Genomic DNA, 83,453 nt, shown 5'->3' on the forward strand with positions numbered 1-83,453 from the left:
GTTGAACTACCTCAGGTTGAGCTACTTCAGGTTGAACTACTTCAGGTTGAGCAACTTCAGGTTGAGCAACTTCAGGTTGAGTTTCCTCTGCTTGAGCTAGCTCTGCTTGTGTAGCCTCAGACTCCTCTTCTTGCTCAGGTAAAGTAACTTCACCTATTTCATATGGGTACTTAGCTCTAATTTCTTCGAGGCGTTTTCTTTCAGCCTGTTCTTTAAGTTCTTGTTCCCGCATTACTAAACTTGTAATGGTTTGCGAACCAAAATCCAGCTCATCTTCCTCATTAAAATCATGCCCTTCCCCACTTGCTCTTAAAGCAAAAGTTGAAGCAAGAGGATCATCTGTATGTTGTAAATACTCTTGATCTTCTTTATATCCCTTTAAAAAGGCTTTAGCTTGAGCTAGTTTTTTCTCTGCTAAGGCATCTGCTTCTGGAGTTGCTAGAGGATTGCTGAACTCTTTTTGAATCCCTTGAAAATCAAAGTCTTCTAAAGAAGCAGGAAGATCTTCATCACTTTCATAGCCATAGAGCTCTTCTTTTTGTGCTTCTATTTCTCTTTGCAGAGCAGCTATTTGTTGATCTATATCAACATTTTGCTCCGAAGCAAAATTAGAAAGTTGACTTAAGAGAAGCTCGCGCTCTTGCTCAGAAATACCTTGTAAAAGCTGTTCTAAGTTATCTGTCTCAGCGTCAGTATTAGCTTCTTCCTCTTGATCTTCATCAAGCTCTTGCTCAGCATCAGCTACTATCTCATCATCGGCATAAGCTACTTGTTCATCGTCGCTATAAGCCTCATCTTCTTCTAGCTCCTCAACTTCTTCTGCACTTGAAGAATCATCTTTATAGACATTTTCCAACCATTGATCTACCCCACCTGCAAGGTTAATCCCTGTACCTTGAGAAACAACTGGAGCTTGCTTAGGACTGATAGTTAAACTCGGTTCTATGTCATCATGCTCAGATGTTACTTCTTGATATAAATCGGTAAAAGGATCTTCTTCCTCGGGTGGAACACCAGCTGTAAGATTTAAATGCTCTGTATCAAGGTTTGGTGAGACTGTAGTTTCATTTTCTTGAGCAACAAAATGAGTTTCTTGCCCAGCAACATTTTCTGGGAAATACTCTTGGCTTAATTCCTCACCTTGCTCCCTGTTTTCTCCATCAACCTGCTCTTCTTGTCCTCTTGCTACTTGCTCCACTGGAGCTAGAGGAACTTGATCTACAGGTATAGTAGGCACCTGATCCACTGGAGCTACAGGAACTTGATCTACAGGAATAGTAGGCACCTGATCTACTGGAGCTACAGGAACTTGGTCTACAGGAATAGTCGGAACTTGCTCTACTTGAGCCACAGGCACCTGAGCTTCAGGTTGAGCAAAGTGATCATAGTCATAGTTGTAGTCTTGAGCATCTTCAAATTCTTCACTTGGCTCTGGTTCTAGTGAAAGATTTAAAGGTTCTTGTTCTACAGGCGTGCCTATATAAACCTCGTTGTGTTCAAGGTCTTGCGGTGCTGGAGTAGTTGTGGCTTCTACCGAAGCAAAATAATCATCTGCTTCTTTCCCCACAACCTTGTCAACTAAACGTTTAAACATCCCCTTTTTCTGATTATTACTAATTTCGTAAGTCACAGGGATAACAGGAGATGAGGTTGTATTATTTTCAAAAGTTATCTGAGATTCATCGCTCAGATCTTCAGTAACTGAATCTTCATCATTTTGCGTAAAATCGGTTAGTTCATCCAATTGAGCAAAAAAATCAAATTCAGCCTTATTATTTTGCGTATTAGGATCTTTATTCTTTTTTTGCATAGAACTTTATTAGGACTTCTAACTACATTTTAGATAAAGATTTAAGGTCTCTAACTCTTTACCTAAAATGACCAGAGAAAGTCCCTGTCAGAACTCAAAAGTTCTGACAGGTGCCAAAATAAAATTATTTATCGGAAAACCCAGGCATATTAAAATCACTAAAGCCAAGGAAATCCTTGAATTCAGAATCCTTAGATTCTGTTTGCTCAGAAGAAGGGTTAACTTTATCGAACATAGGAACAAAATCTAACTCCGTTGGAGCCGATTCTTCTTGCTCTAAATCTTCAACAAAATTAACTTTCACATCTAGAGTGGCATTATTAGTTTGCGGGATAAGCTCTTCTTGTGCTTCTTGCTCTTGCTCCAAATCTTCATCAGTAAGAATTGGGAAAGTGAAAGTAAAAAGATCATCTTCCTCATTAGCACTTATATTTTGCGTTAAAGCAATTTTCTCACCTACTGGCTCTGCTTGTTCAGTGCTCTGAGCAGACTCTACTTGCTCAAGGCTCTGAGCAGGTGAAGTTAAAGCTTCTGGTTGCTCAATCGCAGTTGTCCCCACTTGTAAATCTGGAGTGTTTTCCAGTTGGGAAGCAAGATTAGCCTCTAGAGAAGTTTGCTCTTCAGAACTTACCTGCTCTGCTTTGGCTTTATTTTCTTCTAAAGCTTGAGCAAGATTTTCTTTAGTGCCAAGAACCCTAATCCCTGCCTCTTGTTGTGGTGGAACAACTATTGGAGCTGCAAGTACCTTGGCAGTAGAGGTTCTTTCTTTTGCAATAGGAGCAAAATTATTAAACACAGGTGGAGCTATTACTTTTGCATTACCTGCCACCTCTTTACGCTTGTTAGCTAAACGAGTATAGAGGTCTTGCTCTTGTTGCTCTTGTTCTTTTGCTTTACGAGAAGCTATACGTTCTTCCAATAAATTAAGAGCTTGTTCTGGATCAAAGTCTGGTGGAAGATTACCTGTAGCTATAGCCCCCTGTTCACTAAAGCGAGTGATCTTAGCTTGATTTGCTTTGTCAAGATCAATGGCAAAAGGGTGCTTGAGAAGATTTTTACTACGCGGTGAAGCATAATCTTCATTCCCTGTAACAAAAGCAACTTGCTCTGGTAATACTACCAGATCTTTGTGCTGTAACAGATGTTTTACATTGTAAAGAGCTAACCCTGGTTTTAAGCCCAGAGAAATGATTTTGATTTCTTCTTTTTTGAGGCGTGCACGTAACTGTTCTATGTCAGTAACGGCAATCATTTCTGTCGCTAAGAAAACTTCAATTAACTCTTCACGACTTAATACAGGACGTGGAATTAGGTTTTTGCCTAAAAAATGGAAAAACTCACCGTCATAGCCATGACGGATATGCATAGAAACTACACGTTCGTCATGAGTACGGTTACTTGTATTACGTTTAGGGAAAGCTAAAGCTTTAAACTTGCTACTTGATTTGTAGCGACTTAAATTCTCGTAAGCTACATCATAAGGAATACCAACTAGACTTTTACGGAGTTGGTGTTGTCTTTCGCTTAGACCATCTTGAGCTAATTTAGAGCTGGCAAGAATTTTACTTGAATTTTTAACTAGATTTAACGCTTCGTTAGTTAAAAAGGTTAAATTTGGTGGAGCTATATAGCCTTCATCAGCAAGGTAGTTAGCTTGAATTTGGGTAAAGTCAGGTCCTGAAAGCTCGTGAATAGCCTTGTCCATAGCATCAAGACGAGAAATACCTTGCGTACCTTTATCATGCAGATCGTCATACTTTAAAGTTGGGATGTGCACAAAGAACATATTCTCGCTGTTCCCTACAATTTGCGTAGCAAATAGTTGCTCCGAGTTGCTCGCAAAACGTGGCTGATTAGCTTTTTGTTGCTGATAGTTTTCTTCGCCAGTTAAAGCATTAGCCTTAGCTAAAGAATTTTCGCTAGTAATGTTGTTAGTCGCTTGTTGACTACTATAATTTACGTCTTCTGAAGCAAGAGCTTCTGCTTGCTCAGCTAAAGCAACGTCTTGGGCAGCTAAAGCCGTGTTCGCCTCAGGTGAATCTTGCATTTCTTCTAAAGGAGTAGCTTGTTGCTCTAGAAGGGTTTCTTGCTCTTCTTTAACTGTAACATTAGCTTCTAATTCTTGCTCTAAATTAGTTTGTGATAATTGTTTATCCTCTTGCTCTGCTTTAGGAGTTAAAGCAAAAAGACTATCTACAGCCGATTCTTTAGCTTTTTCTTGCTCGGTAAATAAATCCTTACCTTGTTTTACATCGGCAACTATATCTTCTAATAGATTTTTTGTTCCTGTACTTTTTCTCTCTGCCTCTTTTTCTGGGCTTTTTGCTTCAGCTTCTTTTTCTGAGCTTTTTACCTCAAGCTCGTCTTGGCTTTTAACTTCAGGCACTGCTTTGCTTTTTTTGTTAGCTTCTTGTTCTGGGCTAACTTCATTGGCAAATAGATCATTTTGGTTTGCCTTCTGAGGCGAAGTCTTTTGCGCAAATAACTCATCTAAAGAATTGTCTTGCCACTTAGGAGAAGCAGTTTTACCTTTCGAGGCAGTAAATAGCTCTTCCAGAGAGTTATCGGTAGTTTTCTCTTCTACCTTAGCAAAAAGATCGTCAGTAGACTCCTCTTCTTTGCTTGTAACTAACTCATTTTTTTTATTAGCAAAAAGCTCATCTGATAAAGTTTGCTCATGTTGAGCAAAAAGACTATCAAGGGAGTCTTCTTTTTCCTTAGCAAAGAGATCTGTTGTTGCTTTTTCTTGCTCTTGGGTAAAGAGGTCATCAGCAGTTGCTTTTTCTGGAGTTTCAGGCTCTAAAAAACTCTCAGTTTTTGCTTTGTTTAAGTCTTCCTTTTTCGCTTGTAGCTGTTGGTCTAGACTTTGGATTAAATCTTCTTGTGGAGCTGAGGTAGATAAGTTATCTAACTCAACATCTTGGTTATTTTGTTCGGTCTTTTTTTCCTTAGAAGCAGTTGCTTTTTTACCAAAAAGTTTTGCCCAAAAACCAACGTTTTGGGGCGCTTCTTGTTCTTTCTCTAAGGAAAATAATTCATCTAGTGAAGTATCTTTTTTCATTTTGAGAAAATTATCAATGCATTTTCGAAAATATCTTTCTGTATATTATATATTATATTAGGGACAAATCCCGAAATTACCGTAAAAAAATAGTCATCTTTTTCAAGATGACTACTTACTGGATGAACTCTGTTCTTTTAAAGCTTTTAGCTTTTCTAAGATAGCTTCTTTTTGCGCTAGCTCAGCTTTTTTGGCAGCTAAAATAGAATTACCTTTTTCATAGGAAATATTATAGTATCCCGTTGCCTTTTGTCCTTTTTTGCTTTTGCCTTTACCTGCAGGCTTTTGCTTTGCAGGAGCTGGAGTAGCTTGTTCTTGAACTTGCTCTTCTCTTGCAGGCTCACTTGAAGGAGTAGGCTCAGCTTGAGGTTCTTGAGCAATTGCAAGAGCTGGTTCAGCTTGAGGTTCTTGAGCAGTTGCAAAAGTTTGCTCTGCTTGAGGCTCTTGAGCAGTTGTAAGAGTTGGCTCTTGTTGAGGCTCTTGAGCAGTTGAGAGAACTTGCTCTTCTTGACTTGGCTTTTTAATGTCCTGTTCTAGAGAATGAAACTCTTCCCATAAACTACCAACTCTGTCCTCTTGAGCGGTAGAAGGTTCTGCAGCATATTCTGTAGCTTCTTCTCTCCCTACTTGCTCAATTACCTGCTCACCCTCTCCTTGCTCACTTACATACTCTTGTCCTAGTGACTCTTCTGCATAAGTTATTGGCACGTAATTATCTTCTTGCCCTAGCGGAATTAATTGAGAAATTTTTACATTTTCGCGATCAATTGGGCTGTAAGGTAAGGATATTTGACTCAATGTTGGTGAATACCCCGAGCTTACAATCATACGTAAAATACCTGTAAATTTCTTTTTCCCTAACTCTTTGCGGAGCTTAATAAACTCTTGGTACTTAGTTTCATATAAGCGAATTAAGTAATCTTGAGTTTGTTGTTGGGCTGGAGTTAAGCGAGGTAAGACATCTAATGAAGTTGCTAAACTTGCAATAGAATCCACTTCACTTTGGAGTTGTTCGAGCTTATCTTGAGCAGATATGCCTGGTAAATTGAAAAATGGATATTCTTTACTACGTTGCTCTTCTTTTTCTTGGCGTCGTCTTTGTGACTCTTCCAGAATAGATGAGCTAATACTACTGTCTTGATAGCCTTCGAGGTTAGCTTCTTTATCAGCTTGTAAGAAGGCATAATAGTCTGCGATTAGGCGTTTGATCATAAACTGATACATAGCAAAAACGCCAAGAAGTACTAAAGCTAAACCAAGAAGAAATTTAATGAGAATTTCACTAACAAAGTAGCTTACTAAAGTAGCAAAAAAGCCACCCATGTTGTAAATATTAAACAGGCGATATTCTGAAGTTTGGGTAGAGGCATAAATTAAGCCTAGTCCCCAAAAAAGAATCCCCGTTGCGAGGATAAATCCTAACCAACGTAACCAATTAAATCCCTTACGCGTACGTTGGAAAAGAAAAAGAATATGCATTAAAGTTAAAAATACAGGCACTAAATAAGCAAAGCGACCAAAAAAGAAAAAGTTGAGGTCAGATAAGCCCGTAAGTGCTCCTTGCCATAAAGACTGAGTTTTATATAAACTTGTTGTATAGGTTATTCCTGAATAAGTAGGATTAAAAAGAAAGACGCTAGCGATAGTGACTAAACCAAAAAACACTAATAAAAATAGCGTTAAGCGGCTTAAAAAACCTGTTTCACTTACCATGGTTAGAAAAATTTTGAGTTAATTATTTTAATCAGTCTAAGTTAATAAATTTTTATTAGTCTATATTTTAGCATTAATATATATTTTTCGGGCAAAAGAAAGACCCAAAGAACGAATTCTTTGGGTCTGCTAAGCTATTCCATAAGCCGGATTTTGTTTTATGTAATCATTCATCTAGGACTAACATCACTGTTAGCCTCAAGCGATCTACCCGTGTTCAACGATGGGCGCGTTATATGAACACCTATTTGATCTTGCTCCGAGTGGAGTTTACCAAGCACAGTCATTGCTGAACTGCCTGGTGAGCTCTTACCTCACCGTTTCACCCTTACCTACCGAAATAGGCGGTATACTTTCTGTTGCACTAGTCGTAAGTTTTTGCAAACTTCCCAGGCGTTACCTGGCACTATGCCCATTGGAGTCCGGACTTTCCTCTTATTCAAAGTGAACAAGCGATTACTCGAATCTACTCAGCGGGGTTAATTATAGCATAAAAAGAAGCGACTATCAAAAGATAGCCGCTTATTTACTAATTATTTTTTCGCTTCTTGCTCTTTTTCAGCTTTAATAGCTTTTAAAGCTTCTTCTTGAGCTTGTTGCGTTTGTTCTTTAATTGGTGCTGCCTCTTGTGCTTTTTCTTGAGCTGCTTGGGCTGCTTGATCAGCTTGTTCATGAGCTTGATCTGCTTGAGCACGAGCATTTTCTGCTACTTCTTGAGCTTCTTGCGCTTTTTCTTGCGCTTTAGCATCTGCAGATTGCTCAGCTTCTTTAGCTGCTTGTTCAGCTTCTTTTTCTGCTTGGGCAGCTAGACGTTCTGCTTCTTTAGCAGCTTCTTTTTCTTCTTTAGCTTTTTCTTTAGCTACGCGTTCGTTAACTAAAGCTTGAGCTTTGGCTGCTAAGGCTTCACGTTTAGCCAATTTTTCTTTTACTTTTTCTTTATCAACTTCTAGTTTTAAAGTATAGCTTTCTTTGTCTTCATCTTTGCTTAAAGTAGAGTTTTTATTATCTTTAATTGAAGCATTGTAAAGGACAATAGAAGCCATATCACGTAAGTTGATAATGTCTGTAACATGATGTTGTTCTAAGAACTCTACTTCATCATTGTATGAAGCAATTGCTGAAACGCTGAAGTTTAAGTTAACAAATAACTCTGGATGTTCTTCGTAGATTTTATCTACAGTGTAACCAACTTCGAAGATTTTCTCGCAAGTGAAGATAACTGCACGAGCTTCTTTAATGTTCGCTTCTTCAAAGTGAGCAATGTTTTTGAAGTCACCGAAAATAGCGTGCACCCCTTCGCGGTTAGTTTCATAGAACTCTTCTAAGTTGTTTGTAATAACTACAACTGGAATAGTTTCTTTGTTTAAACGATCTACAATAGCTTTACCAATTGAAGAGTAACCTACAACAATAGTGTGTTTGCTCATCAGAACTTGGTTGTTTACAAAGCCTTGATCGTTTTCAATTGCTTTCTCAATTTCTGAATCAGAAAGAGGAATTACAGATGAAGCACCTGAAATAATTTCAACATCTGGATTCGCTAGATCATGTTCTTCTTCATGGCCAGCTGCTACATTTTCAGCTTTAACTTTTGCTTTCCCTGGAGCTTCCCAAGTAACTTCTGGGCTAGCTTCTTCTTGAGCAGGTACAGCACCAGTAACATGTGATTCTAAACCAGTGCGTAAACGGTTGTCGTACCATTTGAGGAATTTTTCCATTGCTAAGAATAAGAATGGGTTAAGCACAATACTGATAATTGCCCCAGCAAGAATTAAGTCTTTTTGGCCATTATCTAAGTAACCATAACCTACTGCTAGACCTGCAAGGATGAATGAGAATTCACCGATTTGCGCTAGAGATACGGAAATGGTTAGAGCCGTACGGTTGGATTTACCCATAGCACGGATTAAGACATAAGCTACTAAAGATTTAACTACAACAATTACTAGAGCTGTAGCAACAACGCCTAGTGGATTAGTTAAGATAACTGAATAGTTAAATAACATACCCACAGCTACGAAGAATAATACTCCAAACGCGTCACGTAAAGGTAATGTATTGTCTGCTGCACGGTGAGATAGTTCAGAACCGTTTAAGATCATTCCCGCAAAGAATGCCCCTAACGCATATGAAACATTGAATACCTCAACGGCAATATAAGCGATCCCTAGTGAGATAGCAAGAGTTGCGAGGGTAAAGAGTTCTGATGAACCTGTAGCTGCCGAACGGTAAATTGCCGCTGGAATAATTTTACCCCCAAAGAAGAACATTACAAAGACAAAGGCTGCAAACTTAACTGCCGTCCAGAAAAGATTCATTCCGAACGCGGCCATATCAAAACCGTCACCTGAATTCATAAAGCTCATAGTTGGCAGGATAACTAACACCACAACTGTGAGTAAGTCTTCCACAATTAGCCAACCTATAGCTATTTTCCCCCTTGGCGTCTGCGTAATATTATTATCGTTTAAAGCACGTAATAATACCACCGTAGATGCTACAGATAAACAGAGACCAAAAATACCTGCTTGGAACCAACTCATGCCGAAGAAGTGACCGACAATACATACTACAGCTATGGTCCCGAGAACCTGAGCTATAGCACCTGGAATAGCAATGTATTTAACTTCGTTAAGATCCTTAACCGAGAAGTGTAAACCAACCCCGAACATTAGAAGGATAACCCCTACTTCAGAAATTTGGTTAGCTAACTCAAGGTCAGCATTATACACAAAACTTACGTTAGGTCCTAAGAGAATACCAGCAAATAAATAACCGATAATTGGTGATAGTTTTAGGCGATTTGCAATCATCCCGAAGATGTATGCTAGCATAAAGCCAATCGCGATAATACTAATCAAAGGAGTATCATGGTGCATTAATGTTTTGTATCCTTATCTTGTTTGTGTTTAAAAAAAGTTACACTACAAAACTACACCCCTGTTGGATTGTTCACCGCACCTTCAAGGCTGTAACCTTGAGCGCTAGATGTTGTACGTTTCCAAAAAATGGCAATTAAATACTTAAACTTTAAATTATTTTCGATAAGAAAGACTGTTAAAAATTACAAAAAAAATAACAAACATAGGTTTGTCAAAAATCTAAAGAGTATTTAATCTTATCCATTGAAATAACTTCAATAGTGAACCATTTTCCTTCGCCGTAAAGGATTATTCTATAATTTAGAATAATGTGAAATATTTAATTTATTTACCTATAAATTTTAGCATAAAAAGGAGTTTTTCCACTTACTTTTCCGTAGATTTTGCGAAAAAAATTTAATTTATGCGTTTAAAACTTGCAAATGATAGATTTTGCCAAACTAATAAAAAAAGGAGCAAAAAACACTTTTTTAAGAGAAAAATTACTGCATTTTTTACCATAAAATTCGCCTTTTTCCTTTGCGGTTTATCCTAAATATCAATTAGTTACCACTTAAAGCAAATTTGGCATTTTTCTTGTGAGCTAAATTTTTACTTTAGCTTAAAAATCCCCATGTTTAGGCAAAAACAAAGATAAATAATAAACTATCATTTGCAAGTTTTGCCACTTTTGCCATTTTTGCAAAAATCCACCAAATGTAAGGTTGTTTTAACAAAAAATCTATCTTTTGCAAGTTAAAGCAAATTTACCCAAAGTAAAAAAATAATTTTTTACCAGCAAATTTGCCCTGCGAATCTATCGTAAATAATCCCAAAGCAAGAGCCATTTTTTTTATATAGCAAAAGCCCCCAGAACTTTGTTCTGAGGGCTTTATAACTCTATCTTAGTTTAAAACTGTGTTAGTTGCTTTACCTGTTTCAACAACTTCTTTAATGTTGCTTAAAGTAGTGTTAGAAATTGAAGTTAAAGCTTCTTCAGTTAAGAATGCTTGGTGACCAGTTAATAATACACGTGGGTTCATAATTAAACGTGTAAATAGGTCGTCAGAAATTACTTCGTTAGATAAATCTTTGAAGAATAGAGCTGATTCTTTTTCGTATACGTCTAGACCTAAACCACGTAATTTACCTGAAGCTAAAGCATCTAAAGCATCTTCAGTGTGTAATAAACCACCACGGCTTGAGTTAACTAAGATAACACCGTCTTTCATTTTTGCAAATGCTTCTTTGTTTAAGAAGTGAGTGTTTTCTTTGAATAATGGGCAGTGAACTGAGATTACATCTGAAGCTTGGTATAGAGCATCTAATTCAACGTATTCTGCACCTGCGTCAATAGCTGCTTGGTTAACAAATGGGTCATAACAAACAACTTTCATACCTAAACCACGTAAAATACGGATCATAGCTAGACCGATTTTACCTGTACCGATAACACCTGCAGTTTTACCGTATAAGCAAATACCAGTTAAGTTTTCTAAGTTGAAGTTAGCGTTTCTTGTACGGTCGTATGCTTTGTGAGTATTACGGTTTAAAGTGAATAATAGAGCTGCAGCGTGTTCAGCAACTGATTCTGGTGAGTAAGCTGGTACACGTACTACTTGGAAACCTAATTCTTTAGCTGCTTCTAAATCTACGTTATTGAAACCTGCACAACGTAGAGCTACGATTTTAACACCTTTAGCACTTAAAGCTTCTAATACAGGACGTGAAGCATCATCGTTTACGAAGATACATACTACGTCTTGTTGACCTTCTGCTAATAGGTTTACAGTGTTAATATCTAAACGTTGTTCAACATAAGAAATGTTGTAGTTGAAACCACCTTCAACATTTACTTTATCGAAGAATTCTTGATCGTATGATTTTGAGCTAAAAAGAGTAATGTTCATGAATTAAACTCCAATGTGTTTGTCAATTTGCAGATATTATACAGCAAATTGCTATTTTCTTCACGTTAGTTTTTTCTAAATTATTAACAATTTTTTTACTTTTTAACACAGATTTAACATTTAAGCTTTACCTCAGATATTGATTTTTAAGCATAAATAATTCCTCTTAATTAAAAGCAATCAGCCTAAATTGCAATTTTTAAGCACCAGTTAACAAGTTAATAATTTACCGCATAACTCAAGTTTTATTTTTCTTAGCAAGCAAATTTTGCGATAATATCGGCGAGTTTTAAAAACCTTAATAATTGTAAGGTTATTTTACTTTACTTAGCCTTGTCCTTAGGTACCTAAAAAAAGAAAAATTGCTATTAGTAAAAAACTTTTAACCTCAGTCAACAACCAACAAACAAAACTTATCGCAAAACTTCTTCCCTTTCCTTTTACTTTTCTTTTGCTTTCCCTTCCCTTTTCTCTTTCTTACCCAAGTAAGCAAAAAACTCTATCCCTGAAGCTAGTTAAACTTGCCTTTTAAGCCTTGAAATTTAGGAATTTACCTATATAAAGCAAAACCAGGAAACCTCTGTTTCCTGGTTGATATATTGCTGTTATAAAGCATTTGTCTCTTGGTTTTCTACTAGAGCTATATAAGGCTTAAGCAGATCAACAAACATACGAATATGTGCACTTGAAGCATTGAGACAAGGTACCATAGAAAAGCCCCCGCCTCCATGTTCTGTAAACAGATGTTTGTTCTCTTGGGCTATTTCTTCTAGAGTTTCAATACAGTCAGCCGCAAAGCCTGGACAAATTACCATAGCTTTGGCACCTGGATTGGCTTGAGCATAGCTCGTAAGCGTTTGATCTGTTTGTGGGACTAACCAAGGTTCTTTACCAAAAACCGATTGATAAGTCTGTTGGTACTGCTCTTCGCTTAAACCTAAAAGTTTTACTAAAGCCTCAGTTGTTCCTTCACACATTTGCGGATAAGGATCAGCAAGCTGCTCTGCATAACGGGTTGGAATGCCGTGATAACTTAAAAAGAGTTTATTTTGGGCATTAAAATAGCTCGCTGGATTTACTTGCTCTAGAGCAATATTTTCTACTTGAGCTATGTGTTCTTTAATACTGTCAGCTAAAGCATGAATATAACTTTGATGACGGCTATAGTTATGCACTATGCTAAACTGCGGAACAAATCTTTGGTTTTTATCAGCATAACCGCGATTAAAAGCATCTATAACTGGTAAGGTTGTAGTTGAAGAAAACTGCGGATAAGCTGGTAATAAAATTACATGGTCTGGCTCTTGATTAAATACTGCCGTAGTAACATTTTTTAAACTCGGTTCGCCATAGGTCATGCCAAGCACTACTGTCCACTGATGTTGGGGATAAAGCTCGGTCAGTAAAGCTTGTAAAGCGTCGCGTTGAGCATTACTAATTTGCATTAACGGACTCCCTTGCTCAGTCCAAACCGATTGATAAATCTTTGCGACTTTAGGAGCACGAAAAAACCTGATAATGCGTAAAATTAAGCCCCATTTAGGTTGAGGTACGTCAACTACACGCGGGTCTGAAAGAAATTCTTTTAAGTAGGATGAAACTGCTTTGGGAGTTGCCTCTTCTGGAGTCCCCAAATTTGCTAAAATTACACTAATATTAGCCATTTAAACTTCCTTGTTGAACAATCTAACCCTTAATTTTATCACGAAATAGAAACAATAATAGTATAATTAACTGACATTTATCTACACTTTCTTTGTCTAAGCAATGTTATTTGTTTAATTTTTTACTTCATATGAACTTAGAATTTATTTATCACATTTTCTTAAATGCTAGCCTTGTCGTTAAAACCGTAATGATTATTTTATTATGCTTATCGATTTGGTCATGGACATTAATTATTAACCGTTTTATTAGCTTAGGACGCGTTAGACGTCAAGACAAAGCTTTTAGCAAAATCTATAACCAAGGGGTAGGCTTTGCTAAACTAATTGACTTTACTGACAAACAAAGTGACCTCGTAGGTGTTAGCCGCGTGTTCTCAGAAGGGGTTGCTTCTTATAAAACTATTTCAAATATTAAATACCAAACTCCAGAAGCTCTTATGGATTTAATTAACCGTAAAATGACTTCAACTATTTCTGAAGAAGTAGAAGAGCAAGATTTTGGTTTAAATATTCTATCAATTATTACAAGTATTTCTCCTTATATTGGTCTATTTGGTACCGTTTGGGGAATTATCGAAGTATTTACGAGCTTAGGTTCTTTACAACAAGTAAATATTCAAGCTATAGCTCCAGGTATTTCTGAAGCTCTTATAGCTACGGCTATGGGTCTATTTGTTGCTATTCCAGCTCTAGTGTTCTATAACATTTTTAACCGTCGCGTTAACTTTAACGAAACTAATTACTACAACTTCCAAGATACATTTACAGGCGTAATTCAAGAAGACGTTCACCGTCGTTTACGTCAACAATCTCAAGAACCTAAAGAGTAACAAAATGGCAAATTATAGACGACGCAATGGCTTACGTCCAGGACGTAAAACAGAAATCAATATGATTCCTTTCCTCGACGTTCTTTTAACCCTGCTGTTAATCTTTATGATTGCAGCTCCAGCGGTTAATAATTCTATTGACGTTACCGTACCTAACTCGAGTGTTGCCAAAGCTACAACGCAAACTGCTGAAAAAGATATAGTGGTGATTGAGGTACATGGCGATGACAGCTATACCTTACTCTTTAATAATGAAAAATTCACTGCCCTTGACCAAAACAACCTACAAACGAGATTAAATTCTACTCTCGAAGGCAAGGATCTAAAAAATCTGATTGTTCAAGTAGCAGCAGATAAAGGGGCAGTTTATGATAATGTAGTTAAAGCCCTCACCATTCTCAAGGCTTACGGTATTGTAGACGTTGGTTTAATTACTAACCCAGAAAACTAATTACACATATGAATAAAGGTATATGGTGGCAAGTGGTAATAGCCGTGCTCTTGCATGCTAGTGTCCTTCTTACTCTTATCACCTGGGGCGGAGATAGCCGTATCAATGACGCCTCAGGAATGATCGGGGATACCAAGCTTAAAGAAGGAAATAGTGCTGTTACCTCACAACCCATTAAAATTTCTTTAGATACAGGTGATGTGGCAGATGCCCGTCAACTGATTGCCCAACGCAATGCGCAAGCTAGAGCTGAAGCTGAGGCAAAAGCAAGAGCTGAAGCCGAAGCCAAAGCTAGAGCTGAGGCAGAAGCAAGAGCTAAGGCAGAGGCAGAAGCTAAAGCCAAATCCGAGGCAGAAGCCAAAGCTAAAGCCGAGGCAGAAGCTAAAGCTAAAGCCGAGGCAGAAGCTAAAGCTAAAGACGAGGCAGAAGCTAAAGCTAAAGCCGAGGCAGAAGCTAAAGCCAAAGCTGAGGCAGAAGCTAAAGCCAAAGCCGAGGCTCAAGCCAAAGCAGAGGCTCAAGCTAAAGCTAAAGCTGAAGCAGATGCCAAAGCTAAAGCAGAGGCTCAAGCTAAAGCTCAAGCCCAAGCCCGAGCGAAAGCCCAAGCTGAAGCCAAAGCTAAAGCCGAGGCAGCAAGACAAAGCCAATTCAACGATGCCTTTGCCGATATTATCGGTGACGGCGGTGGGGATGGCTCAAGAAATAATAATAGTTCTGCTTCCGACTTTGAGCGATATAAAGCAAGGATTCAAAGTGAAGTAAATAATAACTTTAGCTATAATCCTGCTTTTACTGGACGTCAATGTGCCGTAGATGTTAATATTGCCGCTGACGGTACTTTAACTCCTTACCAAAACTCAAGTCGTGGTCAAGCTAACGTTTGTGCATTAGGCGTACAAGCAATAGTTAATACAGGTAGAGTTACGGCTCCACCGCAAGAATTACTTAATCAAGTACAACGTATTACTTTAGTATTTATCGTTCGTTAATAATAAAACTCTTTAACCTCGGTTAAAGAGTTTTATCTTTGTTTTTATTATGTCTTCTTTTGAACAAACTACTCCTTGGCAAGAGCAATTAAAAGATAAACTCCCGCCTTTAGCAATTTTAATTCCTCTCCTTGCCCTCTTAACTATAATGTCGGCATTTGTTAATGATGCCTTTTCTCCTACCCTGCAAAGCATGGCACAGGACTTTGAGACAAATATTACGCAAATGCAAAAAATCATTTCCTATAACCTAATAGGGATGGGGATAGGAGTGTTAATCTTTGGTCCAATTATAGATAGATATGGGCGCAAAAGTGCATTAGTTGCTTGTAGTATTCTGGGCATTCTGGTAAACCTTGCCATGATTAATGCTCCTAGCTATAACTGGCTCATAGCTATACGCATTTGTCAGGGGATAATTTTTGGGGGCTTAAGCAGCACTCCTGAGGTAATGATTAAGGACGCTTTTAGTCCGCGTCGTTTTATTATCCTCAATGCTTGGCTTATTACTCTATTTCTTTTTGGACCTGCCTTAAGTCCATTAATTGGCGGTTATATTTTTATCTGGTGGGGTTGGCAGTGGATTTTTTACAGTGTTTGTCTGGTTTTAGCCTTAGCTATAGTAATTGTAGTCTTCTTTGTTCCAGAAACCCTTGATCCCAAAAATGTGCAAGCCATTAATCCCAAACGAATTCTATCTAACTTTGGGCAAATTCTCCGCACACGTCCGGCAGTACTTTTAATTATTAATAGTACCCTTTTAACCTGTGCGGTATTTGGTTTTCCTACGCTTTTACCAGCTATTTACCTTGAAGACTATAATGTTGCTCCGCAAGTTTTTGGTTACTATACTTTTGCGTTAGTGCTCTTACAAATTGTGGGTATACAGCTCAATAAATTTGTTATGAAGCGTGGCTATTCGCCAATTAAAGTTTGGTTATGGGCAACAAGTATTCAAGCACTATTTACCCTCGCTAACTTTACTTTAGTTTTGCAACCGCAGTGGCTCTCGGTCTTAAGTATTATTATTGTTTTAGGTTTAAACATGACCCTCAATGGCTTTCAAATTGGCAATATGACCGTTACCTATTTAATGTACTTTCCGCAAATGACTGGCACAGCTCTTTCGCTTCTTACTTTTGTGCGTCTGGTTGTCCCAGGACTAATTATAGGTCTGGTAGCTAGCCTTCCTCGCCATGCGGGAGCAACCTTACTGGCTCTTAATGCCTGTTTAATTATTTGCTGTTGTCTAGGAGCTTGGCTCTTTAGTTTAAAATATGGACATAAATTTAAAACCGAGAGTTAGTCTCTCGGTTTTATTTTGTTTAGGCTAAGCGATATCTGGTGCCACGGATACGATAAGAATTATAACGATTGATTTCTTCAGGATCATCTTTTACATCAAATACTATATTATCTATGCCATGTACCTGTTCAACTAAGCGATTGCTTGGCAAGCTATAGCCAAACTTAGTACGATATTGCTTAATTAGCTGATGTAAAGAACCTAAGCCTAGATCAGCAAACTCTAAGTTCACCCCATCGTGGGCTAAAACATTGAGCGTAATTAGCTGGGAGTTCATAATCAGGGTAAAGAGTAAGGAGTTATTAAACTGTGGAACATATAAATTACTTACGCCAAAACCTAATTGGCTCTGAATACGAGCTTGTAATTTATAGCCTACATTTACCACATCATAAATATTAAAATATGGCTTAGCTTCGAGTTCGCTAATATAGTTGCGAATATCTATATAACGTCCGGCAAAATACTGATCAACAATAAATAGCTCAGGTTTAGTAGTGAGAATTAAAAAGTCATTATTGTTATGCCCAAGATGGCTAAACCAAACTTGGAGTTTATTAAATGCTTTTTGGTTTGTCACTACCGCAATTTGACTTGGCTGATGTGCAGCAATATCCAAACGGGTATAAATAAAATCAAGCAAGCTATAGGTATTATGGGCTTGCGTTTTATCTTGCCCTAAAGGACTAAAGCCTGGAACTATAGCTAGATCTGTTTGCTCAGGTGCCTGCACTTGGGTAAGAGTTTGCCAAGAATCTACAACCCCTTGTTGATAGCTAATAAACTTTTGTAAAAAAGCAAGATTGAAGGCAATTTTATTAGCGTGTTCGTTTACAGGATAAGCAAAAGGATTTTGACTCACTTGTTCTTGCTCTTGTTGCTCTTGCTCGAGACGAGCTTGAGCTACTACATGAGCTACCGAATACTCACTTTCCACACTTGGCTTGAGCTTTTGTCGTCTTACAAGAGTATCGTAAGCTTGCTGTTTACGTTTAGCCATGCCTACCATGCTTCGAGCTTGAGCTAGAACATTTAAATCAGAAGCCGAGCCTTCGACTGCTCTTTCTTTAACTAGCTTAAGAGCCTTAGCATTAACTTGACGTTCATTAGCATCCAAATAAATTGGATTTACGGTAGCTAAAGCTAAATCTACTTGCGGTTGCGTAGCTTCTTCGGACTCAGAATCCTTATCTTTAGACTCTTGAGCAAGGAGAGCTTGACTTAGCAGAGCTAAGTCGAGGGCATCTTTTTTACTTAAATCAAAAAGCGAAGGAATAACTATTTCCTGATCTTGCTCTTTGAGTTGTAAAACTAAATTCTGAATTTCTTGCTCAAAATCAACAAAGCTTTGGTCAACCAGTTGACCCCAGAGGTATTTATCGAGGCGTTCTCTACCTATTTGCGCACTTTTATAGGCAAAATCTGCATCTTTAAAATCTATGCCCAGCGAGTTTTGGAGCGAGAAAATGAGATTTTGGTAATTAACCCCAGCTTGCTGACAAAACTCGAGCACTTCAGGATAGTTTAAAGCTAAAACTAAATCACAAACAAAATTTTGTCGTCCTACTACCGCATAACAAAGTTCAGGAGCAAATAAACCATGCACAATTAAACTATGCGGTGGTAAGCTGGCAAAGAGCGGAAAATAAAACTCTGGCGTTTGTAAAAATACCCCTTCAACGCCATAGGTTTGTAAAGCTAGACTAATTTGCTCAACTTGAGTTTGACTTGCGCGTGCATCTACGTGCACTAATACTTTTTTGAAAGGTAAGTAAGAAAACTTTTCTGCTACTTTAACTAAGTAGTCGGCATAATGCTCAGGAGTAAGGAGCTGTAAAGTTAAAGCGTCTATGAGCCAGAGATTGGCTTTTAACTCATTAGGACGAACAATTTTGTCCGCTCGCATCTCTTGATTAAACTGCATGAGACTTTGAAAAAGTTCACGACTTTGTGGCAGTTGAGCTACTTGCTCATAAGTAAAAGTAGTAATCTGCGTTGCCCTTCCTTGATACTCAGGTTGTCCTACCCAGTAAAAAGGAGCTAGGTTAGTGCGATAAAAATGCACTGGATTTACTTTTGTGCCGATTTGGGCATTAAATAATACTTTTAAATCCGTACTGCGACAAACTATATACGGCGGAATGCCCGTATGATAATAAGTTGCTTCAGGATAGTCTTGATAGAACTCAGCAAATTGGCTAGTTAAGCTTGCCCCTAGCGGCACTTTATCGCCAAGGTAAGAGCTTACATCTGCTTCGAGAATATTTAAACTCGAACATTGTGGGTGATCAGCTAAAAACTGAGCTTCAATGCTATCTAAATAAGGAATATATACTTCAAACTCAGGTAAGGTTAAACTCTGAGCATTAATATTTGCGTAACTAACTTCAGTTTGACCAAGAAAGTTAGCAATTAACTGATAGTAACTTTGTCCTAAAGCAAAGTACACAGCAATATTAAAATCATTTAATAAGCTCGAAAATTGAGCTACTTCTTTATCTATTGCCAAAGTATGGCTTGGCTCTAAGCCTAAACTATAAACGGCATTATAAGCTTGTGCCGTATAGAGCACATATACTTGATCTAAATTGAGATTTTTTTCTTTGATTACCAAAGCAGCTAAGTTAGCAGCTGTGGCACTAGGAAGTAAAAATAGATGTTTCGTTGTCATAATTGATCTAACTTTTCCATATAGGTGTGACTATTTTACTACATTTAGTGCTTGTCCGACCAAGAAAAAAGCCCGAGAGGCTTGCTCTCGGACTTTTTTTCTTATAGAGCTTTGTGTTTTGCCACAAAGTCAGCTGGATTTAATTCCACAGCACGGTAAGTTAATGGTGGATCCATAATCTCACGACGTACAGTTACAGGTTGAAGCTCTAGCTCTCCTGCATCTTTAGCAGCTTTAACTACTAGGTATACAGCATTTTGGGCATGCTCAAAAGCTTCTAAAGCTGTTTTACCTGTTAGTAAACAAGCTAAAAGCACCCCTGTTAACATGTCCCCTGCTCCTACCGGATCACGTGGTAAATCCACAAGTGGACGCGTTAAGTGGTAAAGTTTACCTGTATTGTCATCATATAAAATGCTTTCGAACTCATATGGTTGAGCTAAAGCACAACGATGTAGGTGTTTTACCATTACAATAGAAGGACCTTTTTTAGCCAGTTGAATAGTTGCATTTACTGCATCAGCAAACGAATTTAATTCGCTGCCATGGAGAATTTGTAACTCTTCAAGATTAGGGCAAGTAATATTCGCACGAGAAACGGCTTTATCACGAATTGCTTGGGCTACACCAGGAGCAACAATACAACCTTTTCCTGCTTTACCCATTACTGGATCTAGTAAGTATACTGCATCTGGATTTTGTTCTCTAACTGTGTCTACAATTTCAAGAATTGCATCTACTTGTTCAGCCGAACCTAAATAACCAGAAAGTACAGCGTCAACTTTGTGTAAGAAGTTAACTTCTGGATCCGCTAAAGTTTTTACAATTTTAATTAAATCTTCATTAGTCGTTACTGGACCTGCAAATTTAGGATAACGAGTTGATGAAGAAAATTGTACGGTATTTAATGGCCATACATCTACCCCACACAGTTGCATGGGTAAAGTAGCTGCTTTATTTCCAGCATACCCATAAACTACATGAGACTGAATTGTTAAAACATTTTTCATAGTACTCCAACAATGCCTAAAAGCATTGGTATGAATTTAAAGAAAGTAGTAGTTCTTAATCTTATTTTTATGTTCATAAACATAAAATACTAACTAAATTAGTATACTATAAAATGAAAAAATATTCTTAGGGATAAGTGCCTTTTTTCTCTGTAGCAAAGTTATCTTTGATATAATAAAACTAGTACTTATCTCCTTAGGTTAAACATGAAAGATTTATTAAATAACATCCCCTTAAATACAAAAATCTGCCTTGTAGCAGGTGAAGTAAGCGGTGATCAATTAGGTGCTGGCTTAGTCGCACAACTTAAAACTTATCGCCCTGACCTCCAGTTTGTTGGTATAGGTGGGGATCTTATGCGAGCTCAAGGTGTCGATACTTGGTACGACATTAGTGAACTTTCCTACTTTGGGGTCGTAGATGTAGTTTTAAGTTTACCTAAAATTCTCCGCGTAATTAGTCGCACTAAAGCTCGCCTTAAAGAATCCGGGGCGCAGTTATATATAGGTATAGATAACCCTGACTTTAATTTACGTCTTGAAACCTATGCCAAAGAAAGTCTGGGCATTAAAACTATCCATTATGTAAGTCCTTCAGTTTGGGCATGGCGTCAAGGTCGTATTGAAACCATTAAAAAAGCATGTGATCTTGTCCTTTGCTTATTACCATTTGAAAAAGACTTTTACGATCAACATCAGCAACCAGCAGCCTTTGTTGGACACCGTCTTGCAAATACTCTGGGGGCGAGTTTACAACTGGATGCCCAAGCTTATCAAGAACTTTTAATTAACACCGCTCAGCAACGCTTAAATACTTTAAGCAATGGGCAAGTGTGGGTATCACAAGCTAAACGCTTAATGGAAGCAAGCCAAGAACCTCTAAGTGACAGTGAGTTTATTGCTTTACAAAATCAACCGCGTGATGCTCTCAGTGGCAGTAAAATTGTTGCAGATTTAGAAGAACAAGCTCAAACAGCAAATGAAAACCAAGAGCAAGCTAAACCAGAAGAGGCAACTCTAGCAGCTCAACCTGAAAAGTCTACGCAAGCAAGCCAAGAAGAGCAAACTTCAGCAAGCCAAACTTCAACTCAGCCTGAAGAACCAACACCAGCAACAAAAGCTGAACTTACTTTAAGTGCGGGAAGCCAAAATCTTGCTCTAGGCTTTAAAGACCTAGTGCTGGGCGTTGATGGCAAATACTATTTAAGCCTCACTCCAGAGCAAGTAGATAACTTAAAAGCCCAAGCTAAAAAAGTTGAATCTGTGAGCAAAAAAGTTGAGAAAGCAACTGCAGAAGTTGAGAAAGCAACTGTAGAAGTTGAAGTTAAAGAACCAACGCTAGCTACTCCTGACTTTATTGTTAATTCTCAAAGACTACAAGCTTTTGTTAATAACTTACCTTCGGCTCAACAAGCCTTAGCAAAACTGCAAGCTCAAGTTGAACTTGAAGTAAACCAAGTTAAAGTAGCAATTTTACCTGGTTCACGCAGTGCGGAAATTGATTTAATTTTCCCTTGGTACTTAAGTGGTATTCGTAAAGCAATTCAAGAAAAACTTTTACCAGAGCAAGTAGAACTCTTAGTTCCTGTAGCCAAAGCTAAACTAAAAGACCAACTTATAGCTGTAGCTGCCGACTATAAGGATCTAAACTTAAAATTTATTGATGGCCATGCTCATCAAGTGCTGCAAAGTGCAGTTTTTGCTTTAGTTTCTTCTGGAACAGCAACTCTTGATACCCTTTTATGTCATACGCCAATGCTCGTAGGCTATCGTTTAAGTGGCTTAAACTTCTTCTTAGCTAAACGCCTCATCAAAACTCCATATGTGGCTCTAGCTAATGTAATTATGGGACAAGAATTTGCTAAAGAGTTAATTCAAGATGATTTAACGGCAGCTAATATTGTTAGCCAACTTAAACCTCTTCTGGACGTAAACTACAACTTAAATATTCGTCAAGTGTACTTTTTCGAGCACTTACGTTTACAAAAAGACTCAGATAAATTAGCAGCTCAAGCAACTCTAGCCCTTCTGGCTGGAGACCTAGAAGCCGCTACTTTAACCCAAGGAGAACAAGCAAGCTCAGATTCAGAGCCTGTAAGCTCAGATTCGGAGCCAGTAAGCTCTGACCAAGAGCCTGCTAGTGCAGAGTCAGCTCCAGAGCAACTTAAAGCTCCAACTTCAAACTAAATTAAAAAAAGAGCAAACCTCAAGTTTGCTCTTTTCACGTTCACAATAACCTTATGGCAACTCTAACTCTAGTTGATTTTACCGACTCCGAGCATCAAGTGCGTTGGCTCATGAATCAAGACATTCCCTTTAATGCCGAAAAATTCTGTGCTGCTACGCCGCAAGTGCCTGGGGTATATCGCATGCTCCGCAAGGACGGACATGTTATTTATGTAGGTAAAGCCAAACAACTTCCCAAACGTTTTGCAAGCTATTTTAAAGGAAGTTCCCACCGACCTGAAATGGAACCACAAATAGCCAATATGCAAACGGTTTTTGTGCTGCAAGACCTTCAAGCACACGAACTCGAATACAATATTTACTTAAAATTTTACTTACCCTACTACAATAAAACGAGCCCAGAAAGCTCGAAGTATTTATATTTAACTCCCGACGAACCCTATCAGAGCCTTTACCCTATGGGAGCTTATCGTCGTGATATTATCACTTTAAGTCGTCACTTAAAAAGACCTATAGATTTTATTGGACCTTTTACCAATACGCGAGCTTGGGCACAAATTATTAATGAGTTTCAAAAAACCTTTAAAATTCCAAGTTGTTCGCCAACTATTTTTCGTCGCCACCAAAAATACCAACACCCATGCGACAAATATGACTTTGGTTTATGTAAAGGACATTGTGTCTATACTAAACCTCTTGACTATAAAGCCTACTGGCAACCGATTAAGGAAATTTTTCTAAATAAAGGAGCTGCTGGTAAGGCTCTGTTTAAACAAGTTGCCGAGCAAATGCCTGTAACCAAAGCCAATATTGCCACGCGCTCAATTCTTGATACTTTAGACTTTAGTGATAATTTTGAATTGGTTGTGCTCTATCGCGACGCTCTGGGCACTTGCATGAGTGTAGTTGAGGTTTGTCACGGTCTGGTAATAGATGTGCGTAATCTGCTTTTAGCTTGCCCTGAGCAAACTAAAAATGTTAAACAAGCTCAATTGCGTGCCAGTGAATTAAGTAATGCCCAGCTCTATACAGGCTTTTTAGTTCCCTATTACCAAATAGTTCGTCAACACGAATATTTACCGACCAATACTGAAATACTCAATCATCGTCCTCGCAAAGTTATAGTGCATAACTCGGGCTTATCTCCTAGTCAAGCTAAAGATATTTCCAAAGAACTATCCCAAGTGTTTGGTTATAACGTGTTGCTAGGAGCAAGATGTAAATACCAAAGTTTAATAAAACTTGCCGAATACAATGCTAAATGTGCTCTTGAGCAAAGAGTTAACTTAATTTTACCTAAGTAAAAGCTATGTCAAATAAGCAACTTAACCACTTTTTAAGCAGTGAGATAGAGTTTTTTAATCAACTGCTACCGCATATTTTTGTCGCTAAAAACGAAAATAAACTCTTAGCCCAATTAGTTCTCGAAGTTCTTTATCAAAATCCTGTTAAAGCTACTTTGCTTGCCCAACAACTTCAAGCTCTCGAGCAAATGAGCCAAGTGTTTTTGCAAGACCGTTGTGCCCAAAAGGCAGAGCTAGCAAGTGCTACAACAAACGATAATGAAGTGAGTGTAAGCGATAGTGATAGCGATGATCCTCTAGCCCAATATCAAGCGAGCCAACAAAGTTGGAATGTTTTTGATTTTGCAGAGCAAGTAGATCTAGACGATCTCGAACGTCAAGAGTTTGCTGACTTTGAGGCAATTGAACAAGAAAAACCAAGTGCGAAGCAAAACCAAAATCTTCCTGGGCACAAACTAATTAACCAAAGCAAAAGATTTTTGGCTCAACTCAGTAAAAATATGCAACGCCAACTCGAAGAGCAGGCACAACATATTCTTTATAGCCCTTTGCCTTACTATCAAAGTACTTTTACTCTAAGCCAAGCCTATCCTGCCAAAGTCTGGGAAAAAGAATATCAAAGCACCTTAAAACTTGTCTCTCCGCAAGTTTTTCTCAGCGAGGCTTTTGAGCAATATCAAATGCAAATGCTCAATGCTAACTTTGAGCAAGTAGAAGAAAATTTAGATAAAATTTTTGAGGGAGAGGCAATAGTTAACCTCTACCCCCATGTAAAATATCTCGAACTAAGTCGTTTGAGTTTTAATCATACTTTGTCTATAGCTCAGGCTAAGTCAGATTTTGATTATACGAAGTTCAATTTTATTGGCGATGATACTATTACTAGCAGTAGTTGGAATAATCTTTCTGACCTTTTTGCCCTCAATGGCATTATGAATAAAATGCACTGCTTTGATATTTCCCATGATCGGGGGATGTTTACTAAGGGTTCGTGCGTAGCTGCTGATAAAAACGGAGTTCTTGCTGCCGATTATCGTCACTTTAATATCGAAGATATTACCCCAGGCGATGACTATGCCGCTATGGAACAAGCGGTAAGCAAGCGTTATCACAGTATTACCCAAGTTGAGCAAATGCCTGCAATTATTCTCATTGACGGGGGAGCTAATCAAGTTAAATCTGCCAATGGAGCTCTTTTACCTATAGTTGCACGCCAAAAAGCCATTGAAGCCTATACTACTTTAGTTTTTCGTGGGGAAAATATTATTAGCCATTTGGCAAATAAAAACTACCAGCTCTTTAATGGGGTAAACTCAAATGTTTTTGCTTTAACTACTGCCGAGTTTATTTACAACAAACTCTTGGCACCAACCCTAGCTTATAGCCAAAATAACACTGCTTTTGTCAGTTGTGAAGAACTTGTAAGAATTTACGCTTTAGCCCCAAATAGTAAAGCTCCTAACTATTTGAGTATGCTCTATTTGGTACATAAAGAAAAACAACAACGCCAAGAAAAAGTTAGCCAAGATATTTACAACTTTGCTGATCTAGCTTGGGATAGTGAAGAGCACTTTGCTTTTGAGTTTTCTTTTTTAGAGCAAATTCCTGCACATTTAACGGTTAAAGATATTCGTGATCTCCTGATTATGAGCCAAACTTTTGTGGAGTTTGTTTATATCACTAAAACTATTGGCGTAACCAAACAAGAAAACCGTCGCTATACCGCAGAAAAGTTTTTAGATGGAGTAAATGGGAGTGAGATTGCTATCCCCCCTCAAAGTCCTGAACTTTATACTATCTTAAAACTACGTGATGCAGCTCATAATTATGCCAACCGTAAACGTACAGAAAAACGTGACTCTGAGTTAGTTACAGGCAAGCAAATGCTAGCCCAAATTCCAGGTCTGGGGGCAACTAGCCTCAATAAACTCTATAGCCATTATGGCAGTACTGGGGAAATTATTAAGCAGTTGCGTCAAAGCCCTGATCCGCGTGCTATTTTAAAGGATATAGGTCTGCCGAAAAAGGCAATAGATAACCTCTTAGAGAGCTTAGATAAGTTTCCTGTATAGCTAAAAAATATAAAATGCCAAATGCATAATGTAGTTGTAAAAAGCATAATGCAAATGCAAAAAGCAAAAAAGCCTCTGAACTCAAAATTCGGAGGCTTTTATTTTATCTCAAGCATATAACAGAACTAGTTTTTCTCTATTAAGTTAGATTTTGTCGGCAAAAAAAAGTCCTCTGGACTTATTAAGACAGAGGACGAGTATTTTTTCTGCTTTGGGATAAGTTGTAAAGATAGAGGATAATTCCACCTCCAACAATGCAAAAGTATCCTAAAATAGACCTCCAATCAGGAACAAAGCTAAAGAAAATAAAACCAAATAAACTACTCCAGAGGAGCGATGAATATTGGTAAACATTAACTTCAACCGCTGGGGCATATTTAAAAGCAAATGAAAAAGTGTATTGGGCTATTACCCCAAAAGCACTAGAAAGAAAGAGAAAAAGATAAACATGGGGATCACTATTAAAGCCCTGAAAGTCTCGAATACTAGGATAGAGACAAGCTACTACCATGAATAAAGCTAAAGAGCTTTCTACAGTAATTGGGTTTTCAGGATTAGGAGCTAGGGCAACTAAACAACGAATAGCTAAAGCTGCTAGAGCTGCAGTTACCGCACAAAGGATCCCAATTGCATAACTAAAAAGTAAGGGATTATTAAAACTTGGCTTAATAATAAATATAGCACCTATAATGCTAATAAATACTACCAGAACTTGTACTTTATTGATTTTGTCTTGTTTAAAGAACAAAGCCCCAAAAGGAATAATAAATATTGCCGTTAGCTTGGTCATCATATCAGCATCTGCCAAGCTTAAAGTATCCACACAGTAAACGTAAGAAAGGACGCCAATAAAGCCCATGCTACAACGCACAAACATCATAAATTCATTGCCTCGTTTAGCAAAGTAGGCAGGTGGATTAGCTTTATTCTTTTTCCGTAAAATGGTGATTACAATAAGACAAACGGCAAGGCTTAATAAACCTCGAGCCAGAGTTCGATCATAAATTGTTAAGTCTGCATATGTCAGTTTATAAAACAGTGCCATTAAGGCTCCTGAAAAAACAGAAAAGCAAACTAAAAGTATCCCTTTTGTTAATGAGGTCATAAACGAATAAAAGTTAAATTATTTTGTCATTATAAAAAAAGGAAAGCCCTCAGTTAAACATAACAAAGGTGCTTCCCTATTATAAGAAAATTTTTGTTTTTTGCTTGATTTTTAATTAAGTTTTGCCTTAGCTTGACGATATTGACGGAGATTGTAGACATATAGCATTACTCCACCAAAGATAATTAGCACATATCCGAGAACTGTATAGAAATCTGGGATAAAGGCAAAGAAAATCCAACCAAAAAGACTTGTCCAGAGTAAAGAGAGGTATTGATATACATTTACTTCAACTGCTGGAGCAAATTTCATGGCATAGGAGAAAGTATATTGTGCTACTACCGCAAATGCCGTAGCTAAAGCTAAGTAAGTATAAGCTAGGGCTTTACCTTCCCACCCCGTAAAGTAATACACGGCTGGAATTACCGAAATCAGGAGAGTTACTAAAGCATAAGAACTTTCTACTGAAATAGGGTGTTCTTTATTTTTTGCGGTAGCTAAAAGATAACGCACGGCTAAATAAGCAATAGCTGCAAGAATTGCTTGTAAAATACCAATTAAGTAACTACCTAAGAGAGGATTATCAAAGCTCGGTTTAATAATAAAGGCCGCACCCACTAAGCTAATAATTACCACTAATACTTGTACTAGATTAATTGAATCTGATTTTAACCAAAAAGCCCCAATGATAATGATAAATACGGCAGCTAGTTTATTTAACATATCCGCATCTGAGAGGCTTAAGGCATCAACTATATAAATGTAAGTTAAAATTGCTAGGCTTCCACTTACTGCCCTTACTAGCATTAAAGCAAAGTTACCTTTTTGGGAAAAGTAAGCAGGAATAATTTGCCCAGGATTATTTGAGGTCTTAGCTTTACGACGCATAGCGTAAATAAAACTGTAAGCAATAATTACACTCGCTGCTCCACGAGTTAAAAGTTTTTCATAAATAGATACATCGGCTGGAATTAGTTTGTAAAACAGAGACATTAACGCATTTGCTAAAACAGATATACAAACTAAGAGAATGCCTTTACTTAAATCGCTCATAATATTTTTTTCTGTTGTTTATAGTGTTGTTCAAAAAAATAATTAGCGTATTATAGCACGAGAAGCAAATAAATCTAGATAAGAGCCATTTGCATTTAGAAATGACTTGATCTGTTTTTGGAGTTAAAAAATCACTTTTGCTTGGAGCTAAATTTAAGCTTCAACTTATTTCCAAGCTCGAGAGATTCGTTAACTTTTACCTGATTTCACTATTACAAAATTTAGAGTAATCGACGTGCCTAAAAGTACATTTTTTGCAAAAATAACTCAAGCTAATAGGCATACAATTTGTGTAAGTTTTAGCTTTACTTTAACTCGATTAAGGTTGGTTAATTATTTTAATAAATCTTTGGTTGGTTAATTATTTTTATTGTTAATATCTCTAGCCCAATAATAAAAAAAGGAAGCCATTTGAGCTTCCATTTTTTTATTTTGTTTGCCTTGCTTTGGCATTACAATGACTTGTTTTAGTATTGTTTTGGCATTGCCTTGTCTAGCAATACTTTTACATTACCTTGCTTAGCATTATTTTTGCATCTGCTTGCTTTAATTGATCTTTAGCTTTGCTTTAGTTGAGCTTTCTTTTTGTTTTGGCGATACAAGCGGAGATTATAGACATAAAGCACTAAGCCTCCCGCAAGAATAAGCAAATAACCTAAAAGCGAGAAAAAGTCAGGAATAAAAGCAAAGAACAGCCAGCCAAATAAACTTGACCAGAGTAAAGATAAGTATTGATAAACATTTACTTCTACTGCGGGAGCAAACTTCATGGCAAAAGAAAAAGTATACTGGGCGATTAAAGCAAATAAAGTAGCTATAGCCAAATATAAGTAAGCTAACCCCTTACCTTCCCAGCCTGAAAACTGACTTATGGCAGGATATAAAGCAAAAAGCACCGTAAATAAAGCCAATGAACTTTCAATAGTTAAAGGATGTTCTTTGCGTTCTACCTTGGTCAGGAGGTAACGGATGCATAAGTAGGAAATTGCCGCAAAAATCGCTTGTAAAATGCCAATGAAATAACTGCCTAACAGAGGATTAGCAAAGCTAGGTTTGATAATTAATCCCGCTCCTAGCAAACTAATAAAAACTACAAATACTTGCACTTTATTAATGGCATCTGCTTTTAAGAAAAAAGCACCAATAAGAATAATAAATACTGTAGCTAGTTTAGTGAGCATATCCGCGTCAGAAAGACTTAACTCATTTACCACGTAAATGTAACTTAAAATCCCTAAACAGCCCATTAAACAACGCAAGAGCATGAGTTTTACATTTCCTTGTTGGGCAAAGTAAGCTGGAAGCATATCTTGCTCTTTACTTTTTAGTTTACGTCGTAAAGCATAAATTAAACTATAGGCAATAACTACACTAGCTACACCTCGAGCTAAGAGCTTGGTAAAAACTGAAATATCTGGGGGAATCAGCTTGTAAAACAAAGCCATTAAAGCACTAGCTAAAACGGAAATACAAACTAAAATAATCCCTTTACTAAGATCACTCATATAAAAAATAGATAAACCTAACTGGGGGATAATATTATAGCATATCTAACAAAAAAACCTCACAAGGTTATTTTGTGAGGTCTGGATTTTCTGCTATTAATCTTTCTAATAAAGCAGGAAGCTGATGAGCCGCATCTTCTTGAATTTCATAAATGCGACAACCCATACGTTGAGCTATATGACGTAAGTCATTAGCTATAGCCGTATGATAAGAGCAACCTACGACAATAAAAATGTCATTGGCATCTAAGTTAGATACCCAATCAAAAGCCCGTTCATAATTAGGTGCAGGATCACCATAAAGCACAGGTTTATTATGCAGAGTACTTGCATGATCCATTTCATTATCTTCAGGTAAGCCACCATGTAATTCAAGTACTTTTTTAGATCCAGCTTTAGTATGTAAACCATCAATATTCATGGTAATTACAGGAATATTGTATTGAGCTAAAGCATAGTGAGCAGGATTAGGCTCGGCATTTGCCATGCCTGCTTTTAGTTCGGCAATAGTTTGGTTATATTCCTCAGGATGACGTTGAGCAAAACTGCGATGTAAGCGATCGCGAATATCTGGACGCTCCATAAAGGTAGGAATATTAGATTGTTTACTGATTCCTGCCCCAGTAAAGGCGATAATTTTCATAAGAAATTTCCCTAAAATCTTTTGCTAGAGGCTACTAGAAAAAAACCTCCAGTTTTTACCTTTCATTGTACTCCTTTTTTTCCCTAATTGGTATAGGGAAAAGCATAATCTTATGCACTTGAAGGCAAATTTTAAGGCAAATGCAAATTCTTCCCAAAAAAAATACCTTCTTGTTAAAAAACAAGAAGGCAAATATTTATTTTAAACCACGGATGTAGGTATTAATTGGTAAAGGAGCATTAGGTGCATCATGTAATTTATAAGCAGCATTAAGTACCCAGTTAGGGTTAGCAATTAAACCACGACCTATATAAATTACTTGCGCATGCCCTGCACGTAATACATACTCGGCTAATTCTGGCGTATCTAAGAGACCAACAGCCCCTACAGGTAAACCTGCAGCTGCAAACTTAGCAGCATGTAAAGCTTGGTAACCAGGGAAAATTTCTGGTGCTGTAGGGGTAATTCCGCCCGAAGAAATATCAAAGAAAACCACTCCGTCACGATGTGCCCAAGTTAAAACCTGTTGAATATCATCAAGGCTATTACCTGCTGGATCTACTTCATTGGCAGAAATACGTAAATGAATATCTAATTCCGTTTGTGCTTTAATTCCCGTAATAATGCGACGAAAAACTTCGTAGCGTTTTTCTAAACTACCACCAAATTCATCTGTACGGTGATTAGTTAAAGGAGAAATAAACTCACTGAGTAAATAGCCATGTGCCCCATGAATTTCAATAAAATCAAAGCCTGCACTTTCAGCTCGTTTTGCAGCCGCAATAAAGTCGGCAATAAATTTTTCTACTTGCTCAGCAGTTAAAGCCACTGGATCTTTATATTCAGGACTATCAGAGAATCTACCCACAGCCGAAGGAGCATAAACTGTTTCCCAACTTACGCCCTTGCGTCCCGAGTGCCCGAGTTGAATTCCAATTTTTGTATCATAACTATGCACTACTGCTGTTAAACCTGCTAAAGCACGTGCTTGTTCATCGTTCCATAAACCTAAATCAAGGTTAGTAATTCCCCCTTGAGGTTGCACGCTCGTAGCCTCAACCACAATTGCTCCTACCCCACCTGCAGCTCGAGCTACATAGTGATCAAAGCGACGTTGGTCTAATAAACCTGTTCCAGGTTGACTAGAGTACATGCACATAGGTGACATGAAGACGCGATTTTTAAAAGTGTGTCTGCCAATTGTAACTGGAGACATTAGCATAGATTGAGCCATGTATCATTTCCTTTTTTTACATTAACTATGCTATATATTATACTCCTCTTTAGTAAAAAATTTGTGCTTAGGTTTTGTACCTTGAAAATAGTTGGGGAAAATATTTTTTCTTTACCTTACTCAGGCTAAAGAATTTAGTATTATTTTATTTAGTTTTTTTTATTTAGTTGAATTTAAGACAAAAAAACCAGACGCATGCACGTCTGGTTTTTAAATTATTTCCAAATGATTTTACGATTCGTAAAGCAGTAAATAGCTCCCATTTTTTGGTAACCATGGAATAGAGAATCCATAGTATTCACACTATTATTATTGTGAGCTAAGGTTGGAATTGCTAGACGAATACGATCTGGCCAAATATTTAAGAAGTTAGCAAGGTCACTTGCTTGTGCCCCTACTTGATCTAATACTCCTTGTTGTACCGCACGGCAAATAGCACTTTTACGCACTAGGTAACATGCTGAAGAAATCGGACGGTATAACGGGAACTCTACCAGTTGTGGTAAATCTGGAGTTGAGATATAACGCCATGAAGATAAGTTAATTACTTTGGCATTATGTAACTCGATTGGATATACCATATCTGAGTAGATTTTTGGATGTAAAAGAGTAATAGCATCTATAGGTTCATTAGTTGCTTGCTGTAAAATCCGCGTTAAGCGTACTTGCCAATCTGGACTAAAGACTATGTCATCTTCACAAATAAGAACAAAGTCGTTTTGGTCGATTGACTCATCATAAAGAGCACTTAGTAACGCTTTACGGTGAGCTAGAGCAGCCCCTATTTCCCTTGGCGTTGCTGGACGGCGGTTAAATAAGATGAACTTGTCTTGAGCAAAGTTATCATCAATAACCTTTTCACTTAATTCATCGCCACGTACCCCTTCAATACGCTGTACCGAAGCTACAATTGAGGTTTTTAGTTGACTAAACATACCTTCCCAACGGTAAAATTGCGTATCTAAGTTAAGTACTTTAACTTTAAGCTGTTGTAAAGTTTGCGGAGTATTACGGTTATTGGTAATTATCCCTACATCAGCAGCTTGTTGTTCGAGGCGTGGGTAAGCCGCAAACACCGAAGATTTAACCAGATTATCTAACTCTCTTAACTCTTGGAGTTCGATTTCTTTAATCGACATTCCACGTAAACGAGCATTATCTCGATCTAAGCGTTTTAAGTAATTTTCATAGTCGCTCGAAGGACTAATTTTAACGCCAAGATCAAAGTTAACCGTAAGTTTATTTGCTCCTTTACCGCGTTTGCCAGAAATAAAGGCTTCGTTATTGGCTAGTTTACGTTCAACGTAGCGTTGAGCACGACGAATTAACGAACGTCCACCAAAGGCAGCTTTTACTCCACTAATGATTTCTTCTTTCGAAGCACTAACTAGAGCTACCCCCAGATTACCTGTACCTGTAAAACCAAAGGCTTGAGCAATAGTTGCTTTACCACTCGCTTTGCCTGCACCAAAGTCATCTTGTCCTCCTACTGGATCAAAGCTTTTAACTTTAGCTTTAGCTGGAGATCCTGAAGCAAAGTCACCTTCAAAGCCAGCTTTACTTGGATTAGCATCAAAGCTTAAAGTTTTAACGGCAACAGCTTTAAACTCCACCGCTTTAACTTCTTTTGCTTCTTTAACCTGAGCAACTTCTTTGCCTTTACCTTTAGTTTCTTTGCTTGGGAGTTTTTCCTGTTCGTCGTCATCATCGGAGAATAAACCAAATTTCCACCAAGCTCCTTTAGATTTACGTGGTTGTTGTGCTACCACCTCTTCTAAAAGTTTTTGGCTAGCTTGATGATCTTCGCCTTCTTGGTCATCACGATAGTAAGAAGTAGTTTCTACTTGACGATAACTAGTATGCTCCTCATCTCTCCCAAAGTCAGTATCTAAGAAACCAGTGGTTGTAGTTAAACCCTTTCTTTCCTCATCACTGTCTTCGAAAAAGCTTGGCAGCATGCTCACACCTGTCTCTGGAGTATTAGCCACTTCGTTAACATTTAAATGATAAGCTTCAGCTTGTAATACTTTTGCAGGAGTATAACTCGATTTTTTGTGATAAGTAAGAGCAATTTTTGCAACATAATCATCTTGAGTAATTGGTAATTGCGAAATACTTTGCATACCAAAATTATGCTCATGTGCCCAAGAAAGTAAGTCAGATACGCTTGGAGTTTGGTATTGTTGGTTAAATACTTGTACTTGTTCCACTACCTGTTCGAGCGGAAGTTGGCGTACTGGACTTTGAGCTAAGAAAGCTATGCGTTGGTTAGCAGCTACAAGTTGGAGAATTTTACCGATATGCCAATCTGGCTCTTGCCAAATAGCCGCACTTTGACGGATAAGTCCTTTACTGATTACCCAAGTTTGCGGAATATTGTTAAAGGCAAGACTCTCGTTCCCCATTTGTAAATCTAGAGTACGTTGTTGTGGAATAGCTGCCACTGAGTCAAGAATAACTATATCCTCACGAATCTCTTGATGAGCTTGATAGTAAACTAATACTCGCATTAAGAGATCTTGGTTTACCTTATCTAGTTGCGGACGCACGCGATTGAGGTACTCTTGGTGCAGAGCTAAATTAACTTCAGGATAACGATAACCTGTAGCTAAGAAGTTATAACGCGTACTCCAAGGTTCAATAGCTTGTTGTAAAGCCAATAAGTATTGGAACTCTTGGTTAGCTCTATCTAACTCACCTTCAATTAGGTTTTGTAAGGCAGTTACTTTACTTACAAACGCAGGTACTGGGTCTGTTTGTACCGGAACCAGAATTTGAGCATGGTAAGGACGGGTTAAACCTGCTAAAGGACTAAAGGTGTTATAGCCCATGAAGTTTAACTCATTACCAGTTAAGCCCGACTCTGTTAAGAACTGGAGTAAGCGATTAGAATCACGAGGCGTAGTGTCATAGTGATACTCTTGCGCTAAAAGGTTACGGTTAAGGAGTTTAACTCTTTCGCTAATTGGCGTAGTATAAAGTTTAGCGTAATCTAACCAAATACTTAAAGAATCATATTGAATATCTTCTTCAATAATTGCCCCGTCCACTTTTTGGTGTTCGATAGCATGATAAGGCGCCACATGATAGTATTTAGCAAAGAGGTAAAGTAAACGTATACCTGGTAGTACTTCAGGAGCAGCATAGTATAAACGTTGTCCTACAGTTACCACACGATAGCCCAGTTCGAGAGCTTTTTGGCGTTCTTCTTTAATGCGTTCGAGTTCTGCCTGATCAATTTTTGGAGCTTTAATCAGTTGATATGGAAACGGACCATATTTGCGATTGGTAGTTTCAAAAACATGGGAAAGATAACTTTCTACTTTAGCCGAAGCTGGAGTAATAAAGTGTTTCATCCCCAGTTCTTGAGCCATTTCCACATATCTTTCCATTGGCATACTAGCAAAATCAGCTTCGCTATAAACCTTGTCTTTTTCGAGTTCGCCAGTTAACACTTGCATATTTTGTTTGGCTTGATATGCCGTGCGAATTACCTCATGTTGCGAAGCTTTTAACTCTTCCCAGAGGTCGGCTGGAACAAAGGCAAATTTTTCGAACTGAATGCTAGGAGACTGATTATTTTCTTTTTGCACTCGTAAAAAGTGCTGTAATTGCTCACGTTCAAGTAAAGTTAACTGGTTCGTTTGGTTCAGTAACTTAATTAAAGTTGCTTGCGGTTTACCACTCGCTTGTCCAGGAATTACAACCTTAGTACTTGGATATAAGCCAGTCAGAGCATAAGGTTTAGTTACAAAACTCGGCAGGGAGAAAAAGCTTGCCGTTGCTACTTGAGGATAGCTTACTCTATTTCTATCCCAAGCAGGAATACGAGATTTATTAACTAATTTAAATAAGAAGTTATTAGTATAACCGTCAGCCAGAATTAATGGCACATTAGATTCAATTCCCGTAATGTGCTGTTTAATTGACTCAGGTTTTACGTGTTGCTCGAGAACCTGTCCTAAGTAGGCGGTTTCAGCCATACTATTATCAACCGTTGCCGCTAAACGTTTTTTATCACGTGCTTTTTCTTTGGCATCTTGTTGTTTAATCAGGTCAAGAAGCGATAATTCTTCATTATGCTCGTAGTCTTTTACACTAATTTCTTCTCTTTGGCTTTCCACATGCGCATGAACTTTATCAGCTTCACGGTCTTTTTGATGAAGCTGTTCAATAGCCTTTTCAATTTTGGCATTTAAATCTTGCCCATGTTGCATGCGGTCTAATTGACGACGGTTTTTTCGACTGAGACGATTAGTATGCTCGCCTGTTGCCGTTACTGCCGTATTAGCAAACGAAGAAACCTTAGTAATTTGTTCTTCACTTAAAACTTCATAATCTAACGGCGTACGGAAAGCACGTTCTGCTTGCCCACGCGTTAAGAAGTTATTAATGGTATTAAAGGCTTCGGCTGGTAAATGTTGGTGCGTATTGGTAATAAAGATGTAATCATCTTCTTTTAAAACATTATTTGCCAGCACTCGCTTGAAAAGCTCTTTAACACTAAAAGTTAACTCTAGTACCTCAGGTCCTAAACGACGATATGAGTCCTCAAAGTTATCATCACGGTACTCTAAGTTAAAGTCACGTAAGGTAGTAAGAGGACGTAATACCCAGTTAATGTTTTGTGGGGTATTAACTAAAAAGCGTTTGAGTGAGTTATTTTGTTTAACTTCGTAAAAACTTACATAAAAAGCTGGACGCTTATTGTAAATAAAGATCTGTTGGGAGTAATTTAAAATTGGTCGGTTAAAACCAATAATGTTTGGATTAACTTTAGCAATTAACGGGAACGAAGCCGACATTGCTTGGAGCATATCCCAGCTTAATAGAGTTTTTAATTTTGCCCATGCTCTATTAAAACTGTCATTTTCTGAGAAAATCTCTCCCTTAGTTTTAGAATTTTGTTGACTAAACTGAATTGCTTTTTGCACATTAAGTGCCTGTGCCTCTGCTTGTTCAGCAAAGTCACTGTCATTGAATTTTCTTGGGGTGTACTCTGGATCTAAAGCATGCAGAGAACGTAAATTAAGAATATAGCCAGTTGCTCCTCGTCCTTTCGGGTTAGTCTCACCCAGACGACCGTGCATAAACATAAAGTTTAAGCCAAAGTTTTGTGGATCTTTTTGGCTTTGTTCGTTCCACGCCTCAAAAGTTTTTTGCTCAAATGGGGTTACTTTTTCCAGACGACGCCCATTGAAGTGGAACATAAGTTGCTCTTCAACATTAAGACCTAGACTATTTTTAATATAATCTAGCTCCATAAAGCTACGACTATCACGTTGGAAATAACCCATGTTAATTAAGCCGTAGTTAAAACCTTTACTACGAGCATAGGTTATAGCCGCATCAACTTTGATTTTCCAATCGGTAGCTAAACTTACAGTTGGCTCGACAATGGTCGCATGCTCATAGATCTCAGCTTGACCATAAGCTAAGAGCTGTAAGTTAAGTTGGGTTAAACGATAGAGACCATCAAGGGCACTAATAGTTTTAGCGCGTTCATTTGGTACTTGTTTACTTAAATAGTCTTCAAGTTCTTGGCGTACACTTGAAGAAAGTAAGTTTAAAACTGCAGGGTGAACGGTCGCATTACGGTCAAATTTATCAAACCCTAAAATTTTGTTGAGCAGGTTTAACCCCATTTTTGGGGTAGTTAAAATAAGTTGGAACATCGGAAGTTTTCGTAAATCAACAACTTGAATACGATATAAATCCGGATTAGTTAAGACAGGAATAGGGGTTGAAGCGTCTGCTAAGTATTGTGCAAAGTTTTTGCGCAGAGCATCAACATTTATTATTTCCGCAGGATCTTTACCTAGTAAAGAATCAAACTCTTTTGAAGTTGAACGCGCTTCTGCATCAGGTGGTGCATAAGCCAACTCACTCAAGTCTTGGTGCGGATTAAGACGCGTATAACGCTCCTTAGTATCGAGAAGCTTTTGGGCATTAATTAAGTAGGAAATTATTTGCGAAAAGCCCACGAAACTAAGCTGGAGACTTTGATTTAAGTATGGATATTCCATAATAATATTCGGGCAATTATATTATTTATACTATTTTTCTTAGTCTTGTTGTAAAACTAAGTAAAAAGAGCCTAAGGCATTATCTTTTATTATAAAGTAAATGCCCCATTTGTGCCTAAGATAGTTAAATAAAAAAGTCAAGAATGCTTAAATAGCTTTATACCTTGCTAATTAATAAGTATTAAAAAGCAAAGTTAAAGCTAGAGGTAAATTAATACTTAAGTTATTTACTCAAGTATATTAATAAAACTCCTTTATTTATTAGACGTGTTTATAAAGAAAAAGTTTTATTATCTACTCGGGGTTCTCTTGAAATTCGGGAATTAAATAGTCTTGGCTAAAATCAGCTGGAGACTCAAACTCTAACCATTGCCCCGTTTGCGGATGAGCAAAACCTAAATGCCCTGCATGCAGGCAAAGTCTAAAGTAAGGAGCTGACTTATAGTACTGATCGTAAAACTTATCCCCCACAATGGCATGCCCTAAGCTTTGCATATGCACGCGCAATTGATGGGAGCGACCTGTATGAGGCGTTAGCTTTACTAGAGTTAAGTTTAAATAAGGATCACGTTGTAAAACCGTGCACTCGGTTAAAGAGTACTTACCTGTGTCCGTGTAATCTATGCGTTGACGCGGACGTAGAGGCCAGTCACAACCTAGAGGGCGTTCAATATACTGGTGCTCTTTAGCAACCAAACCTCTTACTATGGCATAATAGGCTTTACTAGTTTTACGTTCCCGAAATTGCTTTTTGAGTTCGGAATCAGCAAGCTTAGATACAGCAAGGACAAGAATTCCCGAAGTTGCCATATCTAAACGGTGGACTGCCTCGACAAACTCATACTTTTGTTGTAGACGGGTAACCACACTATCTTGTAAACGCTCATCGACCCCAGGAACTGATAACAAGCCATAAGGCTTGTTAACTACCACTAGATGCTCATCGGCATAAAGAATTTCCATGGGTACATGAGCAGTATTGTATGCTTGTAAAGTCATAAACCTTGTATAATATATAGAGAATTTCTTTTTATCTTTATTATATCATTTTAACCTCTATGAAATTTTGGTATAAACCTAAAGTCAGCTTTCTGGCAGCACTTCTTTGGCCTCTAAGTTTACTTTATAAAAAAATTGTTTACCGCAAATATCAAAAGGACTTAGCTTCGCTTAGCAAACCCAATTCTTTGGCACATAAGCTAAATATTCCTGTGATAGTTGTAGGTAATCTAACCGTTGGTGGTACAGGTAAAACACCAATGGTACGCTTTCTTTTTCGTTATTTACATGTAATGGGATTTAAAGTGGGGGTTATTAGCCGAGGTTACGGCGGTAACTATAAAGGGGTACATCATGTGCAAGCGAGCGATGAGCCTGGGCTCGTAGGCGATGAAGTAGCTATGCAATATGCCTATTGCCAACGTCAAGGTCTAGATAATATTGAGTTTGTGGTAGCACGCCAACGTATTCAAGCGGCCTTAAAAGCTCAAGAACTCGGCTGTAACTTTATTATTTCCGATGATGGTTTACAACACTATTGTTTACCGCGTCATTTAGAAATTGCCGTAATTGGTCCGCTTGGCTTAGGGAATAAACTCTTTATTCCTGCTGGTCCATTAAGAGAAGAGGTAAAACGCTTACGCAAAGTAGACTTTGTGATAAATAACTCCAGTGATCCTAAATTTGGCAGCTATACCATGAGTTATCGTTATCTGGGCTTTCTTGCCGTAAAAGATATAAGTACTTCGCGTTCGCCTGCTTTTAATCTTGAACAAATCCTTTCTTACTGGAATGACTTTTTACAACAAAAGTCACCGCAAAACCTAATTATTTGGCAAGAGTATTTAAAACGTCATCCAGCGTTCATTAGTACTCTAGCTACCCGTTATGAAGGTTGTACTTATCAAAGTCGCCAAGATTATTTAGCAGCTCAGTTTAATCGTCCGGATCAAGTGCTAGCTTTTGATTCTTTACAAAAGGACTCAGCTCCTACTTATGCTCCTAATGAAGGCAAAGTAAGTGAAGAGAAAATAAATCCTAATAGCTATAATCAAGTTACAGCACAAACTACTGCCGAAACAGCAAAAAGCATTAATAAAGTCGCTGATGCTGAGCTAGATCCCGATGATCCACTTTTACTCTCTAAAATCGAAGAGCATGTGCACCTCTTATCTAAAGAGCAACTTAATAAAATCGCTCACAAAATGGCAGATAAAGCCAGTGATGAGGAAAAAGAAGGAAACTTTTTTACTGAGGCACGCCATAAACTGGCGCATGAGTTAAATAAAATGGTCGGAGTTGAGGTGCATAATCAACCCGCTCCTTTTGTTAACTATGCTCAAGAGCTAGAAGCGACGCAAGACCTCGATAACAAGGATGAATTTGCTCAAGCGCAAGAAGATGAAGTTAAAGAGGCTGAACAAGCTAGCCAAGCAAATGGTGCACAAACTCATCAAGCAACCTCAGTGGAGGCAAGCCAAGCAACGACAACTGAGGCTGGACAAGCAACCTCAGAAGAACAAGCAGTAGACACGAGCGCTCTAGTTGCAAAAATTGACCAACTGGCAAGCCAAAGTGTACCTAATCCAACTCATGATCCAATTATGGACAACTTTGTTGGAGATGCCCAAGAGCTCTTTACCTCGGTACCAAAACAACAAGAAGTAAAAGAACAACTAAAAAATCTGGTAAAACAAGCTAAAACTAATCCTGAAACAACTAGCGTAACCGTAAAACAAGCTAAGGTTTTAGAAAAAGTTCAACAAAGCTTAACTTCAGATCAACCCAATCATTTTGCTAATTCAGAAGAGTTTCTCGAGTTTATCGATAAGCAACTTGATCCTGGCGTTCTTTCCTATAAATATCTTTTAGCTAAATCGCGTTCGCTCATTTCTACCGAACATGTGTTGGTTGAATGTATGCAAGCAGTGTTCCCTAAAGTAGCAGCTCTATGTGCTATAGGTTACCCAGAAGGGTTTAGAAAAACCTTAACCGATATGGGCTTTACGGTTGAACACCTTTTTGCCTTCCCTGATCACTATGAATTTAAGCAAGAAGATATAGACAAGCTCCTTAACGAACATCCTGAACTAAGTGAAATACCTTTAATGGTAACCGAAAAGGATGCAATAAAACTGCAATATCTTGATCTTCCGCCTCTAACTTTCTTTATTGAGCGCGAAGGTTATTTTGCTGAACACACTAGATGGCTCGAAAGCCTCAAAAATCGCCTAATTAGCATTTATACTAGCGGAGTAGACAACTAATGAATAGAAAACCTCTTGAAGGCTTAGTATGTCCGATTACTAAACAACCTTTATACCGTTTAGATGAACATCATGTAGCCACAGCTGATCAAAGTCATGTGTATCTTGTGGAAAATGGTATTTTTCGTTTAAAATCTAGTCAACATCACTATCGCATAGTTATTCCATCTCGTTTAGCTTCAACGCGTTTACCAAATAAACCTCTAGCTAAAATTGATGAGTGGAATCTAATCAATACCGTAGTTTACTCGGCATTACAAACTGGCTTAGATGTAATAGTTGCTACTGACTCAGATTTAATTGAGCAGGCAGTAAATGAGTTTACGGCACAACATCAATTAGGCGATCGTGTCCAAGTAGTTTTAACCGATTCGAGCTTAGAAAATGGTACCGAGCGTATTGCTCAGGCTATAGATAAACTTGAGCTTAGCGATGATGAAATTATTGTTAATGTGCAAGGGGATGAACCATTTTTCAATCCAGAGATTTTAAATGATTTAGTGGCTCACTTTGTTGAAGCTGAAACAAAAAATCCGAGCATTAAAATGGCAACTATTGGGCAATTAGCTCATCCTGAAGATGTAACTTCCCCTAACGCCGTTAAAGTAGTTACGGATAAATATGGTTTAGCTCTCTACTTCTCGCGTAACCCAATTCCTTATCCACGTTCGGTAGCCCAAGAACAAATTAAATATATTAAACACGCTGGGGTATATGTTTACCGTGCTAAATTTGTACGTGAGTATAAAGCTTTAGCTATGACACCATTAGCAACTGCTGAATCCCTTGAACAATTAAAAGTTTTAGAGCATGGCTATAAAATTGCTTTAATGATGATTCAAGGACGTGGTTTTGTGGGTGTAGATACAGCTCAAGACCTCGAGCAAGCGCAAAAGATTAAAGCTCAATACTGGCAAACAGCTCCAGGTTCGCCTCAAGCTCCAGATCAAGAATCTTACCGTAAATTCTTAGCTAGCTTTGGCAGTAAATACTTAGATTAAAAAGTTTACTTTTTTCGGGTTAAGGGATTGTCCCTTAACCCCTTTTTTCTGCTACAATAGATAGAGATAAACCCTCTTAAAGGAGTAATTAACTATGGTAATTCTAGTTACAGGGGCAACAGCAGGTTTTGGTAAGGCAATTGCTTTACGTCTGCTCGCTCAAGGACATCAAGTTATAGGTACTGGACGCAGATTAGAAAAACTGCAAGAGCTCAGTCAAGCTTATCCGCAAAGCTTTACCCCTCTAGTTTTTGATTTACAAGACCGCCAGGCTACAGAGCAAGCTTTGGCAAGTTTAAGTCCTGAATTACGTAACAATATCGATGTTTTAGTAAACAATGCTGGTCTAGCTAAGGGCTTGGATCCAGCTTATAAGGCAGATTTTGCTGACTGGCAAACTATGATAGATACTAATGTGGTAGGCTTGGTTTCTTTAACTAATTTAGTTTTACCAACTATGGTAAAAAATCATCGCGGCTACATTATTAATCTGGGCTCTATTGCAGGCACCTACCCATATCCAGGTGGCAATATTTATGGGGCAACTAAAGCCTTTGTCCGTCAATTTAGTCTAAATCTCCGTGCTGATCTTGCAGGTACAGGCGTGCGCGTAACTAACCTCGAGCCAGGTCTGTGCGGTGATACTGAGTTTTCTCAAGTTCGTTTCCGTGGCGATCTTGACAAGGCAGCTCAAGTATATGCCAACATTGACTATGTAACTCCAGAAGACATAGCCGACATAGTTTCTTACTTAATTCATTTACCAGCCCATGTAAATGTAAATAGTTTAGAAGTAATGCCAACGGCACAAACTTTTAATCCTCTCAGAGTTGATACTAAAGATTTTAAAGTAGAGTAAAAAAACCTTGCTTTGTGCTATAATATGGTACTTGGTGTTATATGTTTAACTTATCTCTGATCGTTAAGCTTTACTGAGGCTTACGTCCAGAATCTTTTTATGCAACTATGAAACAAAGTTTAGTCGAAAAACTACAAGTACTAGTTGAACGCTACGAAGAATTACAACAACTTTTAGGTGACGCTGAAGTAATTAGCGATCAAGAGAAATTCCGTGCGTATTCAAAAGAGTACTCTAATTTAGAACCAGTGGTAAAAGATTTTACCCACTGGCAACAGCTAAAAGATGACATAGCTGGAGCTAAAGAACTTCTTGAAGATCCAGATATGGCTGAATTAGCACAAATGGAAATTGAACAAAAAGAAGAAGAACTTGTAAAAATGGAAGATGCTTTACAAGTTCACTTAATTCCTAAAGACCCTAACGATGAATACAATGTCTTCTTGGAAATCCGTGCAGGTACAGGTGGTGATGAAGCTGCTATTTTCTGTGGTGATCTTTTCCGTATGTATTCACGTTTTTGTGAACGCAAGGGTTGGCGTTATGAAGTAATCTCTTCTTCAGAATCTGATCAAGGTGGTTACAAAGAAATCGTAATGCACATTTCTGGGGATATGGTTTACTCTAACCTTAAATTCGAGTCAGGCGGTCACCGTGTACAACGTGTACCAAAAACAGAATCTCAAGGTCGTATCCATACTTCAGCATGTACAGTTGCCGTATTAGTTGAGTTACCAGAAGCAGAAATGCCTGATATTAACCCAGCTGATTTACGTATTGATACTTTCCGTGCTTCAGGGGCAGGTGGTCAGCACATTAACAAAACTGACTCTGCAGTACGTATTACCCATATTCCAACAGGAATTGTGGTTGAGTGTCAGGATGAACGTTCGCAACACAAAAATAAAGCCAAAGCTCTATCTGTGTTAGCTTCGCGCATTCAACAAGGAATTATTGATCAACGTAATGCCGAGGTATCAGAAACTCGTCGTAACCTTTTAGGTTCGGGCGACCGTTCTGATAAGATCCGTACTTACAACTACCCACAATCAAGGGTAACTGATCACCGGATTAACCTCACTTTATATCGTTTAGACGATATTATGGACGGTAACCTAGATCAATTAATTACTCCGATTATCCAAGAGTTCCAAGCTGATCAATTAAAAGAAATGATTGGTAGTGAAACTCTATAAGACAAGAGAAAAGTAACATGAAACGTATTTTATTATTAGGTGCTCCAGGAGCAGGTAAAGGGACTCAAGCCCAAACTATTATGCACTTATTTAACATCCCACAAATTTCAACGGGTGATTTATTACGTGCTGAAGTTAAATCTGGTTCAGAATTAGGTAATCAACTAGCTGATATCTTAAAATCAGGGCAATTAGTTTCTGATGATATAGTTACTCGCCTAGTTAAAGAAAAAGCTGCAAAACCAGAATGTGCTGAAGGCTATTTACTTGATGGTTTCCCACGTAACCTTGCTCAAGCTCAGGCTTTAGAAGCAGCTAACCTAGGTTTAGATTTAGTAATTGAGTTTGATGTACCAGATGATGTAATCGTTGAACGTATTACAGGTCGCCGTAGCCACCCTGCTTCAGGTCGTGTTTACCACGTTAAATTTAATCCACCTAAAGTAGAAGGTCTAGATGATGTTACAGGTGAACCTCTAGTAACTCGTCCAGACGATACTCCAGAAGTGGTAGAAAAGCGTCTTGAAGTTTATCATACTCAAACTGCACCTTTAATTAGCTACTACCGTGAATTAGCTAAAGAAGGTAAAGTTCGTTTCTTAAAAATTAATGGTAACGATGATATCGAAGTGGTAGCAAAAAATCTCCGCGACGAACTTCGTACAGTATTTAACTAATTAAAGCAAAAAAAGAGAAGGCACGTGCTTTCTCTTTTTCTTATATATGGCACAAAATTTTACTACCTGGTGTGAAGTGGAGAAAAATCCTTTAGAAACTTCCTACCATGATCAACGCTGGGCTATGCCCATTACCGACAAGCAAGAACTTTTTGCTTTACTTATGCTCGAATGCCAACAAGCTGGCTTAAGCTGGGCAGTGGTACTAAAAAAAGAGCAAGCCTTAGCCCAAGCTTTTTTAGCTTGGGATCCGCAAGCTCTTGCGCAAATGTCTGACGCTTATATTGAAGAGTTAAAAGACAACCCTGAAATAATTCGTCATACAGGCAAAATTATTGCTATGCGTAGTAACGCTCAAGCTTTTTTACGTCTCGAGCAACAAGGCATAGATTTTAGTCATTGGCTCTGGAGCCATGACCTAGATGCTCAAACTCTGAGCAAGCAACTGAAAAAGTGGGGCTTTAAATTTGTTGGACCTACTACCGCTCAAGCTTATTTAGAAGCAGTAGGAAAGATAAATCCCCATCACCCGCAATGCCCTTGTTATGCTCGTGTAGAGCAAGCCCAACAACCGGTAAAAGCAAAATATCAAGCATAAACAAAAAGAACTCGGTGGGGAACCGAGTTCTTTTGCGTTTATTATTCTAGACTATTCTTCAATAGTATCGTAGATTTTATCTAATTGGCTTTGATCAAAAGCCTGATGACATTTAAAAGTTGAAGGGGTTGCCGCAGCATGAACGTCAAATGGCATATTGCAAGCACCAAAGGCACCTAAAATATTTTTCCCAAACTTTGTCATAGCTTCAACAAAAGTAGTGAACATATTTTATCTCCTTATTAACTTTAACATGTAAGGGAAACAAGGATCCCTATACTTTTATCTTACTACAAAAGTAAGTTTCTGTAAACTTGCACGTTTTTGAGAAAACGTGCAAAATTTACTAGATATCTTGCACGTTTTTATTGCTCGTTTTTTATAATTGCCCAAATTTAGGGCGTAAGAGCAAGATAAAATCTTATTAACTTGTAACTTTTGCAAGTTTTACCCTAATAAACTTTTTTCTTATCTTATTGAAAAACAAAGGGTTTTAATTTGACTAAAATTAGCTAATTAACTGAAATTTATGCACATTATTGCTATTTTTTTGTAAATTAAGCAAAACAAAAAAAGAACCAAACGAGAATTTCTCGCTTGGTTCTTTTTCCCCAAAAACTTCCTAGACTTGCGTGCAAGCCTAGGAAAGTACACCCATATTTACTTTGGATAGAGAGGTGTTGGGAGATTATTCTGCGTGACTAACACCGTATTTAGTTTTTAATTGCTCAATAAAACCTGATTCTTGGGCTTTAGCTAAAGCAGCGTTAAGTTTATTAAGTAATTCAGTATTGTTTCTATTTACAGCAATAGCTAAACCTTGACCTAAAATAGGATCATTAACTAATTGCGGTAATAAAGTGTAGCTATCTGGGTTATTTTCCGCAAATTTTTCTACTACTTGCCCATCTGCTAATAAAGCGTTAACACGTCCTGCTCTTAAATCAAGTAAAGCAGTATCATAGTTATCGTAACCTACAGCACGAACACCTTTACTTTTTTCTTGTAAGTATTTACCTGCAAGAGTACCATTTTGATAGCCAACAGCTTTTAATTCACTTACGTCATTATAGTTGCTGTTTTTTAATACTAAGTAGCGGTAAGGAGCAGCTGGTAAGTATTCATTTGAAAAAGCAACTTGTTTAGCACGCTCTTCAGTAATGTTCATAGCAGCTATAGCTATATCAATTTTACGATACATTAAGTTAGGTACTAGGGCATCGAAGTTTTGGTTTTTAACTTCACATTTAATCCCAGCTTGTTCACAGATATAGTTAATTAAATCTATATCAAAGCCAACAATTTGTCCTTTGTCGTTTAAGTACTCATATGGAGCATAACCTGCTTCGGTACCTACAACATAAGTTTTATTATCAGCATGAGCATAACCTGAGAATACTACTGCACTTGCTGCTACAGCAAAGGCTGCTAATTTTTTAGTGAATTTAAACATTGTAACTTTCCTTAATTATGGAGTAGCTAAAAACTTTTACCCTTTTCTAATTGGTTTAATCTATCGTAATTCTTTTTTTGTAAAGCATTATCTTTTTTTTTCTTTACATGTAAATATCTTACTCTAATTTTTTCTCCTTGTAAATCGTTAATATTTTTGCACGTTTTTCTAAAAAAATGCAAAAACTTTAGCAACTTTTTTATTTTCTTCACCTTAAAACTACCTTAAACTGCGGAAAAATAGAACTTATAGCAAAGAATAAATTGCACGTTTTGCAAGAAAAACAAGCAAAGGCAAAGAAAAATATTTCTCTAATTATTTGAAAAACAAGACAACTTTTTTAGCGAGGAAATCAAGTTTTTGCCTCGTTTTTCTCTAAAATTGCACCTTTTTGCTCGAGATTTTGCTCTTTATTGACAAGGAATTTGCCCAAGGATATGCTTATTAATTTTTTTTTACCTGTAATAATTTAAATAATTAACCTAATTAACCAAATAACCTAATTAACCTAGCCAAAATAACTTTTTGTTCTGGGGTATCTCTATTTTTTTGTATATGTAAAGGTTATCTTTGCTCTTGTTTAAAAGTAAACAAGGCTATTTTTTTCCCTTGTATATAGGCGTTATAATATAATATAGAGAACGCACTGCTATTTATTCAATTAAGTCATGACAAAGTATAAACAACAAGTTCTTTTAACTACCGATGCTGGTTTTATTCAGCGTTTACCTAATTTTATAAAAAATCTAATTGCGTTTAATCGTGACCTTTTAGATATCTATATTATTACTTCTTTTGATTTTGCTAATTCTGAGTATAAATCATTATTTACCGAGTTCGATAATTACCCGAACTGCAAGTTACATTTTCATTATGTAACTCCAGAACAACGCTTTAAATATGAACAAGTAGACTATGCTAATAAAGACCGTGCTAATGCTATGAGTCTACGTTTATATGCTACCGAACTAAAACTAACAGGACGTCTGCTCTACCTAGATGCAGATATTCTTTGTACAGCTCCTTTTGCTGAGCTCTTTGATGACGAGAAAGTAGATCTACAAGGTAAAACTCTAGGTGTAGTTACTGACTACTACCTTATGGCAAAAAGTCTACTAACCAATGGTAAAGCTTTTAAAACAAAACTTTCAGGACGAGCAAGAGTAACCCCTTTTGATAGTGAAAATCCTTACTTTAACTCAGGATTTTTACTCATTGATATGGACAAACTCAATGCCTCAAACCTGTGGCTAAACCATATTGCCGAGTTAAAAGACTATGATGCCTTCCCTGATCAGGATTTACTTAATGTTCTTCACTTTAATGACAAGGTAGAGTTAAGCTCAAAATACAATTATTTAGCTTATCACTTAATTCTTTGTCGTTACTTCTTTATGCGCGATCGTTGGCATCAAGTAACCCAAGTTAATCGTAAAAAAGTACGTCATCAAGCCGAGCAAGAAAATCAATTTCCTGCCGACTATCCTTTTGCGCAAGTGGATGTATTTAAGAAAGTAACTCCAACTTTTTTACATTTTGCCGGATCACGTAAACAATGGAATAGCCATGCCCAAGAATTTGTTGATGCCTATAATCTGTTTACACAAAACCTCGAACAAATTCTGGCTCAACCTGTAAGCTATTATGAGCATTATTTTGCGACTCTATTTAAAGTTTACGACTACTTACCTGTGTTAAATGACTATCAAGATAGCAATACTTTTGCTGATTTTTCTTTAGAAAAATATAGTTTTTACTTTAACTCTTGTAAGCCTTGGACATTTAATCCGATTCTATTAAATACGCGTATGTATCCTTTAAAATCGCTTAAAGTCTTACTACGTAATGCTATGGCAACAAAAGGACGAGATAAACTTAATGCTCAAGAATATAGCACTAAACATCCGCTTTTTGTTAAAGCTCTAGCAGAGAAAAACTAAAGAGCTAGATTTACCTAGGGCAAATTACTTGCTTAGATAGTAATTTACTTACTTAAACAGTAAGCTACTTGCTTCAACAGTGAGCAACTAGCTTTAACAGCTAGTTAATTACTTAACGACTTTATTACAACTTTTAGCTAAAAAAAGAGCCCCGAGTGATAAACACTCGGGGATTTTTTCTTAGCATGAATAGTATAATTCAAATTCAATTGGGTGTGGTAACATACGTAATTTTTGTACATCACGAGCTTTTAAGGCAATGAATGTATCAATAAATTCTTTTGTAAATACCCCACCTTCAAGTAAGAATGCGTGATCTTCAGCTAAAGCTTTTAATGCTTCTTCTAAAGAGAAAGCTACTTGTGGGAAGTTTAATAACTCTTCACCTTCTAAATCGTAAAGGTTACGATCTGAAGCTGCACCTGGGTGAATTTTGTTTTTAATACCATCTAAACCAGCCATTAATAGCGCTGAGAATGCTAAATATGGGTTAGCTGTACAATCTGGGAAACGTACTTCGATACGTTTTGCTTTAGGTGTAGCTACAGCTGGAATACGTACAGATGCCGAACGGTTAGACGCTGAGTAAGCTAACATAACTGGAGCTTCAAAACCAGGTACTAAACGTTTGTAAGAGTTAGTTGAAGGGTTAGTAAACGCATTTAAAGCACGTGCGTGTTTTAATACCCCACCAATGAAGTATAAAGCTGTTTCTGATAAGCCTGCATATTCATCACCAACAAAGAGGTTTTCTCCGTCTTTAGTTAATGAGAAGTGAACGTGCATACCTGAACCATTGTCACCATATAAAGGTTTTGGCATAAATGTAGCTGTTTTACCGTTTGCATGAGCAACGTTGTGTACTACATATTTGTAAACTTGAACTTCGTCAGCTTTTGCTACTAAAGTGTTGTAACGTGTAGCAATTTCATTTTGTGCCATAGCTACTTCGTGGTGATGAGCTTCAACTTCTAAGCCCATTTGCGCTAACACTTCACACATTAAAGAACGAATAGCTTGAGAATGGTCAATTGGTGCTACTGGGAAGTAACCACCTTTAACACCTGGACGGTGAGCATAGTTAGCGGTACCACCAACTTCTTTTTTGTTTGAGTTCCAAATACATTCTACATCTTCAACTTCGTAGAATGAAGTACGCATACTGTTTTCAAAGCGTACAGAATCGAATAAGAAAAACTCTAGTTCTGGACCAACAAATACTTGATCTGCAAAACCTTCTTTGCGTAAGTATTCTTCAGCACGTACAGCAATAGTACGAGGACAACGGTCATAACCTTGACCTGAAGTTTCATATACTTGTGTACGGATAATAATTGTTGGTGAACCTGTGTCGCCGGCTAAATCTAATAAAGGCTCTTGCTCTACTGGTAAAAGTACCATATCTGAGTTATCAATTGATTTCCAACCTTTGATTGAAGAACCATCAATTACTTTACCGTGGAGGAAAAAGTCTTCGTCTACTAAACTTGCTGGGATAGAAACGTGTTGTTCTTTACCTAAAATATCTGTAAAACGTAAATCAGCCCATACTACACCAGCTGCTTCGATAAAATCTCTAAACTTCTTAGCACTTGCTTTAGCATCTAACGACATATGAATAATCCTTTTGTAAATAAATGTGTATATTTTAGCTTTATTACTTACTTATAAACCAAATAATTTAGCTAATATGATTAATGATTGAAAAATGTGTAAGGTATAGGTCCTACTTAAGTAGGTAAAAAAATAAAAAACGTTGCCTCAGCTCCCAATTTCTTGGTATTAGAGTCAACTACAATAATTTGGCTAATTATTTTATTTTTTTAATTATTTTTAATTATGTTTTTATTTTACTCGAAAAAAACTCTTTTGTCATTCTCTTTGCCATTATTTTTTTATTAAATTTTAAATTTTTTCCCTAACTCACTGTTTTTCCGTGTAAATTTTTCTTAAGAAAAAATGATCACATGCGATCATTTTTGGGCTATAAAGCTATCTTTGCTCCCTTAAAGTGAGTTTATTCTTTTTCTGACCTAAAAATAATGATCAAAAACAATCGTTATTGCTTGCACATTTTTTACTTAGCTTTTACCCCTGATTTAGGTTAAAAATTAATAATTTATTAAATTTATAGTGCAAATACCTCTTAGTTTTTCTTAATAAAATGATCGCCTGAACAAAAGCGATCATTTTTATTTTTGATTATAGTTAACTATAATAAAATAGCACTTTTATTAAACAAAATTTAATCAAACCGCGCTATTTAACTTTTCTCTTAGTAAGAACTATAATTATTGCTCTCAAGTTGGCTTTTTTAGCTCGATCTATTTATGTTCAAGAAAATAACCTTATATTTTATAAGGTTTTAGAGACAAAAAATAACCCTTTGCAAATTGCAAAAGGCTATTTTTTTTATGGTTAATTATTAGTAATGCTAAATTCTTATGGTTGGTTAATTATTTAAATTAAATTCCCTTAACTAAGATAAAGTGGTTAAGGAGTTAACTATTTAGTTAACTACTTATAAGAATATAACTATTTACTCCAATGCTCGCCCACTGTAGCTTCTACTTTTAATTTAACCCCAGGCAGGCTTACCGAAGTTTCCATTACCTGTTTAATTTGAGCTAAGTATTTATCTACAAGAGCTTCTGGTATCGAAAATACTAATTCATCGTGAATTTGTAAATGCGAAATTACCTCTGGCATACAAGTCATTATCTCTTTTTGTAATTCGATCATAGCCAGCTTAATAATTTCGGCAGCCGAACCTTGAATTGGATAGTTAGTGGCATTACGTTTTTCCGCTTCAGCTACTGCTCTTACCGAAGAGTCAATTAAAGGAAGCGGAATTACACGTCCTTCTAGCGTTTCAATAAATTTTCTTGCCGTAGCCTTGTCGATAGTTTGATTAATAAAGTCTTTAATGCGTGGATAACTTGCAAAGTACTCATTAATATAACTAGAAGCTTCTTGACGGCTAATCCCTAACTCGGTAGATAAACTGAACGCAGTTTTACCATAGTTAAGCCCGAAGTTAATTGCTTTAGCAATTTGACGTTGGGCACGGGTTACTTGCTCAAGAGGCACATTAAAGATTTTACTTGCCGTACGAGCGTGAATATCTTCATCTTGGTTAAAGCCGGCAAGCATATGCTCATCTTGGGATAGAGATGCCGAAACCCTTAACTCAATTTGGCTATAGTCCAGACTTACCATTTTGTAACCTGGAGGAGCAATAAAACTCGCACGAATGCGTTGGGCTATACCAGCGGTTGCAGGAACGTTTTGCAGGTTTGGTTCTTGCGAAGATAAACGTCCAGTTACAGTTTGCGTTTGTAAGAAGGTTGTATGGATCTTACGCTCTGGATTTGCTAAAGCCAGCTCAATTAAAGGAGCAACGTGACTACCAAGGATAGTAGTTAAAGATCTATAGCTTAATAAAGGTTCTATAATTTCATGCTCGAGTTGTACTAAAGTTTCAGCAGCTGTCGAGCCCTTGCCTGTTGGATCTTCAAGCAAGAGTTGGTTATAGAGAATATCGGCCGTTTGTTTCGGGCTATTAATATTGAACTTAGTTCCTGCCAGAGCATATACTTGCTCTTCAAGGGCACTAATTTGCTCTTCTAAGTCTGCTTTAATTGCCTCTAGGTTTGCTAGATCCACTAAAATACCATTAACTTCCATGGTGTAAAGATACTTCCACAGAGGTTGTTCCATTTTAGTATAAAGTTGACTAGCTATAGTTTGGTGGCAGAGGCGATAGAACAATGGCATAAAAATTGTACTATCTTGGCAAGTACTTAAAACTGCAGGTAAGTCCACACGCGTTTTTAAATACTTAATCGGGGCAAACTCTAAAGCACAATATACTGAAGCTAAGTTAGCTAAAGAATTGTCTTTAATTGCCGAGTTACGCGTATAACCAACTAAACGTAAGTCATGGACATTAGTGCCCACGGCATTAACTTGAGCAATAGTTAGGTCAAACTCATGAGCTAAGTCTTTTAAGTTGGCTGTAAGCACAGGAATAGTAGTTTGACTTAATAAAGGAACAAACACTTGTTGCCCAAATGCCTGACAAAAAGCTTGATAAGTTGGAGTGATAAACTCATCGTTTTTTACCTTATCAATAAAGCGCGAGTCGCCCGCAAATTGCAGACTAAAAAGTTGACGCTCAGAGTAAATACTGCGTCCACTTTTACTCGATACTTTTTCTAACTTGCCACCTTCAACGAGAATATTTAGCACTACAGGCGTATTATGTAAAGGATTTTTCTCTAACATAATACTTACTTGCTGAGCTTGTGCTAAAGCTTGCCCTAACGCACTAGTTGCCAGTTGTTGTCTAAAATCAGCAACCTGATCATCTTGACTATATGGCTCGACGTGAAGTTCGAGGTTATGATAAACTACGCCCTCTTTAAAGTCACTAAAGTCACCTGTAAAAGGTTGAGTATTAGCAAATAATGCCTTATCTTCGGCTGTAGGCTTGTAATCACTTTTACTTGCTTTAGTAGCTCCTTTACTTGCCCCTGCGCCTTTACGACTCGAAGCAGCCACTAGTGGCGTACCGTCTGGGTACTTACCTGTAGTAAGAATTTGCTCAGCTAATTCTGGCGTTAGTTCTTTTACTTCAAACTTCGAAAGACTTGTTCGTGATTTAGCTTCTTTTAAAGTATGAGTTTTTAAATAGGCATCTACTTCAGGAGCTAAACTCTCTTCAGTGCAAGCTAAACAAGTTAAACGACCTTCAATAAAAGAGTTACGAATTCTAAATAACTCATACTCTTCAAGTAAATCTAACACGCGGGTTACATCTGGTTTTTGCATTACCAGATTTTCAAGGGAAATATCCCCAACTGGAGCTTGTGTATTAATAGTTGCGAGCTTATATGAAAGAAAAGCTTCTTCACGACTGGCAAGCATTTTCTTTTTCAGGGTTTCAGGTTTTAAGTTCCCTACTTGGGTTGTAAATCTATCTTCATCAATAGCTTGATAGATTTGCTCGAGTCCGCCATAAGTATTAATTAACCCTGCTGCCGTTTTTTCTCCTACCCCTTTGATGCCAGGAATATTGTCGATTTTATCCCCACAAATAGCAAGAAAATCTATAGTATTGGCAATAGGCACCCCAAATTTACGATCCCCGTTTTTAAAATCATACAGAGAGTCATTTTGCGTATCGGCAAGAGAAATATTCTCGTCAATTAATTGAACAAAGTCTTTATCTTTAGACTCAATTAAAACTTCAACGCCACGCTCACTATGATACTTGGCAATTGTTCCTATAACATCATCTGCCTCATAGCCAGGAACTATGAGCACAGGAAAGCCCAGAGCCTTAATCAGCTCGGGAATACGTTCTATTTGCCAAAGTAATTGCGGATCTGGCTTGCTCCTGTTTTGTTTATACTCACTATAAATTTCATTACGGAACGAGCCCCCTTTAGGATCAAAAACCACCACTATATTAGTCGGATCCACTTTACCTATATAAGAGTTTAGGGAGGTAATAGTTCCCGATAAGGCTGCCGTATCGTGATAACTTGAGTTTAAAAAGTAACTCAAAGAGGCGTGATAGTTACGGAAAATTAATGCCGTACCATCCACTATATAAAGAAACTTGTCTTGCATAATAAATTCAATCTTAGGTTGTTACCCTACAAATTTTAACATACTACCCCAGTAAACTTTGAGACAATTTATTTGTCTAAGTGGTACCTAATGCTTTTTTTCCTATTTTCTTTGCCTTTGTAGTAAAATATAGGAGTAAAAAACCCTACTCACCTAGATAACAGCTATGCATAAATTTTTGCAAACTCCGCTTACCCAAAAGCTCCCTAAATTTGTTTTAGGTGATGCTCCTTTATTTAATTTTCAACCATATAATGAAGCCTTTACCACTTTTGCTCGGGTTGATTTAGAGCTCCTCGAACAAGACTGGTACTTTTTCAATCTTCTTGCCCAACTTGGTTATTTAGCTCCAGCTGAGCAACTTGCCCCTGGAACTAAATTAAACGCCGAGCAAGAACTTTGTCTTCAATATTGGCAACAAATGGCACAGCACTTACAAGAGCAAGTGCAAGCTGACTATAAAGTAGCACAAGTGCCGAACCTACTTAATCTTTTAACCCCAGCAACTTATGTTGAGCAAGCAACTCTTACCCCTGCTTTACTGCCTGAAAAAATTAGCCCTCGTGCTTACCTTTTTCTTGCTCTGAGTCTACCTTATCTAGGAGAAAAACTCAGCCCAAGTCAAGTAGAGCAGGCACTAAGTATGCGTTGTCTTTTTAATCATCTTCTTTGCCAGGTATATCAAGGCAGCCAAGATAGCGACGTCTTACTAAATGAGTATCAAGATACTAATCAATGGGTGCTCGTAGTTAGTGATCAAGCTAAATTAACGCCAGATTGGCAAGCACGCCTCGAAGGCATTTTAACTGCCTTACAAGGTCGTAGCCAAGTTCTGGCTAACCCGCAATTGCTCGAAGCTGCTAAAGCTCTAGAAAAGCAAGATAGAAGCGATCTAGCTAACTTTTGGCGAGCACAAAACTACTACCGCCAGCAGTACTTGATTGCCGTAGAAGACTATGCGCAAAGTCTCGAGCAAAACTATGCTACTGCCGACCGCCTCATGCGTACTGCGGTAATTGCTTTAGATAACCAGTTTGAGTTAGAGGCAGAATTTGAGGCTTCTACAGGTCTTGGCTTTATTGCCAGCCAAAGTTGGAGTCAAAATCTCCCTAACTTTAATAAACCGCAAGCGCAAAGTCTGCACTTTTTACATAGTCTTAATGGAGCAAGCCAAGGGGCTTACTTACTTAACCTTGCAGCTCTGGCTAACTTAAAAGTGCAAGCTTTAGCTCCAGCTGAGCAAGCTTTTGGTATCTATGCGCAAATTGAGCAACAAGAGCTAGGTAAACTCAAAAGCAAATTAAAAAACTACCGCATTACTTATCCGCAGGCAAGTGTTAGTCTCGATCCATTTGGGGCTTGGTTTGTGGCTCAAGAACAAAGAGCGGTATTAGCTCAAGCCCAACCTAGTTTAGCTCAAGTACCAAGCACGGCTGAGCAAAAACTGGCAGTAGCCCAATACCAACGTACGCTCCCAGGTTATAACTACTCAGGGAACTACCTCGGACAAGGTTATGATTATCTTGCTACTTGCAAACATCTAGTTCTCAGCTATATGCCAGCGAGCCAAAGTCAATTTGATCTGTTCAACCAACTTGGAAGAGCAGATCTACAAGGCTTTATCTCAACTAGCCCAGAACTAGCTTTAGGTAATTTTTATAAACAACCTCATACTTTAAATTTTGTTCCTGTACCTCTGCAAGCAAAATTTAGTCAAGACGAGCAGGTTTTAGCAGGTAACTTTTTTACCCCGCAAACTTTAATTGCTCTTTTTGCTCAGTTAAGCAAGCAAAATGATATTCTTGCCCACGACTATATTCTAGTTTGCCAAACTACAAGTCGCTTTGCTACTAACTGGTATGGGCAACTGAACCAACAGCTAGCACTAATTTTTGCTCAAGAGCTTCCTCCAGTAATAGCTCTAGGCGGTCAAGATCTGGGGCAAACAGTAAAACCAGAACAACTCTCTGCCTTTTTAGTGCAAAAGCAAGCTCTTGCTAGCTTAATTGAACGTTTAGAGGCAAGTCAGGATCTCGAAGTTTATTGTCTTGAGCAAGAACTAGTAACGCGAGCATCGGGACAAAGCTCAAGCTCTACTCAGGCTAAAGTAGTTAATCTCGGACAAGATGCACAACTGGCAACGCGACCTATAACCCTTAATGCAAAACAGTTTAAACTCTTGGCGCAGAGTTTAGATCTAACTCCAAAAGAGTTACGCAAATACATTCTCAGCGAAAGCAAGAAAGGTGCAAAAACAACTTATACTTTTGCTTTCACGCAACTTATAGAACAACATTATGGCAAATCTTCCTCTGTTTGATTCTCTTCCAAAGTTTGTTCTGGTAAAACCAACTGGAACTAAAACTCGAGAGTCATTTTTCCGTCAACCTTTTGCAAACCTCTTTACGCCAGTTCCTGCTTGGGATATGACTCAATATCTCGAGGAGCTTGGGCTAATTACGCCTGAAATGGCAAAAGAATATGGGCATGAGGTAAAATTCGATCTCACCGATAGCTTTTTATACAATCCTGCTTGTATGCATGTGCCTTTTATGGAGGCCTTAAAACCATATTTTGATATCCGTGACTTACCTAATACTTACGACCGTAATGTTCCGCGTCGCTTTTTAAGCATGGATGATGTTAACGAAAGCGTAAGTCTGGTTAACCTCCTGGCTCATATTAGTATGGATAAAAGCATCCCGGATGATCAGTGGATCCTAATTGCCGAAGATCAAGCTATTCTAAATCCAGAATGGCCACAAAGAATTGAAGCAATTCTTCGTCAATTAGTTCCAGTTAATCGTAGCCTGCAAGCTATTGTGGGACAATCGCGAGAGTATTTGCCAGAAAGTGATGTTGGGCGATTAAAAGCAATAATTCTTTCGGCTGAGGGAAATAAAACTTTTAAAACTCTGAGCAAAGAAGATAAAGATGCCTTACGCATTTACCCGCACCAAAACCTTACTTGTGATTATGCTCAGTTTTGTCAGGGCGTAGCTTCGCCTCTAGGCGGACAAGAGCTCGAAATTTCTAATGTATTTAACTATCACCGTTCGAGCTTTTTCCTCATTAATAAACTGGCTCTAATTCCTAAACTCAAACGTTGGGTTAAGGAAAAGATTGAGCAGGTTAACTACGGGAAAATCCATAATATTGTCCAAGGCGAAAATGGTCTATTTACTTGCTACCAAAAAAATATTGCTGCTCCTGAAGTAATAGATCTTAAACTCAAAGACGAGTATAGCCAAAGAGAAAATTATCCTGACTATATTCTTGCGGGCGTAGACGCAGCAGGAAAAGAGTATACTAAGTTAATTCCTTTAGCTCAACCAGTAGCCTTTTATAAAGATACTATTCAATGCTTAATGCACTTTACGCCTAATTCGATTGCTTATGCTAATCCTCTGCTAGCTATTCATACTTTTGCCAATAACAACCACTTGCTCAAAGATCAAGACTATGTTGATATTGCCAAAGAACAAAGTAAGGCTGTAGTTTTTAATGCTAGCTTAAATCGCTTTGCTCCTTATGGCTATGACTTTATTCAGCCTTTACGCAAATACGTTTTCCAGGGCAAGCATCACTTAAATCTATTTCCGAGCTTTTTTGCTCAGCGTAATACCCAAGACTTTACTCCAGTATTGGCACCAAACCTCGAACAATGGAGTCTGGAACAAGTAGATAAGGCATATTATTTCCCAACCAAATTTGCCCGTGGGACTAACCACATGCCGAATCTAAGCCAAGTAGAGCAAACTCTTTTACAACGTCGCTTTTTCTTGGATCTGCTTGCTGATGATACTATTCCTGATGATCAATGGATAGTAGTAGCCAAAGACCAAACAGTATTTCGTCCAGATTGGTATCCACGCTTAAACTTTTTCTTACGTTGGTCAACCATTCGTTATCCTGAAGCAAAAATTCTGGTAGCAGGCTATGAAAGCCCTGAGGCTGGCTTTAGCTTTATGAGCGAGCAAGATCCAGAAAAACTGCGAGAAATCTTTGCTCAGGCAGGTATTTTTACGCCTGATCGTTCTTGGAGTTGTAAACTAACTCATGATTTTGAAGCCCTAGTAGCAAATTCATTCCGCTATATTACTTACTCGTTCATTTTATTCCGTAAAAGTATTATTAAGGAAAAATTTGCTCCAAGTATTTTCCAAGAGCCAAGCACTTATTACCAAGATCGCTTTGCCGATTTAATTCGCTTTAATGCCACTAATGTAATTTGCCTCAACCCAGGACTAGCAGTATATCGTCCTCTCGAGCAAATTCACCAGCAACCTAAGCTCAGCTCAGGGCAAGAGTTAGAAGCTCTAATTGATACGAGCGAAATGGAGCAAGATCCACAGGCTCAAGCCCAAGAGCTTTATCGTCAGGCTGTAACTGCCCCAGATGCTCAAGTTAACCCAGAAAACTATGATAATCTCGATGATCTGGTTAACCCAATTGAAAATATCAATACCATTCAAGCTAAAGAACAACTTGATCTTAGCCCCTATGGTGCTGAGCAAAGAGCAAAAATTGCCCAAGAGCAACCGTTATTTTTTGGTAAGCAAAAACCATTGAGTGAGTATTTTGCTCAACTTGAACCAGAACAGTTTGCTTATTGTTGCAAATCGAGCCCGAAACTCGATCCGCAATCTAGCTATCGCAAAGCAGGCTTTTTACCGGATTTAGTTGCCAAGGTAAAAAAATATGTGATTAACCTGCCAAGCTCGCATGACCGCTTACAAGCCTTTATGCGCCAAAATAATGTTGAAGACTTTATTGTCCATGAAGCAGTTTGGGGTAAAGACTTAAGCGAGGCAGATAAAGCTCAACTGTTCGATCAAGAGAAGTACGACAAACGTTATAACCGTACTATGCATGCGGGCGAATATGGTTGTTCGCTAAGTCATACGCAAATATTACGTCATGCTTTATATGATCCAGAATTGCAACTTGATGACTGGCTCTTAATTATTGAAGATGATACGCGTCTTAATCCTGACTGGTACCAAATGCTCAATAAAGTACTCCACTTTGTTGAAAACAACCTCAGCGAGCGTGTAGAAATTATTAATGGAGCACAAAACCAAATTCCAAACTTTGATTTTATTGCTCCAAAACGCTTTACTAAGTACCATAGTATTTATTCGCAAATTAATAACTATTATGAACTTGAGCCAGAGTTAGGTATTACTTTAATTAACCGTGATTTCCCTGCAGGGGCTGGTTTTTACCTCATACGTAAAAGCTTGTTAGTAAAAAATGCTCAACGCATTTGTGGCAAAATTGATTGGGTTGCCGATGACCTTGCTCAAATGTATACTTTCCGTCCTGAAGTCTTTGCCTATGTTAATCCACAGTTAGGCTTTGATGATCCGAATTTAGTGTCAATTCTCGACGGAGAAAGGGTAGCAAGTATTGCCGCTGAAAAAATGAAGCGCCGAGCAATACCTATTACTAAACCGCACCCTTATGTAAATCAAGAGCGTTTATATGTTATTCAAAAATCACTGAGCCTGAGCCAAATTAATAAAAAATTCCCTGGCTTCCAGGTTATTAAGCAAGTTGATTACAGTAAAATGGCACGTGCCGAACAAGAAAAACTCTTTGACTTTGCTAAATTCAAAGAGCAATATGGTCGCGATATTACCCCAGAGGAGTTAAATCTCACTCTTGCCCATCAGCAAGCTTGGGAAAAAATTCGTGATCTAGAAGCTTCGGATTTTACTTTCCACTTTATTGTTGAAGATGATCAAACTCTAGCTCCTAACTTTTTACATCAAGTTAACTGCTTATGTGAATACCTAGATACGCGTTTAGATCTCGACACCCTACTCATTCAAACAAGCAATAGCCGTCAAGCCCAAGACTTTAACAAGTTAGACTTTGCGGCTTATGAAGAGGCTCGCATCTTCACTGATGAGCAAAACCTCTTTGCCGTTAACCCTGAGCAAGATGTGTGTCGTGTCCATCGTAAAGTAGGCAATGGTTCAGGATCTTATATCATGCTAAAATTTGTTCCTTCGCATATGCATCTTTTCTTATCGCAAGGACGTCGTTTCTTCCTTGCCGAAGACTATGTTTTAGGCATGCATTTTAGTAAAAAATCTCTGGCTTTTGCTCAACCTCAAGTGTCTATTAAACCCTAAAAATATATGTTTAAATTAGCTCGTAGTTATTTACTTACTAATATTCAAGGCCATCAAACTGCGCGCCGGATGAGTTTACGTCAACCTTATGCTCAGGAGTTAACTGAGCATAAGGCTACTACTTATACGCGTGAGCAAATTGCTCAACGTTTTGATGTGCAAAGCTATGAAGCCGAATTTGGTAAGCAAAATACATCGGATCAAGCTTTAAATCTAATTCTTGCTCACCTTGATCTGCATGCTCTAATAGCGCAAGATAAAACTCTCGATGAACAAGATTTTGTGTTGGTTGTGCAAGAAGGATCGATTCTGGCAAGTAACTGGAAAGAGCAAGTGCAAGATATCTTGCAAGCTGCTCAAGATAATCCTGTTCTGAGCCAACGCCTCGAGGTAGTGAGCCTTGGTGATGAGCAAGAACCAACTTTTATTCCCCGCGATCACCAACAACTCGAAAGCAAACGTAAGTTCAAAGTAAGCGAAAATAATTATTTAAGTGTTCAAGCTTGTGATAATACGGTTAAGCGTTTACGCTTACTGCCAAGTCTTAACTCTTACTTAGAGCAAAGATCGCCTCTAAATCAAGCGCAAACTTATAAAACACGTGTCTTTAACTTTAACGGGCAACCTCTTAAACAAAACTTTGCCCAGGATAGTTTTATTAGTCTGAACCAGCTCAATGCACCGCTTGAGTTAGCTTGTGTTTCGCGTTTACCTCTAGTGCAACCTTGTGCTTACTTAATTAAAGTAAAAACTCTCCGCACTTATATTGCTGGTCTGAAGAAAAAAGCAAGTAAAGACGGCGTATGGCACGAGCCTATTGCCTGGAATATGTCCATGTGGCATAAAATTTGTGACTATAGTGTAGGTTCGGTAGCTATTAGTAACCCTAGTTTGGCTGTAGCTAACTTTATTAATGGCAATCATGTGCTAGATAAAAGCTCACATACCATTATTACTTGGATGCAAACTCACCAAATCCAAGCTCAAACTGTTAGTCTAGGATATGACTATGTAGGGCAAATGCCAAAATTTGTCCTCTATAGTCAAAACCAAGCCTATAGCTTACAACAATTTTACGGCAATAGTGACTGTGAGAGTTTTACCCCTGTACCTTTAATTTCTCCAGCTGATCCGCGCGTGCAAAACCTAAGCATGGGCTGGTCACGAGTATTTGCCGAACTAGGTAAAACTTCACAAATTTATCGTGAGCAAAGCATGGGGCAAACTTTTGCACTCTTTAGTATTTTCCAAGCTATGCTCAGCAATCCGCAATTAGGGGAAATGGATTACTTTATTCTTGCTAATAGTAATCTCAGCCTCGATATTGACTGGAAAGCTCGCTTAAATCAAGTAATAGCTTCGGTAGCTAACTATTTACCGAACAATTTACTGATTTTAGGGGACACCGTAGGTGCAAAAAACTTAAACTATCAACCAGCTTCGCTGTATGAACAAAGTGGACAGCTTTTTGATAAAGGGTTTAAGTTTATTGTGCAACCTGACCTCGAGCAACTTTGGGATCAAAATGAGTTCTTTAGCTCGAGCATGCAAACTATTCGTCAGTTTACTAATAGTAATTTTTCGTTCTTGATTTTTAATAAACAGGCTATTCGCACTTACATTAATCGCTTACGCCAAGAACTGCAAGAGCTCAGCATGGATAAAATTCTTGCTTCTTGGGAAAAAGTTGCTAACCAAATTCAACTGGGGCTTAATGTTGAAGTAAGTGAACTTAGTAAAGCGAGCTTAGAGCAAGAACGCGATGATCCGAATTCACACTACTTATTTGTCGGTGAAAACCTAAAAATCAAAGACAAAGAGCTTGAAAAACAAAACCAAAACTTCTATGCTCAAGAGCAACAACGCAAAATTATTGCTCAAATAACAGCAACTAGTGCTCAGCCTGAGCAAGATAGTTTATGGCTCGAGAGCCTTTTCAAAGCCTATAATCATGCCCGCTTATTTAATAACAAAGAGCAGTTTAGGGCTTTAATTGAGCTTGATAACCTCAGCGATTGGCAAATTCTCACTTTAGCAGCTCCTTTATTTGAGGCAAACTATACGCGTTTAACGCAGTATCTGGACTTTTATTCTCATGCAATGTTGCAAGTTAACCCGCCTCTAGGTTTTACTTCTAACCTCGAGTCAGTAGCGCAAATTGCCAATGAAGAACAATTTGGCTTAGGCGATTTCCAAGTGCTCCGCACTAATCGTCAACAACAAAGACAGCAGGCTTTTGTCAATAATAATCCGCAAGTAACGCCAGATTACTTAAGTAAAGTACGTAAGTTTGTTATTAGCTTACCGCAATCTAAAGATCGTCTTGAAGCCTTTATGGCACAAGAAAACTGTGCTGATTTTGAGTTATTCCCTGCCGTTTATGGGAAAGAACTGAGCGATGAGCAAGTATACGCTCGCTTTGATACGCAAATGTTCTACCATGCCTATGATCGAGCTATGACTCCAGGAGAAATAGGCTGTACTCTTTCGCATTGGGAAATTTACCAAAAAGTACTACAAGATCCAAGCATTGCTGATGACGACTGGGTGTTAGTTTGTGAAGATGATTCTAAGTTTAATCCTAACTGGTATCAACGTTTAAATAGCATTCTGCATTACCTTGCTACCCATCCTGAGCGAGCAACTACTTTTGTTCAATGTAATAACAATGCCTTATTACAGGATCGCCCTTTAAGCTTAGAAGAGCTTCTAGAAGTAACCTACTTTAACCTTGAAGCTAAAAACCATGTGGTTCTGAGTAAACAACAAAATCTCTTTTTCCCACATGCAGTAGTTTCTTATGGTTCATCTAACTACCTCTTTAAAAAGTCTTTACTTAAAACGCAACTATTTCAGAGTTTAACGCGTCCTTATTGGGTTGCCGATGACTTCCCACGCTTTTTTGAGTTTGTTCCAGATAGCTATGCCTATGCTTCGCCTATGCTCAGCTACCAAAACGTCGAAGAGTTTACTTCGGTAATTGAAGATGAACGTGAACTGGCAATCAAAAATAAACGTCAACGTTTAATGAGTGTGCCAATTTACGAACCTTTAAACTTCTTAGCTCGCAAAGTTATTGTCATTCAACGCACCCTAAGCGAAGAACAAATTCGGGAAAAATTTGGTGCCGAACTACGCCATATAGTCCGCAATGCCGAGTTTGAGGCTCTAGATAACAAGCAACTGGAAAAACGCTACGACCTCAATACCTTTAAACAAACCTATGGGCGTTTACCAACGCGCGAGGAAATGATTCGAGCAATTTGTCACCAAGAAGCTTATCGCTTTATTGACAATGTTGTAGGGGAAGTACATAACTATTATCTAGTTGTCGAAGATGATGTTACCTTTGCTAATGAGCACTGGGAAATGCTCACCAATCTAGTTACACACTATATAGCGACGCGCCTCGATACGCGTACTGAGTTAATTGAGTTAAGTAATAGTTACTGGAATAAAGCTCTTGAGCAAGTAAATCAGGATCCACACCAACTCCAAGGACACAAGGAAGTAGGGGACTTACCTGAAGTAGGTCAAACTCTGCTTGAAGCAAAAAATAGCTATGGTTATGGCTTCCCAGAGTATGCTCTTAGCCATGATCACTTTAAAGACTATTATGTCCTCGGAAGCAAAGAGCAAAATTATGCGGTAAACCCTTTCTTAGATATCCAAATTACGAGCAACCATGCTCGCACTGGAGCTAAGGCTTACTTAATTTTCTCTTACCCAATTAAAACCCAAACTGTGGCATACAAGCCAATTAGCTGGTTACATGATGATTTTCCACGCATTCTCTTCTACCATAACCTAGCTTTAGCTTATGCAATGCCACCAATTTATTTCTAAGGAAATAACATGCACAAATTTATTTCTCGTGCTTATTTAATCACGGACTTAAATGGGCCTCAAGCTAATGCTCTTAGTCTGCGCCAACCTCATAGCGAGTACTTAGAGCCAGTTAAGGCTATAGCTCTCGAGAAGTTGAGTCCTGAACTCCAGGACTTGCTCCTTGATCTCGACAAATATACCGACTTTTATAAAAACACCGGAGCTTACCGTCAGGCTAAGCTCAAGCGGAGCTTAAGTCATTTACGCCTCTGGCAACAAATTAGTCAAGATCCAAGTATTCCTGAGAATAACTTTGTCCTGATTGTTGAAAGTGGTGTAGCTCTTGCTAATGACTGGTTACGTAAAGTTCGCCTCCTTGCCGAGCAGTACCATGACGGGGGCTTAAATGTTATTTGCCTAAGTAATAATTTAATTCATGACTTTGCTCCACGCAGTTTAGAGCAACTGGGTGATTATAGTATTGTTACTAGTGCCGAACTTGAGTTTCCTGTGCGTGATCCTGTGCAAGAGTTATTTGCTCATCCGGCGCAAAAACTCTATGCCACACGTTCGTTGCATATGACAGGTTCAGGAGCTTACTTAATTCGTAAAGCAGCTCTAAAAGAAATTTGTCAGCAAACTTATGATCTTGAGCAAGTGTTAGCTCATCCTGAACAAGAATTTGCCGAGCGTAAAAAAGTAAGTTGGAATACCGAAGGTTGGCATGAGTACTTTACTTATAAATGTGGGCACCATGCTTACTTAGTTCCAGCTCTGGGCGTTGAAGTTTTTGATATAAGTAATGGTAGAGAACTCTATACTAGCGAACAGGTTTACAACCAGCTTACCCAATACCGTAACCAACAAAGTACGGCTTTAAGTTATGAGCAGGCTAAGAGCGAACTCGAAGAGCAACAACAGCATTGGCAAGAGTTAAACCCAGCTCAACGTCAGTTACTTACTGACGCTCTACCTGTGCAAACAGGAGAGAGTTTAAGAGCAAGCGAAGGGGCTAACTTCTTAAGTAAAGTACGCAAATATGTAATTGCCGATCCTGGCATTTTTGCTTGGCAAAGTACTAATGCTTTAAGTCGCTTTTTTGCTCAAGCAGGAACGAGCGACTTTAAGCTGCGTTACTTACCGCAAACTAATGATCCTGAGTATCTCAAGTTCTTAACTTTTCATCGTTTGCACTACAAGCCGTTAACCGTGCCTTTACATTTGCCTCTAAATGAATATCGCTATAACTATGCCTGGGGTAATTTAATTAAAGAAATTCTTACTGATGCGAGTTTAAGCGATCATGATTGGGTAATGCTCTGTGAAGATACGCAAGTATTTACCCCAGATTGGCAAAGAAAACTCAACTTGTATCTTGATGTAGTGCTAACTTCTGAGCCTAATGCAAAAATTCTTCTTTTAGCTGATGAGCAAGCTCAAGACTTTAAACCATTAAACCAAGAGAAACTAACTGAGTTACAAGTATTACCAAGTAATAAGGTAGCTTCTTGGGCAGGGCAACGCCTCGAGCCTTTACACCTCATTAAGGCAGCTCAGGCTATCGCCCAAGTAAACTATCAGCTTGAGCATAAGCTAGCTCTTAAGGCTCCTGCTCCTGAGCAACCGCTTAATATTTTAGCTAATCTAGAAGAGGTAAAAACTCCAGCTCTCTATAGCCCTGCTAATGAACAGTTTGCTGGGGGACTAGGCATACCACCTGAGTTAGAAGAGGCAATAGGTAAAGATCCTAAGAGTCTTAGCCCAGAACTACAAAAGCTCGTGGATATTTTCTGGCAAGCTAGTGATATAGATGTAACCCAATTAAAACTTGAGCAAGTGCAACTTGGCGAGCAAAGCTTTACGCGTCCGCTACTCCCAGAAAACCAAAGCCAAGTAGCTTCTTTAGGGCAAAATGGTCTCGAAGCCTTTGCTTTAGTGGCAACGGCAGAACAAGGACAAGAAGTAAAAGCTCTTGTACCTAAGTACCAAGGGCTCTTAAGCGAAGAACCAAGTGCTTATCTCGAAGAGTTTCGTCAGCAAATTAATCAGCCATTTACTGGCGCAAGCAAAGAGAAAAACCAAGCTAAGCTCAATGATGCCTTACTGAGTCAGTACACCCAAGCTTTACGCCAACAAAAATCTTACTTACTGGGCTCAGGGAGTAAGTTCTATCAAACGCGTCAAGAAATCAGAGAACTCTGGCCAACGGCTCTGAGCATAGATGCTGGGCATTATCTAGTAACCGATTGGCAACCTTTTGCTTATCAGGCAATCAGTATTGAAGTATTTAGACTGCGTCGTTATCCGCATGTTATGCTCAACGTGGGAGCTCTCAGAGCTCGTGCTAAAGCGCATCCATTTAATCCACGTCGCTTTAATGCTAAGTCTTTAACTTCAGTAATTGATTTTAATTACAATAGTATTATTTATGCTAACCCTGGCTTTAGTTGGACGCGTAAAATTGAACGCCATAACGCTTATGAACTTACCGAGCCAAGTGCCGATAATGTGCGTTTATTACAAGCCCAACATCCAGAGCCAGCTAAGCTAACAGCCGTTGAGCGTTTACCTAAATTCTTAATAAACCTCGACAAGGATACTGAGCGTTTACATAAGTTCGAGTTACAAGTAGGCAAGGATACTTTTACTCGCATCTCTGCGGTTTATGGTAAAGACTATACTAAAGAAGAACTCGAGCAAATGTTTGATACTAAGCGTTATTTTGAGGTAACGCATAAAATCCCTACCCCAAGTGAAATGGGCTGTACGCTTTCGCATTGTAAGGTATATAAACAAGTTTTAGCTGATCAAAGTATTAAAGATCAAGATTGGGTCTTAGTTGCCGAGGACGATAATACTTTTTCTCCGCAGTGGCAAGAAAAACTTGAGCAAATTCTTAATTTCTTAGAAACTCCTTATGCTCAAGGGCTCGATTATATCCAACTCGGACACACCTATGCGCAAAACTTTGCCTTACAAAATAAAGATGTAGTGGTGGCAACGACCAGCGTTTATATAGATGCTACTGAAGAAATTGACTTAGGTGCGCAACTTAAGCTCTATCCTTTAGCAGGCTTTTTACCTGCAGCTTCTTATATGTACCTAGTGCGCAAAGGGGCTCTAAGAGAACATGAACAAGATTTCTCTTTCCCTTATTGGGTGGCTGACCACTTTACTTACTTTATTCCGTTTAAGCCAGGTTCGTACGCTATGTCTAACCCGGTGCTAGGCATTCAGGATTTTACTTTTACCTCAAATATTCAAGAAGATCGTGCCCAAGCCGAACTTCTCATGCGTAATAACCTGAAAAAAACGCCGATTGGTTGGCATGAAGTACGTGACTTTCTGGATAAGAATAAATTTGTTTTACAGCGTGAGTTAACGCTCGAGGAAATCAAAACTAAATTCCCTGGCTTTGAAATTATTCCAGCCTTTAATTACAAAGCTCTTAGTGAACAAGAGTTTAAGCAACGCTATAACCGAGAAAAATTTATTGAAACCTATGGTCGCGAGCCAAGTGACGATGATATTAACCGTGCTTTACAGCACCAACAAGTGTATCGTCTCCTAGCCCAACGAGCAAAAAACATCTTTGAGTTTGCCTTAATTATCGAAGACAATATTATTACTGCTCCTGGGCATGACTTAGTTAAGGAGGCTAACCTCTACCTTAAATATGTAGATACGCGCTTAACTCTAGCTCATCGTCTAGTACTCTTTAGTAATAGCTTAAACCCACAACCGTTTATTGCTTTAAAAGACAAAGAGCAAAGAGAAGGAGCTTATGTGTTTGCTTCGGGACAAGGTGAACCGCGTCCAGGTTATGAACTCTGTGAAGTAAATGTTAAAGCTCGCACAGGGGCTAGTGCCTATATGGTAATTAACCTCAATCTCATGAGTGATAAAGCAGATTCAACGCCAGTTTTCTGGTTATACGATGACTTTACTAAGTTCTTATCCTTTACCTCGAATAGCTTCTCTTATGCTAACCCTTGTCTGGTGGCTAGCCCTGGACAAGATTTAAGCCAAGAAAGCGAGTAATGTGCATACAAAAAAGGTAAACTTAAATAAGGTTAATTATTTAAATAATTTACCAACTCAAAAATAGTTAATTAGTTAAATTAAATAAAGATCCCCATACCTAGTATGAGGATCTTTTTTTAAGCAAAGAAAAACAGAGGGAGTTTTTTCCCTCTGTGAGTGAGATACTTCTATAACTCTTGCCCGAGAATTTTACTCCAAGCATTTACTTGAGTTAAAGAAGACGGATTAAGAACTTGCGTATTTGCCTCGAGAACGTAAACTTCGAGTTGAAGCAAGCTCTTAGATACTTGTGGATATACTGTCCATAAAGCAGCCGGAAGCATTTGCCCCAACGAACCTACGGCATTATAGTAGGTAGTGAGCTCTTGCTCTGGCGTACTTAAATAAAGGTGATAACTTACCTTATTCTCATCCTCTATAGGTTGCACAAAAATTTGCATAACTCCAGGTTTTTGTAAGAGTTTTACTTTTTGTTCATAATAGGCTAGAGTTCCAGGTAAAGTTGAGTTAGTTACTTGATAGAGGCGCATAAACTCACGTCTTTGAGCTTGGTAGTCGAGGGCAAGAGGTTTAGTTTGCTCTTGGCGTAACCAAATTTCTAGTTGCGAGTTTAAGGCTTTGAGTAAAAGTTGGTTAATTCCTTGCACATCAGGACCATTGAGCTTATGTAAGGATATACTTGGTAAGCTCGAGGTGCTTAAATGAGTTTGGAAATAACGTTGTAAATTAGTAAAAGCATTTTTGCCCGTAAAACGAATATTACGGTAAGTACCTACGCGGGTAATATAAACCAAGCTTAAGTATTCAACAAAGTCACCAACTACCCCCGCAACATTGAGATCGAGTTGCTCGAGGCTATGGAGTAAAACATTGACACTTTCTTGATTTAAGTCGCGATATTTTACCAGAACATAGGCAGTGGCAATTTCCTCTTGGTCTTTTAAATGTGCCAAGGTAAAAATACGTGCCATATGATTCATGGTGGTAATGCTTACACTTTCTTGCTCACTAACTTTATGAGCATGAGGCATTTCTAGTTTTTGCTGAGCAAAATTATCTAGATGGTTGAGCAAGTGATTAGCAATTTCCAAGCGACGATTACGCATAATACTATTATCTTGGGCAGCGTAGAGATCAGGCTGGTCATATCTTTGTACTATGTCCATATCTGAACATTCCTCGCCTAGGTAAGTACCTATAATCGAAGCTAAAGAAATTAGATTACGTCCGCCCAGACTTGGGCTAATCGTAACTTTATTGACGCGCCCTTGGGCATTAGCATAGGCTTCGATTACTGGATCCATACGCGCTGGAGTATGCTCGAGAAGATAATTTAATTTTTCTTCGCGCGTATGCGGAGTAGTGTCTTCCAACTCTTCCTCTTCATAACCTGGAGGCAAAGGAGGCTCATCATGAGTTACGGCGGTAGTTAAGCGGTAGCTTTTTTCACCAGTAAAATCAAAATTATCATCTACAACTAGCGGACGATTAGCTTCTTGCCCTAAGATGTTTAAGTACATGTTTAAGCGATCTGAGCTTTGCTCATTATTACTTGCTCTTTTATCTTTTTCTAGGCGTGCTGCTTGAGTCAGTGCGGTTAAACTATCATCTAGTTTTAATTTCCCTTGCGCTTCAGGATCCATAACCACACTCAAGGACATAATCCCTTTACCTGCCCCCACAAATTTTGGCATCATCTCAGGAAAACTTGCATGCTCAGGAGCAATAAAGTTTAACTCAAGTTTTTCGCCAAGATTTGGTTGCACTTGCTCGCCGAGTTCCATAAGTAAATAGTCTTCGGTGAGATAACGTAAGTTTTGGTGATAAACGCGTCCTTGCTCTTTATCAGTTAGACTTAGTTTTACGCGGGCATACATGAGATTACCTAAGTAATTCATGTAATTGCGGTTCTCAATAGTTTGGCGACTAAATGCTTGCAACATTTTTCCTAATACTTGCGGGCTATAGTTAAACCAATGTAGTTTGCCCTGTACAGGCAGAGTTAAAGTATCGAGATCTTGTAACTCTAAACTATGTTTATTTGCCTTGCGTCTTGGGGAGTACCAGTAAATATCATACTCTGGGAAGTACTGATATTGAGCGGTAAAATAAACTGCTTTGCCTTGGGCAAAGGCAACTAAACTAGCAAATTGTTTTTCATAGAGTTCAATTTGCTGGTTAGCGACATAGTTTTCTATATGTTGCGGTTGCGAGTCACTAATATAGCCTTGCCCTAAAGTATAGGTTAAAGGCGGAGCTTGTAAATGGGCAAGTTGCAGAGCTTTAGCCCGAATTTGTCTTAGAGTCGCTTGCCATTGCTGTTGCTGTTTGGCTTGATCTAAACTAAGTTGATCATTTTCGACCGCAGCATAAAGCAAAGTAGCTATATCAGTAATGGCACTAGTACTTACTTGCTGTTTGTAAAGATGTTGAATACCAAAATAATCGCGTAAATCGAGATGTAAGCGTGAAGCTATTGCCGTTAACTCCCCCGAACCTGGATGTTGCCCAAAAGTTCGAATCGGTAAAATCGAAGGTGGTAAATTAAATAGACCCCACAGTTTACGATCAAGTTTTGCAGCATGTAAGCGAGCCTTGTGCATTACCGAAGAGAAGAACTCTGCCTCAGGGGCTTTTACTTGTGTTTGTCGATCTATTTGTTCGAGATTAAAACTGGTAAAGCCACTTTGACTGCTAATTTGATCTGGACTATGCCAAAGCTGAGAAACAGCATGACTAAATGGCGACTTGTCCATTACTTGCCATTTAATTGGCATAAGCGAATCTCGTTCTTTACTATAAGTATCTTGTACTTTAGCGACAAGAGCTCGAGTTACTCCCGCTTGCACTTTCCCCAGTTGAGGTTTAGCGAGGCTAAGCACTTTTACGGTATAGCCTGCATGAGCTAAATCAGGCAGATAATTTTTTAATTTAAAGCCTTGCGCTGCCAGACTTAATTGCGGAGCATAGACTTGGTAATGAGGCAAGCTTTGATAACTGGTAAAGTAATTGAGTTGAGCAAAATCACTAAAGTTATAGAAAAAGCTCAGTAAAGACTTCATTAACAGAGCTGGCTTATTTCCTGGCTGGGTAATTTGCCCTTCACTATGTGGCATGTAAACAAACGCATGCACACTTTGGTAGAGAGCAGGATTCCAGCTTTTACCAGGCACAGGGCTAGCATGCGCCACGCCACGAATACGACGACGTAAATACTCATGACGCCCTAAATAGGTCGAAGGATCAAGTTGCTGTAGGTTAGCAGCTAGGCTAACTAAATAATTGTCTCCTTTAGCCAGATTAAAATTACTTGGCGTAGTTTCTCTTGCTCCTAAAACCAGAGGTTTGGGAGCTATTTCTTGCCAGTGTAAAAGGCTACTTTGCCCTGTAGTTAAAGTAAAACTAGGTTCGAGCCTACTTGGAGTTGTCCAAGGATTTGCCTCTTGGCTCGCTAATTCTTGCGCAACTTCTTCTCCTTCGAGAAGAACTTGAGGTGCAAGAAAATCTTGTTCGGCTTGTTGCGTTTCATTTAAGCTGACTTTAGTAAGAATACTATCTAGCTCTTCAACCTCTTGAGCATTTAAAGTACCAGGTTTAGTAGTATTGTCGGATTGGTACTTAGCTAGTACTTCAGGATATTCTTGATGGAATAACTGTTCGACTTGGCGAACATAGTTAACCTGCTGATCAGTGCTATTGTCAACTACTAGCTCTTGCTCTGACCAAATTTTTTCGTTGAACAGATTTGGTAAATTATCAACAAAAAGATAATCTGATACGCGACGCGATAAGCGACTTAAATAGCTTCGCACATCAACTTTTTTCCGTAAGCCTTTAATTAGGTTAATTAAAAACTCTTGGCTATAGTAAGGGTTTTGTTTGAGTTGGAGTTGGGTTTTATTGGTAATTAAACCATTAAAGTAACACCAGCAAACTAAACTAATAAAGTCGTAGTTAACTTCAATATGTTTGCGTTCAGGATTTGAGCCTGGATTATTTTTATCTATATTAACCACATACCAAACAACTTCGTGTTCTTTACCTGTAAAGTAACCAAAGTAGAGATAGCTCTCGGTAAGATCTAGCTCAGGGTACTGGTTATAGATTTTAATTTGATTGCGGTGGTTAACAAAAAGCGAAGAAACTGTGCGTTCAATTTCCCGTAACTCTTGATGATCGGCAAAACTTATTTTCATTTCTTGCGGATTAACCAAGCTGTTCATCATAAAGTTGTACAGCTGCATATAGGTTTTTATCAGAGCTCGTTTATAGTTGTTATTGTATTTAACTAGCTCGCCTATATGCCAGTAACGGAAACGTAAGGCAAGTTTAACATCTACAAGACTAATGTAAGAAGCAAACTTATTACGTAAACGTACTGTCATTACCCGTAAATCACGGGGCACATGAATAAAGCTATCGGGACTATCTAAATGTTCTAAAAGGTAATCTACGGCATCACTTTCTTCAATTTTTAAGCCTCGCATAATATTTTGTAGGCTCGGAGCAAAGTGTTTGTGTACTTTAAGTAAAAAGCTGGTAAAAACTAGGTAAGCTCGTTCAGTATCATTAATAAGAATCAAGTATTGCATTACCTTAGTTAACACTAGCTCGTAAGCATCATAGTGTAAATGCGAGTGGACATAAGGCTCGAGTTCTTGGTTTTGGTAGATTTTTTGCCAAAGAGCAAGCACCTCTTGATTTGACGCCTTATGTTCATAACCTTTGAGAATACTTTTTTTCATTTGCACCGATACTAAATCGGTGTTGGGAAACTCACTAAAGTAAGCTTCGAGTAAGCAAATTTTAATAAAGGATTTAAAAGGGTTATGTAAACCTTTATAAATAAGCCAGAGCGAAGTTGCGTAAAAGGCTTGCCGACTCAGGTGCGTTAGTTCCATGCCACCAAAGTCTATCCAGTCAACAGGGTTAATTAAACCAAAGTCAATATAAGCTTGTTTTACTTCTTGATAGCTATAGCCTTTTAGTTCGGGAAGAAAATACCAGAGGATCCATTTTCCTGCTATTTTTGTTGCCGAACGATAAAACTCATCAAGTAAAAATACTTTCTCTCTAATCCCCCCTTCGTTAAGATACTGATTGTTATGGCGGTTATAGAGCAGATGATTAGTGTCAACAAGATAGAAGCTAACTTCAATATTGTAAGTTGCTTGGAACCAAGAACTAATTTGTTTGAGTTTAGCGTAAAGAGCTTTACGGCTCGAAGCTTCGAGATTAGGCTCAACTATAACCCAGAGATCTATATCTGAGTCACTTGTAAAAGTAACCGAAGTTACCGAGCCCATAACGTAAATCCCCTGAATAGGGGTAGCTTTAGGAGCTTCTAGTAACGAAGCGTTATAAGCAACATAGTCAGAAAAATCAGCAAAAATTTCTTTGTTTACTAAAAAATTAGCCACACCACAAGCGGCATGAGGTTCATAGAACTTCATACCTGGCTGATTATAATGCAGAATATAAGGAATATAAGTGAGAAAGTCACGAATACTGGGTGACTTGGAAGCTAGAGTGAACTCATAACGATGACGATGAAAAGCAGTCATTGCTTGGGTATTATTTCTAAGTTCATCTCGAGCTTGAGTATAAGTCAAGCCTACTTTTTGCATCGAAATATCCTTACAAGATTCAGGATTGTGGTGGAGAAGGAAAAACTAGGTTGTTTAGCTAAAACTAAACTACATAGTTTATTTTACTATTTTTACGGGTAAAATACTTAAATATCTTACTTTTGCGACAAGAAAAAAAGGATTTCTAACCTTTAAAATACTTAAGGAAGGTAACTTTTTTTGTGCTTTAAGAAAACAAAGTCCCCAAATAATCAAAAATTATCTAAAATGGACAAAATTTATCTTAACTACTTACTATTTAAGCACAAATTCCTAAATTTGAGAAGACTTTTTGAAAAATTAGCCTAAATAATTTAGCCTCAAGTTTATTTATCACGGGCTTAGACAAACTAAAATAGCAAAAAAACTAAGGGTTAAAAGGGAAAATAAAAGGGAAAAAAAGAAAAAATAAGGGTAAAATTTTTAGCTCTAAACTAGATTGGGCAAGCTTGAGAAGGTAAAAATGAACAAAGACTAAAAGGAAAGAAGATAATTTTGTAACTTCGCTAAAATACTTAACTACTTACACAAACGCAAAACTTTTTTAGCCCCAAAAAAATAACCAAAGAAAAAATCTTTGGTTACCATTTATATTTTGGTGCTTCTTTTACGAGAAAATCTATTAAAGCTCTTACATTGGCAGGCATATATTGACGTGAAGTATAGACAATATGTATACCTATGGTTGGGAGCTCCCAATCAGGAAGAAGTTCAATAAATTTTCCTTTGTTGAGCTCACTTTCAATTAAGTAATTCGGCAACATAGCTACCCCTAAGCCATTTTGCACAGCAAGAAACATATTTGTTACATCATTAGAAACAAAAGAACCTTGCATTTTAACTAGTTTAGTAATCTCGCCCTTAGATATAAGTAAATCTTTTTTATCAAATTGAGCATAGGTAATAAAGTTTAATCGCTCTAATTCTTCTGGCGTAGTTGGGGTAAAGCCAAGCGATTTAATATATTTTTCGGTAGTAACTAGCTTAGATTCACAAGTGCTTATTTGTCGAGCAATTAGCGAATCTTCAATCGTATTACCAAAACGTATCGCGAGGTCGATACGATCATTAATTAAATCGGTGTTACTATCAGCAACCAGAAGATGAATATTTACTTGGGGGTGTAGCTTTTGGAATTGAGCAAGTAAATTATTTAATTGGGCTATGGCAAAAGAAACGCTTGTCGTAATCCGAATAGTACCACTTAAATGATTTGGCTCATCTTTAAGCTCTTGCATCTTATCAACCAATTCAAGAATTTGTTGACACTGTTGCACTAATTGTTCCCCTGCTGAGGTCAGGCTCACATTACGAGTTGTGCGATTAAAAAGTCGAACTTTTAACCAGTCTTCTAAAAAACTTATATAGCGAGATACTTTTGCAGTGGATATATCTAAACCTTGAGCCGCATCGGTAAAACTCCCTGTATGGGCTACTTGCAAAAATACCTTCATTGCTTCAATTCTGTCCATAAGGAAAACCTTGATAAAATAATAAGCCTAGTCTTTATTATAATTTACTTTCACTTATTTTTGAGCAAAGTTTGAGGCAAGAACTAGATTTTGTTCTCTAATAACGATTTTTTTGAGGAAAAGGCAAATAACTGTTATAATTAAAGAAAAAGATCGCTAAGAAATTTCCTTATTTTCTTAGATTTTCGCAAAGGAACTGGGAAAATTTATTAATTAGTTTTCCCTACCCATAAATTTAGACTAGTGGGAAACTAGCCTAAATTTTTTCCTTTACACCATTTAATTAAAAGGGTTGCCTAATGAGTGACGAAAAAGATAACAAATCTTCTGATGAACTGAGTCGCGAATTAAAAGAACGCCTCAAAAAGTTCCGTGAGCTAGCAGGGAACAATAAGGATGATGAGGAGTCAACTTCTAACTCCGAACCAGAATCAGAAACTTCTAACAATCAGCAAGGAACCAAGAAAACTTTCAATCAAACTAACCGTAGTGAGCGTCGTGAAGACAACACACCTGAAGGTTCTCGTGGTTCTGCAGAGAAAAAATCATTTAGTATGCCAAATCTTTCAGAATTTAACTTCGGGAAACACACTAAAACTATCTCCCTCTCTGCTGTGGGTTTATTTTTAGTGCTTTTTGTTGTCTCAGGTTTTTATACCGTAAACGAATCAGAGCGTGGGGTAATTACTCGTTTTGGTGCTTACAATAAAACGAGCTTACCTGGTTTAAACTGGAAAGTTCCAGTAATTGATAAGGCTAACATTGTAAACGTACAACGTGTAAGTGAATTACGCATTGACGGTACTATGTTAACCCGCGATGAAAACGTAGTAAACGTAACCTTAACCGTACAATACCGTGTTGATGATCCAGTTAAATACCTATTTAACGTAGACCAACCTATTACTACCCTTGAAGAAGCTACAGAAGCTTCGCTTCGTTATGTAGTAGGTCACATGGACATGGACGATGTTATTACAACTGGACGTTCAGAAGTACGTGAAAATACCCGTCAAATGTTATTAAAAACTCTAGATTCTTATAACGTGGGTATTGGTATTGTCGATGTAAACTTCCAATCAGCTCGTCCACCTGAAGAAGTTAAAGAAGCATTTGACGATGCGATTAAAGCCCAAGAAGATGAGCAACGTTTTATCCGTGAAGCTGAAGCTTACCAACGTTCACGTGAACCTATTGCTCGTGGTCAGGCACAACAACTTTTAGAACAAGCAAGAGGTTATGCAGCTCAAACTGTAGCGCAAGCTAATGCCGAAGCTGCTAAATTTAATAACCTTTTACCTTTATTTGTGAATAACCCACAAGTATTCAAACAAAGATACTATTTAGAAACTCTTGCATCACTTTATGCAGAAACGCCTAAAGTTATTATGCAAGATACTAATGGCATTACCTTCTTACCTCTAGATAAACTTTTAGAAAACGTAGGTAAACCAGCTACTACAGATACAACTCAACCAGGAAGTTTATTATTAAACTCTTCGACTTCAAGTAGTAGCTCAACTAACACTTCAAGTAGCTCATCTAGCAGCTCTTCAAGTGCAACTCCTACAACAAATTCTTCAAGTAATAACTCTAGCCGCCAAGCACCTAGTCGCTTTGTAACGAGAGGAGGTAACTAATGCAAAGAGAACATAAACTAATTGCTGGGGCTATAGCTCTGCTCGTAATTATCTTCTTACTCTTTAACTCAGTGTTTGTGGTAAATGAAGGTACAAGAGCAATTAAGTTACGTTTTAATAAAGTAGTGCGTGATGGTGACGGTGCGGTTGTAGTATACCAACCTGGTCTACACTTTAAGCCACCATTTATCGATAACGTAATTACTTTAGATTCACGTTTACAAACTTTAGATGACACTACAGATCGTTTCTTAACGGTTGAGAAAAAAGACGTATTAATCGAGTCTTACGCAAAATGGAAAGTAGTTGACTTTGGTCGCTTCTATACTACAACTGGGGGTGTTTACTCTCGTGCTAATGACTTATTACGTCGTAAAATTAACGACCGTTTACGTTCAGAAGTAGGTAGCCAAACTATTTCTGATATCGTATCAGGACAACGTTCTGAATTAATGTCACAAGCTAAAGAAAGCTTAAACTCTGGTGAAGACGGTGCTTCAACTTTTGGGATTGAAGTAATTGACGTACGTGTAGTAAAAATTGAACTTCCTACTGAAGTAGCTGATTCAATTTATCAACGTATGCGTGCAGAACGTATGGCTGTAGCAGGAGAACACCGTGCTCAAGGTCAAGAGCAAGCGCAAATTATTATGTCGCAAACTGACCGTAATGTAACGGTAATTCTTTCTGAAGCTCGCTTAGAAGCTGCAAAAATCCGTGCTCAAGCAGATGCTCAAGCAAATGCAATTTATAACACTACTTATGCTCAAAACTACGAGTTATTTAACTTCCTACAATACATGGATGCTTATACTAAATCTTTAGCTAACTCGAATAGTGTGTTATTAATTAACCCAGATAAAGATAGCTTCTTCCAGTATCTGTTTAACGATCAAATCTCAAAAACAAATACACCAAGAAGCACACAACCGGTGCAACCAACGGTTAATCCATAAAATTTCCTGAGCTTAGCTCAGACAAAGTCCCTCGAACTTGAGAAAAGTTCGAGGGACTTTTTTTTGTTAAACTTTGCTTGAGCTGATCTGTATTTTTAGTTAAGCTGATTTGCATTTTTAGTTAAGCTGATTTGCATTTTTTAGTTAAGACTATTCGCATATTACTACTAATTAGTACTCAACTTAACTCTTCTCCCCATTACAAAAAAACTTAATTTTCTCACTTCTATTCTCGCCTTGGAGAATAACCTTTTGCTTATTCCCACCTATTGTTCTCTTGATTACTCAACCTCGCCTTGTGATTTTTTTTGAGTAAATACTTGCCCAAGTTGTAAATTCTGTGGTAAGCTAAAAATAATTAATGTTTGATTTTTTAGGGGTTTAATATGAAAAAATTTACTCTAGCAGCTCTAGCTGTAGCTTGTCTAAGCGTAAATCAGTTTGCTCAGGCAGCTTACGTTCCAGAAGGTACAAAATTAGCAGAGAAACAAGAATATCGTTATAATCAGGTTTCAAGTCCAGATACTCTTGACCCTAGCTTAGCTTCATACGAAGACTCATTTGCGGTTATTCGCATGTTGTTTGATACATTAGTGCGTCAGGACTCAAGAGGAGATTATATCCCTTGGGGTGCTGAGTCATGGCAAGTAAGTAAAGATGGTTTAACTTGGACCTTTAACTTACGTAAAAATGCTACTTGGTCAAATGGTAAACCTATTACTGCAAGTGATTATGTTTATTCTTGGCAAAGATTAACTGACCCTAAAACAGGGGCACCTTATGGAGACTACTTAGCAACAGCAAACGTAGTTAATGCCCTACAAGTAAACCATGGTGAGTTAGCCCCAAGTGAATTAGGCGTTAAAGCTGTAGATGATTACACACTTGAAGTTAAATTAACCCAACCAACACCTTGGTTTGCCCAAATGTTAGCTCTAGCTGTGCTAGTGCCATTACCACAAGAAACTATTGCTAAGCACGGGGATTCTTGGACTAACCCAGATAATATTGTTACTTCGGGACCATTTTTACTTAAAACCTATTTAGTAAACAATACTATGGATTTTGAGAAAAATGAAAAGCACTTTGATGCAGCTAATACGGTGATTACAAAAGTTCACTTTGACTTTATTAACAACCCAAATTCCAACTATTATAAATACCTCACAGGCGAATATCCTGTAACTAACATTCCAGTACAATTTAAACGTACGGTATTACAAGAACGTCCAGAGGAAGTGGTTACCTTAAAACAACTAGGCACCTACTGGTTAAAATTCAATAATGAAAAAGTAACTGACCCACGTGTACGTACTGCCTTAGCTCTCTTAGTTAACCGTGCAGTATTTACCAATCAAATTCTTGGTGGGAACATCCCTACTGCGCAAATTACCCCACCTAATATCCAGGATGGACAATTAATTAAACAAGCTGACTGGTTAAATAAACCACAAGCAGAAAACAATAAAAAAGCAGTAGAGTTACTTACCGCAGCTGGCTACAGCAAAGACAAACCTCTTGTAGTTAATCTCCTCCAATCTGCAGGCGGTAACTCAGGGAAATACTTTGTTGCTCTTCAAGGTTGGTTCCGTCAAGGCACTGATGGTCTCGTAGAATTAAGACAAGATGCCGTAGAAGGACGTACTGTACAACAAAGAGTGGCTCGTGGTGAATACGAAGTTACAATTTCAGGTTGGATTGCAGACTATGACCAAGTAACTACCTTCTTTAATAACTTTACTTGTAATTCGCCTCTCAACGAATTTAAATACTGTAACCCAGAATACGACAAGGTATTAAGTCAAGCTAGCCTTGAAAGTGATGCCCAAAAACGTCAAGAGCTTTATGCTAAAGCAAATGACATTCTCTTAACCGACATGCCTGTAGCGCCTTTATTTAATATTGAGTCTCTAGCCCTCAAATCACCAGCTCTACAAGGCTATAACCCTAATGTACAACAACGCTATATCAACGATTACTACTTTGTTGATGGCGTAAAAGCAAAAGGGGTAAAATAAACTCTAAGCTCTGCTTTGGCAGAGCTTTTCTTGTTTGATTATCAAATAATTAGAAAATAACATTCCAATTTTTTATTAATTATATATACATTTATTGGCATTTATGATAATCTTATTAAAGAGGGAAAAAAATATTTTTTTCCCGAGATTAAATATTTTGATTAAGGTTAAATTATTATGAAAAAATTTACAAAAGTATTAACTGCTCTTTGCTTATCAGGTTTAGTAACTGGCACTGCAATGGCAGCTATTATTCCTCCTGGCACCAAACTAGCAGAAAAACAAGAACTAAATTATAACTATTCCAGTTCTCCAGATACTATTGACCCGTCTATAAGTCAATATTCAAGTTCTTTTGCGGTTAACCGTATTATTTTTGATACCTTAGTTAGACAAAACTCAGAAGGTGAGTACGTAGGTCAAGGTGCTGAATCTTGGGATGTATCAGAAGACGGCTTAACTTGGACTTTCCATTTACGTAAAAACGCTAAATGGTCTGACGGTAAACCTGTAGTGGCAGCTGATTACGTTTACTCATGGCAACGTTTAACTGATCCTAAAACAGCTGCAGGTTACGGTGATTACTTATCTACAGCTAACGTAGTTAACGCTCGTGAAGTTTTTGAAGGTAAATTACCTTTAGAAGATTTAGGAGTTAAAGCTTTAGATGACTACACTTTACAAGTGTCTTTAACTCAGCCTACACCTTGGTTAGCACAAATGGTAACACTAGGGGTATTATCACCATTACGTAAAGACGTATTAGAAAAATATGGTGATAAATGGACTAATGCAGAAAACATTGTAACTAATGGTCCATTCCTCCTTAAAGTACACCGTCTAAACGATACAATGGATTTTGTGAAAAACCCTAATCACTGGGATGCTGAGAACACAGTTATCACTAAAATCCACTTTGACTTTATCCAAAACCCATTAACAAGTTACTATAAATACTTACAAGGTGAATACCCAACAACTGGTATTCCAACTCAATTCAAAAAACAAGTATTAGCAGAAAGACCTGAAGAATTAATTACCATTCAAACTCTTTCTACTTCTTACTTAAAAGTAAATACGCAACGTATTACCGATGTACGTGTACGTAAAGCTATTGCTTTACTCATTGACCGTAAAACTCTAACTGAACGCATTTTAGGTGGTAATACGCCAACGGCACAATTAACACCACCATTAATTAAAGATGGTCAATACGTACAACAAGCTTACTGGTTAAATCGTCCACATAGCGAAAACGTTAAAGAAGCAGTAGAGCTCTTAAAAGAAGCAGGTTATACTAAAGAAAAACCATTTGAGATCACTTACTTAATGACAGGTGGTTCTGAAAGTAATAAATTCTATGTTGCTTTTGCAGGCTTCTTTAAACAAGGTACTGGTGGCTTAATTAACTTAAAACAAGAAGTAGTAGAAAATCGTACTTGGATGCAACGTGTATCTACTGACCGTGACTATGAAATCGCATGGGGCGGTTGGAATGCTGACTATGATCAGGCTTCAACTTTCTTCAATATTTACACTTGTGATTCACCAATTAACGATGTATTCTACTGCAACCCAGAATATGATCGTCTTCTTGCAGAAGCTAATAAAACGCAAGATCCTGAACAACGTGCTAAACTCTACGCTCAAGTTAATGATATTCTAATTGCTGATTATCCAATCATCCCAATTGAGAATACCGATTTCTTAGCTTTAAAATCACCAGCTTTAGGTGGTTATAATGAGAAAAATGACGTACGTTATTTCAATGACTATTACTTTATTGCTGACAAAAAAGTAAAAGGAGCTAAATAATTAGCTTTGCCCTGAACCTAGTTCAGGGCCTTTTTTTGGCACTAAGAAATACCAAAAACCATATTAAATAAAATTAATCCTTTAGCAAATTTTAAGCAAAATAAATCCCTCGAAGTTTAAAACTCCGAGGGTACTTTTTTTTCTCACTTAGGTTAAGTTGTTATCCCCAAGAACTCCAAGAAAAAAATATGATAACAACCTAACTAAGCACTATAGAAAAAACTGGGAATTATTTAAATGTAACACGTTTTGTTGCTGGATCGTATGTAACAACATAAACTTCTGCTAATGGTTTACCTTCATCAGTTTCACCACCAAAGATTAATAGATCGTTGCCATAGCTTAAAGCCACGCCATAACCTGAACCTACTGGTAAGTCACCTGCATATGACCATTTACCGTCAGCATAAATGAATGCTGCTTTTTGGTAAATTTTTGCTAAACCTTTGTGAGCATGGAGATTACCTTTTTCGTAAGCTTCATGTGCACCTGGGAAGTTAGCACCACCTGCAACAAATAAGTATTTACCAATGTAACCTGTATAAGCACCAGCTACACCATCTTGTACTTTTTCACCTGGGTTAGGTGGTAAGTCTCTTAATTCTTTATATTTAACTTCACCGTCTGAGCCAATAATACCTAAGTTAACTTTATCGGTACGTAAACCTGGTTTAATTTCCCCGTTTACCACAATAAATTCGTTACCTTTGATAGCTACACCAGCACCAGCACGACCTTTGAAGTCTAAATGACCATCGTTATACCATTTATTAGTTGAAGGTTGATAACTAAAGAGAATAGTATTAAAGAAGTAGTCTTGCGTACGCTTGTCAAAGTAATGTGCAGCTACAGCACCTTTTTCTGCGTCTGTTTTAGCTGCTGCATTGTCCTTGAAGAAGCCATTGAAAATTTCAAGGTTAGTACCACCAACTACATAAATACGGTCTTTATAAACAAAGCCTGTACCACCCACTAGACCTAGTGGAGAACGAGTTGCTAACTTAGTCCACTTATTAGTAGATGGATCATATTCATATGCATCATTGGTTGATGTAACTAAACCATTTACTGTACCTACACCACCTAATACATAAATTTTACCATCAACAGCAGCTACTACTGGTTGACTTAAAGAACCACCTGGGAAGGTCGCTAATTCTGTCCAACCTTTGTTAGCATTTTTTAGGTCTAAAGCAAAGAATTTATCCCCAGCTGAGCCTAAACCAACGTAAACTGTATCGTTAATTAATGCCCCACCGCCCTGTTTAATCGCTACAGGTAAGTTAGGGTATACATTTGCAAATGCTGAACCTGCAGCTGCAGCTAGTCCAACTACTAAAGATGTTTTGAGAGCTAGTTTCATACGAGTCAAATTCCTTAAAAGTCAAAGTTGTATGTGAAAAGGGTAGTAGAGACAAAAAAAAGCAAGTTTACAACAGACAATCTAACTTAAAGTAAAGTATAAAAAATGCTTTGCTCCAAATCAAATATCACCGTAAACTTGTTTTATTATTTCCCTCTCGGATGAGGGAAATTAAGACTCAAAAAATACTTAAGTTGCTATTTAGCTACGCCTACTACTGAAGTAGGTTTCACTTCGCTTTTAGCTAAATTTGCACGTTTAATTTTGCGATAACGACGTACAATTTTTGCTTTACGTGAAACTAAAGCTAAAGGAAGAATTACTACTAAGAAAATTACTCCCACTGATAAGCCAACACGTACTAAAACTTCTAATAACATATTTAAAAGTACCATAAACTACCCCCCTAGATAATTTATTAGTTTTACTAACCAAAATCGGTACAAATCTTAAGGGACGAGCTGGGATATTTTATTTATTAATTAAGTTCATCCCTTGTTTATATTTATATAATA

45 protein-coding genes and 1 other RNA gene are annotated in these 83,453 nt (G+C 37.9%); 22 read left to right on the forward strand and 24 right to left on the reverse strand.

The features are described 5' to 3' along the window. From CJP74_RS01425 to hemH, 7 genes are all read right to left on the reverse strand, one after another. Window positions 1–1,810, reverse strand: a 1,810-nt coding sequence (locus CJP74_RS01425) for a hypothetical protein (RefSeq protein ID WP_147397040.1), incomplete at its 3' end; no start/stop codon positions are given. 124 nt (window positions 1,811–1,934) lie between these two features. Further along, window positions 1,935–4,871, reverse strand: coding sequence for a hypothetical protein (locus tag CJP74_RS01430; protein ID WP_119496498.1), 2,937 nt, complete (start codon window positions 4,869–4,871; stop codon window positions 1,935–1,937). 111 nt (window positions 4,872–4,982) lie between these two features. Then, window positions 4,983–6,584 carry a hypothetical protein gene (locus tag CJP74_RS01435; RefSeq protein WP_119496499.1) on the reverse strand — a complete coding sequence of 534 codons (1,602 nt, stop codon included), beginning with the start codon at window positions 6,582–6,584 and terminating at the stop codon, window positions 4,983–4,985. A 126-nt stretch (window positions 6,585–6,710) separates the two neighbouring features. Next, window positions 6,711–7,057, reverse strand: an RNA gene (gene rnpB / locus CJP74_RS01440) — RNase P RNA component class A. Between the two features lie 60 nt (window positions 7,058–7,117). After that, window positions 7,118–9,463, reverse strand: a complete 2,346-nt coding sequence (locus CJP74_RS01445; RefSeq protein ID WP_119496500.1) for a cation:proton antiporter domain-containing protein — start codon at window positions 9,461–9,463, stop codon at window positions 7,118–7,120. Between the two features lie 887 nt (window positions 9,464–10,350). After that, window positions 10,351–11,355 (reverse strand): 2-hydroxyacid dehydrogenase, encoded by a 1,005-nt coding sequence (locus CJP74_RS01450; protein ID WP_119496501.1) that lies wholly within the window; start codon window positions 11,353–11,355, stop codon window positions 10,351–10,353. 605 nt (window positions 11,356–11,960) lie between these two features. Then, window positions 11,961–13,019, reverse strand: a complete 1,059-nt coding sequence (gene hemH, locus CJP74_RS01455) for a ferrochelatase (RefSeq protein ID WP_119496502.1) — start codon at window positions 13,017–13,019, stop codon at window positions 11,961–11,963. 131 nt (window positions 13,020–13,150) lie between these two features. Between hemH and CJP74_RS01460 the strand changes: the two genes are divergently transcribed. Genes CJP74_RS01460 through CJP74_RS01475 form a run of 4 tightly spaced genes read left to right on the forward strand, consistent with a single transcriptional unit; the run spans window position 13,151 to window position 16,595 of the window. Further along, the gene (locus CJP74_RS01460) at window positions 13,151–13,852 is read left to right on the forward strand and encodes a MotA/TolQ/ExbB proton channel family protein (RefSeq protein ID WP_119496503.1); all 702 of its coding nucleotides are present in this window, start codon (window positions 13,151–13,153) and stop codon (window positions 13,850–13,852) included. A gap of 4 nt (window positions 13,853–13,856) precedes the next feature. Beyond that, a complete protein-coding gene (locus tag CJP74_RS01465) occupies window positions 13,857–14,303 on the forward strand; it encodes a biopolymer transporter ExbD (protein WP_119496504.1) in 447 nt (148 codons plus the stop codon). An 8-nt stretch (window positions 14,304–14,311) separates the two neighbouring features. Then, window positions 14,312–15,289 (forward strand): cell envelope integrity protein TolA, encoded by a 978-nt coding sequence (gene tolA, locus CJP74_RS01470; RefSeq protein ID WP_119496505.1) that lies wholly within the window; start codon window positions 14,312–14,314, stop codon window positions 15,287–15,289. A 49-nt stretch (window positions 15,290–15,338) separates the two neighbouring features. Continuing rightward, complete coding sequence (locus CJP74_RS01475; protein WP_119496506.1) at window positions 15,339–16,595, forward strand: MFS transporter; 1,257 nt, start codon at window positions 15,339–15,341, stop codon at window positions 16,593–16,595. A 19-nt stretch (window positions 16,596–16,614) separates the two neighbouring features. Here CJP74_RS01475 and CJP74_RS01480 read toward each other — a convergent pair whose 3' ends face one another. Next, window positions 16,615–19,266 carry a hypothetical protein gene (locus tag CJP74_RS01480; RefSeq protein ID WP_119496507.1) on the reverse strand — a complete coding sequence of 884 codons (2,652 nt, stop codon included), beginning with the start codon at window positions 19,264–19,266 and terminating at the stop codon, window positions 16,615–16,617. Window positions 19,267–19,367: 101 nt separating this feature from the next. Continuing rightward, window positions 19,368–20,276: a pyridoxal kinase PdxY gene (gene pdxY, locus CJP74_RS01485; protein ID WP_119496508.1), complete on the reverse strand. Its 909-nt coding sequence runs from the start codon at window positions 20,274–20,276 to the stop codon at window positions 19,368–19,370. Window positions 20,277–20,483: 207 nt separating this feature from the next. Between pdxY and CJP74_RS01490 the strand changes: the two genes are divergently transcribed. The 3 genes from CJP74_RS01490 to CJP74_RS01500 are packed head-to-tail and all read left to right on the forward strand — an operon-like array spanning window position 20,484 to window position 25,839. Continuing rightward, entirely contained in the window at window positions 20,484–22,463 is a 1,980-nt protein-coding gene (locus tag CJP74_RS01490; protein ID WP_119496509.1) for a lipid-A-disaccharide synthase, read from the forward strand. A 53-nt stretch (window positions 22,464–22,516) separates the two neighbouring features. Continuing rightward, a complete protein-coding gene (locus CJP74_RS01495; protein WP_119496510.1) occupies window positions 22,517–23,767 on the forward strand; it encodes a GIY-YIG nuclease family protein in 1,251 nt (416 codons plus the stop codon). 5 nt (window positions 23,768–23,772) lie between these two features. Next, window positions 23,773–25,839: a hypothetical protein gene (locus tag CJP74_RS01500; RefSeq protein ID WP_119496511.1), complete on the forward strand. Its 2,067-nt coding sequence runs from the start codon at window positions 23,773–23,775 to the stop codon at window positions 25,837–25,839. A gap of 181 nt (window positions 25,840–26,020) precedes the next feature. On the opposite strand, the gene CJP74_RS01505 is transcribed toward CJP74_RS01500, so the two are convergent. The 7 genes from CJP74_RS01505 to CJP74_RS01535 all read right to left on the reverse strand — a co-directional run bounded on the left by CJP74_RS01505 (window position 26,021) and on the right by CJP74_RS01535 (window position 38,404). Continuing rightward, window positions 26,021–26,944, reverse strand: a complete 924-nt coding sequence (locus CJP74_RS01505) for a DMT family transporter (RefSeq protein ID WP_119496512.1) — start codon at window positions 26,942–26,944, stop codon at window positions 26,021–26,023. 111 nt (window positions 26,945–27,055) lie between these two features. Then, window positions 27,056–27,997 (reverse strand): DMT family transporter, encoded by a 942-nt coding sequence (locus CJP74_RS01510; protein WP_119496513.1) that lies wholly within the window; start codon window positions 27,995–27,997, stop codon window positions 27,056–27,058. Between the two features lie 557 nt (window positions 27,998–28,554). Next, a complete protein-coding gene (locus CJP74_RS01515; RefSeq protein ID WP_119496514.1) occupies window positions 28,555–29,502 on the reverse strand; it encodes a DMT family transporter in 948 nt (315 codons plus the stop codon). Between the two features lie 67 nt (window positions 29,503–29,569). Further along, window positions 29,570–30,145, reverse strand: coding sequence for an SIR2 family NAD-dependent protein deacylase (locus tag CJP74_RS01520; protein ID WP_119496515.1), 576 nt, complete (start codon window positions 30,143–30,145; stop codon window positions 29,570–29,572). A 196-nt stretch (window positions 30,146–30,341) separates the two neighbouring features. Beyond that, on the reverse strand, window positions 30,342–31,379 hold the full coding sequence (locus CJP74_RS01525) for an oxidoreductase (protein WP_119496516.1): 1,038 nt from the start codon (window positions 31,377–31,379) through the stop codon (window positions 30,342–30,344). Window positions 31,380–31,594: 215 nt separating this feature from the next. Next, window positions 31,595–37,405 carry a glycosyltransferase family 25 protein gene (locus tag CJP74_RS01530; protein WP_119496517.1) on the reverse strand — a complete coding sequence of 1,937 codons (5,811 nt, stop codon included), beginning with the start codon at window positions 37,403–37,405 and terminating at the stop codon, window positions 31,595–31,597. Between the two features lie 294 nt (window positions 37,406–37,699). Continuing rightward, entirely contained in the window at window positions 37,700–38,404 is a 705-nt protein-coding gene (locus CJP74_RS01535; protein WP_119496518.1) for a pseudouridine synthase, read from the reverse strand. A gap of 59 nt (window positions 38,405–38,463) precedes the next feature. Between CJP74_RS01535 and lpxK the strand changes: the two genes are divergently transcribed. The 6 genes from lpxK (at window position 38,464) to CJP74_RS01565 (ending at window position 45,002) form a co-directional block, all read left to right on the forward strand. Then, window positions 38,464–40,671: a tetraacyldisaccharide 4'-kinase gene (gene lpxK, locus CJP74_RS01540; RefSeq protein WP_119496519.1), complete on the forward strand. Its 2,208-nt coding sequence runs from the start codon at window positions 38,464–38,466 to the stop codon at window positions 40,669–40,671. Continuing rightward, a complete protein-coding gene (gene kdsB / locus CJP74_RS01545; RefSeq protein WP_119496520.1) occupies window positions 40,671–41,672 on the forward strand; it encodes a 3-deoxy-manno-octulosonate cytidylyltransferase in 1,002 nt (333 codons plus the stop codon). Before lpxK ends, kdsB begins: the two co-directional genes overlap by 1 nt. Window positions 41,673–41,766: 94 nt before the next feature. Continuing rightward, on the forward strand, window positions 41,767–42,531 hold the full coding sequence (locus tag CJP74_RS01550) for an SDR family NAD(P)-dependent oxidoreductase (protein WP_119496521.1): 765 nt from the start codon (window positions 41,767–41,769) through the stop codon (window positions 42,529–42,531). A 107-nt stretch (window positions 42,532–42,638) separates the two neighbouring features. Next, on the forward strand, window positions 42,639–43,727 hold the full coding sequence (gene prfA / locus CJP74_RS01555; RefSeq protein ID WP_119496522.1) for a peptide chain release factor 1: 1,089 nt from the start codon (window positions 42,639–42,641) through the stop codon (window positions 43,725–43,727). Between the two features lie 17 nt (window positions 43,728–43,744). After that, on the forward strand, window positions 43,745–44,404 hold the full coding sequence (adk, locus tag CJP74_RS01560) for an adenylate kinase (protein ID WP_119496523.1): 660 nt from the start codon (window positions 43,745–43,747) through the stop codon (window positions 44,402–44,404). Between the two features lie 46 nt (window positions 44,405–44,450). Beyond that, entirely contained in the window at window positions 44,451–45,002 is a 552-nt protein-coding gene (locus tag CJP74_RS01565) for a DNA-3-methyladenine glycosylase I (RefSeq protein WP_119496524.1), read from the forward strand. A 51-nt stretch (window positions 45,003–45,053) separates the two neighbouring features. On the opposite strand, the gene CJP74_RS08060 is transcribed toward CJP74_RS01565, so the two are convergent. Then, on the reverse strand, window positions 45,054–45,230 hold the full coding sequence (locus tag CJP74_RS08060; protein ID WP_222986831.1) for a hypothetical protein: 177 nt from the start codon (window positions 45,228–45,230) through the stop codon (window positions 45,054–45,056). Window positions 45,231–45,690: 460 nt separating this feature from the next. After that, window positions 45,691–46,455, reverse strand: a complete 765-nt coding sequence (locus tag CJP74_RS01570) for a transporter substrate-binding domain-containing protein (RefSeq protein ID WP_119496525.1) — start codon at window positions 46,453–46,455, stop codon at window positions 45,691–45,693. Between the two features lie 668 nt (window positions 46,456–47,123). On the opposite strand from CJP74_RS01570, the gene CJP74_RS01580 reads away from it, so the two are divergent. Continuing rightward, window positions 47,124–48,395, forward strand: a complete 1,272-nt coding sequence (locus CJP74_RS01580) for a glycosyltransferase family 8 protein (protein ID WP_119496527.1) — start codon at window positions 47,124–47,126, stop codon at window positions 48,393–48,395. A 180-nt stretch (window positions 48,396–48,575) separates the two neighbouring features. Here CJP74_RS01580 and glnA read toward each other — a convergent pair whose 3' ends face one another. Beyond that, entirely contained in the window at window positions 48,576–50,009 is a 1,434-nt protein-coding gene (gene glnA, locus CJP74_RS01585) for a type I glutamate--ammonia ligase (protein WP_119496528.1), read from the reverse strand. Window positions 50,010–50,930: 921 nt separating this feature from the next. Further along, window positions 50,931–54,032: a DNA polymerase I gene (polA, locus tag CJP74_RS01590; protein WP_119496529.1), complete on the reverse strand. Its 3,102-nt coding sequence runs from the start codon at window positions 54,030–54,032 to the stop codon at window positions 50,931–50,933. Window positions 54,033–54,198: 166 nt separating this feature from the next. Here polA and CJP74_RS01595 point away from each other — a divergent pair, with 166 nt between their 5' ends. Genes CJP74_RS01595 through CJP74_RS01610 form a run of 4 tightly spaced genes read left to right on the forward strand, consistent with a single transcriptional unit; the run spans window position 54,199 to window position 68,044 of the window. Then, window positions 54,199–56,352, forward strand: coding sequence for a hypothetical protein (locus CJP74_RS01595; RefSeq protein ID WP_119496530.1), 2,154 nt, complete (start codon window positions 54,199–54,201; stop codon window positions 56,350–56,352). Continuing rightward, the gene (locus tag CJP74_RS01600) at window positions 56,330–60,175 is read left to right on the forward strand and encodes a glycosyltransferase family 25 protein (protein WP_119496531.1); all 3,846 of its coding nucleotides are present in this window, start codon (window positions 56,330–56,332) and stop codon (window positions 60,173–60,175) included. Before CJP74_RS01595 ends, CJP74_RS01600 begins: the two co-directional genes overlap by 23 nt. Window positions 60,176–60,181: 6 nt before the next feature. Continuing rightward, on the forward strand, window positions 60,182–64,021 hold the full coding sequence (locus CJP74_RS01605; RefSeq protein ID WP_119496532.1) for a glycosyltransferase family 25 protein: 3,840 nt from the start codon (window positions 60,182–60,184) through the stop codon (window positions 64,019–64,021). Window positions 64,022–64,030: 9 nt separating this feature from the next. Further along, entirely contained in the window at window positions 64,031–68,044 is a 4,014-nt protein-coding gene (locus tag CJP74_RS01610) for a glycosyltransferase family 25 protein (protein WP_119496533.1), read from the forward strand. A gap of 170 nt (window positions 68,045–68,214) precedes the next feature. On the opposite strand, the gene CJP74_RS01615 is transcribed toward CJP74_RS01610, so the two are convergent. Both CJP74_RS01615 and CJP74_RS01620 read right to left on the reverse strand, forming a co-directional pair. Next, the gene (locus CJP74_RS01615; RefSeq protein ID WP_119496534.1) at window positions 68,215–73,674 is read right to left on the reverse strand and encodes a class I adenylate cyclase domain-containing protein; all 5,460 of its coding nucleotides are present in this window, start codon (window positions 73,672–73,674) and stop codon (window positions 68,215–68,217) included. Between the two features lie 581 nt (window positions 73,675–74,255). Beyond that, window positions 74,256–75,146: a LysR family transcriptional regulator gene (locus CJP74_RS01620; protein ID WP_119496535.1), complete on the reverse strand. Its 891-nt coding sequence runs from the start codon at window positions 75,144–75,146 to the stop codon at window positions 74,256–74,258. 299 nt (window positions 75,147–75,445) lie between these two features. Between CJP74_RS01620 and hflK the strand changes: the two genes are divergently transcribed. From hflK to CJP74_RS01640, 4 genes are all read left to right on the forward strand, one after another. After that, on the forward strand, window positions 75,446–76,786 hold the full coding sequence (gene hflK, locus CJP74_RS01625; RefSeq protein WP_119496536.1) for an FtsH protease activity modulator HflK: 1,341 nt from the start codon (window positions 75,446–75,448) through the stop codon (window positions 76,784–76,786). Beyond that, entirely contained in the window at window positions 76,786–77,742 is a 957-nt protein-coding gene (gene hflC, locus CJP74_RS01630; RefSeq protein WP_119496537.1) for a protease modulator HflC, read from the forward strand. The genes hflK and hflC overlap by 1 nt, the downstream gene beginning before the upstream one ends. 386 nt (window positions 77,743–78,128) lie before the next feature. Next, entirely contained in the window at window positions 78,129–79,760 is a 1,632-nt protein-coding gene (locus CJP74_RS01635; protein ID WP_119496538.1) for a peptide ABC transporter substrate-binding protein, read from the forward strand. 177 nt (window positions 79,761–79,937) lie between these two features. After that, the gene (locus tag CJP74_RS01640) at window positions 79,938–81,575 is read left to right on the forward strand and encodes a peptide ABC transporter substrate-binding protein (RefSeq protein ID WP_119496539.1); all 1,638 of its coding nucleotides are present in this window, start codon (window positions 79,938–79,940) and stop codon (window positions 81,573–81,575) included. Between the two features lie 229 nt (window positions 81,576–81,804). On the opposite strand, the gene CJP74_RS01645 is transcribed toward CJP74_RS01640, so the two are convergent. Together CJP74_RS01645 and CJP74_RS01650 are read right to left on the reverse strand one after the other, a co-directional pair. Further along, complete coding sequence (locus tag CJP74_RS01645; protein WP_119496540.1) at window positions 81,805–82,938, reverse strand: N-acetylneuraminate epimerase; 1,134 nt, start codon at window positions 82,936–82,938, stop codon at window positions 81,805–81,807. Window positions 82,939–83,135: 197 nt separating this feature from the next. Then, window positions 83,136–83,318, reverse strand: coding sequence for a hypothetical protein (locus CJP74_RS01650; RefSeq protein ID WP_147397041.1), 183 nt, complete (start codon window positions 83,316–83,318; stop codon window positions 83,136–83,138). Window positions 83,319–83,453 lie beyond the last annotated feature (135 nt).

This window comes from Psittacicella melopsittaci (genome assembly GCF_003585925.1).
Classification (GTDB): Bacteria; Pseudomonadota; Gammaproteobacteria; order Enterobacterales; family Psittacicellaceae; genus Psittacicella; species Psittacicella melopsittaci.

Excerpts from the sequence above, each read along its gene's own strand:
- CJP74_RS01565 (WP_119496524.1), top strand. The coding sequence starts at position 44,451 with ATGGCACAAAATTTTACTACCTGGTGTGAAGTGGAGAAAAATCCTTTA.
- CJP74_RS01650 (WP_147397041.1), bottom strand. The coding sequence starts at position 83,318 with ATGTTATTAGAAGTTTTAGTACGTGTTGGCTTATCAGTGGGAGTAATT.
- lpxK (WP_119496519.1), top strand. The coding sequence starts at position 38,464 with ATGAAATTTTGGTATAAACCTAAAGTCAGCTTTCTGGCAGCACTTCTT.
- CJP74_RS01505 (WP_119496512.1), bottom strand. The coding sequence starts at position 26,944 with ATGACCTCATTAACAAAAGGGATACTTTTAGTTTGCTTTTCTGTTTTT.
- CJP74_RS01445 (WP_119496500.1), bottom strand. The coding sequence starts at position 9,463 with ATGCACCATGATACTCCTTTGATTAGTATTATCGCGATTGGCTTTATG.
- CJP74_RS01620 (WP_119496535.1), bottom strand. The coding sequence starts at position 75,146 with ATGGACAGAATTGAAGCAATGAAGGTATTTTTGCAAGTAGCCCATACA.
- CJP74_RS01530 (WP_119496517.1), bottom strand. The coding sequence starts at position 37,405 with ATGGAATATCCATACTTAAATCAAAGTCTCCAGCTTAGTTTCGTGGGC.
- CJP74_RS01535 (WP_119496518.1), bottom strand. The coding sequence starts at position 38,404 with ATGACTTTACAAGCATACAATACTGCTCATGTACCCATGGAAATTCTT.
- CJP74_RS01645 (WP_119496540.1), bottom strand. The coding sequence starts at position 82,938 with ATGAAACTAGCTCTCAAAACATCTTTAGTAGTTGGACTAGCTGCAGCT.
- CJP74_RS01475 (WP_119496506.1), top strand. The coding sequence starts at position 15,339 with ATGTCTTCTTTTGAACAAACTACTCCTTGGCAAGAGCAATTAAAAGAT.
- tolA (WP_119496505.1), top strand. The coding sequence starts at position 14,312 with ATGAATAAAGGTATATGGTGGCAAGTGGTAATAGCCGTGCTCTTGCAT.
- adk (WP_119496523.1), top strand. The coding sequence starts at position 43,745 with ATGAAACGTATTTTATTATTAGGTGCTCCAGGAGCAGGTAAAGGGACT.
- CJP74_RS01605 (WP_119496532.1), top strand. The coding sequence starts at position 60,182 with ATGTTTAAATTAGCTCGTAGTTATTTACTTACTAATATTCAAGGCCAT.
- CJP74_RS01595 (WP_119496530.1), top strand. The coding sequence starts at position 54,199 with ATGCATAAATTTTTGCAAACTCCGCTTACCCAAAAGCTCCCTAAATTT.
- CJP74_RS01635 (WP_119496538.1), top strand. The coding sequence starts at position 78,129 with ATGAAAAAATTTACTCTAGCAGCTCTAGCTGTAGCTTGTCTAAGCGTA.
- pdxY (WP_119496508.1), bottom strand. The coding sequence starts at position 20,276 with ATGAAAAATGTTTTAACAATTCAGTCTCATGTAGTTTATGGGTATGCT.
- CJP74_RS01520 (WP_119496515.1), bottom strand. The coding sequence starts at position 30,145 with ATGAAAATTATCGCCTTTACTGGGGCAGGAATCAGTAAACAATCTAAT.
- CJP74_RS01480 (WP_119496507.1), bottom strand. The coding sequence starts at position 19,266 with ATGACAACGAAACATCTATTTTTACTTCCTAGTGCCACAGCTGCTAAC.
- CJP74_RS08060 (WP_222986831.1), bottom strand. The coding sequence starts at position 45,230 with ATGTTCACTACTTTTGTTGAAGCTATGACAAAGTTTGGGAAAAATATT.
- CJP74_RS01610 (WP_119496533.1), top strand. The coding sequence starts at position 64,031 with ATGCACAAATTTATTTCTCGTGCTTATTTAATCACGGACTTAAATGGG.
- CJP74_RS01600 (WP_119496531.1), top strand. The coding sequence starts at position 56,330 with ATGGCAAATCTTCCTCTGTTTGATTCTCTTCCAAAGTTTGTTCTGGTA.
- kdsB (WP_119496520.1), top strand. The coding sequence starts at position 40,671 with ATGAATAGAAAACCTCTTGAAGGCTTAGTATGTCCGATTACTAAACAA.
- CJP74_RS01570 (WP_119496525.1), bottom strand. The coding sequence starts at position 46,455 with ATGTTTAAATTCACTAAAAAATTAGCAGCCTTTGCTGTAGCAGCAAGT.
- CJP74_RS01550 (WP_119496521.1), top strand. The coding sequence starts at position 41,767 with ATGGTAATTCTAGTTACAGGGGCAACAGCAGGTTTTGGTAAGGCAATT.
- CJP74_RS01640 (WP_119496539.1), top strand. The coding sequence starts at position 79,938 with ATGAAAAAATTTACAAAAGTATTAACTGCTCTTTGCTTATCAGGTTTA.
- hemH (WP_119496502.1), bottom strand. The coding sequence starts at position 13,019 with ATGGCTAATATTAGTGTAATTTTAGCAAATTTGGGGACTCCAGAAGAG.
- prfA (WP_119496522.1), top strand. The coding sequence starts at position 42,639 with ATGAAACAAAGTTTAGTCGAAAAACTACAAGTACTAGTTGAACGCTAC.
- CJP74_RS01465 (WP_119496504.1), top strand. The coding sequence starts at position 13,857 with ATGGCAAATTATAGACGACGCAATGGCTTACGTCCAGGACGTAAAACA.
- CJP74_RS01515 (WP_119496514.1), bottom strand. The coding sequence starts at position 29,502 with ATGAGTGATCTTAGTAAAGGGATTATTTTAGTTTGTATTTCCGTTTTA.
- CJP74_RS01580 (WP_119496527.1), top strand. The coding sequence starts at position 47,124 with ATGACAAAGTATAAACAACAAGTTCTTTTAACTACCGATGCTGGTTTT.
- CJP74_RS01525 (WP_119496516.1), bottom strand. The coding sequence starts at position 31,379 with ATGGCTCAATCTATGCTAATGTCTCCAGTTACAATTGGCAGACACACT.
- hflC (WP_119496537.1), top strand. The coding sequence starts at position 76,786 with ATGCAAAGAGAACATAAACTAATTGCTGGGGCTATAGCTCTGCTCGTA.
- polA (WP_119496529.1), bottom strand. The coding sequence starts at position 54,032 with ATGCAAGACAAGTTTCTTTATATAGTGGATGGTACGGCATTAATTTTC.
- CJP74_RS01615 (WP_119496534.1), bottom strand. The coding sequence starts at position 73,674 with ATGCAAAAAGTAGGCTTGACTTATACTCAAGCTCGAGATGAACTTAGA.
- CJP74_RS01450 (WP_119496501.1), bottom strand. The coding sequence starts at position 11,355 with ATGAACATTACTCTTTTTAGCTCAAAATCATACGATCAAGAATTCTTC.
- CJP74_RS01500 (WP_119496511.1), top strand. The coding sequence starts at position 23,773 with ATGTCAAATAAGCAACTTAACCACTTTTTAAGCAGTGAGATAGAGTTT.
- CJP74_RS01495 (WP_119496510.1), top strand. The coding sequence starts at position 22,517 with ATGGCAACTCTAACTCTAGTTGATTTTACCGACTCCGAGCATCAAGTG.
- CJP74_RS01510 (WP_119496513.1), bottom strand. The coding sequence starts at position 27,997 with ATGAGCGATTTAAGTAAAGGCATTCTCTTAGTTTGTATATCTGTTTTA.
- CJP74_RS01430 (WP_119496498.1), bottom strand. The coding sequence starts at position 4,871 with ATGAAAAAAGATACTTCACTAGATGAATTATTTTCCTTAGAGAAAGAA.
- hflK (WP_119496536.1), top strand. The coding sequence starts at position 75,446 with ATGAGTGACGAAAAAGATAACAAATCTTCTGATGAACTGAGTCGCGAA.
- CJP74_RS01435 (WP_119496499.1), bottom strand. The coding sequence starts at position 6,584 with ATGGTAAGTGAAACAGGTTTTTTAAGCCGCTTAACGCTATTTTTATTA.
- CJP74_RS01490 (WP_119496509.1), top strand. The coding sequence starts at position 20,484 with ATGAAAGATTTATTAAATAACATCCCCTTAAATACAAAAATCTGCCTT.
- glnA (WP_119496528.1), bottom strand. The coding sequence starts at position 50,009 with ATGTCGTTAGATGCTAAAGCAAGTGCTAAGAAGTTTAGAGATTTTATC.
- CJP74_RS01460 (WP_119496503.1), top strand. The coding sequence starts at position 13,151 with ATGAACTTAGAATTTATTTATCACATTTTCTTAAATGCTAGCCTTGTC.